We start from the raw sequence: 111,515 nt of genomic DNA, 5'->3' as shown, positions 1-111,515 counted from the left end.
CGGATTCTTCAGGGCCAGGTCGACCAGGGCCGGGACGGCGGAGGAGTCGCGGACGGCGCGCATCATGTCCCCGACGGAGCCGGCGCCCGTGTCCTTCATGAACGCGCTGTCGGTCAGCTTGTCCAGACCCGCATAGATGAAGGTGATGCCCAGGAACAGGCGAAGGGGGAGCAGGGCGTACCTGCCGGCGTTGTCGCGCCAGTCCCGGCCGCCGTTGAGATGGGACGTATGCGTGTCCATCCGCATACCGTGAGTCATCATTGCCAGCCGCCTCTCGCCCGTGCCGAGACCCCTTCAAGAGACCATACGTATGACGGGGAGCCCGGGCTCAATCCTCGTGCGCCGGGATTCTTTCGAACGAGCGCTCTTTTGCCGTGACTGCAGCAACCGGGCGATCGCTTTCCCGCCCGACGTGCTTACGGACCGGGGGTGGGACGCGCCCCCCGTCATGACCCCCGTCATCACTCCGTCACGTCGATCGCGTACCTGTTCGTCTCGACCCCGGCCCCCGTGACCACCTGAACCTCCACCCGCCCCGGTTCCACGTCCGCCGGCACCGGCACCGTCAGCAACGTGTCCGTCGGATTGCGGAAGCCGCCCGTCACCGGCACCAACGGCACATGCACATGCACCGCGCCGATGCGCACGACCATCCGCGACAGCCGGTCCGCCCGCTGGGCGCCCGGCGGCACGAAGCCGGCGCCCCGGATCTCGATGTCGTCCCCGGTGCGGATCGGCGCGTCCAGGTCACCGGCCTCCCGCGCCCGGACGACGGACAGGATCACCGGCCGCCCGCCCTCCGCGTACTTCCCGGCCACGTACGTCGCCGCGGAGACCAGCACCACCACCGCCAGCCCCCACGGCAGGTCCGGCAGCTGCTCCGGCCGCCGCGCCAGCCGCACCGCCGCGAACACCAACGCGACCGTACTGATCACCACGTACTGGATGTCGGCGAACGTCCCCCGCCCCGCGTCGTCCGTCAGCAGATCGGCCGCCCGCGGCCGGTCCGCCCGCACCTTCTGCAGCCGCTGCCCCAGCACCCGCAGCCCGACCACCCGCCGCACCAGCACCGCGATCCCGCACACCACGGCCAGCACGGTCACGACACCGGCACCGCGCGCGAGTTCCAGCCCGGAGATCAGCGCGTCCCGCTTCCCGTGCCCCGAGGCCGCCGCCAACTGCCCGACCAGCACCAGCACCGCGTACGCGACGAACAGCACCCAGGCCGCCGCCACGGCCCGGGACGTGGACAGGCGGTTGTCCTCGCCGATGACCGGGGCCAGCGCCCCGCCGCGCGCCCGGTGGAACCAGGACGCCGCCGTCAGCGCCCCGGCGACGACCAGCGCCGCCGCCAGACCCGCGGTACGGGCCGCCGTCCAGCCGGCACCGACCGCCGTGAGCGACTGCGTGAGCAGCAACAGCACGACGGCCGCCCACACGGCACCCGCGGTACGGCGCCACAGGCCCGCGAGCCAGGCGTCGCCCTCGGCGCGGCCGCGTTCGGCGACGAGTTCCGCGGACTGGGCCAGTTCCTCCGAGACCCACTGCCGGGAGGCCGAGTCCGAGTGGGCCACCGCGGCCGGCAGCCCCCGGCCGGCCGCGAACTCGTCCCGCTTCAGCAGGAATTCGGCGACAGCGCGCCGATGCCCCTCACGGGCACCGTGCGGACAGTCCCCGCATGCGCAACCGCCCCCGTGCGAGCCGTCGCGCAGGCCCCCGCGCGCACCCCCGTACGCACCCGCGTCCGAGCCGCCACCGCGTCTCGCCTCCTGCACCGCCACGCCCGACGCCCGCCTTCCCGAACCGTGCGACAACATCCGTAACTCTCTTGGGACGACAGCGAATTGTGCCGTACGGCACCCCGTTCACGCCCGTCGCCCCCGGTCCCCTCTGCTCAGCGCGGGTGACGAGTGGACCACCGTGTTGACCCGGCTGCGAGAATTCCCTTATGGCCGAGATCATCCAGCGCGACGGGACCTGGGCGTTCGACGGCAGCACGGTCAGGATCACGCCGGGTCTGCACCGCTCGGTGCCGCTGTTCCGGCAGACCTACGGTGAGGTCTCCGTCCCCCTGGAGGCGGTCTCGGGCATCGTCTTCGAGCCCGAGCGCAAGCGCGGACGCCTCCGCCTCAGGCTGCGCGAGGGCGCCGACCCCCTGCTCCAGGCCACCGGCGGCCGGCTCCCCGACGCGGCGGACCCCTACCGGCTGACGGTGGACTCCGACCGCTCGGGGGTCGCGGAGTACGTGGCCGAGGAGATCCGCCACGCGCTGCTGCTCGACCAGATCCCCCAGGAGCCCACCCGCGCCTACCTCCTGCCGGGCCCCCCGGTGCCGGTCTCGGTCCGTTCCTCCGACGGCACGGTCTCCTTCGACGGCACCCAGGTGCGCATCGACTGGGCCGACACCTCCGACCGGGTCAAACGCGCCACCGGCCCGCGGATCATCGACATGAGCGACCTCGTGCAGGTCGAGTGGCTGCCCAACTCGGGGCACGAGGACGGCTTCCTGCGCTTCGTGACCCAGGAGACGGCGTTCTCCAAGCTGCCGCCGGAGAAGGACCCGTACGCCCTGGACCTGTGGGGCAGCTCCCGCCGGGACCTGCTCACCGCGCTGGTCGCCACGGCGGTCACGGCCCGGCTGCCGCACCCGTCGACCCGCACCGCCGTCGGGTCCGGCCAGGCCGCCGGGCCCCGGCCCGCCCTCACCGTGCCGCCGCAGGCCGACCATCACGACGTACTCCTGCGCCGGCTGCGCGAGTTGGGCGAGCTGCACCGCAGCGGCGTGCTCACGGACGAGGAGTTCGCGCTGACGAAGGCGGCCGTACTGCGAGGGTTCTGACGAGGAACACGCACCCGGACACGGAAAGCCGCGCCCGATACCGGACAGCAGCTGTCGGGTATCGCCGCCACACTGGCCGCATGACAGCGAACTGGGCCTCCTTCACCACCGCCGAACCCGATCTGGCCGCCACCGTCGAGGCGCGCTTCGGCGCGTACACGCACCACGTCCTCGCGACCCTCCGCAAGGACGGCTCGCCCCGCACCACCGGCCTGGAGGTGCGTTTCCTGGACGGTGAACTGTGGCTCGGCATGATGCCGGCCTCGCTCAAGGCCCTCGACCTGCGCCGCGACCCGCGCTTCGCGCTCCAGGCGAACCCCGGCGACGGCACCGGCATGGGCGGCGGGGACGTCCGGATCAGCGGACGGGCGGTCGAGGTGGAGGACGGGGCGACGAAGGCGGCGTACGTGAAAGAGGTGGAACCGCCGCAGCCGTTCCACCTCTTCCGCACCGAGCTGACGGAGGTCGTGCGGACCTACGTCGAGGACGACGCGTATCTCGTCGTCCAGGTCTGGAAGCCCGGAGAGCCGGTGCGCACTCTCAAGCGGACGTGACCGTCGGGACTACTCCCACTCGATCGTCCCCGGCGGCTTCGACGTCACGTCGAGGACGACCCGGTTGACGTCCTTGACCTCGTTCGTGATCCGGGTGGAGATCCGGGACAGGACGTCGTACGGCAGCCGCGACCAGTCGGCGGTCATGGCGTCCTCGCTGGAGACGGGGCGCAGCACGATCGGGTGGCCGTAGGTGCGGCCGTCGCCCTGGACGCCCACGGACCGCACGTCCGCGAGGAGGACCACCGGGCACTGCCAGATGTCCCGGTCGAGGCCGGCCGCCGTCAGCTCCTCGCGGGCGATGGCGTCGGCCTCGCGGAGCAGGTCCAGGCGCTCCTTGGTGACCTCGCCGACGATCCGGATGCCGAGGCCCGGGCCCGGGAACGGCTGGCGCTGGACGATCTCCTCCGGCAGGCCGAGCTCCTGGCCGACCATCCGGACCTCGTCCTTGAACAGCTTGCGCAGCGGCTCGATGAGCTTGAACTCGATGTCCTCGGGGAGCCCGCCGACGTTGTGGTGGGACTTGATGTTGGCCGCGCCGGTGCCGCCGCCGGACTCGACCACGTCCGGGTAGAGGGTGCCCTGGACGAGGAACTCGACCGCGGGACCCTCGTCGGCGATGATCTCGGCCTGGGCCTGCTCGAAGACCCGGATGAACTCGCGGCCGATGATCTTCCGCTTCTCCTCGGGGTCGGTGACCCCCTTGAGCGCGTTCAGGAACCGCTCGCTGGCGTCCACGACCTTCAGGTTGACCCCGGTCGAGGCGACGAAGTCCTTCTCGACCTGCTCGGTCTCGCCCTTGCGCATGAGGCCGTGGTCGACGTAGACGCAGGTCAGCTGCGAGCCGATGGCCTTCTGGACGAGGGCGGCGGCGACGGCGGAGTCCACGCCGCCGGACAGGCCGCAGATGGCGCGCTTGTCGCCGACCTGCTCACGGATCGCGGCGATCTGCTCCTCGATCACGTTGCCCGTGGTCCAGTCCGGGGTCAGGCCCGCGCCGCGGTACAGGAAGTGCTCCAGCACCTGCTGCCCGTGCGTGGAGTGCATCACCTCGGGGTGGTACTGGACGCCGTAGAGCTTCTTCTCGTCGTTCTCGAACGCGGCGACCGGCACGACGTCCGTGGACGCCGTGACGGCGAAGCCCTCGGGGGCGGCGGAGCAGGCGTCGCCGTGCGACATCCACACCGCCTGCTCCTCCGGGGTGCCCTCGAAGAGGGTGGAGGACGGCTTGGAGACGGACAGGTCCGTGCGGCCGTACTCACGGGCGCCGGTGTTGTCGACCGTGCCGCCGAGGGACTGGGCCATCAGCTGGAAGCCGTAGCACATGCCGAAGACGGGCACGCCCGCCTCGAACAGGGAGCGGTCGACGGTCGGGGCGCCCTCCTCGTAGACCGACGAGGGGCCGCCGGAGAGGATGATGGCCGCCGGGTTCTTGGCGAGCATCTCCTCGACCGGCATGGTGCTCGGGACGATCTCGCTGTAGACCCGCGCCTCGCGGACGCGACGGGCGATGAGCTGGGCGTACTGCGCGCCGAAGTCGACGACCAGAACGGTGTCGGGGGCGGCGGCAGCGGGAGTCGCTGATGACACGGGGTGCCTTCCGGCGGTTGGGCGGGGGTCCTGTTACTCCCCGATTCTACCGAGCCGCCCGTGCGGCACGTCCCGCCCACGGTGTCACCCGCCCCACGGCCCTCCCGCTCCTCCCGCTCCCCAGGCTCCTCCCGCGTTCCGTCCCGCGGCCTCTGCCCCCGTCTCGCCATGCGAGCCGGCTTGGACACCGTGCGCCGCCACGGCATACTGGGCGCATGCTCGCGTACTCGACCTTCCTCTTTACCTATGGCAACCGGCCCACCGGCTGCCATGGTCGTGCTGCTTGAGCAACTGACAAGCGACTTCCCAGGCGCCCCGGGCCGACAAGGTCCGGGGCGCCTGGCGTTTTCCGGACCGTGTCGCTCCAGGGCCGCCTCCCCGGACCCCGAGGAGCCCTCATGACCACCACCACCGCAGAGAAGACCGGCGCCCACACCGCCGAGGCCGCCGACCTGATCACCGGCGCCCGCGAGCGCATCGACGCCCTCGACGACCGGATCATCGGTCTGATCCAGGAACGGATGGCCGTCTCCGCCGTGATCCAGGAGGCGCGGATCACCTCCGGCGGCCGGCGCGTGAACCTCTCCCGCGAGATGGAGATCCTCGGCCACTACAGGGACGCGCTGGGCAAGCCGGGCACGGCGCTGGCGATGACGCTGCTGGAGCTGTGCCGGGGTCGCATCTGAGTTCGGGCGCCTTCTCACCCGTACGGCGCCGTGACCGCCACCCGAGCCGCTTCGTTGGTCCCGGTGTCCGTGCCAGCCAGGGGCGGGCCCGAAAGAACCACGCGTGGCTCGCTGGAGCGATGAGACGTACGGCTCGCGCCGTGCGTCGTGGGACCTCGCTCCAGGAAAGTGACCGGACGGCAGGGGACAGCAGCCCGGTCACTCAAGAGAACGGCCGGCTCCGGGGACGCCCGGGGCCGGCCGGCGGAAAACACCCAAGTCCGGCCCAAGTCCGGGTCAAACGGTTGCGGAGGCCCCAGCCGTCCAGCACGATGCGGTACGGAGCCCCGGTCCCCCGTACACGGCCCGCCCACAACTGCACTGCCACCACAGACCAGCGGCGCAACCCCCCGGCGCCGCTCCCCGGCACCGGCGCTGCCCTGACGCCGGTGCTGACTGAAGAAGGGCCCCGCGGCTCCAGTCCCGCGGGGCCCTTCGCTGCGTTCCGTCCGGTGAGTGACGCAGACCACATAAGAATTCTGTGAGATCGGGGACAACCATTCACAGGGTTCACCGATCAAACGTGCTGACACAAGGGCCACAACCGCGCCTCACACGCGGCACCTCCCTGACTCGCACGTACTGCCCCGCAGTACACCGGACTATCCGAGGTCTTCATGAAGCTTCGCCGCGCCATGGCAGCAGCGGCCGCGACGGCAGTGATTGCACCGGTGGCGCTGCTCGCTGCGCCGGCCGCGTTCGCGACCGGCGACACGTCGCCGTCCCCGTCGAGCAGTTCCGCGAGCGAGACCACGACCGAGAGCACCTCCCCGACCGATTCGGCGTCCCCCAGCGCGTCCACGAGCGAGACCGCGACGACCGCGCCCAGCGACTCCCCGAGCGCCTCTCCCAGCACCTCCGCCCCCGAGTCCCCGGCGCCCAGCACCTCGGCGCCCGGGTCTCCGGCGCCCAGCACGTCCTCGCCCGAGGAGACGGAGTCCCCGGAGCCCGAGCCGTCGGTGTGCGAGGACACCAAGGTCGACGTCAGCATCACGGGCCTGCCGGGCAAGATCGAGGCGGGCAGCGGCTGGCACAAGTTCTCGCTGAACGTCGCCAACAACTCCGACTCCACGCTGCAGAACCTCGAGTACCTGGCGGGCGCGTCCTCCGACCAGTACGGCGAGGACCTGTTCGAGAGCAAGCAGGTCAGCCTGCAGGCATGGAACCCCCAGGACGAGATCTGGGAGGACCTCAACGAGTTCGGTTACGCGGTCGGCTACGTCGGCTACACCGACGAGCTGGCGCCCGACTACGAGGTCGAGATCCCGATGCGCCTCAACGTGAAGGCCAGCGCCCCGGTCGGCGCCGGCTTCACGCTCGGCGCGACCATCTACGGCGACGCCGACGGTGAGTGCACCGGCTTCGGCGACGTCGCCTACAAGTTCCAGATCGTGGCCCCCGGCACGGACACGGAGGGCACCAAGCCGCAGGAAGGCGGCAAGGCGCCCGTCACCGGGGAGAAGCCGTCCGGCAACACCCCGAAGGTCACCGGCAGCCTCGCCGAGACCGGTTCCAGCTCCGCGCTGCCGATGATCGGCCTCGTCGGCGGACTCGCCGTCGTCGTCGGTGGCGGTGCGGTGTTCGCGGTGCGGCGGCGCAAGGCCGGTGCGGACGCGTAAAGCGGGACTCGTCGGCTGAACAAGGCTCGACGCAAGACGGGGAAGGACCTGCGCTCGGAGGGGGGCGCAGGTCCTTCGCCGTCTTTCCGCTCTTCTTCTGCTCCTTTTCTGCTCCGTCTTCTACTCCTTCGGCGGCACCGCCGGGATCCCCAGGAACGGCAGCCGCAGCGCGCCGAACGCCTCCGCCGGGACCGCCGGGGACTTCGGCTCGACGGCGCCGAGGCGTTCGTACGCCGCTCCCTGTTCGGGGCGCGGGTCGGCCTCGCCCTTGTTCGGCCAGTACGACATCGCCCGCTCCGCCTGCGCGGTGATGGTCAGGGACGGGTTCACGCCGAGGTTCGCCGAGACCGCGGCGCCGTCGACGACCGAGATGCCGGGGTGGCCGTACAGCCGGTGGTAGGGGTCGATCACGCCGGTCTCGCGGGAGGCGCCGATCGGGCAGCCGCCGAGGAAGTGGGCGGTGAGCGGGGTGCCCATCAGCTCGCCGACGTTGGAGCCGGCGAAGCCGTTGATCTCGGCGGCCAGCGCGGAGGCTCCCTCGGTCGCGGCCCTGATCTGCTTGGGGTTGGGCGAGCCGTGGCCCTGGCGGGCGGTGAGCAGGCCCTTGCCGACGCCCGTCGGCTTCAGATATGTCGTCAGAGAGTTGTCCAGCGACTGCATCACCAGGCCGATGATGGTCCGCTCCGACCAGCGGCGGTTCGACAGCGAGCGCAGGACCAGCGCCGGGTGCCTGGCCGCGTGGGCCAGGAAGCCCAGGACGCGGCTCGCGCCCGAGCCGGACTCGCCGGCGTACGGGACCTGGAGGATCGACAGTCCGCCCATCGAGTTGGAGCCCTTGCCGTAACGGACCGGCTCGATGTGGGTGTTGGCGTCGGGGTGGATGGAGGACGTGATGGCGACGCCCTGCGTGAAGTCGGCCCGCCGCTCACCCGTGACCTTCCGGTAGCGCCGGTCGTCGGTCTGGGCGCCGACCAGGGCCTCGGAGTTGGTCCGGGTCAGCTCGCCGAGCCTGTCGGATATGTACGGCAGCTGGCCGCCCGCCTTCATGCGGTGCAGCAGGGTCTGGGTGCCGTACGTGCCGGCGGCGAGGACGACGCGGCGGGCCGTGACGGTCCGGCCCACTCCCTTCTTCCGCCGGTCGGTGGGGAGCGTGGCGATCGCGTATCCGCCGCGTGAGTCGTCCGTGACGGAGACGACCGTCGTCATCGGGTGCACGACGGCGCCCGCCTTCTCGGCGAGGTAGAGATAGTTCTCGTTGAGGGTGTTCTTCGCTCCGTGGCGGCAGCCGGTCATGCACTCGCCGCACTCGTGGCAGGCCCGGCGGGCCGGACCCACGCCGCCGAAGTACGGGTCGGGCACCTGCTCGCCCGGCTTCGCCCTCGCCGTTCCGTCCGCGTCCCGGCCGTCGCCGAAGAAGACGCCGACGGGTGCCATGTGGAACGTGTCGCCGACGCCCATCCGCTCGGCGGCGGCCTTCAGGTGCACGTCGGACGGGGTCATGGTCGGATTCAGCCGGACGCCGAGCATGCGCCGCGCCTGGTCGTAGTACGGCGCCAGCTCCTCCTGCCAGTCGGTGATGTCCCGCCACTGGGGGTCGTCGAAGAAGGGCTTCGGCGGGACGTAGAGGGTGTTGGCGTAGTTGAGGGAGCCGCCGCCGACGCCCGCGCCTGCCAGGACCATGACATTCCCGAGCAGATGGATGCGCTGGATGCCGAACATGCCGAGCCTCGGCGCCCAGAGGTAGTTCCTCAGGTCCCAGGAGTTCTTCGGCAGCGACTCGCGGGTGAAGCGGCGGCCCGCCTCCAGGACGCCGACCCTGTAGCCCTTCTCGGTCAGGCGGAGGGCGGACACGGAGCCGCCGAAGCCGGAGCCCACGACGACGACGTCGTAGTCGTACCCGTTCTCGTCCCGGGTCTGGACAGACTTCTCCTGCGACACGTGCTCTCCTCGTTGAGAACGGGTGTGGGTGGGGTCGGCGGAAGCGGTCGGCGCAAGCGGGTCAGCGGAAGCGGAATGCCTTCATCAGGCGCAGGCTCCGGCTCATGAACGCCGCGTACCTCTCGTCGTCCATGCCGAGCGACGGGGCCATCGGCAGCAGCCGCTGGTGGGCGATGGTCTGGGCCTCGGTGTACTTGAGGATGCCCTCGGAGCCGTGCCGGCGGCCGAGACCGGAGTCCTTCATGCCGCCCATCGGGGACTGGACGCTGCCGTAGGCGGGCGCGTAACCCTCGTTGATGTTGACCGTGCCGGTGCGCAGCCGGGCCGCGACCTCGCGGGCGCGCCGGGCGTCCTTCGTCCAGACCGAGGAGTTCAGGCCGTACGGCGTGGAGTTGGCGTGCTCGACCGCCTCGTCCTCGGTCTTGAAGCGGTAGACGGACACGACCGGGCCGAAGGTCTCCTCGGTGCACACGGTCATGGGGGCCGTGACGCCGTCGAGGATGGTCGGCTCGTAGAAGTACGGGCCGATGTCGGGGCGGGCGACCCCGCCGGCGACGAGCCTGGCGCCCTGCGCGACGGCGTCCTCGACGTGCCGCTTGACGGTCTCCAGCTGCCGCTCCCCCACCAGCGAGCCCATGTCGGCGCCGTAGGCGAGGGAGGTGCCGAGCCGCATCGCCCTGGTGCGGGCGGCGAAGCGCTCCAGGAAGGCGTCGGCGACCGACTCGTGGACGTACAGCCGCTCGATGGAGATGCAGAGCTGGCCGGCGGAGGAGAAGCAGGCGCGGACGGCACCCGCCGCGGCCTTCTCGATGTCGGCGTCCTCCAGCACCAGCATGGCGTTCTTGCCGCCGAGTTCCAGGGAGACGCCGACCAGACGGGCCGCGGCGCCCTGGGCGACCTCGCGGCCGGTGCGGGTGGAGCCGGTGAAGGAGACGTAGTCGGCGTGCCTGACGACCTCGGGACCGATGACCGGGCCGTCGCCGAGGACGACCTGGAAGACCTCGGCGGGCAGGCCGGCCTCGACGAGGAGGTCGCGTGCCCACAGGGCGGTCAGGCAGGTCTCGGTGTCGGGCTTCATCACGACCGCGTTGCCCGCGACGAACGCCGGGAGCGCGTCGCCGACGGACAGCTCCAGCGGGTAGTTCCAGGGGGCGATCTGGCCGACGACACCGCGCGGGTGGCGCAGCTCGGTGACCTTCGTCAGCGTCGGTACGGCGCCCATGTGCCGCTTCGGCCTCAAGTAGGCGGCGGCGCGGCGGCCGTAGTGCCGGGCGGCGACGGCGACGGCCTGGACCTCCTCGTGGGCGTGCAGGCGGGCCTTGCCGGTCTCCAGCTGGATGAGGTCGAGGACCTCGGCCTGGCGCTCCAGCACAAGGTCGTGGAAGCGGAGCAGGACGGCGGCGCGCTGCCGTACCGGCGTCTGCGCCCACACCGCCTGGGCGGTGCGGGCCAGTTCGAAGGCCCTGGCCACGTCCTCGGGCGTCGACTCGGGCAGGTCGGCCAGCTTCTCACCGGTGAACGGGGTGTGGTTGGCCGTGCGTCCGGAGCCGACCACGCCCTTGGTGAGCTGGGCGACCAGCTCGGGCGTCACCACGTCGGCGGCGGTGCGGGCGCCCTCGGGGGCGGGGGCGAGGGGATTCGTGCCGGTCTTTTCCGGGGCCTGCGCGTCCGTCATGAGGCGCAGGGTATGACGCGGCGGGAGCTTTGTGTACCCGTCGGTAATCGAGATTCACCGAGTGCTCACACACTGCCAGCGATCACTGGCAACAAATGCCCTGATCAGCGCGTTGTGCGAGAGGATCGGAATCGGCCGGACAGGAATCAGTCGTTTTCGATCCGGAGCCGGTCACGCGCTCCCTTGAACACCTCCGTGCCCCTTTTCTCGTCCGGCGTGCCCTTGGGCATGTCCACGCGCAGCTCGTACATGCGGCTGTCGTCGGTGAGGATCATCAGCTCCATGACGCGCGTCGGGGAGCCGTCCTGACCGTAGGTGGTGTCGGCGAGAACGGCCTCGTGCCCCTGGACGCTGGTGCGGGTGTACTGCGTCCGCGCGTCGCCCAGGTAGCTGTCCCACCCCTGATGCGCCTCCCGCGCCTGGGCCATCGGGGAGCGGGGAGCCCGGTCCCACTGGGTCAGACGGACCTCCAGGACCCCGTCGGGATCCTCGTAGACCACGATCCTGGGCTGGTCGCCGGCGTCGCCCTGCCGCGCGAACTCGTCGTACCCGCCGGGGAGGAAGAGAACGGCGTCCATGTCCTCCTCACGGCGGGCGGCCCAGGCGTCGGCGGCGGGCGCGGGCCGGGAGGAGGAAGGAGAGGAAGAGGAAGAAGGGTCAGGAGAGGAGGTGGCGGCCGGGGTGGTGCCGCCGGCCCCTCCCGTGGTGGTCCCGCCGTCGCGCCCGGCGTCGAGGAGGAAGGCGGCGGACGACACCACCCCGACCAGCAGCGCCGCGCCGAGCACGGCGAGGGCCGCGGGGCGGAGCGCTCGCCGGCGGGGGGAGGCCGGGACGGAGGTGGTACGGGCCTGTCCCGGGGCGTCGAGGGCGCGGCGGGGCTCGTCGGGGGGTGCGTCGGGACGCAGGGCGGGCGCGGGCCGCCCGTCCACGGCCGGGGACCGCTCCTGCGACGCCCTGTCCGCGGCGGGGCGTACCTCCGCGTACGGGAGGGCGGCCCCGTCCGCGGACGCGGCGGTGTCCGGCGGCCCGGTGTCGGGGTTGGGCGCCTCCAGGGGGCCGGGGGCTTCGGGGCGGGTGTCCTCGGGGGTCAGGCGTACGGTGCCGGTGTCGTCCGTCGAGTCCCGCATCCCGTCGGGCCGCTGGGCCTGCACCGGCGCGGCCTCCGGCGCCGGCCACTCCTCGGCCGCCGCCTCCAGGCCCTTGGCGGCCTCCTCGGCGCTCGGCCGCCGCCCGGGTTCCTTCGCCAGCAGCCGTACGATCAGCGGTCCGAGCGGCCCGGCGTTCACCGGCTCGGGCGGCTCGGCGGACAGGACGGCGGCGAGGGTGGACTCCAGCGTCGTACGGCGGAACGGCGACCAGCCCTCGACGGCGGCGTACAGCAGGACGCCCAGGGACCACAGGTCCGAGGCGGGTCCGGCACCGCGGCCCGACATCCGCTCGGGTGCGACGAACTCCAGCGAGCCGACGAACTCCCCGCTCACGGTGAGGGATTCCTCGCCCTGTACGTGTGCGATGCCGAAGTCGGTGAGGACGACGCGGTCGTGCGGGCCGAGCAGGACGTTGGCCGGTTTCACGTCCCGGTGCACGATGCCCACGGCGTGGGCCGCGCGCAGGGCACCCAGGACGGCGCGGCCGATCCGGGCGGCCTCGGCGGGCGGCAGCGGGCCGCGGCGGAGCCTGTCGTGCAGGGACTCGCCGCGGACCAGCTCCATGACGATCCACGGCAGCCCGTCCGGCCCGGGGGACGCGGGCGATCCGTCGGGTCCGGTCGTCGCGTCGGGCCCGGCCCCCTCGACGACGACGTCGTGGATGGAGACCGCGGCCGGATGGTCGACACGGGCGGCGGCGCGGGCCTCGCGGTAGAGCCGGTGGGCGGCCCGCCGGTGGCTCTCGTCCCCGGGCCCGCCCGGCAACCGCGGTTCCTTGACGGCGACTTCTCGCTCCACGCGTTCGTCGAGCGCCCGCCAGACGGTTCCCATGCCGCCCGAGCCGATGCGCTCGATCAGGCGGTAGCGCCCGCCGATCAGCCGGCCCTGAGCGCCCCTGCCGTCCCCGCCGTTGCTCATGCCCCATCAGTACCGTGCGCGAGGCCCGCTTGTCGACGCGCTCAGAGCTGGTCGACCTCCCAGTTCTCGATCACCGTCCGGGCGATCTCGCGTCCCTCGTCGGCGAAGTAGCCCTTGCCCGGGTAGTCGATCCACAGCCGGTACATGTCACCGTTGTCGGCCCGGTAGTACAGGATCCGGAACTCGCGTTCACGGGGATCCTGCGTGTCCGTGGTCGTGTAGGTGATGGTGTTCTCGGCGGCCTTGCGGTCCTTGTACTTGGTCTCCTTGGGCTCACCCTTGGGCGCGGGCTTGTCGGCGAAGTTCCAGGAGTACTCGCCGTCCTTGAGCACGTCCCAGTCCGCCCAGGCCAGGGCGGCCGCGGACTCGGGGATCTCGTTGTCCTTGTCGTCCTTCTTGATGTCGCGGTCGACGTAGACCGTCACCGCGCCGCTCGGGTCGGTGAACGTCTCGTTGGTGCCGTCCCAGTCGTCGGGGTGCTTCTGTTTGACGAACTCGGCCGGGACGGCGACGCTCACCCCCACCTTCTCGCCGACCTCCTGCTTCTTCCACCCCTCCGGCAGCGGTCCCGCGAACGGATCGGCGATCACGAGGTACGCCGCCACCGCCGCGGCGACGACCGCCGCGCCGAGGCCGGTCCACGCCTTCCGGCCCAGCCTGATGCCCTTGCCGCCCGGCCCGGCGAACTGGACGACCTGGGTGGGCTGCGGGGCGGGCGGGTTGGCGGCGGCGTCCAGCAGGGCGCGGACCCGGGCGGCGTTCGGGCGGCGTGCCGGGTCCTTGTCCAGCAGGCCGGTGATGGCCTCGGCGAGCGGGCCCTGCGCGGAGGCGGGCGGCGCGGGCACGGCGTTGAGCACCGACTGGAGGGTGGCGGGGGTGTTGCTGCGCCGGAACGGCGAGACGCCCTCCGTCGCCGCGTACAGCACCACGCCCAGCGACCACAGGTCGCTCGCCGGGCCGGGGCGCTGGCCCAGCACCCGTTCCGGGGCGATGTACTCGGGCGAGCCGACGAAGCCGCCGGTGTCGGTCAGGTTGGTCTCGCCCTCGATCTGGGCGATGCCGAAGTCGGTGAGGACGACCCGGTCGTGGCGGCCGAGCAGCACGTTGTCCGGCTTCACGTCCCGGTGCAGGATGCCCGCCTCGTGCGCGGCCTCCAGCGCCCCGAGCACCTGAAGGCCGATGCGCGCGGCCTCGCGGGCGCTCAGGGTGCCCTCCTGCAACGCGTCGCCCAGCGAGCGGCCCTGCACCAGCTCCATGACGATCCACGGCCGGCCGTCCACCACCGCCACGTCGTGCACGTTGACCACCGACGGGTGGTCGAGGCGGGCGGCGGCGCGGGCCTCGCGCCGCATCCGCTCGAAGGCGTTGGCCCGTTCACGTTCGGGAAGGTGGTCGGGGAGGCGGGGTTCCTTGACGGCGACCTCGCGGTCCACCGTCTCGTCCTTCGCGCGCCACACCGTGCCCATGCCGCCGTGGCCGAGCTTCGCGACGAGCCGGTAACGGCCGGCGATGAGCCGTCCGGCACCCGGGTCCTGCGCCGACGCCCCGGGGGAAGCCGCGTTGGGCCGGGCCGCCGGCGCGGGCGTCGCCTGGGCGTGCGGCTGGGTCTGCGGCGGCACGACCCCGGTGGGCGCCGCGTACGGGTTGCCGGGATGCGGTACGGCCGTGGGCGGGTTCGGGTTCGGTGGTTGCAGACCAAAACTCGTGGGCTCGTCCGGCCCGTTGCGGGCTCCCCCGTTGTTGCTCATGGGGTCATGCATACCGTGCGGGGCGCTCACGGTTCCACCGCGGGTGCCCCGTGGTCACAGACCCGTGACCCTCGCCGCCGCTTATCTCCTATTTAGGCGCGTTCGAAGGGGGTGCCGTTCCGGTTGCGCTCGAAGGCGATGCTCCAGGCGCGTACTCCGGTGCGTCCTCAGGCGCGTCCGAGGGCGCCGCCGAGGTCGTCGGGGAGGTCGTCGGGGACGCCGGGCGGGTCACGGTGACCGTCGCCCCGGGGACTCCCGGGGACGGGGAAGTGGCCGTGGGTGTCCCGGGTGCCGTGCTCGTCGGCGCGCCGTCCCCCTCGCCGCCTCCGTCCGCGAGCAGCGCCGCCGCGGAGATGCCGGCACCCGCCGCCGCGGCGGCCAGTAACACCGCCATGAGCACGCCCCGTGTGGTGTACCGGCGTTCACCGGTGCGGGAGGACGAGGCCCCGGGCGTACGGCCCGTGGCCAGGAAGGCGCGCAGCATCCGCTCCGCCTCCGCCGCGCCCAGCCGCCGCCCGGGATCGCGTTCGAGCAGGCCCCGTACGACGGGCAGGATCGGCCCGGCCTGCGCGGGCGGGCGGATCTCCTCGGAGACCACGGCGTGCAGCACGCCGCCCAGCGAGTCCCGGTGGAAGGGCGACGAGCCGCTGAGGATGGCGCACAGCAGCACGCCCAGCGACCACAGGTCGGACTCCGGCCCGGTCCCGGCACCGGACATCCGCTCGGGGGCGGTGTACTCGGGCGAGCCGACGAAGGACCCGCTCTCGGTGAGGGTGGTGGCGCCCGCGACCTGCGCGACGCCGAAGTCGGTGAGCACGACCCGGCCGTCCTCGGCGACGAGCACGTTCGACGGTTTGACGTCCCGGTGCAGGATCCCGGCGGCGTGCGCGGTGCTCAGGGCGCCCAGCAACGCGACGCCGATGCGGGCGGCCTCCGTTGCGTCGACCGGTCCGTGCGCGTTGACGCGGTCGGCGAGGGAGCCGCCGTCGACCAGTTCCATGACCATGTAGGCGCGTTCGTCGTCCTCGACGACGTCGTGGACGACGATGACGTGCGGGTGGCGCAGCTGCGCGACCGCGCGGGCCTCGCGCAGGGTGCGCTCACGCCGCCGCCGCGCCTCGGAGGCCGAAAGGCTCTCGTCGAGGGGGAGCGCCTTGACGGCGACCTGCCGGCCGAGCAGTTGGTCGGTCGCCTGCCACACGATGCCCATGCCGCCACGCCCGAGCCGCGCCTGAAGCCGGTAACGGCCCGCGATGACACGCCCGCCCGCCTCCTCGGTCACCATGCGCACCATCATGCCCCACCGGACGCAGCCGCTCCGGGCCGCCGGAACGCGGGGTGGCCGACAACAGGCGCCTGTACGGCCGAGGTCAGACGGTCCGCTCCTGCCAGCTCCGCAGTACGGCCCGGAACTGCTCGCTCGTGGTCGCCCAGTCGTCGGCGGGTGAGGACATGTAGATCGCGTACTCGACGCCGTCCCGGGACATGTACATCTCCTCCACGGCGCGCCGTGGTCCGGGGAAGGGGGTGTCCTTCGCCAGGGCGGTCCAGGTGTACTCCCACCGGGCGCTGTCGCGGTCGCGGTAGGTGGTGCGCTCCAGCGTCACGCGCCGGTAGTCGACCAGCCGCTGGAGCTGCTCCTCCAGGTCGAGCTGGTGTGCGTACGGGTCGTTGAAGTCGGGCGCGCTGTCCACGGCTATGCGGATGAAGTGCTCGCCCCCGTCGGGGGTGTAGTCGATCTGCTGGAGGTCGCCGTCCGCGTCGACCTCCTGTCTCTCCCAGCCCTCGGGCAGGGAGAGGCTGAAACCCAGCGGGTCGTCGTGGCGGACCCAGCCGTCCGGGACGGTCCCCGCGGAGTCCTTTCCGGCCGTGGCGGTGGGCTTCGGGTCCGTTGTCGGGGTCGGCGACTGGACCGCGACGCCGTGATCCGCGTCCCCGCCCGTGTCCGACGTCCGCAGCACTACGGCGGTGGCCCCGCCGACGAGGGCGGCGACGGCGACCACCAGCGCGAGCGTGCGCAGGCGGCGGCGCCGGGAGCGCCCGGAGGCGCCGGCCGTGGACCCGGCCGGCGCGTACCCGGTCGGCGCGTACCCGGCCGCCGTCGCGCCGGTCGTCGCGGGCCCCGTCGCCGCCGGGCCCATCGGCGTGGGCCCCACCGCCGTCGGGCCGGTCACCGGCGGATACGGCGTCGCCGCGGCCGCTCCCGGGCGGACGTGGCCGGCCGGGCGTCCGGCGCCCGAGTACTGCGTCGGCACATACGCCTGGGCCGCGTCCGGCCGCCGGCCCTCGGCCGCCTCGGCGAGCATCTGCTCGGCCGCGGCCGCGTCGGGGCGCGCGGCCGGGTCCTTGCGCAGCAGGGCGCTGATGACGGGCGCGAGCGGACCGGCGTACCGGGGCTCGGGCGCCTCCTCCTCGACGACCGCCTGCATCGTGGACAGCGGTGACGTACGGCGGAACGGCGACCTGCCCTCCACCGCCGTGTACAGCGTCGCGCCGAGGGCCCACAGGTCGGAGGCGGGGCCCGGGTCGTGGCCGCGGACGCGCTCCGGCGCGAGGTAGTCGACCGAGCCGACGACCTCGCCCGTCCGCGTGATGGTGCTGTCGCCCTCGATCTGCGCGATGCCGAAGTCGGTGAGCAGGACGCGGCCGTCCCGGGAGAGCAGGACGTTCCCCGGCTTGACGTCGCGGTGCAGGACGCCCGCGGTGTGCGCGGCGCGCAGGGCGCGCAGCACCCACAGGCCGATGCGCGCCGCCTCGCGCGGCTCGACGCGCTCCTCGTCCTTGACGGCGTCGGCCAGCGAGCGGCCCTCGACCAGTTCCATCACGATCCACGGCCGGCCGTCGTGTTCGAGCACGTCGTGCACGGTGACGACGGCGGAGTGGTTGATCCGCGCGGCCGCGCGCGCCTCGCCCCGGGTCCGGGCCAGCAGTATGGCCTGGTCGCTCTCGGAGACGTAGTGCGCGGCGGTCAACTCCTTGATGGCGACCGACCGGTGCAGCACCTCGTCGTGGGCACGCCACACGCGTCCCATGCCGCCACTGCCGATGGACTCGCCGAGCCGGTAACGGCCCGCCAGGAGCCGGCCCTGCATCTGATTCACGTTGCCCCGCAATGGTCTTGTCAGGGCCAGACTAGGGACCGGCCCCCGTCCGGGGAACCGGTGGGGGGCCTTCAAGACCGCTCTGTGACGGTTGTCGCTTCCCGTGCCGGGAGGCAACCAGGGTGCCCTGTATGGGGTTTCGTCAGCCTGTGTACTGATACGTCGTCGACGCCTGCTCGTAGAGCCGGGTCACCTCGTCCCGCTCGGCCTCGGGGCCGCGCACCTGCAGCACGTGGTAGCGACCGTCGATCAGCATCGCGAGGTTGCGGACGTAGAGCTCGCCGCCGTCCTCGCCGGTCCAGGTGAACTGTCCCTCCGCCATGGTCCGTCCGCCCACCTCGATCGTCTTCAGCCCGCTGGAGGTGGCCCAGCTGGACGCGCGGTACGGCTCCAACTCGCGTTCGGAGTCCCGCTGGTAGGCCATGGGGTCGTCGCCGTACTCGTCCGCGTCGTCCCGGCCCGGTACGACGACGAGCTCGAAGTCGCCCTTGGCGTACACGATCTGACCGCGTCCGTTGCGGGGCGTGCGCTCCCAGCCCTCGGCGACGGCGACGCGGAAGCCCTCCGGGTCCTTGCGCAGGGCGAAGCCGTCGGCGACCTCGGGGCCGGTGGTCTGCGTCTCGGCGGCGCCGGAGGACTCGGCCGGGCCGGTGTCGTTCTTCGGGGTGTTCCGCTCCGGCCGGGGTTCACCGCCGGCGTCCGGTGACCGCGCGGGCGGCGCCTGGCTCGCCTCGCCGACGGTGCCCGTGCGGTCGGGGGCGCCCGCGCCGTTCGTGTCGCTCTTCGGCATGAAGAGCATGGCGTAGGCGATCGCCCCGGCCAGGCCGAGCAGTATCAGCACGAGCAGGAGCCGGCCGAGGCTGCGCGGTGAACGCCCCTGCCGCCTGTCCCGCTTGTGCCGCCCGTGGTGCGCGGGCAGCCCGGCACGCCGTTTGCGCACCAGCTCGCCCCGGCGGCGCACGATCGGCAGCCGGCTGGCGTCGGCGGGCGGGGCGGGGACGACGTGCAGGCCGGCCTCCGGTTCGGGTGCCGAGCGGACGAGTGAGCGCAGCCAGCCGCGCAGTTCCTCGAAGTCGATGCGCTCGGTGGGGTCCTGACGCAGCAGCGACTCCACGACCGGCCTGAGCGGCCCGCACTCCTCGGCGAACGCCGGCGGCTCCGCGCACACGATCTGGACCAGCTCGGCGGTCGACTCCTCGGGATAGGGCGCGTGCCCCTGTACGGCCCGGAAGAGCAGCGCGCCGAGCGCCCACAGGTCGGTCGCGGGCCCGATGGGCGGGGCCAGCTGCCAGTTCTCGTGCACCGGGCCGGCCTGTTCCGGCGCCCAGCGCTCGGTGACCGGACCGATCACGGCCATCCGCGCCTGCCGGGCCCGCTCGGCGGCCAGTGCGGTGGCCGGGCCGCGGCGGGCGGGGCCGGGGGCGGCGACCAGGTCGTCCCAGCGCCCGGTGGGTGCGGCGGGGGCGCCGGCGCGGGGCGCGGGTACGGGGGCGGACGGCACGCCGCGGTCGCCCGCCTGGGCGGGGACGCCGGAGGGGGCGGGGCTGCCGCCGCTCGTGCGGGGCGTGGCACCGTGCCAGGAGCCGGCGCGCACACCGTAGGGGTCGGCGATCTGCCCGGGCGGAGCGACGGACGCCGGACCGTCCCCGGCCGCGGTCCGCGCACCGGGCACTCCCACGGCAGCACCGCCGTGCGGTGCGAGGCCGTTGGCACGAGAGGCGGTCCCGCCCTCAGCACCCGGCACGGCCGCAGCACCGTTGCCCTGCCCGGCGAGGCCCCCGCCACGCGCGCCGGGCCCCCCACCGAGATCCGGACGGACACCCGGCAGCCCCTGACCGGCCGACACGCCACCACGCGGGACGGGACCGCTCCCGGAGGGCGAGCCGGTGCCAGGCGGGGCCGCAGGGCCGTTGTCCTGGGCGGCAGGGACGCCGCCACGCGCGCCAAGAGCCCCGCCGAGGTCCGGGCGGGTGCCCGGCAGGGGCCTGTGGCCGTTCTGGGTCTCCTGGACGCGGGCCGCCGCTCGGGTGCCCGCGCGGTACGCGGCGATCGCGCCGGCCCGTGCCGCGCGGATGTCGCCGCTGGGGTCCGGGGGCGCGGGGGCGGGTCCCGCGGAGGAACCGCCCGCGCCCAGGGGCCCGGGCGCCGGCAGGTCGCGGGCCGCCCGGGCCTGGATGGCGGCCCGCCGGGCGGCCTCGGGATCGTCACCGGTGGGGGCGGGCCCCACGGCCGGGGGGCCCTGCTCGTCGAAGGCCACGGTCGCGGGCTCGCCGCCCTCCCCCTCCGGGGCGGGAACCGGGTCGTACCCGCACAGCGCCTCCTCGGCCGCTCCGACCGCGAGGCCGGTCAGGATCACGCGGCCGTCGTCGCAGACGAGCACCGTGCGCGCGGTGATGTTCCGGTGCACCCAGCCGTGGCCGTGCAGGATCCGGAGCGCCGTGAGGACGTCGGAGGCGACCTCGGCCGCCCGGTACGGCGTCAGCGGCTGTTCGGCGAGCAGCGCGGCCAGCGGCCGGGCCGACACCAGCTCGCTGACGATCCACAGCGAGCCGCCCTCGGCGAACACGTCGAAGACCTGGTCGAGCCGCGGGTGGTCGGGGATCCTGGCCGCGGCCTGCGCGGCCTCCACGGCCCGCCGGACCACCGGATCGGCGGGCCGGCGCGGGCCGGCGGCGGAGGCCGACGACCGCTGCGGGGGCCGCCGGGGACCGCCGTCCCGGGCCGTGAAGCCGTCGGGCAGCCCTTCCGCGTCGAGCACCTCCGCCTCGACGACCTCCGGCAACGGCACCTGCCTGATCAGGACTTCCTGTCCGCTGTAGGTGTCGAAGGCGCGGGTCTCGGTCAGTTCGTACTCGTCCGACGGCGGCAGGGGCAGGCGGTAGCGGTCGGCGAGTACCCGTCCCGCATAGTCGTCCACGTCGCCACCCCCGGCAGCCCGTCGGTCAATTCCGTTCCCCCTGCGGCCCGTTCCGGCTGCGTACGGTCCGCAAGCACTCACGATACGTGCCGGAGGCAACCCGCAAAGAGGGGATGCCAGATCTCGGGCCGGTCAAACCCGGGACCACCCGGCTCAGGACTTGGGCTCGAACGTCTTCGTCAGCGTCCGCCAGGTGTCCTTGCGCAGGTCGCCGCCCCACTCGGCGGCCTTCGCGGTGTACATCAACGCGTATCCGAGGTGGTCGTTCACGACGAAGCCCCGGTCGATGGTGCGGTACTTGGTTCCGCCGTCCGTGTAGGTGAACTCCCAGTCGGCCGTGTTCCAGCCGCGGTAGTCCACCTTCTCGATACGGATCTTCTGGTACTGGGCGCGCACCATGTACCGCTCCTGGTTCTTCCAGTCCGCGACCGGGTCGTCCTTCGGCGTGGACGTCCAGGCGACGAGCAGCTTCTGCCCGTCCGGACCGGTGAAGCGGTCACCCGCGGCGCCCGTCGACCGGTACTTCCAGCCCTTGGGCAGCCCGATCTCGTAGCCCTGGTCGCCCCGGTGGGTGGTGGCCGCGCCCTCGTCGCCGGTCTTGCCGGAGCCGTCCGGCTCCGTCCCGGCCCCGTCGGAGGCGGTCGCGCCGGAACCCGGGGCGCCGCCGGCGGACGGATCCGTCGTCACCGTGCCGTCCGCGGACCCGTCCGTACGGGGTCCGCCGCTCTCGTCCTGCTTGGTGTCGCCGCTCGCGGTGGCGGTGGCGACCGCCCTGTCACCGCTTCCGGCGCCCTTCGCGCCGTCCTCCTCGTCGCCGCCGAGCGCGAGGGCGAGCACGGTGCCGAGCACGGCGAGCACCACGACCACCGCGATGATCACCAGCGTCCGCCGCGGCACCACGTCGGTGAGCGGCGCCCGGGGCGCGGGCCTGGGCGGCAGGTCCGGCGGGGGCATCACGGGCCAGCCGGAGCTCCGGCCGCCCGCCGGGGCGTTCGCCGCACCCGGGACGGAACCCGCTCCGGATCCCGCCGACGGCGACGCGGCGGTACGCGCCCCGCCGGCGGCACGCGGCGAGGCGGCCGCCCCGGAGGCACCGGCGGAGCCCGGCGCGGCGCCGTCACCGCGGGACTTGGCCGCGGCGGCCGCGGCCGCGCTCGCTCCGACGGCGGCCTTCCGCACGGAGCGCAGCGCCCCGCGCAGCCGGTCCCCGGACTCCTCGGGCTGGGCCGGGAGCGGTACGACCTTGGTGGCGTCCGCCGGCTCCGGCTCGCCCGCCGGGCCGCCGGGCGCGTGGATGACGGCGTTGAGCATCGCGCGGGCGCCCGCGTCGTCGAGCCGCTTGGCGGGGTCCTTGGTGAGCAGCCCGTGGATGACGTCCCGGAGCGGACCGGCGTTCTTCGGCTCCTCCAGCGGCTCGGTCATCACCGCCGTGAGCGTCGCGATCGCGGAGCCGCGGTCGTACGGCGGCGTTCCCTCCACCGCCGCGTACAGCAGTCCGCCGAGCGACCACAGGTCGGCGGCCGGTCCGGGCTTGTGGCCGCGGGCCCGCTCGGGGGAGATGTAGGAGGGCGCGCCGACGAGCATGCCGGTGGAGGTGATGGACGGGTCGCCCTCGACCTGGGCGATGCCGAAGTCGGTGAGGACGACCCGGCCGTCCTCGGCGATCAGCACGTTCGACGGCTTCACGTCGCGGTGCAGGATGCCCTCGCGGTGCGCGGAGCGCAGCACGTCGAGGACGGCGAGGCCGACCTCCGCGGCGCGCCGGGGCTCCAGCAGGCCGTCCTCGCGGATGACCTCGGCGAGCGACTTGCCCTCGACGAGCTCCATCACGATCCACGGCCGGTCGTCCTCGTCGACCACGTCGAAGACCGTCACGGCGCTGTTGTTGCGGATCCGCGCGATCGCCTTGGCCTCGCGCAGGGTGCGCGTGATCAGGCGCCGCTTCTCCTCCTCGTCGATGTTCCCCGGGAACCGCAGCTCCTTGACGGCGACCGTGCGTCCGAGGGTCTCGTCCTCGGCCCGCCACACCGTCCCCATGCCGCCGCGGCCGAGCACGTCTCCCAGCCGGTACCGCCCGGCGAGGAGACGTGCGCTCTTGTCCTGACGGGATGTCCCCGCCCGCTCCGCCTCCGACATGCGTCCCCTCATGCAACCCGCCCTGACAGAGCCTTCATTGTCCCTCACCCGACAAGTGCTCGACGCCCAGGGTGCCTCTGGCGGCGCACCGTGGCCCCGCGGGCCAAAGGAGCCGGTGAACCGCGCGTTCCGCCGGTGTGCGCGAGGGGTGCGGCGGCGGGCCCGGCGGCGCTGACCTGGCGTCACCCGGGCCCGGGCGCACCGCTACAGCGGCACGATGTCCGGCGCGCCCAGCCGGGCCGCGTCCGCCGTCAGGTCGTCCGGCTGGCGCTGCGACTCCCGCTCGGCCTCCACCCGCTTCTCGTAGTGCTGGACCTCGCGTTCGATCTGGTCCTTGTCCCAGCCCAGCACGGGCGCCATCAGTTCGGCGGCCTCGCGGGCGCTGCGCGTGCCCCGGTCGAAGGTCTCGATGGATATGCGGGTGCGCCGGGTGAGCACGTCGTCCAGGTGGCGCGCCCCCTCGTGGGAGGCGGCGTACACGATCTCGGCGCGCAGGTAGTCGTCGGCGGCGTGCAGCGGTTCCCCGAGGGTGGGGTCTTCGGCGATCAGCTGCAGCAGTTCCTCCGCCATCGTGCCGTAGCGGTTCAGCAGGTGCTCGACGCGGACGACGTGCAGGCCGGTGCGTGCGGCCGTGCGCGCCCGCGCGTTCCACAGCGCGTGGAAGCCCTCGGCGCCGAGCAGCGGCACGTCCTCGGTGACGCAGTCGGCGACCCGCATGTCGAGGCCGTGCACCGCCTCGTCCACGGCGTCCTTGGCCATCACCCGGTACGTCGTGTACTTGCCGCCCGCCACGACCACGAGCCCGGGCACCGGGTGGGCAACGGTGTGCTCGCGCGACAGTTTGCTGGTGGCGTCCGACTCGCCGGCGAGCAGCGGGCGCAGGCCCGCGTAGACGCCTTCGACGTCGTCCCTGGTCAGGGGCACGGCGAGCACCGAGTTGACGTGCTCCAGGAGGTAGTCGATGTCGGCGCTGGACGCGGCCGGGTGGGCCTTGTCGAGGTCCCAGTCGGTGTCCGTGGTGCCGATGATCCAGTGCCGGCCCCAGGGTATGACGAACAGCACGGACTTCTCGGTGCGCAGGATCAGCCCGGTGGAGGAGTTGATGCGGTCCTTGGGCACGACCAGGTGGATACCCTTGGAGGCCCGGACGTGGAACTGTCCGCGCTCCCCCACCATCGCCTGGGTGTCGTCCGTCCACACACCGGTGGCGTTCACGATCTGCTTGGCGCGGATCTCGTACTCGCCGCCCGCCTCGACGTCCTGCACCCGGGCTCCGACCACCCGCTCGCCCTCGCGCAGGAACCCGGTCACGCGCGCGCGGTTGGCCACGTGGGCGCCGTACGCCGCCGCCGTGCGCACCAGCGTCGCGACGAAGCGGGCGTCGTCCATCTGGGCGTCGTAATACTGCAACGCCCCGACCAGCGCGTCCTTCTTCAACGCCGGTGCCACCCGCAGTGCGTGATGCCGGCTCAGGTGGCGGTGCAGGGGCAGGCCCCGGCCGTGCCCGCGGGCCATCGACATCGCGTCGTAGAGCGCGACGCCCGAGCCCGCGTACAGCCGCTCCCAGCCCCTGTGCTGCAGCGGGTACAGGAACGGCACCGGCTTCACCAGGTGCGGCGCGAGCCGCTCCAGCAGCAGCCCGCGCTCCTTGAGCGCCTCCCGCACGAGCGCGAAGTCGAGCATCTCCAGATAGCGCAGGCCGCCGTGGATGAGCTTGCTGGACCTGCTGGAGGTACCGGACGCCCAGTCGCGTGCCTCCACCAGGCCGGTGGACAGGCCGCGGGTCACGGCGTCGAGGGCGGTGCCCGCTCCGACCACGCCCGCACCCACCACCAGCACGTCCAGCTCGCGCTCGGCCATGGCCGCGAGCGACTCGGCGCGCTGCGCCGGCCCCAGGGTCGCTGTCCTCACTGCTGCCTCCCGCTGTCAGTCGCGTCGGCCGCACCCGTCGGGCGAAGCCCGGTTCCTGGTACCCCCCATGCCCAGATTCTGACCGGGTTGCCCGACTTCAGCCACCACGCGCCCCCAGCCTGTGGACAAACTTCCGGGACACTCCCGCCAACACTCTTCAAAACTCGGCGGATCAATCCCACAAGTCGGTCATATTTACTCCTAGTGTGACGTTGTGCTCGCCCATCCTGTCCACAGGGCTTGCGCACCTGTCCAGCTTCGGCTACTGGGAAGGACGGCCCACGCCATGCCCGCAGATCTCGCCGTCATCGGACTCGGCCCGTACGGCCTGCCCCTGGCCCAGGCCGCCGTCTTGGCCGGCGTGCCCACGCTCGGCTACCGGACCGGCCCGGAGACCGACCCCCTCACCCCCTCCGAACTGCGCCGGATGCTCTCGGGGGGCTTCCGGACGGCGGCCGGCCCGGCCGAGCTGGGCCGGGTGCGCACCGCGGTCATCTGCGCGCCCACCGCGCCGGGCGCCGACGGCGGTCTCGACCTGACCCAGGTGGAGGCCGCCGCCCGCACCCTGGCCGCCCACATGCGCCCGCACATCACGGTGGTCCTGGAGTCCCCCGTGCGCCCCGGCACGACGGAGGACTTCCTCCGCCCGATCCTGGAGCACGGCTCGGGACTGCGCGCCGGCCGGGACTTCCACCTCGCCTACTCCCCCAGCCGGGCCGACCCCGGCAACCGCGACTTCACCCCCGCCAACACCCCGAAGGTCATCGGCGGCCTCACCCCGGCCTGCACCGAGTCGGCCGCCGCCTTCTACAGCCGCCTCACGGACAAGGTGGTACGGGCACGCGGGCTCCGCGAGGCGGAGACGGTCCAGCTCCTGGAGGCCAATTTCCGGCACGTCAACATCGCCCTCGTCAACGAGATGGCCGTCCTCTGCCACGACCTGGGCGTCGACGTGTGGGACGTCATCCGCTGCGCGGAGACCAAGCCGTTCGGCTTCCAGGCCTTCCGCCCCGGCCCCGGCGTCGGCGGCCACTCCGTCCCCCAGGACCTGACCGGCCACGCGCCCCGCAGCCTGCGCATGGTGGAGCTGGCCCGGCAGGTCAACGACCAGATGCCCCGCTACGTCGTCCAGCGCGCCGCCGCCCTCCTCAACGAGCACGGCAAGTCGGCGCGCGGCGCCCGCGTCCTGCTCCTCGGCGTCACCTACAAGCCCGACCTGGCCGACCAGCAGGCGACCCCGGCCCAGGAGATCGCGACCCGCCTGATGTCACTGGGCGCCTCGGTCAGCTACCACGACCCGCACATCCCGTCCTGGAACGTCCTGGGCCGCCCCGTCCCCCGCGCCGACTCCCTCTACGAGGCCGCCGCCGACGCCGACCTGACGATCCTCCTCCAGCAGCACCGCACGTACGACCTCCAGGGCCTGTCGGTGAAGGCCCAGCTCATGCTGGACACCCGGGGGGCCGCGCCCGCGGGGGCGGCGCACCGGTTGTGAGGCAGGGGCGCGCGGGGTTGCGAAAGGGCCGGTCACCTCACCCGGTGACCGGCCCGTACGCGGTGTGGCTCAGCGGCGGTGCTGGGAGTCCGCCACCGTCACCTCGACCCGCTGGAACTCCTTCAGCTCGCTGTAGCCGGTCGTGGCCATCGCCCGGCGCAGCGCGCCGAAGAAGTTCATCGAACCGTCGGGCGTGTGGGACGGGCCGGTGAGGATCTCCTCGATCGTGCCGACCGTGCCGAGGCCGACCTTCTTGCCGCGCGGCAGCTCCTCGTTGACGGCCTCCATGCCCCAGTGGTGGCCCTTGCCCGGCGCGTCGGTCGCCCGGGCCAGCGGCGAGCCCATCATCACCGCGTCGGCGCCGCAGGCGATCGCCTTGGGCAGGTCGCCGGACCAGCCGACACCGCCGTCCGCGATCACGTGCACGTACCGGCCGCCGGACTCGTCCATGTAGTCGCGGCGGGCGGCGGCCACGTCGGCGACCGCGGTGGCCATCGGGACCTGGATGCCGAGCACGTTGCGCGTGGTGTGCGCGGCGCCGCCGCCGAAGCCGACGAGGACGCCCGCCGCGCCCGTGCGCATCAGGTGCAGGGCCGCGGTGTAGGTGGCGCAGCCGCCGACGATCACCGGGACGTCCAGCTCGTAGATGAACTGCTTCAGGTTCAGCGGCTCGTGCGAGGAGGACACGTGCTCCGCCGAGACCGTCGTGCCGCGGATGACGAAGATGTCCACGCCCGCGTCCACGACCGCCTTGGAGAACTGGGCCGTGCGCTGCGGGGAGAGCGCGGCGGCGGTGACCACGCCGGAGTCGCGCACCTCCTTGATGCGCTGCCCGATCAGCTCTTCCTTGATGGGCGCGGCGTAGATCTCCTGCAGGCGCCGGGTGGCCGCCTCCGCGTCCAGCTCGGCGATCTCGTCGAGCAGCGGCTGCGGGTCCTCGTACCGCGTCCACAGACCTTCGAGGTTCAGCACGCCCAGGCCGCCCAGCTCGCCGATCCGGATCGCGGTGGCCGGGGAGACGACGGAGTCCATGGGGGCGGCGAGGAAGGGCAGCTCGAAGCGGTAGGCGTCGATCTGCCAGGCGATCGAGACCTCCTTCGGGTCCCGCGTACGGCGGCTGGGGACGACGGCGATGTCGTCGAAGGCATACGCCCGGCGGCCGCGCTTGCCGCGCCCGATCTCGATCTCAGTCACGTCTGTGGCCTTTCCCTGATGCGTTTCAGCGCCTTCCAGTATCCCCGACGGGCACGGCGAAAGCGGCCCCGGATGCTCCGGGGCCGCCCTCGGGAAGGCCGCTGCCTACTTGCGGCTGTAGTTCGGTGCCTCGACCGTCATCTGGATGTCGTGCGGGTGGCTCTCCTTCAGACCGGCGGAGGTGATCCGCACGAACCGGCCGTTGCTCTGCAGCTCCGGCACGGTCCGGCCGCCGACGTAGAACATCGACTGGCGCAGGCCGCCGACCAGCTGGTGGACGACCGAGGAGAGCGGGCCGCGGTAGGGCACCTGGCCCTCGATGCCCTCGGGGACCAGCTGCTCGTCGGAGGCGACGCCCTCCTGGAAGTAGCGGTCCTTGGAGAACGACTTGCGGTCGCCGCGGGTCTGCATGGCGCCCAGCGAGCCCATGCCGCGGTACGACTTGAACTGCTTGCCGTTGATGAACATCAGCTCGCCCGGCGACTCCTCGCAGCCCGCCAGCAGCGAGCCGAGCATCACCGTGTCGGCGCCGGCGACCAGGGCCTTGGCGATGTCGCCGGAGTACTGCAGACCGCCGTCGCCGATGACCGGGACACCGGCCTCGCGGGCGGCCAGCGACGCCTCGTAGATGGCGGTGACCTGCGGGACGCCGACGCCGGCGACCACGCGGGTGGTGCAGATGGAACCGGGGCCCACGCCGACCTTGATGCCGTCGGCACCCGCGTCGACCAGGGCCTTCGCGCCGTCCCGGGTGGCGATGTTGCCGCCGATGACGTCGACGCCGGAGGAGTTCGACTTGATCTTGGCGACCATGTCGCCGACCAGCCGGGAGTGGCCGTGCGCGGTGTCGACGACGATGAAGTCGACGCCCGCCTCGATCAGCGCCTGGGCGCGCTCGAAGGCGTCACCGGCGACACCGACCGCGGCGCCGACCAGCAGCCGCCCCTTGGCGTCCTTGGCGGCGTTGGGGTACTTCTCGGCCTTGACGAAGTCCTTGACCGTGATCAGGCCCTTGAGGACGCCGTTGTCGTCGACCAGCGGCAGCTTCTCGATCTTGTGGCGGCGCAGCAGCTCCATGGCGTCGACGCCGGAGATGCCGACCTTGCCGGTGACCAGCGGCATCGGCGTCATGACCTCGCGCACCCGACGGGTGCGGTCGGTCTCGAAGGCCATGTCGCGGTTGGTGACGATGCCGAGCAGCTTGCCGGCGCCGTCGGTGACCGGCACGCCGCTGATGCGGAACTTGGCGCACAGCGCGTCGGCCTCGGCCAGCAGGGCGTCCGGGTGGATCGTGATGGGGTTGGCCACCATGCCCGACTCGGAGCGCTTGACCAGGTCGACCTGGTTGGCCTGGTCCTCGATGGACAGGTTGCGGTGCAGTACACCGACACCGCCCTGGCGGGCCATCGCGATCGCCATGCGCGATTCGGTGACCTTGTCCATGGCGGCGGACAGCAGCGGGATGTTCACCCGCACGTTCTTGGAGACGTACGAGGCGGTGTCGATCTCGTCGGGTGCCATGTCCGACGGGCCCGGCAGCAGCAGCACGTCGTCGTAGGTCAGCCCGAGTGTCGCGAACTTCTCGGGCACTCCGTCGACGTTGGCAGTCATGACACCTTCCCCAAATGGCCTTGATCGGTGCGGATGTCCATGCTAACGGGAAGTGGACGTGTCTCATTCCACGATCAAGGACCGCTATGGGCTTCGTAGATTCGTACGGATCTTTGTACGGACACGACCCGCCGCCCGTTCACGGCGGGCGTCACTGCTCCGCGAGCGCCCTCAGCCGGCTCAGCGCCCGGTGCTGGGCCACCCGCACGGCCCCGGGTGACATTCCCAACATCTGCCCGGTCTCCTCGGCCGTGAGCCCCACCGCGATGCGCAGCAGAAGCAGCTCACGCTGGTTCTCGGGCAGGTTGGCCAGCAGTTTCTTGGCCCACTCGGCGTCGCTGCTGAGCAGCGCCCGCTCCTCCGGGCCGAGGGAGTCGTCCGGCCGCTCGGGCATCTCGTCGGACGGGACGGCCGTCGAGCCGGGGTGCCGCATCGCGGCGCGCTGGAGGTCGGCGACCTTGTGGGCGGCGATGGCGAAGACGAACGCCTCGAAGGGGCGTCCGGTGTCCTTGTAGCGGGGCAGCGCGAGGAGGACCGCCACGCAGACCTCCTGAGCGAGGTCCTCGACGAAGTGCCGGGCGTCGCCCGGCAGCCGGGACAGCCTCGTCCGGCAGTACCGCAGCGCCAGCGGATGGACATGGGCGAGCAGGTCGTGCGTGGCCTGCTCGTCCCCGTCGACGGCGCGGTGGACGAGCCCACCGACCGTCCCTTGGTCAGGGGCCGCCTCGTCGTCACGCATCGGACCATGGTGCCTTGCGGCTGTCCGATCCGTGGCACCGCGCCCGTTGTTGTGCACCGAAGCGTTATGAGCAGGTGCGCCGGAACTCATCCCCTGCGCCCTCCCCTTCCGCTCGACCGACTCGTCCCCGAGGAACTCCACACCTCAAGGATGCGGCATCCGCGGCGAAACGAGCAGCGGGCACCCGGCGGGTCGCCTTGTCAGCCCCGCCCACCTCGCGGTAAGCGGGGATCGCCGGCCCCTCGTCGGGCCCCGTGGACCTGCACCGCACGGGGGCGCTCCTAAGCCCTGACCGGCGGATCACGCCGGGCCCGCGGAGTCCGCACATACTCCCCCACCGCCTGACGGGCGTGGGGGTGCCCGCGGCGGCGTCGGTCGCCGGCTCCCCCGCGCCGCGCGACTGCACGAACCACGCCCCGCTCACCTCCGCCGATCGGCACCGCCGGTCCCCGCAGCCTGTTCCGCCGGGCAGGCCCTAGCGGACCAGGCCCCACCGGAAGCCGAGCGCCACGGCGTGCGCCCGGTCCGAGGCGCCGAGCTTCTTGAACAGCCGCCGGGCGTGCGTCTTGACGGTGTCCTCCGAGAGGAACAGCTCACGGCCGATCTCCGCGTTGGACCGGCCGTGGCTCATGCCCTCCAGGACCTGGATCTCCCGCGCGGTCAGGGTGGGCGCGGCGCCCATCTCGGCCGAGCGCAGCCGGCGCGGGGCCAGCCGCCAGGTGGGGTCGGCGAGGGCCTGCGTGACGGTGGCGCGCAGCTCGGCGCGCGAGGCGTCCTTGTGCAGATAGCCACGGGCACCGGCGGCGACGGCGAGGGCCACGCCGTCCAGGTCCTCGGCGACGGTGAGCATGATGATGCGCGCACCGGGGTCGGCGGACAGCAGCCGCCGGACGGTCTCGACGCCGCCCAGGCCGGGCATGCGCACGTCCATGAGAATCAGGTCCGAGCGGTCGGCGCCCCAGCGGCGGAGGACTTCCTCGCCGTTGGCAGCCGTCGTCACGCGCTCGACGCCGGGCACGGTCGCGACCGCGCGGCGGAGCGCCTCTCGGGCAAGCGGGGAGTCGTCGCAGACGAGGACGGAAGTCATGGCCGTCCTCCGCAGCTGATGCGCGTCACGTTGAGCCTCCAGGCTGGTTCGAAATCGTCACCTGTGCGGTCGACCGTCTCGGACGCCCGCCCGAGCGCTTGTTCCTTCAACCGCCTCCGCACTCTCAACGACGGTCACTCGAAAGAGTTACGGGGCTGTGTGTCGTCTTCGGCACTCTACGTGAGGGGACGGACACAGCGCAGACATGCGCAGCAGACCGACAACCTTTCATCACAAGCTATGCCCCATTTAGCCGCTTTTCTTCCGCTTCGCTGGTGTCTGCGGCTAGATTCTCAATGAGTCATATTTTCATCTCCTTAGATCGTAGTTGTACGGTCGTGGACACCGTATCCACCCAGATCGGCTACAAGGGGTCACACAATGGCAGATTTCTCCCGCCTTCCCGGACCGAACGCGGACTTGTGGGACTGGCAGCTCCTGGCTGCGTGCCGCGGGGTGGACAGCTCGCTCTTCTTCCATCCGGAGGGCGAGCGCGGTGCGGCCCGGAGCGCTCGCGAGAACTCGGCCAAGGAGGTCTGCATGAGGTGCCCGGTCCGCGCCGAGTGCGCGGCCCACGCGCTGGCCGTGCGCGAGCCGTACGGCGTATGGGGCGGGCTGACCGAGGACGAACGCGAGGAGCTGATGGGACGGGCGCGCAACCGCCTGGTGTCGGCATCGGCGACCGGCGGGGACACGGCCCCGCACCACTGAAGGACGCAGCGGACCAGTTAACTGAAGGAACGTTTCTCCAAGCGCGCGTACGCATATGCCCGGCGCCCCTCGCGGCGCCGGCGGCTAGCGGGACGCCGCCCGGGCCAGCTCGTCCAGCGTCGCCGCCACGGCCGGCACCTGGGCCAGGTCGGGCAGCGTGAGCGCGACGATCTCCCGCCGCACCGCCGGCTCCAGCGCCACCGTACGGGCGCCCCTCGGCCGCACGGACTCGACCGCGAGCTGGGGCAGCACGGCGACCCCCAGACCCGCGCCGACCAGGCCCACGACCGCCGGATAGTCGTCCGTCGCGAAATCGATACGGGGTGTGAAGCCGGCCCCCTCGCACACCTCGACCAGCTGACCGCGGCAGCGCGGGCAGCCCGCGATCCACGGCTCCCCGGCGAGGTCGCCGATGGCGACGGAACCCGTGGGCCCCGTACGCGCGAGCCGGTGGGCCTCGGGCACCAGTGCCACCAGGCGGTCGGTCAGCAGCGGCCGTACGACGAGGTCGTCCCACTCCTCGGCGCCCGCCGCCCCCTCGTAGCGGAAGGCCAGCGCCACGTCGCAGTCGCCCTCCCGCAGCAGTTCCACGGACTTCGGCGGCTCGGCCTCCTCCAGGGAGACCCGGGTGCCGGGGTGCGCGGCACGCAGCGCGGCGAGCGCGGTGGGCACCAGCGCGGAGCTGCCGCTGGGGAAGGACACCAGCCGCACCCGCCCGGCCCGCAGCCCGGCGATGGCGGCGACCTCCTCCTCGGCCGCGGTCAGCCCGGCGAGGATCCCGGCGGCGTGGCGCACCAGCGCCTCTCCCGCCTGAGTCAGCCGCATCTCGCGTCCGCTGCGGACGAGCAGGGGCGTGCCGACGGATGCCTCCAGGGCCTTCATCTGCTGGCTGACGGCGGGCTGCGTGCAGCCCAGTTCGCGCCCGGCGGCGGAGAAGGAACCGGTGCCGGCCACGGCGCGCAGCACCCGGAGATGACGAGCCTCGATCACACGCCCGAGGATAAGCGATCCTTTGAACCGGCGTCGAATAATGCGTCGACGCTTTGGTGACGGGTGATCTACCGTGCCGCCATGACGCTGCTTCTCTCAGTGAACCTGGGCCGCCCGAAGACCGTTCCGTACACGGATCACCCCGAAGGTGTGACCGGCATCGACAAGCGCCCGGCCGACGGGCCGGTGCGGGTGGCGGCGCCCGGTCCGAAGGGGACCGGCGCGAGCGGGCTGGCCGGGGACGCGGTGTGCGACACGCGCCACCACGGCGGCACGGACCAGGCCGTGTACGCGGTGGCGCGCGAGGACCTCGACGACTGGGAACGCGAGCTGGGCCGGCCGCTGCCCAACGGCTCGTTCGGCGAGAACCTGACGACGGCGGGGCTGGACGTCTCCGGCGCCCGGATCGGCGAGCGCTGGCGGATCGGCCCCGATCTGGTGCTGGAGGTCACCTCGGGCCGGATCCCCTGCCGCACCTTCCAGGGCCATCTGGGTGAGAGCCAGTGGGTGAGGCGCTTCACCCGGAAGGGTGCGCCGGGCGCCTACCTGCGGGTGATCGAGCCCGGCGAGATCCGTGCGGGCGACCCGGTGGAGATAGTGCACCGGCCCGCTCACGAGGTGACGGTGGCGTTGCAGTTCCGGGCCGTGACGACCGAGCGTGAGCTGCTGCCCCGGCTGCTCGCGGCAGGCGAGGCGCTGCACCCCGAGGCGCTGGCCACGGCACGGAAGTACATGGCGGCGCAGACCGCCTGACGGGAGCTCACGCACAGTGCGTCCACGGAGGCTCCACGGGCCGGGGACCCGGTGAGCGAAGCGGACGGATGCGGTCCGGGTCACTAACCTTGCGCCATGACAACGGCATTGATTACGGGATCGACCGCGGGGATCGGCGCCGCGTTCGCACGGCGGCTGGCGGCCGACGGGCACGACCTGGTCCTCGTGGCCCGCGACACCGTGCGGCTGCGCGAACAGGCGACCGAGCTGCACGACCGGCACGGCATCGAGGCCGAGGTACTGACCGCCGATCTCGCGACGGACGCCGGCATCGAGGCGGTGGCGGCCCGGCTGGGTGAGCGCAGGGACCCCGTCGACCTGCTGATCAACAACGCCGGCTTCGGCAACAAGGGACGTTTCCTCGACGTCCCGATGGCCGACGAGCTGACGATGCTGAAGGTGCACTGCGAGGCGGTGCTGCGGCTGACCTCGGCGGCGACGGAGGCGATGCGGGAGCGGGGCCGCGGGGGCGTCGTCAACGTGGCCTCGGTCGCGGCGTTCGTGCCGCGCGGCACCTACGGGGCCTCCAAGGCGTGGGTCGTGCAGTTCACGCAGGGCGTGGCGAAGGACCTGGCCGGCAGCGGGGTGCGCCTGATGGCCCTGTGCCCCGGCTTCGTCCGCACCGAGTTCCACGCGCGGGCCGGGATGGGCACGGACAACATCCCGAACTGGATGTGGCTGGACGCCGACAAACTGGTCGCCGCGGCCCTGAAGGACCTGGCACGGGGCAAGTCCCTGTCGGTCCCGGACCCCCGCTACAAGACGCTGATGGGGGCGACGAAGCTGGTGCCGCGGGGGATGCTGGGCGGGATCACGTCGAGGACGGGGCGGAAGTACGGACCCCAGTAGAACGCGCCCCGGAAGGGGCGCGGGCAACTGCGCGACCAGCCCCCGCGGCGCCGCACCCGGCACCGGACCCGACGGGGCAGACGCGCACCCGGCGCCAAGAAACGGTGCCCGGCCCCCGCAGGGGACCGGGCACCGTTCGGCTCAGCGCAGCGCTCAGTGGGCGTGGCCGTGGCCGTGGCCCGCGGCGGCCGGCTCCTCCTCTTCCTTCTTCTCGACGACCAGGGTCTCGGTCGTGAGCAGGAGGGAGGCGATGGAGGCGGCGTTCTCCAGGGCGGAGCGGGTGACCTTCACCGGGTCGATGACGCCGGCCTTGACCAGGTCGCCGTACTCGCCGGTGGCGGCGTTGTAGCCGTTGCCCTTGTCGAGCTCCGCCACCTTGGAGACGATGACGTAGCCCTCCAGGCCGGCGTTCTCGGCGATCCAGCGCAGCGGCTCGACGGCGGCCTTGCGCACGACCGAGACACCGGTGGCCTCGTCGCCGGTCTTGCCGAGGTTGTCCTCCAGGACCTTGACGGCGTGGACCAGGGCGGAGCCACCACCGGAGACGATGCCCTCCTCGACCGCGGCGCGGGTCGCGGAGATGGCGTCCTCCAGACGGTGCTTGCGCTCCTTCAGCTCCACCTCGGTGGCGGCGCCGACCTTGATCACGCACACGCCGCCGGCCAGCTTGGCGAGGCGCTCCTGGAGCTTCTCGCGGTCCCAGTCGGAGTCGGTGGTCTCGATCTCGGCCTTGATCTGCGCGACGCGGCCCTCGACCTCGTCCTTCTTGCCGGCACCGTCGACGATCGTGGTGTCGTCCTTGGTGACGGTGACGCGGCGGGCGGAGCCGAGCACGTCCAGGCCGACCTGGTCGAGCTTGAGGCCGACCTCCTCGGAGATGACGGTGGCGCCGGTGAGGACGGCCATGTCCTGCAGCATCGCCTTGCGGCGGTCGCCGAAGCCGGGGGCCTTCACCGCGACGGCGTTGAAGGTGCCGCGGATCTTGTTCACGACGAGGGTGGACAGGGCCTCGCCCTCGACGTCCTCGGCGATGATCAGCAGCGGCTTGGAGGCGTTGGCCTGGATGACCTTCTCCAGCAGCGGCAGCAGGTCCGCGATGGAGGAGATCTTGCCCTGGTTGATGAGGATGTACGGGTCCTCCAGGACGGCCTCCATGCGCTCCTGGTCCGTCACGAAGTACGGCGACAGGTAGCCCTTGTCGAAGGCCATGCCCTCGGTGAAGTCCAGCTCCAGGCCGAAGGTGTTGGACTCCTCGACGGTGATGACACCGTCCTTGCCGACCTTGTCCATCGCCTCGGCGATCAGCTCGCCGACCTGCTGGTCCTGGGCGGACAGCGCGGCGACGGCGGCGATGTCGGACTTCTCGTCGATCGGGCGGGCGGTCGCGAGGAGGTCCTCGGAGACGGCGGCGACGGCCGCGTCGATGCCCTTCTTCAGCAGCGCCGGGGAGGCACCGGCGGCGACGTTCTTCAGGCCCTCGCGGACCAGCGCCTGGGCCAGGACGGTCGCGGTGGTCGTACCGTCACCCGCGATGTCGTTGGTCTTGGTCGCCACCTCCTTGACCAGCTGGGCGCCGAGGTTCTCGTACGGGTCCTCGATCTCGACCTCGCGGGCGATCGTGACACCGTCGTTGGTGATGGTCGGAGCGCCGAACTTCTTGTCGATGACGACGTTGCGACCCTTGGGGCCGATGGTCACCTTGACCGTGTCGGCGAGCTTGTTGACGCCGCGCTCAAGGGCGCGACGGGCGTCCTCGTCGAACTTCAGGATCTTCGCCATGGGAGCGTGAGCCCTCTTCCGAAATCTAGGGGAGAACTGGCTGCGCCCCGGGCGCCCGGCTTCTTATGGGTCGCGGGGGCCAGGGGCGCAGCTGCTGAGCAGGAGTCGAGGCGGGTCGACTTACTTCTCGATGATCGCGAGCACGTCGCGGGCCGAGAGGACGAGGTACTCCTCGCCGTTGTACTTCACCTCGGTGCCGCCGTACTTGCTGTAGAGAACGACGTCGCCGACGGAGACGTCGAGCGGAAGACGGTTGCCGTCCTCGAAGCGGCCCGGGCCCACGGCCAGGACGACGCCCTCCTGGGGCTTCTCCTTGGCGGTGTCCGGAATGACCAGGCCCGAAGCCGTGGTCTGCTCGGCGTCGAGCGGCTGGACCACGATGCGGTCCTCGAGCGGCTTGATGGCAACCTTGGAGCTGGCGGTCGTCACGATCCGACCTCCCCCTTCGGAGATCTCACGGGGTTAACTGTCTGAGGTGGCGACCAGGTCGATCCGTCGTCGCGGGTGCCGGACCTGCCCGTCGCGTTGTTGGCACTCTCCAGGGGGGAGTGCCAGAGCCGAGACTATGACCGCGATTAGCACTCGGTCAAGCGGAGTGCCAATGCCTGCGGCGCGTCGGCCGGGGATCTCGGGTGAACGCCGGTTTCTCCGGCACCCCGCGTGGGTGTGGGCGTCGCTGGGGGCTGCCGCCCCCAGGCCCCCGCTTCGGCCTGGACGGCCTCGTCCTCGAACTCCCCCAGAGGGGGCACCCCCAGACGGGCTGGGAGTGCCGGACCGGCATTGACGGGCGCCGCCGACGACACCACCGCTAGAGGTAGTCCTCCAGACGGCCCACCCTCAGCCCCTCCTCCTCGATCTTCCGCAGCAGGGCCTCCGTGCGGACCGGCGCGCCGACGGACACGATGTCGCCGGGGAGCAGGCGGTGTTCGCCCCGGGTGAAGGTCAGGTGGCCGTCGGCGTCCAGCGCCGCCCGCCACAGGACGACCGCCGTGACGCCGCAGTCGGCGGCGGCGCGCAGGGTCGTCGTGTCGTACGTGCCGTAGGGCGGGCGGAAGAGGCGGGGGCGGACGCCGAAGCGGGATCGGAGCTTGTTCTGCTGGCCGCAGATCTCGGCGCGCTGGCCGGCGTAGGGCAGGCCGCGCAGGGAGGGGTGGTCGAGGGTGTGGTTCTGCAGGCTCGCGCCGACCGAGCGCAGCCGCGCGAAGTGGCCGTACGCCGGTCCGGCGACGGTGTCGGTGAGGAACAGGGTGACCGGGAGCCGCCGTTCGCGCACCAGGTCGGTGAAGCGCGGGTCGCGCTCGGCTCCGTCGTCGTAGGTGAGGAAGACGACCCTGTCGTCGGTGCGGACGCGGTCGACGACGGGCGGCAGGCCCTGCTTCTGCCCGTTGCCCTGCGCCGGGTGGCGGCGCGGGGTGTGGGCCGCGGCCTCGCCGGGGCGTTCGGCGGGGCCGGCGAACGGGGCGCAGCCGGCGAGCAGGACGGCCGCCAGGGCGGCCCCGGCGGGCCGGCACCGCCCCCGCCTCACAGGTAGTCCTCCAGCCTGGCCACCGCGTATCCCTCGGCGGTGACCTTGTCGAGGAACTCCCGGACCATGTCGCGCATCGTGCCGCCCCAGTCGCCCGGGCCCCGGAAGTGGGTGAGGACGATGTCGCCGGGGCGGAGCCGCCGGTCCGATTCGCGGTAGTCCCAGTGGTCGGCGAAGACCTCCTCGTTCCAGATCGGGGCGTACTTGATGCCGCAGGACTTCGCGGCGCGCAGGGTGTCCCCGTTGTAGTTGCCGTAGGGCGGGCGGAAGAGGACGGGACGCGTGCCGTAGCGCTCCTCGATCACGTCCTGCATGCCGCAGATCTCGCGCCTCTGTTCCGCGTACGACAGTCCGGGCAGGTAGGGGTGGTTGAGGGTGTGGTTGTTGAGGGTGACCCCGCGGTCCCGCATCCTCCCGAAGTAGCCGTAGTCGTCCCTGATCAGGTAGTCGCTGAGGAAGGCGGTGTACGGGATCTTCAGGTCGCTCATCATCCGCAGGAACTGCGGGTCCTTCTCGGCGCCGTCGTCGATGGTGAGGAAGACGACCTTGTCCTCGGTGGGGACGGTGGTGAAGACCGGCGGCAGGTCCTCTTCCTCCTGTCCGGTCACCTCGAAGCCCGCGCGCGGTGCGATCACCGGCTTCTCCGCGGGGGGCGGCGGTGGGGTCAGGGGGACCTCCTTCAGGTTCCAGCGCTCGGCGGCGGCGACCCTGGCCTCGTACGCCGCGCGCAGCTCGGAGGCGTAGCTGTCGAGCGCACGGGCCGGGGGTGCCTGGAGGGGCTGCTGGCCGGAGGCGCCCCTGGCTCCGGAGGTTTCCTGCGCACAGCCGGAGACGAGGGCGGCCACGGCGAGGGCGGTGAAGGCGCCGCGAACCCCGATGGCCGAGCGCTTCACCCGAAAAGACCGACTCTTATCGTTTTGTACGACTACTCGCATGCTGTCGGATCCTCGCAGCCCGCGGCTCCCGGACCTGGCCCGACACCACGCCGGAGGCACACCGTCCACCGACTGGCCCACAATGAGCCGGTGAACGACCTCGCCGCCCTCCTCACCCCCGAAGGCCGCGCCCTCCTCGACGAGGTGCGCGACACCGATCCCGCCCGGGAGCTGGCCGTCGCCACCCGGCTGCGCCGCGACCACCCCGCCGAACTGGTGTCGGCGGCGCTCGGGCAGGCGCGGCTGCGGCAGCGGGCGGCGGCGAAGTTCGGGGCGGAGGACGCCGGGCGGATGTTCTTCACGCCGAACGGCGTCGAGCAGTCGACGCGGGCGAGCGTGGCCGCGTACCGGGCCCGGAGGATGACGGAGCTGGGCGTGACCTCCGTGGCCGACCTGTGCTGCGGGATCGGCGGCGACGCGATCGCTCTCGCCCGCGCCGGGATCCGGGTCCTGGCCGTGGACCGGGACCCGGCGACCGTCGCGGCGGCCCGGGCCAACGCCGGGGCGCTCGGGCTCACCGATCTGATCGAGGTGCGCGAGGCCGACGTGACGGAGGTGGACACGGGCGGCTACGACGCCGTGTTCGTCGACCCGGCGCGGCGGGGCGGACGCGGCCGGATCTTCGACCCGGAGGCGTACTCACCGCCGCTGTCCTGGGCGGTCGAGGCGGCCCGTACGGCGTCCCGCGCCGCCGCGCTGAAGGTCGCGCCCGGCATTCCGCACGAGGCGGTGCCCGCGGACGCCGAGGCCGAGTGGATCTCCGACGGCGGGGACGTGAAGGAGGCGGTGCTGTGGTTCGGCACCGAGCCCGGCGCGGTGCGGGCCACGCTGCTGCCGGGTCCGCGCACGCTGGCGTCCCGGGGCCTGCCCGACCCGGAGGTCCGCACCCCGGGCCGGTACCTGTACGAACCCGACGGCGCCGTCATCCGCGCCCACCTGGTCGCCGAGGTCGCCGAGCGGGTCGCCGGCGGGCTGCTCGACGCGACGATCGCGTACGTCACCGCGGACGAGCTGGTGCCGACGCCGTACGCCACGGCGTACGAGATCACCGACCGGATGCCCTTCAACGTCAAGCGGCTGAAGGCACTGCTGCGGGACCGTCAGGTCGGCACGCTGACCGTGAAGAAGCGGGGCTCGGCGGTCGAGCCGGAGGAGCTGCGGCGGAAGGTCAGGCCCCAGGGGCCGAACTCGGCGACCGTGTTCCTGACCCGGGTCGCGGGGGCACCGACGATGCTGATCGGCCACCCGGCCCGCGGCTAACCGCACTCCTCGGCGCGGCGGGTCAGCAGGGCCCGTTCCCGTTCGTTGCGGGTCAGCGACGCGGCTCGTGCGAACTCCGTCCGCGCCTCCCCCGTACGGCCCAGGCGCCGCAGGAGGTCGCCCCGGACGCTCGGCAGCAGGTGGTAGTCGCGCAGGGCGGGCTCGGCGGCGAGGGCGTCGACGATGTCCAGTGCCCGGGCCGGGCCCTCGGCCATCGACACGGCGACCGCGCGGTTGAGTTCGACCACCGGGGACGGGGCGCGGGCCGCGAGCACGGCGTAGAGGGCGGCGATGCGCGGCCAGTCGGTCTCCTCGTAGGTGTGCGCGAGGGCGTGGCAGGCGGCGATCGCGGCCTGGAGGACGTACGGGCCCGGAGCGCCGGTGGCGGTGGTGTCCGCCCGGTCGAGTGCGGCGATGCCGCGGGTGATGAGCATGCGGTTCCAGCGGCGGCGGTTCTGGTCCTTCAGCAGGACGGGTTCGCCGTCGGGGCCGGTGCGGGCGGCGGTGCGGGACGCCTGGAACTCCAGCAGGGCCGTCAGGCCGTGCACCTCGGGCTCCTTCGGCATCAGGGCGGACAGCACGCGGGCCAGCCGCAGGGCGTCCTCGCACAGGGCCGGGCGCAGCCAGTCGTCGCCGGCGGTGGCGGCGTACCCCTCGTTGAAGATCAGGTAGATGACGTCCAGGACCGAGCCGAGCCGGGCGGCGCGGTCCGGGCCGTAGGGCACCTCGAAGGCGACGTTCTTCGTCGCCAGCGTCCGCTTGGCGCGGACGATGCGCTGGGCGACCGTCGGCTCCGGGACGAGGAAGGCCCGGGCGATCTCGGCCGTGGTCAGGCCGCCGAGCAGGCGCAGGGTCAGCGCGGTGCGGGCCTCGGCGGACAGCACCGGGTGGCAGGCGGTGAAGACGAGCCGGAGCAGGTCGTCGTCGATGTCGTCGGGGTCGGCCGGCACCTCGGGCGGGGCGGCGGCCGACAGGTCCCGGCCGATCTCGGCCAGCTTGCGGGCGTAGTTGTCCCGGCGGCGGATCAGGTCGACGGCACGGTGGCGGGCGGTGGCCATGAGCCAGGCGCCCGGGTTGTCGGGCACCCCGTCCCGGGGCCACTGCTCCAGGGCGGCGACCAGGGCGTCCTGCGCGAGTTCCTCGGCGATGCCGACGTCCCGGACGATGCGGGCGACGCCGGCGATGACGCGGGGCGACTCCAGGCGGAAGACGGTCTCGATGGCCTCGGTGGCCCGGTCGGGGCCCGGGGCGCGGGGCGGGGCGGCGGTGGGCTGCGGTTCCACAACCCACCATGCAACACCCTCGGCTCCCCGGGGCAAAGCGGAGGTCAGCCCTCCATGATCTCCCGCACCTCGCAGGTCACCGTCCAGTGCTCCTCGTGCGTCTTCAGGAAGCGCTTGGTCCACTCGATCGCCTCGGCCTTGTCCTTGGCCTGCATCAGCGCGTAGCCGCCGATGACCTCCTTGGACTCGGTGAAGGGACCGTCCGTGGTGGACAGCTGCCCGCCCTCGTAGTGGACGCGGGTGCCCTGGGCGGTCGGGGTGAGCCCGGCGGTGTCGAGCAGGACGCCGGCCTTCGTCATCTCCTCCATCAGCTTCTCCATGCGCTGCACCAGCTCGGGGCTGGGGCCGCCGGCGAGGGTGTCGTTCTCCTCGATCCGGATCAGCGACAGGTAGCGGGGCATGGTCTCTCCTCGGGCTCGGTGACCGGGTCCTTCCCGGCCTGACTACCCCTGCGTCGAACGGGACGCCTCCGGATCGACACCCCCGCCGGAAATTCCGCGAAGTTTTTTTCCGGCCCGCCGGCCCGGCCGTCAGCGCAGGGACTCCCACAGCTCCCGGGCGTCCGGTTCGCGCGCCACCACCCGGTTGGCGTCCCAGGGCGCCGGCACCACCGGCATCGTCACCGTCGTCACGTCGTCCGCCGCCAGGCCCGCGAGGCTCCGGCCGAGGCCCGTCAGCTCGGCGAGCGAGTCCAGGCCGGTGTCGGTGGTGAGGCTGCCGGTGACCGCGTCGGCGACCCGGTAGAGCTGCGCGGGGTCGGTGAGCAGGCCGGCGTCGGAGATCCGCTCCAGCAGCGCCTTGACCAGCTTCTGCTGGAGTTCTATGCGTTCCAGGTCGCTGCCACCGGCCAGCCCGTACCGGGTGCGGGCCAGCCCGAGGGCCTGGGTGCCGTCGAGGTGGTGGGTGCCCGCCGGGAGGTGGAGGTGGCTCTTGTCGTCGTCGATGTCCACGTCGGTGGTGACGGTCACGCCGCCGAGCGCGTCGACCAGCTCGGCGAAGCCGGAGAAGTCGATCTCGATGTAGTGGTCCATGCGGACGCCGGTGAGGGACTCGGCCGTCTTCACCGCACACACCGGTCCGCCCAGGGCGTAGGCGGTGTTGAACATCGCGCCGGTCGCCTCCCGGGTCGAACCGCCGTCCGGCAGCGGGCAGGAGGGGCGGGTGACGAGCGTGTCCCGCGGGATGCTGACGACGGTGGCGTGGGCCCGGCCGGGGTCGAGGTGGACGACCATCGCGGTGTCGGAGCGGGCGCCCTCGCTGTCGCCGCCGCCGAGTTCCCGGTTCTCCTCGCCGCTGCGCGAGTCCGAGCCGAGGACCAGGATGTTCAGCGCGCCGGCGGGCAGCTCGGAGGCGGAGGCCGAGGGCGAGGGGACGGGCGCGGTGACCGGCTCGGCGGGGCGGTCGTCGCCGAGGGCGCCGTCGATGTCGACGCTGCGGATGTTGCCGTTCAGATGCCAGTACGCCCAGCCGGCCGCGGCGGCGCCCAGCAGCAGGGCGCCCGCCAGGGCGAGGCCGGCGGCCCTCAGCACCTTGGAGCGCCCGTCCCGACCGCCCATGTGTCCGCCCCCGTCCCGGTCCGTCGCGTCCCCACGCGAGTGCCACCGGGAGGAACGTAAGTCCGAATTGTTGCGGGCGGCGACCCCCGGTCGGCATTCTGCGGAAATTCTCAGATTTCCCGGGAGGGCAGCCGCCCCGAGGGGATTCGAAAGTTTCGGACGCCTGCCCGACTGGCTTCGCTAGTCGATCGGAGGCGCCCCGGTGCTGCTGCGCACCTCCAGGCTGGTGGCCAGCTCCACCCGGGTCGCCGCCGCCGGGCCGTCGTCGCGGCCCAGCTCCAGGACCAGCCGGGCAGCCGCCTCGGCCATCTCGGTGAGCGGCTGCCGTACGGTCGTCAGCGGCGGCCCCACCCAGCGCGCCACCGGCAGGTCGTCGAAGCCGACCACGCTCAGGTCCTGCGGGATGCGCAGACCCAGTTCGCGCGCGGCCTCGTACAGCCCGAGGGCCTGCAGGTCGTTGCCGGCGAAGACGGCCGTGGGCCGGTCGGGCCGGCGCAGCAGTTCGAGGCCCTGGCGGTAGCCGGCCTCGTGGTGGAAGTCACCGGTCAGGATCAGCTCGGGGTCCACCGGCAGCCCGGCCGTCTCCAGGGCGGCGCGGTAGCCGTCGATCCGGGCGCGGCTGCACATCATCCGGGTGGGCCCGCTGATCGCGCCGATGCGGGTGTGGCCCAGTTCGACCAGGTGCCGGGTGGCGGCGAGCCCGCCCTGCCAGTTGGTGGCGCCGATGGACGGCACGTCGGCGCCGGGGTCGCCGGCCGGGTCCATCACCACGAACGGGATGGAGCGGCTGGTCAGCAGGGCCCGCTGGGACTCGTCCAGCCCGGACAGCACCAGGATCACGCCGTGCGGGCGGCGGGCGGCCACCTGGTCGGCCCAGGTCCGGCCGGGAGTGAGGCGTCCCGCGCTCTCGGAGAGGACGACGCTCAGGCCCGCGTCCCGCGCCACGTTCTCCACGCCCCGGATGACCTCCATCGCCCAGGCGCTCTCCAGCTCGTGGAAGACCAGGTCGATCAGGGGCGACCGGGTCGCCTCGGCGCGGCGGCGCCGGTAGCCGTGGGCGCGCAGCAGCTCCTCCACGCGGGCCCGGGTGGCAGGGGCGACGTCGGCTCGGCCGTTGAGGACCTTCGAAACAGTCGGTGCCGACACACCGGCCTCGCGGGCGATCTCGGCGAGCGTCGCGGTCTGCGCGGACCGCCCTTGCGTCCGTGTTTCAGCGGGCTGCGGGGATGTCATGGCGGCGATCGTATCCCCGCAGACCCTCTTGACGAAGAGTTCGGGGGGCCATAGGTTTCCGGAACATTCGATATAGATATCGAAACATTCGTGAGAGGGCCGTCCACCCGACAGGAGTTCCATGACCACCGCGCCCTGGCGTGACCCCGCCCTGCCCGCCGCCGCCCGCGTCGACGACCTCCTCTCCCGGATGACCCTGGAGGAGAAGACCGCCCAGCTGTACGGCGTGTGGGTGGGCGCCGCCACGGAGGGCGACGGCGTCGCCCCGCTGCAGAACCAGATGACGGCCGACTACGACTGGGACGAGCTGATCACCCACGGCCTCGGCCAGCTCACCCGCCCCTTCGGCACCGCCCCCGTCGACCCGGCCCTCGGAGCCCGGGCGCTCGCCCTCGCCCAGCGCCGGATCACCGAGGCCGGCCGCTTCGGCATCCCGGCCCTCGCCCACGAGGAGTGCCTGGCCGGCTTCACCGCCTGGCGGGCCACCGCCTACCCGGTGCCGCTCGCCTGGGGCGCCACCTTCGATCCCGGCCTCGTGGAGGAGATGGCCCGGCACATCGGCCGCGACCTGCGCTCGGTCGGCGTCCACCAGGGCCTCGCCCCCGTCCTGGACGTCGTACGGGACGCCCGCTGGGGCCGGGTGGAGGAGACGATCGGCGAGGACCCCTACCTGGTCGGCACCATCGGCGCCGCCTACGTCCGGGGCCTGGAGTCGGCCGGGATCGTCGCCACGCTCAAGCACTTCGCCGGGTACGCCTCCTCGGCCGGCGCCCGCAACCTGGCCCCGGTGCGGGCCGGCGTGCGCGAGGTCGCCGACGTGACCCTCCCCCCGTTCGAGATGGCCCTGCGCGAGGGCGGGGCCCGCTCGGTGATGGCCGCGTACACGGAGACGGACGGCGTCCCCGCCTCGGCGGACCCCACGCTGCTGACCGGCCTCCTGCGCGAGGAGTGGGGCTTCACCGGCACGGTGGTCTCCGACTACTTCGGCATCGGCTTCCTCGAATCCCTGCACCGCGTCGCCGGCACCCCCGCCGAGGCGGCGCACCTGGCCCTCGCGGCCGGCATCGACGTGGAGCTGCCCACCCTGAAGTGCTACGGCAAGCCGCTGCTGGAGGCGGTCCGGGCGGGCCGGGTCCCCGAGGAACTGATCGACCTCTCGGCGCGCCGCGTCCTGCTGCAGAAGTGCGAACTGGGCCTGCTGGACGAGGACTGGACTCCCGTGCCGCCCGAGGACACCGCGCCGGTCGACCTCGACTCCCCCGCCAACCGCGCCCTGGCCCGCCGCCTGGCCGAGGAGTCGGTGGTGCTCCTGGACAACCCCGACGGCCTGCTGCCGCTCGCCCCCGACACGCGCATCGCCGTGGTGGGCCCGCGGGCGGCCGACGCGCTGGCGATGCTCGGCTGCTACTCCTTCCCGTCCCACGTCCTGCCCCACCACCCCGAGGTGCCGACGGGCATCGACATCCCGACGGTGCTGGACGCCCTGCGCGCCGAACTGCCCGACGCCAAGGTGACGTTCGCCGAGGGCTGCGGCACCTCGGACCCGGACGCCTCGGGCTTCGAGGAGGCCGTGGCCCGGGCCGCGGAGGCGGACGTGTGCGTGGCGGTGCTGGGCGACCGGGCCGGCCTGTTCGGCCGGGGCACCTCGGGCGAGGGCTGCGACGCCGGCGACCTCAGGCTGCCCGGCGTCCAGGGCGCGCTGCTGGACGCGCTGGTCGCGACCGGCGTGCCCGTGGTCCTGGTGCTGCTCACCGGCAGGCCGTACGCGCTCGGCCGCTGGCACGGGCGGCTCGGCGCGGTCGTCCAGGCGTTCTTCCCCGGCGAGGAGGGCGGCCCGGCGGTCGCGGGAGTGCTGTCGGGCCGCGTCACGCCCTCCGGCCGTCTCCCGGTGAGCGTCCCGAACCTGCCCGGCGGCCAGCCCTGGACCTACCTCCAGCCCCCGCTGGGCCTGGCCGGCGAGGTCAGCAATCTCGACCCGACCCCGCTGTACGCCTTCGGGCACGGCCGCTCGTACACGACGTTCGCGTGGGAGGACTTCACCGGCGGCGAGGAGGCCGGGACGACGGAGATCGGCACGGAGATCGGCACGGACGGCTCGTACGACGTGTCCCTGACCGTCCGCAACACCGGCGACCGCCCGGGCGCCGAGGTCGTACAGCTCTATCTGCACGACCCGGTGGCCAGCGTGACTCGCCCGGACCTGCGGCTCGTCGGCTACCGGCGGGTGGAGCTGGCGCCGGGCGAGGCGGCCCGCGTGACGTTCCGCTTCCACGCGGACCTGGCGTCGTTCACCGACCGCACCGGGCGGCGGATCGTCGAACCCGGCGTCCTGGAGCTGCGGCTCGCGGCCTCCAGCGCGGACGTGCGCCACACCGCGCGGCTGGCCCTGACCGGGCCGGTGCGCACGCTCGGCCCGGACCGGCGGCTCAGGTGCGCGACGGAGGTGTCGGCGACGGCCTGACCCGGCCCGCCGGCCGGCCCCCGGTCGTCAGCCGGCGCCGACCGACTCGAACCGCCAGCGGTGCACCGCGCGGGTGACCAGCTCCCCGTCCGGTTCGGGCAGCTCGGGCAGGTCGGCGTCGTAGGGGGCGTCCCACCAGGTGATGACGAGGACCCGGTCCTGCGGGGCGCGGAAGGTCTCCCGGCGCAGCGGCCCGGCGGGCAGCTCCTGCCGCCGGGCCCAGGCCAGCAGGTCCTCGCCCCGGCCGGGCACGGCCCGGGCCTCCCACATCAGCGCGACGGTCACGAGTACAGGTTCTCCTTGCTGACCTCGTGCACGTGGTCGTGGCCGTGCGCGGTGCCCGGCACGTGCGGGTCCGTCACCGGCAGCGAGGAGTCGGCCGACAGGTCCCAGTCCGAGGCGGCCCGGCCCCGGGCCACCATCTCGGCGCCGAGCGCGGCCACCATCGCCCCGTTGTCCGTGCACAGCTTGGGCCGCGGCACGCGCAGCCGGATCCCGGCCGCCTCGCAGCGGTCCTGGGCCAGCGCCCGCAGCCGGGAGTTGGCGGCCACACCGCCGCCGATCATGAGGTGGTCGACGCCCTCGTCCTTGCAGGCCCGCACCGCCTTGCGGGTCAGCACGTCCACGACCGCCTCCTGGAAGGAGGCCGCCACGTCCCGCACCGGCACCTCCTCGCCCGCCGCCCGCCGGGCCTCGATCCAGCGGGCCACGGCCGTCTTCAGCCCGGAGAAGGAGAAGTCGTACGCCGGGTCGCGCGGCCCGGTCAGCCCGCGCGGGAACGCGATCGCGTCCGGGTCGCCCTCGCGGGCGTAACGGTCGATGACGGGACCGCCGGGGAAGCCGAGGTTCAGCACCCGGGCGATCTTGTCGAAGGCCTCGCCGGCCGCGTCGTCGATGGTGGCGCCCATCGGGCGGACGTCGGAGGTGATGTCCTCCGACAGCAGCAGCGAGGAGTGCCCGCCGGAGACCAGCAGCGCCATCGTCGGCTCGGGCAGCGGGCCGTGCTCCAACTGGTCGACGCAGATGTGCGAGGCGAGGTGGTTGACGCCGTACAGGGGCTTGCCCAGCGCGTAGGCGTACGCCTTCGCCGCCGAGACGCCGACCAGCAGGGCACCGGCGAGGCCGGGACCGGCGGTGACGGCGATGCCGTCGAGGTCGCGGGCGGTGACCCCCGCCTCCTTCAGCGCGCGGTCGATGGTGGGGACCATCGCCTCCAGGTGGGCGCGGCTCGCCACCTCCGGCACCACGCCGCCGAAGCGGGCGTGCTCGTCGACGCTGGAGGCGACGGCGTCGGCCAGCAGGGTGGTGCCGCGGACGACGCCGACGCCGGTCTCGTCGCAGGAGGTCTCGATCCCCAGGACCAGGGGTTCGTCAGCCATGATTGTCGGTTCCTTGTACGGAGTCGGCGCCCGCGGCGGAGCCGCCGTCGGGCGCTGTGGTCAGGCGCATCACCAGTGCGTCCACGTTGCCCGGCTGGTAGTAGCCGCGGCGGAAGCCGATGGGCTCGAAGCCGAAGCGCTCGTAGAGCTTCTGGGCGCGGACGTTGTCCACCCGGCACTCCAGCAGCACTTCGGTGCACTCGAACGCGGTCGCCGCCCGCAGCAGCTCGGTGAGCAGCCGCCCGCCGAGTCCGGTGCCCCAGTGGTCGCGGGCGACGGCGATGGTCTGGACGTCGGCCTGGTCCCCGGAGGCGACGAGACCGGCGTAGCCGACGATGCGGCCGCCGTCCTCGGCCACCAGGTACCGGCGGTTGGCCTCCGGTCCGCGCGAGTGGGCCAGCTCGGACCAGAACATCCCCCGCGACCAGGCGTCCTCCGGGAACAGCTCCCGTTCGAGTCCGAGCACGGGGTCGATGTCCCACCAGCGCATCTCGCGCAGCACGACAGACACGGGCCCGCTCACTTGGGGGTGACCACCTTGTAGTTCTTGGGGACCTGGGCGTCGGGCCGGCGCAGGTACAGCGGCCTCGGCGCGGGCAGCTCCTCGCCCGCGGCCAGCTTCTCGGCGGCCAGACACGCCAGGGCGGCCGCGGACACGTGCTCGGGCTCGTGCGCCTTCGGGAAGGTGTCCGGGTACAGCAGCGCCCCGGCGCCGACGGCCGGCAGGCCCTCGACCTCGTCGGCGATGTCGGCGGGACGGTCGACGGCCGGGTCGGTGACGCGGGTGCGGGAGTCGGCGTACCGCGCCCAGTAGACCTCCTTGCGGCGGGCGTCGGTCGCCACCACGAAGGGGCCGTGCAGGTCGGCGGCGTACGCCAGTCCGTCCAGCGTGCACACGCCGTGCACGGGCACGCCGAGCGCGAGCCCGAAGGTGTCCGCGGTCATCAGGCCGACGCGCAGGCCCGTGTAAGGGCCGGGGCCGATGCCGGCGACGATGCCGGTGACGGCGTCGAGCCTGAGACCGGCCTCGGCGAGCACCCGGTCGACGGCGGGCAGCAGCAGCTCACCGTGCCGGCGTGCGTCGACCTGGCTGGACGAGGCGATGACGTCCGTACCGTCGTGCAGCGCGACGGTGACGGCGGGCGTGGCGGTATCCAGAGCGAGCAAGAGCACGCAAACAGCCTACGGCGCTCCGGGGTCCGTGTCGGACGCCCCGGTCGGACGGTCACCTGCTGCTACCGTCGCCACGGGGGCACGACCTACGACGACGAGGTGGTCGCCAGTGCCAGGCAGCAGCGCCGGGATCGTGGCCGGGCTCACCACGGCCGCCCTGATGACGATCGGTTTCCTCGCCTACCAGGCGTCGGCCACCCTCCCCGCCGATCTGGGCAGACGCCAGGCGAGCGGCACGGTCGCCGACGCCCCGAAGGCGCCCCGCGACCGACGGAACCCCACCGCCCTGCCCCGCGGCTCCGGAACGGGTGAACGGGTGGTGTACTCGGTGGACGACGACCGGGTGTGGCTGGTCGGCCCGGACAACAGGGTCCAGCGCACGTTCCGCGTCACCCCGAGCACGGTCGATCCGGCGCCGGGCACCTACACCGTCACCTCCCGGTCGAAGAAGATCACCGGCTCCGACGGCGTCCTCGTCGAGCACGTCGTGTGCTTCACCACCGTCGACGGGGTCGTGATCGGGTTCAGCGCGGCCGTGAACGGGTCGATGGCGAAGCCCGACCCGCACGTGCGGACCGGCGGCATCCGGGAGACCCGCGCGGACGGCGACGCGATGTGGCGGTTCGCGACGACCGGTCAGCCGGTCGTCGTCATCCGCTGAGGCCGGACGCCGTCCGGCGGCGTCAGGCGGCCTCGCGGTGCTCTCCGGCCGCCGGGCGCGGATCCGGCACCGGCGGGCGGGGCGGCGTCGAGACCGCCTTGGCCGCGGCGCAGGCGGCGAGCAGGTCGTGCATGGACACGCCGGCGACGGCGTGCGGCTGCGGCTGGGCCTTGGTCTCCGGCATGGACGCCTCCTGAAGGTCGGGGGCGGAGCGTAGTTAGGTATCCCTAACTACGTGCTGGCCACCATGTGACCACGCGAAGGCCACCGAACGCAATATCTTCCCGACGGCCTGTCGGAACGTTCTCGTGAGCGCGTCCAGGACCCGACCGGGCAGACGGGACCGGCCGGGCGGTCAGGCAGACGGGACCGGCCAAGCCAGCCAGGCCGGACCGAGCGGGCGGACCCGGAGCGGCCAGACGGACGACCGGGCGGGCAGGGCCGGGCGGTCAGACGGGCCGGACCGGGCAAGCGAGGCGGACCGGGCGGTCAGGCAGACGGGACCGGCCAAGCCAGCCAGGCCGGATCGAGCGGGCGGACCCGGAGCGCCCAGACGGACGACCGGGCGGGCCGGGCCGGGCGGTCAGGCGGGCCGGACCGGGCAAGCGAGACCGGGCGGTCAGGCAGGCGGGACCGGCCAACCCAGCCGGGCCGGGGCGGGCGGGGGGCTCAGGTGTCGAGCACGGTCAGGTCGGCCGTCGCCCAGCGCTCGCCGATTCCGGTCAGCGTCACGTGCCGTACCTCGTCGGTGGTGTCGCCCACGGCCCGGTGGATCACCAGCTGGAGCCGGTCGTCGGTCAGCTCCTCGACCTTGCCCTCGCCCCACTCCACGACGATCACGGAATCGGGCAGCGAGACGTCGAGGTCGAGGTCCTCCATCTCGTCCAGACCGCCGGAGAGCCGGTAGGCGTCGACGTGGACCAGCGGCGGGCCGTCGTCGAGGGAGGGGTGCACGCGGGCGATCACGAAGGTCGGCGAGGTGACCGCACCGCGCACGCCGAGTCCCTCACCGAGGCCCCGGGTCAGCGTCGTCTTGCCCGCCCCCAGTTCCCCGCTGAGCATCACCAGGTCGCCGGCGCGCAGCAGCTTGGCGAGCCTGCGGCCCAGCTCCCGCATCTGCTCGGGGGAGGTGACGGTGACGCGAACGGTGCCGCCGTCGGGCACCGGCGTGTGCGATGTCGCGGTCTCTTCCATCGTCGCTCACTTGCAGTAGTCGCTTGTCACGCCCCGCGAGGGGCCGTTCGGGCCGGACCTCGGCCGGTTCGGCCGGCAGCCGCTTCCGTCAGGAAGAGGCGGAGTCACAGCCATCCACGGTAGCCGCTGACGGCATCGCCCCGACGCGGGCCAGCAGATCGGCGAGGCGGTCGGTGACCAGTTCCGGGTGCTCCAGCATCACCAGGTGCCCCGCATCCGGCACCAGCACCAGCTCCGCGTCCGGCAGCAGACCGGCGATCGCCTCGCTGTGCTCGCTGGGCGTCACCAGGTCCTGCACGCCGGCCAGCACGAGCACCGGCAGGTCGGCGAAGTGGGCGAGTGCCTCCGTCTTGTCGTGGTCGTTGAAGGCCGGGTAGTACTCGGCGACCACGTCGATCGGCGTCGACTCGATCATCCGCTCGGCGAACCGGGCCACGGCCGGATCGACGTCCCGTGAGGCGAACGAGTACCGCTTGATGATCCCGGCGAACAGGTCCGCGGCCGCCCGCCGCCCCTTCTCCACCAGCTCGGCCCGCTGCCCCAGCGCCTTCAGCACCGCCGGGAGGAAGCGCCGCACCGCGTTGACGCCGGCCACCGGCAGCCCGAAGTTGACCTCGCCGAGCCGCCCGGACGACGTGCCGACGAGGGCGACGGCGACCACCCGCTCACGGACCAGCTCGGGGAACTGGTCGGCCAGGGCCATCACGGTCATGCCGCCCATGGAGTGACCGACCAGCACGATCGGTCCCTCGGGCGCGGCCGCGTCGATGACGGCCTTCAGATCGCGGCCCAGCTCGTCGATGGTGATCGGCACTCCGTCGCGCACCTGCGGCACGCCCCGTCCGGACCGGCCGTGGCTGCGCTGGTCCCAGTGCACGGTCCGTACGACGCCCCGCAGCGCCGCCCGCTGGAAGTGCCAGGAGTCCTGGTTGAGGCAGTAGCCGTGGCTGAAGACGACGGTCACGGGGGCGGGGGCCTTGCGGCCGAAGAGCCGCCGCCTGCGGCGGGGGTGCGCGGACTCGGCCCCCGGGTCGACGTCGTCGACCTCGTAGTACAGCTCGGTGCCGTCGTCGGCGTAGGCCTTGCCGGGGGTGCCGCGCAGTGCGCCGTACGGTCCCGTCGAGTCCAGGGCGAGCTGCGCCTTGCGGCGCACCCCGCGGCCGACGGTGAGCCGCTCTATCGCCACGCCGGTCGCGGCGCCCGCCGCCAGCACGCCTATCGCGATGCCCGCGAGGCCGGTCGTCCGGCGCCAGCCTCCGGCGGCCTCCGCGCTGCTCTCGCTCACGTACCGCTCCTCCTCGCCGGGTCGCCGTTCACCGTGCCGGGTGCCGGCCGAGCGCCTGCCGTTCGTTCCTGTAGACGCGGGGAACGCGCGAACCGATGCGTGTGACGATCTCGTACGCGATGGTGCCCGCGGCCTGCGCCCAGTCCTCCGCGGTGGGCTCGCCCCGGTCGCCGGGCCCGAACAGGACCGCCTCGGCGCCCGGCGCGGGCCGGTCCCCGCCCAGGTCGACGACGAACTGGTCCATCGCGATCCGCCCCGCCACGGTGCGCCACTTGCCCTCGACCAGGACCGGGCCGGCCGAGGAGGCATGGCGGGGGATGCCGTCCGCGTAGCCGAGGGGGACGAGACCGAGGGTCGTCGCTCCGGGGGTGGTGTAGTGGTGCCCGTAGCTGACGCCGTGCCCGCCGGGGACGTCCTTGACCAGGGCCAGCGAGGCGGACAGCGTCATCACCGGGCGCAGCCCGAAGTCGGCGGGGGTGCCCAGCTCGGGGCTGGGCGAGATGCCGTACACGGCGATCCCGGCCCGTACGAGGTCGAAGTGGGCCTCGGGGAGCGTGAGCAGGGCCGGCGAGTTGGCGATGTGCCGCACCTCGGGTCGGACGCCCTGCTCCTCGGCGTACGCCGTCATCTCCCGGAAGCGGGTGAGCTGGGCGGTGATGGAGGGGTGGCCGGGCTCGTCGGCGCAGGCGAAGTGGGACCACAGCCCGGTGACGCGGAGCAGTCCCTCGCCCTCGGCCCGCAGGGCCTCGCGGACGAGTTCCGCCCAGTCGTCCCCCGGCTGGCAGCCGTTACGGCCGAGCCCGGTGTCGGCCTTGAGCTGCACGCGCGCGGGGCGGCCGGCACGCCGTGCCGCCTCGACGACCTCCTCCAGGGCCCACATCCCGCTGACGGACACGTCGAGATCCGCCTCGATCGCCTCCCGCCAGGGTCCGCCCGGCGTCCACAGCCAGCACATGATGCGCACGTCGTCCGGGAGTCCCGCCTCCGCGCGCAGCGCGAGTGCCTCCTGCGGCGTGGCGGTGCCCAGCCAGGTCGCCCCGGCGGCGACGGCCGCGCGGGCGCACGGGGTCGCGCCGTGGCCGTAGGCGTCGGACTTCACGACGGCCATGAGGGCGGCCCCGGGAGCCCGCTCGCGCAGCACGCGGACGTTGGCCTCCAGGGCGGCCAGATCGATCTCGGCGCGGGCCCGCAGGGTGGCGGCCCACTGAGCAGCTGTCTCACTCATCGTGGCCCCAGTCTCTCAGAGCCCCGAAACCCCCCACGCCCGCACAACCACGGACGGCCCGCAGCCGCTGCCTACGGGCAGTCGTGCCTCCCCCCGGCAGCCTGCACCGGCCGCAGCCTGCGGGCAGTCGTGCCTCCCCCAGTGCCTGAACGGCCTGGGAGGTACCCCCAGGGCGGCACGGGTGGGCGCAGGCGGCACCCCGCGACGCCGGGCCGCGCACGCCCCCCGGCCCGCACAAGTGCCGAGCACCGCTCGGACAACGCCCGCACCGACCCCGAGCCCCCGCTCAACCAACCCCCCGCACATCCCGCCACGCCCCCGGAATCGCGTCGGCCACGTCATGCGCCCCCACCGGCGCCCCGTCCGCCGCGAACCGCCCGGCGAGCCCGTGCAGGTACGCCCCCGCGCTCCCCGCGTCCACCGCCGAGAGCCCCGCCGCCAGCAACGACCCCACGAGCCCCGACAGCACGTCCCCGCTGCCGGCGGTCGCCAGCCACGACGTCCCGGTCGCGTTGACCCGGACGGTCCCGCCGTCCCGCCCGGCGACCAGCGTCGTCGACCCCTTCAGCAGCACCGCCGCCCCGTACCGCCCCGCCAGCTCCCGCACCGCGGCCAGCCGCGCCCCCTCGACCTCCTCCCGGCTCACCCCGAGCAGCGCCGCCGCCTCCCCGGCGTGCGGGGTCATCAGCGTCGGTGCCGTACGCCTCCGCACCGCACCCGGGTCCGCCAGCCGCAGCCCGTCCGCGTCGACCAGCACGGGCACGTCGGCCGCCAGCACCTCCGCCACCGGTCCGGCGTCGTCGCCGGCCCCCGGCCCGACGACCCATGCCTGCACGCGCCCCGCCCGCTTCGGCCCCCGGTCCGACACCAGCGTCTCCGGGAAGCGGGCGATCACCGCGTCCCCGGCCGGACCGACGTACCGCACCGCCCCGGCCCCGCCCCGCAGCGCCCCCGACACGGCGAGCACGGCCGCGCCCGGGTAGCGGGCCGACCCGGCGGCGATGCCGACCACCCCGCGCCGGTACTTGTCGCTCTCGACGGCCGGCACCGGCAGCAGCCGGGCCACGTCCGCGTGCTGAAGGGCCTCCAGCACGGCCCCGTCCGGCAGTTCCAGCCCGATGTCGACCAGCCGCACCGACCCGGCGTACTCCCGCGCCGGGTCGATCAGCAGCCCGGGCTTGTGCGTCCCGAACGTCACCGTCAGGTCGGCCCGCACCGCCGCCCCGTGCACCTGCCCCGTGTCGGCGTCGACACCGCTCGGCAGGTCGACGGCGACGACGGCGGCCCGCGACCGGCGGGCCGCCTCGGCGAGCGGCACCGCCTCCGCCCGCAGCCCGCCCTTGCCGCCGATCCCGACGATGCCGTCGACGACCAGGTCGGCCCCCGCGACCAGCCCTTCCCCGGCACCGGCCGCCGCGACGCTCCCGCCGGCCCGGCGCAGGGCGGCCAGCCCGCCGGCGTGCGCGCGCTCCGGCGTCAGCAGCACGGCCGTCACGCCCGCGCCCCGCCGGGCCAGCCGCGCCCCGGCGTACAGGGCGTCGCCGCCGTTGTCGCCGCTGCCGACCAGCAGCACGACCCGGCTGCCGTACACCCGGCCGAGCAGGTCCGCGCAGGCGGCGGCGAGCCCGGCCGCCGCCCGCTGCATCAACGCCCCTTCCGGCAGCCGTGCCATCAACACCCGTTCGGCCGTTCTGACCGTCTCCACGCTGTACGCAGTCCGCATGCCGTCGAGTCTTCCCTGTCCGCCGCGAACGTCACGAACCGCGCCACCGGATGCCGACTTGACAGAGTGTTTTGCCGTACCGGCAAATGACGTCATGGGCGAAGACGACCAGCTCGCAGACGTACTGACCGCGCTCGGACCCCGTCTGCGCGCCCTGCGGCAGGCCCGCGGCACCACACTGGCCGGGCTCAGCAGCGCCACGGGAATCTCCGTGAGCACGCTGTCCCGGCTGGAGTCGGGGCGGCGTGAGCCGACGCTGCGCCATCTGCTGCCCCTGGCCCGGGCGTACCGCCTCCCCCTGGACGAACTCGTCGGCTCCCACACCGGTGATCCCCGCGTCCACCCGCGTCCCGTGGTCCGGGGCGACCAGACCTGGATCCCGCTCACCCGGCACCTGGGCGGCGGCCTGCAGGCGTACAAGCAGATCCTCCCCGCCCCGGCCGCCACACGGACGAGGCGGCCCGCACAGGGATCGCACGAGGGCCACGAATGGCTCTACGTCCTGTCCGGCCGCCTGCTGCTCGCGCTGGGCGACGAGGACGTCGTCCTGACGGCCGGCGAGACGGCCGAGTTCGACACCCGCGTTCCGCACGGCGTCGCCAACGCGGGGGACGGCCCGGTCGAGTGGATCGCGCTGTACGGCCCGCAGGGCGAACGCATGCACGTCCGCGTCCAGCCGGCCGACGGCTGAACGCGCCCCCGCGCGGGCCGGGCGTCGGCCCCGTCGCCCCGGTCCGGTGCCCGGAAGGGCGGCCTCACCGGCCTCCCGGCCCCACCGGCCTCCCGGCCTCACCCCTCCGCGATCACCACCGCGGACGCCACCCCCGCGTCATGACTCAGCGACACGTGCCACGACGTCACCCCGAGCTCCGACGCCCGGGCCGCCACCGTGCCCGTCACCCGCAGCTGGGGCCGCCCGCTGTCCTCGACGTACACCTCGGCGTCGGTCCAGAGCAGCCCCGCCGGCGCGCCGAGCGCCTTGGCCAGCGCCTCCTTCGCCGCGAAGCGGGCGGCGAGCGAGGCGACGCCCCGGCGCTCACCGCTGGGCAGCAGCATCTCCCTCTCCCGGAAGAGCCGCCTGGCCAGGCCCGGCGTCCGCTCCAGGGACGCCCCGAACCGCTCGATCTCGGCCACGTCGATCCCGACCCCGATGATGCTCATGCCGAGCACCCTATGGGGGCGCGCGGCCGCCGATTACTCCACCGTCACCGACTTCGCCAGGTTGCGGGGCTGGTCCACCTCGTTGCCCCGGGCCGTCGCGAGCTCGCACGCGAAGACCTGCAGGGGCACCGTCGCCACCAGCGGCTGGAGCAGCGTCGGCGTGGCGGGGATCCGGACGACGTGGTCGGCGTAGGGCACGACCGCCTCGTCGCCCTCCTCGGCGATGACGATGGTCCGCGCGCCCCTGGCCCGGATCTCCTGGATGTTGGAGACGATCTTGTCGTGGAGCACGGAACGCCCGCGCGGGGACGGCACGACCACGACGACCGGCAGGTCCTCCTCGATCAGCGCGATCGGCCCGTGCTTCAGCTCGCCCGCCGCGAAGCCCTCGGCGTGCATGTACGCCAGTTCCTTCAGCTTGAGCGCGCCTTCGAGCGCCACGGGGTAGCCGACGTGCCGCCCCAGGAACAGCACCGTGTTCTTGTGGGCGAGCGAGCGGGCCAGTTCCCGCACCGGCTCCATGGTCTCCAGGACCCGTTCGACGGCGCCGCTGATCTGCGACAGGTCGCGGATGACGTCGCGGATCTCGTCGGCCCACTTGGTGCCGCGCACCTGCCCCAGGTACAGGGCGACCAGGTAGCAGGCCACCAGCTGGGTCAGGAACGCCTTGGTCGAGGCGACGGCGACCTCCGGCCCGGCGTGCGTGTAGAGCACCGCGTCGGACTCGCGGGGGATGGTCGAGCCGTTGGTGTTGCAGATGGCGAGCACCTTGGCGCCCTGTTCCCGGGCGTGGCGCAAGGCCATGAGGGTGTCCATGGTCTCGCCGGACTGGGAGATGGCGATGACCAGGGTCTGCTGGTCGAGGATGGGGTCGCGGTAGCGGAACTCGCTGGCCAGCTCGACCTCGCAGGGGATCCGCGTCCAGTGCTCGATGGCGTACTTGGCGATCAGCCCGGCATGGAAGGCCGTGCCGCAGGCGACGATGACGACCTTGTCCATCTCTCGCAGTTCGGCGGCGCTGATGCGCACCTCGTCCAGGGTGAGGGAGCCGGCTCCGTCGATGCGGCCCAGCAGGGTGTCGGCGACCGCCTTCGGCTGCTCGGCGATCTCCTTCAGCATGAAGTAGTCGTAGCCGCCCTTCTCGGCGGCCGAGGCGTCCCAGTCGACGTGGTAGGCGCGGACGTCCGCCGGGCTGCCGTCGAAGCCGGTGACGGTCACGCCGTCCCGGCGCAGCTCCACGACCTGGTCCTGGCCGAGTTCGATGGCGTCCCGGGTGTGGGTGATGAACGCGGCGACGTCGGAGGCGAGGAAGGACTCGCCCTGGCCGACACCCACCACGAGCGGCGAGTTGCGGCGCGCGCCCACGACCACGTCCGGCTCGTCCGCGTGCGCGGCGACCAGCGTGAACGCGCCCTCCAGGCGCCGGCACACGAGCCGCATCGCCTCGGCCAGGTCGGCGCAGGCGGAGAACTCCTCGGCGAGCAGGTGGGCGACGACCTCGGTGTCGGTCTCGGAGGCCAGCTCGTGGCCGCGCTCGGCCAGTTCGGCCCTGAGCACGGCGAAGTTCTCGATGATGCCGTTGTGGACGACGGCCACGCGGCCCGCGTTGTCGAGGTGCGGATGGGCGTTGGCGTCGGTGGGTCCGCCGTGCGTGGCCCACCGGGTGTGACCGATGCCCGTCGTGGCGGCCGGCAGCGGCCGTTCGGACAGCTCCTTCTCCAGGTTGACGAGCTTTCCGGCGCGCTTGGCGGAGGCGAGCCCGCCGTCCGCGAGCACGGCGACGCCCGCCGAGTCGTATCCCCGGTACTCCAGCCGCTTCAGTCCGGTCATCACGACATCAAGTGCCGATTGCGACCCCACGTATCCCACGATTCCGCACATGACCGGCAGCCTACGGTCAGCTTCGGTCACGAACCTGCCCGCGCGTGCCCGAAATCGGAAATTCCCACCGGGGTACGAACGCCCCGATGGGAATTTCCGGACGGTGACGGCCGGTGTCGGATGGTGACGGCCGTTGACGGACGGTGCCGCGGTCAGCCGAGCTTGGCGAGCTGGGCGTCGACGATCTCCGTCGGGAACGCGAAGTCCTTGCCGCTCGCCGCGGCGGCCAGATTGAGGGCGACGAAGGAGGCGACGGTCGAGCCCTTGCGGGTGACGACGGCCTTGACCGGGAACTCGTCGCCGTCCTCGCCGACCGTCGTCAGGGTCAGCGCGATCGCCTCGTCGGCTCCCCCGGGCGCCCGGTCCTCGGCCACCTTGGCGATCTCGGCCTTCTCGCCCGCCGCGGTGGTGGTGAAACCGCCGGCGCACGTGCCGACGGCCGCCTTCAGGTCCTTCAGGGCCGACTCGGCGCCGCCGTCCTCGTAGGACGCCAGCGTCACCAGGACCTTGTCCAGGTCGAACGCGCTCTCCAGGGCCTCCTCGGTCAGCTCGTCACCGGCGGGTTTCTTCGGCCCCTCCGTCCAGGAGCGCTTGACCGTGGCCGCCGGCTCGCCCTGGGCGACGCCGGTCTGGGCGAGGGAGAGCGGCTGGCAGGCCGCGTTGTCCGCCTTGACCTGGTCCTTGGCGATGTCGTCCGCCGCGGGCACCTTGGTGGCGACCTTGCCGTTCTTGACGTCCGCCTGGGTCAGCGCGGCCTTCTCCAGCTCGGCGGCGGTCAGCGCCTTGGCGGCCTGCGTGGTCTCGCCGGCCCCGGCCTTGTCGCCGCCGGCCGTGTCGCCGTCGTCGGAGGAGCCGCCGCAGGCGGTGGCGAGGAGCGCCAGGGCGGCGGCGGAGGCCGCGAGGGCGGTGCGGCGGACGGCGGTCGATCTCACGTAGGTGACTCTTTCTGCCGGGTCTCGCGGATGGGCTCCGCGTGATCTTTGCGCGCACATTACGCACAGCCGGCACACAGTTGATCAACAAAATCCCCACCGGTATCCGACCGTGACGCCGACGTGATCTCCCCGGTGGAGCGGCGGCGGGCGTGACACAGCCCACCCGCCATCCCGTTCGAACTCCGTTAACAATGGACTGTGATCTCTCCGGTCTCCTCGATGCCCCGGAGCGCCCACCGGTCCAGGCCGGAGGCGACTCCCTACGTCGACCTCACCCGTGCCGAGTGGAGCGCGCTGCGCGACAAGACGCCGCTGCCGCTCACCGCCGAGGAGGTCGAGAAGCTGCGCGGCCTCGGCGACGTCATCGACCTCGACGAGGTGCGGGACATCTACCTCCCGCTGTCCCGGCTGCTCAACCTCTACGTCGGCGCCACGGACGGCCTGCGCGGCGCGCTGAACACGTTCCTGGGCGAACAGGGCTCCCAGGCGGGCACGCCCTTCGTCATAGGCGTCGCCGGCTCGGTGGCGGTCGGCAAGTCCACCGTCGCCCGCCTCCTCCAGGCGCTGCTGTCCCGCTGGCCCGAACACCCGCGCGTCGAGCTGGTGACCACCGACGGCTTCCTGCTGCCCACCCGGGAGCTCCAGGCCCGCGGACTGATGTCGCGGAAAGGTTTCCCCGAGTCGTACGACCGCCGTGCGCTCACCCGGTTCGTCGCCGACATCAAGGCCGGCAAGAGCGAGGTGACCGCCCCCGTCTACTCCCACCTCATCTACGACATCGTCCCCGGCGAGAAGCTGGTCGTCCGCCGCCCCGACATCCTGATCGTCGAAGGGCTGAACGTGCTCCAGCCCGCCCTGCCCGGCAAGGACGGCCGCACCAGGGTCGGCCTCGCCGACTACTTCGACTTCAGCGTGTACGTCGACGCCCGCACCGAGGACATCGAGCGCTGGTACCTCAGCCGCTTCCGGAAGCTGCGCGAGACCGCCTTCCAGAACCCGTCCTCGTACTTCCGCAAGTACACCCAGGTGTCGGAGGAGGAGGCCCTCGACTACGCCCGCACCACCTGGCGCACCATCAACAAGCCCAACCTGGTGGAGAACGTGGCCCCCACCCGCGGCCGCGCCACCCTCATCCTGCGCAAGGGCCCGGACCACAAGGTGCAGCGGCTGAGCCTGCGGAAGCTGTGAATGCGGGCCCCGGTGGCCTGTTAAAAAGACGTCATGCTGCATCTGCGCCTGATCACTCCGGCCGACCGGACCGACGACGTGGTCCGTCTGATCGGCCGAACGGTCGGCACCACCCACCTCGTCGTCCTGCCCGGCTGCGCCCGCGATCCCGAGGGCGACGTCGTCATGTGCGACGTGGCCCGCGAGGCGGGCGACGAACTCATCAGCGGTCTGCGGGCGTTGGGGATCGACAGCTCCGGTGCCATCACCGCCGAGAACATCGACCTGTCGCTGTCCGAGCGCGCCGACGAGGCCGAGGAGGCGGCGCCGGGCGAGGCCGCGGACGCGGTGCTGTGGGAGCAACTGCAGGAGGCGACGCACGAGGAGTCGACGCTGTCGATCACGTACGTCGCCTTCATCACGCTCGCCACGATGATCGCGGCCTGCGGTGTGGTGCTCGACAACGCGATCCTGATCGTGGGCGCGATGGCGGTGGGCCCGGAGTTCGGACCGCTGGCCGGGATCTGCACGGCGATCGTGCAGCGCGCGCCGCGCCTGGCGCTGCGTTCCGCGGTCGCGCTGCTGGTGGGCTTCGCGGCGGCGATGGTGGTGACCGCGGGCTTCAGCCTCTTCATGGACGCCGTGGACCTGTTCAGCAAGGCGCAGTTGGAGGCGGAGCGGCCCAACACCGGGTTCATCTACGCCCCGGACTGGTTCTCCTTCGTGGTGGCGGTCCTCGCCGGGGCCGCGGGCACCCTCTCGCTGACCTCCGCCAAGTCCGGTGCCCTGGTCGGCGTCGCCATCTCGGTGACGACCGTCCCGGCCGCCGCGAACGCGGCCGTGGCGCTCGTCTACGGCGACACCGGCCAGGGCTGGCACTCGGCGGAGCAGCTCCTGCTCAACCTGTTCGGCATCGTCCTGGCCGGCACGCTGACGCTGTACGCCCAGAAGGCCCTCTGGGCGACCCAGCGCTCACGCCTGACGAAACCCGAAAGACCCTGACGGAACGTCAACCTCTCGGCGCAGGCCGGGGTACGTGCCCCCAGGGGCGCGGGGAACTGCGCGACCAGCCACAACGCACCCGCAGCCCGCGACGAGACAGAACCCCCACCCCGAACCCGGTGCCGAAAACTATCCCAACGCGGACTTCACGGCATCGGCCAGCCGCCCCGCAACAGACCGAGCCTGCTCGATATCCGCGGCCTCGACCATCACCCGCACCAGCGGCTCGGTCCCGGAGGGACGCAGCAGCACCCGCCCGGTGGAGCCCAGCTCCCGCTCCGCCTCGGTCACGGCGGCCGCCAGCTCCGCGGAGGTCTTCACCCGGGACTTGTCCACGTCCGGCACATTGATCAGCACCTGCGGCAGCCGCTCCATGACGGACGCGAGGTCCTTGAGCGTACGGCCGGTCTGCGCGACCCGCGCGGCCAGCATCAGCCCGGTGAGCGTGCCGTCGCCGGTGGTGGCGTGGTCCAGGATGATGACGTGGCCGGACTGCTCGCCGCCGAGGGCGTAGCCCTTGTCCTTCATCTCCTCCAGGACGTACCGGTCGCCGACCGCGGTCTGCACGAAGTGGATGCCCTCGCGCTCCATGGCGAGCTTGAAGCCCAGGTTGGACATGACGGTCGCGACGACGGTGTCGGAGCGCAGCGCGGAACGTTCCCTCAGCGCCAGCGCGAGCACCGCGAGGATCTGGTCGCCGTCCACCTCCTCGCCGGTGTGGTCCACGGCCAGGCAGCGGTCGGCGTCGCCGTCGTGGGCGATGCCGAGGTCGGCGCCGTGCTCGACGACGGCGGCCTTGAGCAGGTCGAGGTGGGTGGAGCCGCAGCCGTCGTTGATGTTGAGGCCGTCCGGCACGGCACCGATGGTGACGACCTCGGCGCCGGCCCGCGCGAACGCCTCGGGCGAGACCCGGTGGGCCGCGCCGTGCGCCTCGTCGAGGACGATCTTCAGGCCGTCCAGCCGGTTCGGCAGGACGCCGACGAGATGGGCGACGTACTGGTCGAGCCCCTCGTCGTAGTCCCGCACCCGGCCGACGCCGGCGCCGGTCGGACGGTCCCAGGGGGCGCCGGTGCGGTGCTCGGCGTAGACGGCCTCGATGCGGTCCTCCAGCTCGTCGGCGAGCTTGTGGCCGCCGCGGGCGAAGAACTTGATGCCGTTGTCGGGCATGGCGTTGTGGCTCGCGGACAGCATCACGCCGAGGTCGGCGCCGAGCGCGCCGGTGAGGTGGGCCACCGCGGGCGTCGGCAGCACGCCGACCCGCAGCACGTCCACGCCGGCGCTGGCGAGGCCGGCGACCACGGCGGCCTCCAGGAACTCCCCGGAGGCACGCGGGTCCCGTCCGACCACGGCGGTCGGCCGGTGTCCGGCGAACGTGCCCGCCTCGGCCAGTACGTGCGCCGCGGCGACGGAGAGACCGAGCGCCAGCTCGGCCGTCAGATCCGCGTTGGCGACACCGCGCACGCCGTCCGTGCCGAAGAGTCGTCCCACTTGTCCTCCCGAGGAAACGTCAATTCCGGAAGCGCTGCCGGTGCGGCCCACGCAGACGGCTTCCGTGTCCCGGGCCCGCGGTGCTGCGCGATGCCCGGCAATCCGATCACACAAGCCTTTGAACGTCTTGTGCCGTTATACGCCCAACGACGGGGATAAACGAACGCCCCGGCAGCACAGTGGCGTGCCGCCGGGGCGTTCGGAGTACAGCCGGCGAAGCTTAGCGCTTGCTGTACTGCGGAGCCTTGCGGGCCTTCTTCAGACCGGCCTTCTTCCGCTCGACCGCGCGGTCGTCGCGGCGCAGGAAGCCGGCCTTCTTCAGCGGGCCGCGGTTGTTGTCGACGTCGGCCTCGTTCAGGGCGCGGGCGACACCGAGACGGAGCGCACCGGCCTGACCGGAGACACCGCCACCCGCGATGCGGGCGATGACGTCGTAACGGTCCTCCAGCTCGAGCACCTTGAAGGGCTCGTTGACCTCCTGCTGGTGCACCTTGTTCGGGAAGTAGTCCTCGAGGGTGCGGCCGTTGATCTTCCACTTGCCGGTGCCCGGGACGATCCGGACACGGGCGATGGCGTTCTTGCGGCGGCCCAGGCCGGCGGCCGGCTGGGGCTCGCCGAAGCGGGAGGCCAGGGACTCCGAGGTGTACTCGCCCTCGACGGGCACCTCGGACTCGGTGGTGTAGCTGTCGATGTCAAGCTCTTCGAGCGGCTGCTCGGCAGTGGTCTCGGCCACGATTCTCCTCAGATTCTCTTCAGTCTTAGGGGGTGGCCGGACTTACTGCGCGACCTGGGTGATCTCGAACGGCTGCGGCTGCTGCGCGCCGTGCGGGTGCTGGTCACCCTTGTAGACCTTCAGCTTCGAGAGCATCTGACGGCCCAGGGAGTTCTTCGGGAGCATGCCCTTGACGGCCTTCTCGATGGCCTTCTCCGGGTTCTTGTCCAGCAGCTCGTCGTAGCGGACGGAGCGCAGACCGCCCGGGTAGCCGGAGTGGCGGTACGCCATCTTCTGGGTCCGCTTGTTGCCGGAGAGGTGCACCTTGTCGGCGTTGATGATGATGACGAAGTCACCAGCGTCGACGTGCGGCGCGTAGATCGGCTTGTGCTTGCCCCGCAGAAGGGTGGCGGCGGTCGACGCCAGACGGCCCAGGACGACGTCCTGGGCATCGATGACGTGCCACTGGCGGGTGACATCGCCGGGCTTGGGGCTGTACGTACGCACGGTTCGTAGCCTTCGCTTCTTCAGTGAATGGTCCTGACAAGGTCACCGAAGACGATCACGACAGCCCTGACCGCACAGCGGTGACGCAAACCGCGTGCTGGTCGCTGGTCATCGGCCCGGTGGACCGGTGTAAGGGCCCCTCACGTGAGAATGAGCAAGCCAATACACATAACGACTGTGCAGAATACCCGGGACGGCACAGCGGGGTCAAAACGGGGTCGCCGGTGTCCGCGCGGTCTCCCGTTCTCGTCCCGTACCTGGACCATACCCGCCGCCGGATTCCGCCGGACGCGCCTGCCGGGCGACCGCCACCGCCAGCACACACAGCGTGAACGCGTCCTTGAACGCCCGCCGCCGCGCCGGCTCCAGCCAGGGCAGGGCCAGCCCCGGCACCTGCGGGACCAGCGCCACCCAGAACCACGGCCCCCGGGCCACCGAACCGGCGTACGGCAGCCCGGCGAGCAGCAGCGGCAGCACGACCACGAGGTAGTGGTCGTACGACGGCCGGGAGACGAGGAACGCCGAGAGCATCAGGCCCGCGCCGGTCTCCGCGAACCGCAGCGGACCGGGGTCGGCCCGGCGCCAGCGGCGGTACGCGCACAGCACCCCGGCACCGGCCGCCACCACCGCGACCCCCTCGGCGAGGGGCCCGGGCACCCCCAGCCTCGGCAGCACGGCGGCCGGGGACGCCTCGTAGAGCCGTACGAATCCGTCGTCGCCGTGGAGCAGGAAGGGCAGGGTGCGGGTGAAGAAGCCGGCCGGGTCCGGCAGCAGCAGCGCCGCCCCGGCGGAGGCCAGCGCGGGCACCAGGACCGCCGCCGTCAGCGCCCGCCACCGCCCGGCGAACAGGAACAGCAGCACCATCGGCGCGAGCAGCGGCTTGAGCGCCACGGCCACGCCGATGACGGCTCCCGCCGCACCCCAGCGCCCGCGGCCGGCCAGCAGCAGGCACAGCGGCAGGGCCACCGCCGCTGTCACCGTCCAGTTGCCCAGGTGCACCAGGTGCCCGAAGGGGAGGAAGCCCACCGAGAGGCCGGTCAGCCCGAGGACGGCGAGACGGCTGCCGAGCGGCACGCGGTGCAGCAGCAGCGCGCAGGCCCAGCCCAGCGCCAGCAGGGCCGTCGCGGCGAACGGCACGGCCATCCGCAGCACGTCCTGCGGCAGCAGGGTCTGCGGCGCGGCGGCCAGGACCGCGCTCGGGAAGTAGAGGAAGTGCGGATCGTCGTACGGGGAACCCCCGGACAGCCAGGTCCGGGCGGCCCGCACGACGATCGCGTTGTCCATGCCGCCGTCCGGGGTCTCCCGCACCGTGCGGACCGCCGACGCCCCCAGCACCACCACGAGGACCGCCCACAGATGCAGACTCGCCGGTCGCACCAACCACCCGGAGATGCCGCTTTTGCCCGTTTGCATGAACGGAACGCTAGGGCGTCGACCGCCCCAAGACCCGCACCAGCACGCCACCGGCCCCGTCTAAGATGCGCCCCATGAGCTTTGGGCAGGGGGGACCTCAGTCGCAGTGGGATCCCTGGAAACCGAATTCCCAGCAGCCCTGGAACAGCGGTGGGGACCAGACCCCCGACTGGGCCGCGCTCGCCGAGGCCTCCGAGGCCCGCAACAAGCGGCGCCGGCTGCTGTTCATCGGCGGCGGCGCGCTGGCCACCGTGGCGGTCGCGGGTGCCGTGGCCGTGGCGGTGGTCTCGGCGAACGGGTCCAGTGAGGCGTCGGACAGCCCCTCCTCCCAGCTGCCCACGACCGCGGACATCCCCAGCGAGACGGCCACCGTGCCGTCCTTCGCCCCGACGAGCGCCCCTCCGCCGCTGGACCCCAAGGACTTCGTCGCCAGCAGCAAGAAGGACAAGGCCCCGCTCGCGCCGGACATCCTCTTCCCCGGCACCCAGCTGACCATGGGCGAGACGGTCTACAAGAAGGGCCCGACGGCCGACACCCGGACCTGCGGCTCCGCCGCCCAGGGCACACTCCCGAAGGTGCTCGCCGCGAACGACTGCACGCGCCTGATACGCGTCACCTACACCAAGGGCGACGTGGCCGTGACGGTCGGTGTGGCCGTCTTCGACACCGAGGCGCAGGCCGTCAAGGCCAAGGGCCAGGCCGACAAGAAGAGCATCGTGCGGTCCCTGTCCGGCGGTGGCGTCAAGTCCTTCTGCGAAGGCGCGGTCTGCCGCTCCACCACCAACTCCTACGGCCGCTACGCCTACTTCACCATCGCCGGTTTCACCAACGGCAAGGACGTGACCACGAAGGCCACGGAGGTGTTCCGGACCGGCGACGACCTGGCCGAGTTCACCTTCCGGCAGATCCGGCGGCGCGGCGAGGCCCAGGCATCGGCGGCGGCGGAGGGCTGAGCCGCCCGCCGCCCCGCGCCGGCCTCTTCCGGCCGCCGAAGCCGTTCAGCAGCAGCCGGCCGCCGGGAGGGACCGCCGGTTGCGCGCCTCCTTGTTGCGCGCCGCCAGCAGCTCGTCGGCCGGATAGCCGACCTCCTCCAGCGTCAGCCCGTGCGGCCGTACGACGTGGACGGCCGAGTCCCGGACCCCGGCGGCGAGCACCTTGGCGGGCCAGTCCGGCGGCCGGTGCCCGTCCCCCACGAACAGCAGCGCCCCGATCAGCGAGCGCACCATGTTGTGGCAGAAGGCGTCGGCCCGGACGGTCGCGGTGATGATCCCGTCGTCGCCGCGCACCAGGCTCAGCTCCTGCAGCGTCCGGATGGTCGTGGCCCCCTCCCGCTTCTTGCAGTAGGCGGCGAAGTCGTGCTCCCCGAGCAGTCCCCGGGCGGCCTCGTTCATGGCGTCGACGTCGAGGGCCCAGTCGTGCCACAGGACGTGATTGCGCAGCAGCGGGTCCACGCCGCCGGGGTTGTCGGTCACCCGGTAGGCGTAGCGCCGCCAGATCGCGGAGAACCGCGCGTTGAAGCCGCTCGGCGCCTCCCGCAGGGCCCACACCCGCACGTCCCTGGCCAGCCGCCCGGCGAGCCGCTTCAGCAGCTTCTCGTGGTGCTCGGCCCACACCTCCCGCGGCAGATCGACATGCGCGACCTGCCCCCGGGCGTGCACCCCGGCATCCGTACGCCCGGCGACGGTCAGCTCGTACGTGTCCCTGGACCGCGTGACGGTACGCAGCGCGTCCTCGATCTCGCCCTGCACGGTCCGCCGCCCGCCGGCCTGCTTGGCCCACCCGGAGAACTCGGTCCCGTCGTAGGAAAGGTCCAGCCGGACCCGTACGAACCCGGGCTGTACTTCGTCACTCACCCCTAGATCCTCTCGCAAACACGAAAGCGGGTCCGCCCCGCAGGGGGCGGACCCGCTCAGCGCAAGGCAGAGCCTCAGGCGTCCTTGGACTCCTCGGCCGGGGCCTCGGCGGCCTCGTCCTTGGTCTCCTCGGCCTTGGCCTCGGCGGCCTCGTCCTTCTTCAGGGCGTCTTCCTTGACCGCACGCTTGGTGGCGGCCTCGGCCTCACCCGTCGCCTGCTGCGCGACCGTCAGCGCCTCGACCAGCTCGATCACGGCCATGGGCGCGTTGTCGCCACGGCGGTTGCCGATCTTGGTGATGCGGGTGTAGCCACCCGGACGGTTCTCGTACCGCGGGCCGATCTCGGTGAAGAGCGTGTGGACGACGCTCTTGTCCGTGATGACCTGGAGCACCTGGCGGCGGTTGTGAAGGTCGCCCTTCTTCGCCTTGGTGACCAGACGCTCGGCGAACGGCCGCAGGCGGCGGGCCTTCGCCTCGGTGGTGGTGATGCGGCCGTGCTCGAACAGCGACTTCGCGAGGTTCGCGAGGAGCAGCTTCTCGTGCGCGGCGCTGCCGCCCAGACGGGCACCCTTGGTGGGCTTCGGCATTGTTCTTCTCCTGTGTGTCTGCCCCGGCCGTATCAGGTACCGGAGTCAGTATCCGAGCAGGCGGTCGCCTGTCGGAGACCCCGCGCCCCACAGGGGCGCGGGGAACTGCGCGACCAGCCACAGCGGGCCGGCAGCCAAAAGGGAACCGTCGGTCCCGAGCTCTCAGTACTGCTCGGTCTCGACGAACCCGGCGTCCGCGTCGTCCTCGGCACCGAAGGCGTCCGCGGCGGCGGTCGGGTCGAATCCGGGCGGGCTGTCCTTGAGGGCCAGGCCCATGCCGGCCAGCTTCGCCTTGACCTCGTCGATGGACTTCGCACCGAAGTTGCGGATGTCCAGGAGGTCCGCCTCGGAGCGGGCGACGAGCTCACCCACGGAGTGGATGCCCTCACGCTTGAGGCAGTTGTAGGAGCGGACCGTGAGCTCCAGCTCCTCGATCGGCAGCGCCAGGTCGGCGGCGAGGGCGGCGTCCGTCGGGGACGGACCCATGTCGATGCCCTCGGCGTCGATGTTCAGCTCGCGGGCCAGGCCGAACAGCTCGACCAGGGTCTTGCCGGCGGACGCCATGGCGTCGCGCGGGCGCATGGCCTGCTTGGTCTCGACGTCGACGATCAGCTTGTCGAAGTCGGTGCGCTGCTCGACACGGGTCGCCTCGACCTTGTAGGTGACCTTGAGCACCGGCGAGTAGATGGAGTCGACCGGGATACGGCCGATCTCCTGACCCACCTGCTTGTTCTGCACGGCGGAGACGTAGCCGCGACCGCGCTCGACGGTCAGCTCCATCTCCAGCTTGCCCTTGCCGTTGAGCGTGGCGAGGACGAGGTCCGGGTTGTGCACCTCGACACCGGCCGGGGGCGCGATGTCGGCGGCGGTGACCAGGCCCGGGCCCTGCTTGCGCAGGTACATCACGACCGGCTCGTCGTGCTCCGAGGAGACGACCAGCTGCTTGATGTTGAGGATCAGGTCGGTGACGTCCTCCTTGACGCCCGGCACGGTGGTGAACTCGTGCAGAACGCCGTCGATGCGGATGGACGTGACCGCCGCACCCGGGATCGAGGAGAGGAGCGTACGACGCAGGGAGTTGCCGAGGGTGTAGCCGAAGCCCGGCTCCAGCGGCTCGATCACGAACCGGGAGCGGAACTCGTCGACGACCTCTTCGGTCAACGAGGGACGCTGAGCGATCAGCATGTTGGTGATCCTTCAGTCAGGGGCGCCCGCTATATGACGCCCGACTCTGTACTGCAAGGGTACGGGCGGCACGACCCGAAGGAGCCGTACCGCCCGGAAAACCCTGACGAAGCGAGGTCAGACGCGACGACGCTTCGGCGGACGGCAGCCGTTGTGCGGGGTGGGCGTGACGTCCTGGATGGAACCGACCTCGAGGCCGGTGGCCTGCAGGGAGCGGATCGCGGTCTCACGACCGGAACCCGGGCCCTTGACGAACACGTCGACCTTGCGCATGCCGTGCTCCTGGGCGCGGCGGGCGGCCGACTCGGCGGCCATCTGCGCGGCGAACGGCGTGGACTTCCGGGAGCCCTTGAAGCCGACGTGGCCGGCGGAGGCCCAGGAGATCACGTTGCCGGACGGGTCCGTGATCGACACGATCGTGTTGTTGAACGTGCTCTTGATGTGCGCGTGGCCGTGAGCGACGTTCTTCTTTTCCTTGCGGCGCACCTTCTTGGCAGCGCCCTGACGTCCCTTGGGGGGCATGTCGTTCTCCTACGGGAGGTGGTCGGTCCTACAGCGAAGACCGCTGGACGGCGAGTCCGCTGCGGACTACTTCTTGCCCGGCTTCTTCTTGCCGGCGATGGCGCGACGCGGGCCCTTGCGGGTGCGGGCGTTGGTGCTGGTGCGCTGACCGCGGACGGGCAGACCGCGGCGGTGCCGCAGACCCTGGTAGGTGCCGATCTCGACCTTGCGGCGGATGTCGGCCTGGATCTCGCGACGGAGGTCACCCTCGGTCTTGATGTTGTTGTCGACGTACTCGCGGATCGCGACAAGCTGCTCTTCGGTCAGGTCCCGAACACGGGTGTTCGGGTCCACGCCGGTGGCAGCAAGCGTCTGCTGGGAGAGGGTCCGGCCGATGCCGAACACGTAGGTGAGGGCGATCTCCACGCGCTTTTCGCGCGGGATGTCAACACCGGAAACGCGTGCCATTCAATGGCTCCAGTTGATTGTCGGAGGTCTTCCGCAGAACCGGCTCCCGGCCGCCGTATCAGGTACGGAACGGGTCCCCGGCCTCCGAGCCGGGGGTGTCGGGCACCTGGGTACCCGGGTCCTGCGTATGAACATATTCAGCTCGCGTCGCGCGAAGTCCTGCGAATCGCGGAGGGAACGGTCGTGCGTCAGCCCTGGCGCTGCTTGTGGCGCGGGTTGTCGCAGATGACCATGACCCGGCCGTGACGGCGGATCACCCTGCACTTGTCGCAGATCTTCTTGACGCTCGGCTTGACCTTCATGGGATGTGAGGTTCTCCGGGTCAGTTGCCGGCGGCCCCGTGCACAGGGAGGGCACGGGGCGTGGGCAAGATCTACTTGTACCGGTAGACGATCCGGCCACGCGTCAGGTCGTACGGAGACAGCTCCACCACGACCCGGTCGTCAGGGAGGATGCGGATGTAGTGCATACGCATCTTGCCGCTGATGTGTGCCAGGACCTGGTGGCCGTTCTGGAGCTCGACCTTGAACATGGCGTTCGGCAGAGACTCGACGACAGTGCCCTCGATCTCGATGGCACCTTGCTTCTTGGCCACGCTTCGCCCTTCGAATCGACTACCTTGATCGACTCCGGTGCGCCGTTGAAGCGCATACAGGCATGCGGGTGCACAAGAGCCGACGAGTCAGTCTACGTCAGCGCAACCGAAAAGGCGAAACGAGGAAGTCTGCCCCACACCGGAGATCGTCATGCGACCGGGACCGTCCTCAGCCCAGCGGGTCGGGGGCCGCCGTGATGCCGAGTTCGGCGAGCTTGGCCTTGCCGCCGTCCGGGGCCGTCAGGACCAGCGGGCCCTGCTCCGTCAGGGCGACAGAGTGCTCCCAGTGGGAGGACCAGGTGCCGTCCGTGGTGACGACCGTCCAGTCGTCCTCCAGGACCTCCGTGCGCGGTGTGCCGAGCGACACCATGGGCTCGATGGCCAGGCAGAAGCCGGGGACCAGCTTCGGGCCCTTGCCACGGCGCCGGTCGACGTAGTTCAGCAGGTGGGGGTCCATGTGCATCTCGGTGCCGATGCCGTGGCCGCCGTAGTCCTCGATGATCCCGTACCGGCCGCCGCCCGGCTTCGGCTGGCGGCGGATGTACGTCTCGATGGCCCGGGAGACGTCCACGAGCCGGTTGCCCTGCTTCATGGCCGCGATACCGGCCCACATCGACTCCTCGGTCACCCGGGAGAGCTCGACCAGCTCCGGGGCGTGACCGGAGCCCACGAAGGCCGTGTAGGCGGCGTCGCCGTGCCAGCCGTCGATGATCGCGCCGCAGTCGATGGAGATGATGTCGCCGTCCTTGAGGACGACGTCGTCGGACGGGATGCCGTGGACGACGACCTCGTTCACGGACGTGCAGATGGTCGCCGGGAAACCGCCGTAGCCGAGGAAGTTCGGCTTGGCGTTGTGCTCCGCGAGCACCTTGCGGGCGACCTGGTCCAGGTCCTTGGTCGTGGCGCCGGGCACGGCGGCCTCACGCGTGGCCGCATGGATGGCGGCGACGACCAACCCCGCCTCACGCATCTTGGCGATCTGCTCGGGGTTCTTGATCTGCACCATGGGGGCTGCGGCCTTTCTGGACCGGAAGAAGGACGGACGCCATCAACGATACGGGCCCGGGTGGACGCCGAGGCACCCGGCGAACGCCGGGCCGTGCGGCCCACCCGCACACCACAGCCGCGGCCCCTGGAGGGACCGCGGCTGCAGCCAAGCGAAGGAACTACTTGTCGCGCTTCAGCGCCTCCAGCGCACGCCCGGTGACCTCGTCCACCGCGCCCATCGCCGAGATGGTGACGACCAGGCCCTGCGCCTTGTAGTAGTCGATGATCGGCTCGGTCTGCGTGTGGTAGACCTCCAGCCGCTTGCGGACGGTCTCCTCGGAGTCGTCGTCACGCTGGTACAGCTCGCCGCCGCAGACGTCGCAGACGCCCTCCTTGGCCGGCGGCGTGTACGTCACGTGGAAGACGTGCGCCGAGTTGTTGCGGCAGACCCGCCGTCCGGCGATCCGCTTGACGACCTCGTCCTCCGGCGCCTCCAGGTCCAGCACCGCGTCGAGCTTCATGTTCTCGGTCTCGAGCAGCTCGTCCAGCGCCTCCGCCTGGGAGACGTTGCGCGGGAAGCCGTCCAGCAGGAAGCCGCCCTCGGCGTCGGGCTGCTCCATGCGGTCCTTCGCCATGGCGATCGTGACCTCGTCCGGCACCAGGTTGCCGGCGTCCATGTAGGACTTCGCGAGCTTGCCCAGCTCCGTCTGCTGGCTGATGTTGGCGCGGAACAGGTCGCCCGTGGAGATGTGCGGGATGTGCAGCGTCTCGGCGAGGCGGGTGGCCTGCGTTCCCTTACCGGCACCCGGCGGGCCGACGAGGACGATTCGCATCAGCGGAGGAACCCTTCGTAATTGCGCTGCTGGAGCTGGCTCTCGATCTGCTTCACCGTCTCGAGACCGACACCCACGATGATCAGGATGCTGGTACCACCGAACGGGAAGTTCTGGTTTGCCCCGAAACCAACCAACGCCATCGTCGGTACGAGAGCGATCAGACCCAGATACAGCGAACCCGGCCAGGTGATCCGGTTGAGTACGTAGCTCAGATACTCAGCGGTCGGTCGGCCAGCCCGGATGCCCGGGATGAAGCCACCATACTTCTTCATGTTGTCGGCGACTTCCTCGGGGTTGAAGGAGATCGCCACATAGAAGAACGCGAAGAAGACGATGAGAAGGAAGTACAGACTGACGTAGATCGGGTGGTCGCCCTTGACCAGGTGCGCTTCGATCCACGTCTTCCAGCCGGAGGTCCCGCTGGAGAACTGCGCGATCAGTGCCGGGATGTACAGCAGCGACGAGGCGAAGATGACGGGAATCACACCCGCCTGGTTCACCTTGAGCGGGATGTACGTGGACGTTCCGCCGTAGGAACGGCGGCCGATCATGCGCTTGGCGTACTGCACGGGGATGCGGCGCTGGGCCTGCTCCACGAAGACCACCAGGCCGACCATGACCAGGCCGACGGCGATGACGGTGCCGAACTCGATCCAGCCGCCCGCGAGGTCGCCCTGCGTCTTGATGGCCCACAGAGCGGACGGGAAGGTCGCGGCGATCGAGATGAACATCAGGATCGACATGCCGTTGCCGATGCCGCGGTCGGTGATCAGCTCACCGAGCCACATGACCACGGCCGTACCGGCGGTCATGCAGATCACCATGACGACGGTGGTGAAGATCGCGCGGTCCGGGACGATCTGGCCGGCGACCGTGCAGCCGGAGAACAGCGCGCCGCTGCGGGCCGTGGCCACCAGGCCGGTGCCCTGGAGGATGGCGAGCGCGATGGTCAGGTAGCGGGTGTACTGCGTGATCTTCGCAGTGCCCGCCTGGCCTTCCTTCTTCAGGGCCTCCAGGCGCGGGATCACCACGGTGAGCAGCTGGAGAATGATGCTCGCCGTGATGTACGGCATGATGCCGAGCGCGAAGACCGTGATCTGCAGCAGCGCCCCACCGCTGAACATGTTGACCAGACCGAAGAGGCCCTGGTTGCCGGACGCCTGGTCGACACATTCCTGGACGTTCTTGTAGTCGACGCCCGGGATCGGGATGTGGGTACCGACCCGGTAGACCACGATGATGCCGAGCGTGAAGAGCAGCTTCTTGCGCAGGTCGGGCGTCTTGAACGCCCGGGCGAACGCGGTGAGCACGGTGCCTCCTGCGACCCCCGCGCAACTGCGTCAAGGGTGACGGTCTTGAGGTTCGACTGACGACTTAATAGCTAACGGTCAACTGCCGCTAAGGGTGCCCCATGTGTGACACCCGTGAAAGAGGACAGTGCAGGCCACCTTACCGGCGAGAGCACTTCCCTTGGAACGACCAACCGGGGATACCCCATTTGTGGAGTATCCCCGGTCGGGTCGCTCAGGTCATCGAGACGCCTGAAGGGGTCAGACGAGCTCGGTGACGGTACCGCCGGCGGCGGTGATCTTCTCCTTGGCGGAGCCGGAGACGGCGTCGACCGTCACCTGCAGCGCCACGGAGACCTCGCCCTGGCCCAGGACCTTGACGAGGCTGTTCTTGCGAACGGCACCCTTGGCCACGAGGCCCTCGACGGTGACCTCGCCACCCTCGGGGTACAGCGCGGCCAGCTTGTCGAGGTTCACGACCTGGTACTCGGTCTTGAACGGGTTCTTGAAGCCCTTCAGCTTCGGGAGGCGCATGTGCAGCGGCATCTGGCCGCCCTCGAAGCGCTCCGGAACCTGGTAGCGGGCCTTCGTGCCCTTGGTACCACGACCGGCCGTCTTACCCTTCGACGCCTCACCACGACCGACACGGGTCTTGGCGGTCTTGGCGCCCGGGGCGGGACGGAGGTTGTGGATCTTGAGCGGGTTCTGCTCCGCCATGATCAGTCGACCTCCTCGACCGTCACGAGGTGGCGGACGGTGTGCACCATGCCGCGGAACTCGGGACGGTCCTCCTTGACGACCACGTCGTTGACCTTCTTCAGGCCAAGCGAACGCAGGGTGTCACGGTGGTTCTGCTTGCTGCCGATGTAGGACTTGACCTGCGTGATCTTGAGCTGCGCCATGATCACACACCCGCCCCGGCACGCGCACGCAGCAGAGCCGCGGGGGCGACGTCCTCCAGCGGCAGACCGCGGCGGGCCGCGATCTCCTCGGGACGCTGCAGACCCTTCAGGGCCTCCACGGTCGCGTGCACGATGTTGATCGCGTTGTCGGAGCCGAGCGACTTCGACAGCACGTCGTGGATACCGGCGCACTCGAGCACGGCACGCACCGGACCACCGGCGATAACACCGGTACCGGGCGACGCGGGCTTGAGCAGCACGACGCCGGCAGCCTTCTCACCCTGGATCGGGTGCGGGATGGTGCCCTGGATCCGGGGGACCTTGAAGAAGTGCTTCTTGGCCTCCTCAACGCCCTTGGCGATGGCGGCCGGCACCTCCTTGGCCTTGCCGTATCCGACACCCACGGTGCCGTCACCGTCGCCCACCACGACCAGCGCGGTGAAGCTGAAGCGACGACCACCCTTCACAACCTTGGCGACGCGGTTGATCGCGACGACGCGCTCAACGTAAGCGGTCTTCTCGGCGGCAGCTGCGCCGCCGTCACGGCCCTTCCGGTCCCGCCGCTCGCCGCCACCGGCACCGCTGCCGCGGCGCTGGGGTCCAGCCATTGGAATTACCTCTCTCTGTTTCCGCTAGCTACGGAACCGGCTCAGAACTTCAGGCCGGCTTCGCGGGCGGCGTCCGCCAGGGCGGCGATGCGCCCGGCGTACTGGTTGCCACCACGGTCGAACACGACGGCCTCGACACCGGCGGCCTTGGCACGCTCGGCGACCAGGGCACCGACCTGCTTGGCCTGCGCGGACTTGTCGCCCTCGCCGCCGCGGATCGAGGTGTCCAGGGTGGACGCCGACGCCAGGGTGTGGCCCTTGAGGTCGTCGATCACCTGCGCCACGATGTGGCGGTTGGAGCGGGTCACGACCAGACGGGGACGCTCCGCCGTACCGGCCACCTTCTTGCGGATCCGGATGTGACGGCGCTTGATCGCGGCGCGCTTGTAGGCGTCGCCCTTGAGGATCTTCTGCCCGTATGCCATGGCTTACTTACCCGCCTTTCCGACCTTGCGGCGGATGACTTCGCCCTCGTACTTGACGCCCTTGGCCTTGTACGGGTCGGGCTTGCGCAGCTTGCGGATGTTGGCCGCAACCTCGCCGACCTTCTGCTTGTCGATGCCCTCGACCGAGAAACGGGTCGGGGACTCCACCTTGAAGGTGATGCCCTCGGGGGCCTCGACCAGGATCGGGTGGCTGTAACCGAGGGAGAACTCCAGGTTCGAACCCTTGGCGAGCACGCGGTAACCGACACCGCTGATCTCGAGCTTCTTCACGTAACCCTGGGTCACGCCGGTGATCATGTTCGCCACCAGCGTGCGGGACAGGCCGTGCAGGGCCTTGCTCTGACGCTCGTCGTTGGGGCGGGTGACGTTCAGAACGCCGTCCTCACCCTTGGCGATCTCGATCGGCGCCACGACGGTGTGGGTCAGCGTGCCCTTGGGGCCCTTGACCGAGACCGTACGGCCGTCGATGGTGACGTCCACGCCGGCGGGAACCGCGATGGGGAGCTTGCCGATGCGCGACATAGCTGTTTCCTCCGTTCCCTTCCGCTACCAGACGTAGGCGAGGACTTCCCCACCCACGCCCTTCTTGCCGGCCTGCTTGTCGGTGAGGAGCCCGTGCGACGTGGAGATGATCGCCACGCCGAGGCCGCCCAGCACCTTCGGCAGGTTGGTGGACTTCGCGTACACCCGGAGACCGGGCTTGGAGATCCGCTTGATGCCCGCGATGGAGCGCTCACGGTTCGGGCCGAACTTCAGCTCGAGGACGAGGTTCTTGCCGACCTCGGCGTCCTCGACACGCCAGCCCGTGATGAAGCCCTCCTGCTGGAGGATCTCCGCGATGTGCGACTTGATCTTCGAGTGCGGCATCGCCACGGAGTCGTGGTACGCCGAGTTCGCGTTCCGCAGACGCGTAAGCATGTCTGCGATCGGATCAGTCATGGTCATGAATTGGCCTTCGGCCTCTCTCGCCGGGGTTTCCTGGTGCGCCATCCCTCTCCCCGATCCGAGACGGGACGGGTGCGGCGCGGTGGACCTACGGCGTAGTAAGTCGTACGGGCGCGGCAGACGCCCAACCCCACAAGCCTAAGGCATGGGGGGCCGGGCCCCTGCCGACCCAGTTGCTTACCGAGAGCCCTGGGAGTCCGGAACTACCCGGATTACCAGGAGCTCTTGGTCACGCCCGGCAGCTCGCCGCGGTGAGCCATCTCACGAAGGCACACGCGGCACAGGCCGAACTTGCGGTACACGGAGTGGGGACGGCCGCAGCGCTGGCAGCGCGTGTAGCCACGCACGCCGAACTTGGGCTTGCGAGCAGCCTTCGCGATGAGAGCCTTCTTCGCCATCTCGCTCACGCCTCCTTGAACGGGAAGCCGAGGTGACGGAGAAGGGCACGGCCCTCTTCGTCGTTGGTCGCCGTGGTGACCACGGTGATGTCCATACCCCGGACACGGTCGATCTTGTCCTGGTCGATCTCGTGGAACATGACCTGCTCCGTGAGACCGAAGGTGTAGTTGCCACGGCCGTCGAACTGCTTGGGGGACAGGCCGCGGAAGTCGCGGATGCGCGGAAGCGCGAGCGACAGGGTGCGGTCCAGGAACTCCCACATGCGGTCGCCACGGAGCGTGACGTGGGCACCGATCGGCTGACCCTCACGCAGCTTGAACTGCGCGATGGACTTGCGGGCCTTGGTGACGGCCGGCTTCTGACCGGTGATCGTGGTGAGGTCGCGGATGGCGCCCTCGATCAGCTTGGAGTCGCGGGCGGCGTCGCCCACACCCATGTTGACCACGATCTTGACGAGGCCGGGAACCTGCATGACGTTCTCGTAGGAGAACTCCTCACGCAGCTTGCCCGCGATCTCCTCGCGGTACTTCGTCTTCAGACGCGGAGTGGTGGTGGTAGCCATCAGATGTCCTCACCCGTCCGCTTGGCAACGCGGATCTTGTTGCCTTCGTCGTCGAAGCGGTAACCGACGCGGGTCACGACCTTCTTGCCGTCCTTCTCCACGACGAGCTGAACGTTGCTCACGTGAATGGGGGCCTCGGTGGTGACGATGCCGCCGGCCTGCGAACCGCGAGCGGTCGGCCCGGCCTTGGTGTGCTTCTTGACCCGGTTGACACCCTCGACCAGGACACGCTCCTCGCGCGGGTAAGCGGCAATGACCTTGCCCTGCTTGCCCTTGTCCTTGCCGGTGATGACCTGGACCAGGTCGCCCTTCTTGATCTTCATGCTCACAGCACCTCCGGCGCGAGGGAGATGATCTTCATGAACTTCTTCTCGCGCAGCTCACGGCCCACGGGGCCGAAGATACGGGTGCCGCGAGGGTCGCCGTCGTTCTTCAGAATGACGGCGGCGTTCTCGTCGAAGCGGATGTACGAGCCGTCCGGACGGCGGCGCTCCTTGACGGTGCGAACGATGACCGCCTTGACGACGTCACCCTTCTTCACGTTGCCACCGGGGATCGCGTCCTTGACGGTGGCGACGATGACGTCACCGATACCCGCGTAGCGGCGACCGGAGCCACCGAGCACACGGATGCAGAGGATCTCCTTCGCACCCGTGTTGTCGGCGACACGCAGCCGCGACTCCTGCTGGATCACGTCTATCTCCTGATCGTCTGCCGGTTCCCCGGGGGCCGTTCAGTGAACGGCCCCCGGAGCCTGGCGGAACTGACCTGCGGGTTTGCCCGCAGGAATTACTTGGCCTTCTCGAGGATCTCGACGACGCGCCAGCGCTTCGTCGCGGACAGCGGCCGGGTCTCCATGAGGAGGACGCGGTCGCCGACGCCCGCGGCGTTCTGCTCGTCGTGTGCCTTGAGCTTGTTCGTACGGCGGATGACCTTGCCGTACAGAGCGTGCTTGACGCGGTCCTCAACGGCGACGACGACGGTCTTGTCCATCTTGTCGCTGACGACAAGGCCCTCGCGGGTCTTGCGGAAGCCGCGCGCTTCGGTGTTCTCAGTCACGTTGTTCTCGCTCATCAGGCGTTCTCCACCGTCTCGATGCCGAGCTCACGCTCACGCATGAGGGTGTAGATCCGGGCGATGTCCTTGCGGACCGCCTTGAGACGGCCGTGGTTCTCGAGCTGGCCGGTCGCCGCCTGGAAGCGGAGGTTGAACAGCTCTTCCTTGGCCTCGCGGAGCTTCGCCAGAAGCTCCTCGTTGCCCAGCTCGCGCAGCTCGGACGCCTTGGTACCGGCCGACATCACGCTTCACCTGCCTCGCGCTTGACGATCCGGCACTTCATCGGCAGCTTGTGGGCCGCACGGGTCAGCGCCTCACGGGCGATCTTCTCGTTGGGGTACGACAGCTCGAACATCACGCGTCCGGGCTTGACGTTCGCGATCCACCACTCCGGAGAACCCTTACCGGAACCCATGCGGGTCTCGGCCGGCTTCTTGGTGAGCGGACGGTCCGGGTAGATGTTGATCCAGACCTTGCCGCCACGCTTGATGTGACGGGTCATCGCGATACGAGCCGCCTCGATCTGGCGGTTCGTCACGTAGGCCGGGGTCAGCGCCTGGATGCCGTACTCGCCGAACGCAACCTGCGTTCCACCCTTGGACATACCGTTGCGCTTCGGGTGGTGCTGCTTGCGGTGCTTGACCCTACGGGGGATCAGCATTTCGGTCAGGCCTCCGTTCCGGTGCTCTCAGCCGGAGCGGCAGCCGCCGGAGCCTCGGCCTTGGGGGCCTCGGCAGCCGGAGCCGACTGCTGCTGCGGCTTGCGCCCGCGACGCTCGCCACCGCGGCCACGGGCCGGGCGGTCGCTGCCACCACGGGCCGGGCGGTTGCCCGCACGGGCGGCGGCGTTCTCGGCGCGGACCTCGGCGATGTTCTTGACGTCGCCCTTGTAGATCCAGACCTTCACACCGATGCGGCCGAAGGTCGTCTTGGCCTCGAAGAAGCCGTAGTCCACGTTCGCGCGGAGCGTGTGCAGGGGCACACGGCCCTCGCGGTAGAACTCCGAGCGGGACATCTCGGCGCCGCCGAGGCGGCCACCGCACTGGATCTTGATGCCCTTGGCGCCCGCCTTCATCGCCGACTGCATGCTCTTGCGCATGGCGCGGCGGAAGGAGACGCGGGAGGAGAGCTGCTCGGCGACGGCCTGGGCCACGAGCTGAGCGTCGGTCTCGGGGTTCTTGACCTCGAGGATGTTCAGCTGGACCTGCTTGCCCGTGAGCTTCTCGAGGTCGCCGCGGATGCGGTCGGCCTCGGCGCCACGGCGGCCGATGACGATGCCCGGACGGGCCGTGTGGATGTCCACGCGGACGCGGTCACGGGTGCGCTCGATCTCGACCTTGGAGATGCCGGCGCGCTCCATGCCGGACGTCATCATCCGACGGATGGCGACGTCTTCCTTGACGTAGTCCTTGTACAGCTTGTCGGCGTACCAACGCGACTTGAAGTCGGTCGTGACACCGAGCCGGAACCCGTGCGGGTTTACCTTCTGGCCCATTACCGGGTTCCTTCCTTGCTGCTGACGACCACGGTGATGTGGCTGGTCCGCTTGCGGATCCGGTAGGCGCGGCCCTGGGCGCGCGGACGGAACCGCTTCAGGGTCGGGCCCTCGTCGACGTAGGCCTCGGAGATGTAGAGGCTGTCGACATCGGTGTGGTCGTAGTTGTGCGCGGCGTTGGCGATGGCGCTGTCCAGCACCTTGCCGACCGGCACGCTCGCGGCCTGCGGGGCGAAACGCAGGACCGCCTGAGCCTCCGTGGCGTCCATGCCACGGATGAGGTCCACCACGCGGCGGGCCTTCATGGGCGTGACGCGGATGTACCGCGCCTGGGCCCTGGCTTCCATGGTTGTCCCTTCGGTGTTTGTCATGGTCATTCCACCCCGCTGACTAGCGGCGCTTCGACTTCCGGTCTTCCTTGACGTGGCCCCGGAAGGTGCGGGTCGGCGAGAACTCGCCGAGCTTGTGGCCGACCATGGACTCGGTGACAAACACCGGGATGTGGGTCTTGCCGTTGTGCACCGCGATCGTGTGGCCCAGCATCGCCGGGACGATCATCGAGCGACGGGACCAGGTCTTGATGACGTTCTTGGTACCGGCTTCGTTCTGCGCGTCCACCTTCTTGATCAGGTGGTCGTCGACGAAGGGTCCCTTCTTCAAGCTACGAGGCATCTCAACCCGTCCTTAGCGCTTCTTGTTCGTCTTGCGGCGGCGGACGATGTACTTGTTCGACGCCTTCTTGGGCGAACGAGTACGGCCTTCCTTCTTGCCCCACGGAGACACGGGGTGACGACCACCGGAGGTCCGGCCCTCACCACCACCGTGCGGGTGGTCAACCGGGTTCATGACCACACCACGGACGGTCGGGCGAACGCCCAGCCACCGCTTGCGGCCCGCCTTGCCCCAGTTGATGTTGCTCTGCTCGGCGTTGCCGACCTCGCCGACGGTGGCGCGGCAGCGGACGTCGACCAGGCGGATCTCACCGGACGGCATGCGCAGGTGGGCGTAGGCGCCCTCCTTCGCGAGCAGCTGCACGGAGGCACCGGCGGAGCGGGCGAACTTGGCACCGCCACCGGGACGGAGCTCGATCGCGTGGATCGTGGTACCGACCGGGATGTTGCGGAGGGCCAGGTTGTTGCCCGGCTTGATGTCGGCCCCGGGACCGTTCTCGACGCGGTCGCCCTGGTTCAGGCCACGCGGCGCGAGGATGTAGCGCTTCTCGCCGTCCGCGTAGTGCAGGAGCGCGATGCGCGCGGTGCGGTTGGGGTCGTACTCGATGTGCGCGACCTTCGCCGGCACGCCGTCCTTGTCGTGACGACGGAAGTCGATCACGCGGTAGGCGCGCTTGTGTCCGCCACCCTGGTGGCGAACGGTCACACGACCGGCGTTGTTACGGCCGCCCTTGCTGTGCAGCGGGCGAACCAGCGACTTCTCCGGCGTGGACCGCGTGACCTCGACGAAGTCGGCGACGCTGGCGCCACGACGGCCAGGAGTCGTCGGCTTGTACTTGCGGATACCCATTTCTCAGTCCTCGTCCGATATCGGACGATCCGGACCTCCGTCAGGAGGTCGGACCGCCGAAGATGTCGATACGGTCGCCCTCGGCGAGGGTCACGATCGCGCGCTTGGTCGCGGAACGCTGGCCGAAGCCGGTGCGGGTCCGCTTGCGCTTGCCCTGGCGGTTGATCGTGTTGACCCCGGTGACCTTGACCGAGAAGACCGACTGCACGGCCTCCTTGATCTGGGTCTTGTTGGCACGCGGGTCGACGATGAACGTGTACTTGTTCTCGTCGAGGAGCGCGTAGCTCTTCTCGGACACGACCGGCTTCAGCAGCACGTCACGGGGGTCCGTGTACGCCTTGCTGGCCGGGGTGACGACGGTGTTCTTGCCCTCGGCGGCCTGGCGGCGGGCCTTGGCCACGCGCGCGGCCTTGGCGGCCTTGGCGGCCTTCGAGGCGATGGAGGGGTGACGGATAGCCATCAGGCCTCGCTCCCTTCGTTGTCGTTGGCCTTCGGGCCGGCGACGAAGGACTCGAAAGCGGCCTTGGTGAAGACCACGTCGTCCGAGACGAGAACGTCGTACGTGTTCAGCTGGCCCGGCTCCAGGATGTGGACCTGGGGCAGGTTGCGGGCGGACAGCCACGCGGCCTCGTCCGAGCGGTCGGCGACGAGCAGCAGGTTCTTGCGCTCGCTGATCTTGCCGAACAGGCTCTTGGCGGCCTTGGTGGAGGGGGTCTCGCCCTCGATCACGCCGGAGACGACGTGGATGCGGTTGTGGCGCGCCCGGTCGGTGAGGGCGTGACGCAGAGCGGCAGCCTTCATCTTCTTGGGGGTGCGCTGCGAGTAGTCGCGCGGCACGGGACCGTGCACGACGCCACCGCCGGCGAACTGCGGCGCGCGGGTCGAACCCTGGCGCGCGCGGCCGGTGCCCTTCTGGCGGTACGGCTTCTTGCCGCCACCACGGACCTCACCGCGGGTCTTGGTCTTGTGCGTGCCCTGGCGGGCAGCGGCCAGCTGCGCGACGACGACCTGGTGGATCAGCGGGATGCTGACCTTCTCAACGCCGAAGATCTCCGCGGGGAGCTCGACGGTACCGGCCTTGTCGCCCGCCGGCGAAAGGATGTCAACAGTGCTCATCGGTTACCTCAGGCCCCCTTGGCCGCGGTGCGGACCAGGACGAGGCCGCCGTTCGGACCGGGAACCGCGCCCTTGATGAGCAGCAGACCCTTCTCCGCGTCAACGGCGTGGACGGTCAGGTTCTGGGTGGTGACCCGCTCGTTGCCCATGCGACCCGCCATGCGCAGGCCCTTGAACACGCGGCCCGGGGTGGCGCAGCCACCGATGGAACCCGGCGAGCGGTGCTTGCGCTGGGTGCCGTGACCGGCGCCGAGGCCACCGAAGTTGTGGCGCTTCATGACACCGGCGAAGCCCTTGCCCTTGCTCTTGCCGGTGACGTCGACCTTCACGCCGGCCTCGAACACCTCGGCGGTGACTTCCTGGCCGAGGGTGTACTCGCTGGCGTCCGACGTGCGGATCTCAACGAGGTGGCGACGGGGGGTGACGTCGGCCTTCGCGAAGTGGCCCTTGAGGGGCTTGTTCACCTTGCGCGGGTCGATCTCGCCGAAGGCGATCTGGACGGACTCGTAGCCGTCGACGTCGTTCGTACGGACCTGGGTGACGACGTTGGGCCCGGCCTTGACGACGGTGACCGGAACAACACGGTTGTTCTCGTCCCACACCTGCGTCATACCGAGCTTCTCGCCCAGGATGCCCTTGATCTGCTTAGCCATTCTCAGCCCACCAGCCTCAGAGCTTGATCTCGATGTCGACACCGGCCGGCAGGTCGAGTCGCATCAGAGAGTCAACGGTCTTGGGGGTCGGGTCGAGGATGTCGATCAGGCGCTTGTGCGTGCGCATCTCGAAGTGCTCGCGCGAGTCCTTGTACTTGTGCGGCGACTTGATGACGCAGTACACGTTCTTCTCAGTGGGCAGCGGCACCGGGCCCGCGACCGACGCACCAGTGCGGGTCACCGTCTCGACGATCTTCTTCGCCGAGGAGTCGATGACCTCGTGGTCGTAGGCCTTGAGCCGGATGCGGATCTTCTGTCCCGCCATGGCTACTTCGTAGTCCTGTCTCTCGTAAACGCTCTGGAACCCGGCGTTCCGGCCTTCCCCTCCGACCCACGCGGTCGGGCGTGTCGCACTCCCGCTGACACAGATGTCCTGCTCCAGGACTTCCCTGCTGGGGGAGCGCGGGCCCTTCCGGAACCGCAGGCCGGGGGCGAGAGGCCCACCGGGCGCCTGGCCGGTACCCCGCTGACGCTTCCCGGAAGATTCCCGTACGTCCGCCCCTGATCAGGGACGACGAGTACTGTGGGACTCGCTTCCGGTCCCCCCGGCGGGAGGCGCGCAGCATCGGCACTCGACCGAGCAACCCCGCTAGTCTGCCACACGAGACACGACACTGGCCAATCGAGCCGGAGAGAATACCCCGGGGGTGACGTAGATCAAACCCGGGCCACGCGCTCTCCCGCACCAAGCGCGATCAGCCCGCCGCGGACGTCCTCGGCGGAACGAGGAGAAGCACCCGGCACCGGGTGCCGGTGAGTCCGTCGAGGAGGCTGGGGCCCTCCGTCGATCACGCAGGGTCACGACACCTCACCGACCACCGTACGTGGCAGGTCGGTCACTCGAAAGGGTTGCGGGACGTCATTGACCGCCTGTCAGAGCCGGAACACTCCCCGCCAGGTCCATCCGGCGCCGAGCACCGCGTCCCGCAGCGGGTCGGTCATCTCCCGGGTGTCGAAACGGAACGCCTCGACCTGGTGCTCGCGGCCGTCCGGCCCCTGCTGCTTCTCCCACTGCCGGAACACCGCGGGCGCGTGTCCGCGTCCATACTGACCCTCGGCGTTGCCGCCGGAGCGGTTCTCCCACCGCTCGTCGAGGAAGCGCACCTCGTGCTTGTCCGGCACCAGCCGCATCCGGGTCCGGAGCCGGACGCCGACCCGCCGGATGTGGCACTCCGCCACCAGGTCGGCCTTCTCGTCCGGAAGCGCGTTGCGCACCCGGTAGGGCGCGTCCGTGTCGTTGAGCGCGAGCAACGCCGTCCGGACGTCCTCGGCCGGACGCGGCCCGGCAGCGCTGTCGGGCCGCCTGGTGCCGGTCAGTTTGTCGAAAAGCCCCATGAACAACCGCCTGTGAGTGTCGGATGACGTGACGCGACCTGAAGGCCCGCGACGCGTTAGGACGACGCGCCGCCCGGCCGGATACTCCCGAGGAACTCCTGGAACTCCGGTACGACCTCCGGGAACTGCCCCTCGGTGGAGGTCAGCACGGCCCGGATCACGGCGCGTCGGTGGGGGTCCCGCACGTCCGCCATGGCCAGCAGCACCTGTGACTGGACGAGAGCGCGGCACATGCCCCCGACCGTCGCCGAGAACGTCAGCTTCTGGACCACCCCGGGTGCGTCCTCGGAGCCGACCTCGCGCCGGTCGGCCACCACGACCGAGTCCGCGACGCTCCGTAGATGCTGAACAGCCCGGTCGGCGAGGGCCTCTAGCGGCGCCTCGTCCGATGCCACCTCGCCGTCGAGGGTGATGTTGGCGGCGAAGCCGGCGTCCGGCCGCGGATGCACCGCCGCGAAGGCGACGTCCGCCGCCACGGCCTCTTCCTGCCGGGCGGCAGGAAGCCAGCCCTCCGGCAGCCGGAACTCGATGGGGATCGGCAGTGACGTAGGCATGAAGGGGCCCCTTTCCAGAGAAAGTAGATCAGAACAGACTGGTGATGCCGTCCTTGACGTACCCGAAGCCGTCGCCGACGCTGTCGACAGCGTCGCCCACGACGTCCACCGCATCGCCGAGAGTCTCGCCCACCTTGTGCGGGTCAACGGTGATCTCGACCCCCACCGCGCCCCCCAGGATGGGTGAGGCACCGGCCTTGCCGCCGAGGTGGAACTTGCCGTCGTCGTCCTTCTTGTAGCCCCACCATGCTTCCGCGCCCGGTCCTGCCCATCCCTCGGCGGTGCCGCCGATGCCGATGCCGGCGATCTCGACACCCCCGGCGACGCTGCCCTTGGCCCCGGCGAACGCCTTGGCGCCGACGGTGACCTCCTCCTTGGTCACCTTGGCGTTGACCCCGGCCTCGGCGCCGGCGAAACCTTCGGTGCGTCCGTAGACGCCGGCGTACGGCCCGTACTCGGCCCGGCCCTCGACCAGTCCCCGCAGCCCGGCGGACGCCTCGGCCTTGCCCACGACGCCCTTCTCGTTGAATCCGTAGTTGGCGGTGGCCCTGGCGCCGCCGTAGCCGTCGGCGATCCCGGACAGTTTCCAGCCGCCGTTCGTCAACGTCCCCTCGGCGGTGGCGTGGAACAGGTCGGCGTACGCCTTGACCGAGCCTTCCTTGCCGTACTTGGGATCGGTGGTCACGGTGAAGCCGGCGTCGGGACCAGTGGCCGAGGTCTTGCCTTCCGATACCCACCCGTCAGTCTTGGTACGGGCCTCCTTGGCCGGTGCAGCGGCCTCGGCCTCGTACTTCTCGATGTCTCCCTGGGCCCGACCGTTGAAGCCATTGAAGGTACCGTCACTGATGTCGGAGTCGATCACCACCGCGTTAAGAGCGGTCTGGACGCCGATGTCGGCGTCCCCCACGTCCTTCACAAGCTGGTTGATACGCGCCTGCCACGACGCAACGGCCGCGCGCACGGCCTGTTGGTAGTCGGGGTCATGGTGTAGGGCGGTGCGCTCGCCCTCGCTGAGCTTCGTGGTGTCGTAGGAGACCAAGCCCTGGTCTGAGACCGCCATGCCGGCGTCGACGGCGTCCGAGCGGGCAGACTGCAACTTGCTGCGCAGGTCCGTGAACTGCGTGTGTGCGTCACGCAGGAGCGAGGCGACCGCCCTTGCCTCAGTCTGGGCCTTCTGGAATTCCTTGAGCGTGGTCTCGAAACGACGGTTGGCCGTGTCGGCGCTCAAACCCATCCAGCTACTGCCCAAGGAAATGCCATACACATCCCGGCGATAGGCCTTCTCCTGCTTGGCGAATTCACCCGCCATGCCATCCCAGCGGCTTGCGGCGGTGGTGAGCGCGGCAAGGTCCGTGGTCATGATCTCGTGATAGGTGGGCATCTGGGCTCCCCCCTCCTCCCGGCCGGTCAGTACCGGTCCAGCGAGGAGGCCTGACGGACTCCTGCTCCTACCGCGAGGTCGGTGTTTTGCAGCACCGTGTTGGCACTGCGCAGCGCGCTCTTGTCCGCACCGAGCCGGTCCAACAGGTTCTTGACCTGATCGCTCCAGGTTTCATGTGCGCTCTTCAGCGCCCCTGCGGTGAGCCAGCCGTCGCCGTCCTTGGGTCCGAACGCCTTCACCACGTCGGCTGTGTCATCGTCCGCCCACCGCCCGGCCTTGTGGGTGTCAGGCTCGATGTGCTCCTCAATTGCCTTCGCTGCAGCCTTCTTCTCTGCAGGCGAGGAGGCAATGTCCTTGCGCCCTCCCGCGGGCCTCATCGGGCTCGTTGCTCCCCCGCCCTGATCCGCCGGAAGCTGATTCAACCTCGTGCCAACGACCGCTTGCCCGCTCCCAGCCGACGCTGTCACCACTGAATGCCTCCCCCGCAACTTTGGCACCGCCACACACATGCGCGTGGTGTGATCATAAGAAATATGTCCAGCGCGTCGGTCGTGAGAGGTCCCCCTACGTCAACGAGGCGGGTTCCCCGCGTTGCGCAGCCGCGCGAACGACGTGTCCAGGCCGTTCTTCAGCAGGCGTGACACCGGGCGCTCCACGCAGCGGTGGATCAGCCAGCTCAGGATCAGGAATCCGGCGACCACCACAACGACCAGCAGCCGGGCGTCCATCGTGTCGCGGAGGCGGTTGATCAGCGTCGTGCCCGCCACGTAGTGCGTCAGGTAGAGGGGGTAGGTCAGGGCGCCCGCCGTCACCAGCCACTTCCAGCGGATCCGGTCGGTGTAGCCGAGCGCGACGGCGACCATGAAGAGCAGGAAGGCCGTGAAGATCAGCACGCTGCCGCGCCAGCCGGAGACACGCTCGACCTCCTCGATCCTGTTCCCCAGCTCCAGCTGGCCCATCAGCCAGGACATGGCGAGGATGCCCCACAGGAGCAGGTCCTGGCCGAAGCGGTGCATGAGGTAGAGGGCCAGCCCCGCGATGAAGTACCAGGCACCGTCCGGGTTGGCGACCAGTTCCAGCAGGTGGAGGTCCGAGACGGGGGCGAGCATCGCCCCCGCTCCCCACACGCAGCAGAAGACCACGACCCTGCGGTACGTCAGGCCCATGGCGACCACGACCAGGAAGAGCAGGTAGAAGCGCAGCTCCGACCAGAGGGTCCAGTAGACGCCGTCGACGTTCGGGACGGCCGAGCCGGACTGGAGCATGGTGAGGTTGAGCAGGACCTCGCGCAGTCGCAGGCGTTCCCACACGCCCGGTACGGCCATCAGCACGGCCGTGGTGAACGCGACCGCGAACCAGTACGCCGGGTAGAGCCGGATCACGCGCGACACGAAGAACTGGCGCGGGGTCCGGCCCCAGCAGGACATGCAGATCACGAAGCCGCTGATCACGAAGAAGATCTCGACGCCGATCCAGCCGTAGGAGGCGAAGCGGAAGACCGTCGGCATGATGTCCGACACAGGCCGGTCCCAGATGGCGTTGCCCGGCTGGTCGACGCGCCAGGTGCCGGCGTAGTGGTGCGCGGCGACCATCAGCGCGGCGACGAGGCGGATGCCGTCGACGACGTACAGCCGCCCGCCGCCCTGGCGCCGCCGGCCGGACGCGGCGGCGTGCTTGCGCGCCCCGAGGCGGCCCGGCATCCGCTGGGCGGGTACCGCCGACACCGTCGCCGCGAGCGGTGGGAGCGGTTGCTTCAACCGCCCCACGCCACGCCCCGCCGACCGCCCCGCGCCCCGTTCGGGTGCCGGCGTATCCCTGTCCGTTCCACGCACCATCCGAACAGACAAGAACAGTGCTCACGTAAGCGGTAGTGCTTTGAACAACCTGCCGCCTGCGCCCCGCGCACTGTTCGCGGTCAGTTCTCCGGTGGTTCAGATGACGCCGTGGTTCAGATGACGCCGTGGTTCAGATGACGCCGTGGTTCAGATGACGCCCTGGGCCAGCATCGCGTCGGCCACGCGCTCGAAGCCGGCGATGTTCGCACCGGTCACGTAGTCGCCGGGGGCGCCGTAGCGCTCGGCGGTCTCGTGGCAGGTGGTGTGGATGTCGTTCATGATGTGCGTCAGTTCTTCCTCGACGCGGGCCGCCGTCCACGACGTACGGGCGTGGTTCTGCGCCATCTCCAGGGCGCTGACCGCGACGCCGCCGGCGTTGGCCGCCTTGCCGGGGCCGAAGGCGACACCGGCCCGCTGGAGCAGGTGCACGGCCTCCGGGGTGGTCGGCATGTTCGCGCCCTCCGACACCGCCTTCACGCCGTTGCGGATCAGGGCGGCGGCGTCGTTCTCGTCCAGCTCGTTCTGCGTCGCCGACGGCAGCGCGATGTCGGCCGGGACCTCCCAGACCCGCCCGCCGGGCACGAACCGCGCGGACGCGCCCCGGCGCTCGGCGTACGTGCCGACCCGGCCGCGCTCGACCTCCTTGATCTGCCGCAGCAGCTCCAGGTCGATGCCCTTCTCGTCGACGACGTAGCCGGAGGAGTCCGAGCAGGTCACGGCGTTCGCGCCGAGGGCGGTCAGCTTCTCGATGGTGTAGATCGCGACGTTGCCGGAGCCGGAGACGACCGCCGTCTGGCCCTCCAGGTCCTCACCGCGCTCGCGCAGCATCGCCGCCGTGAACAGCACGTTCCCGTACCCGGTCGCCTCCGGGCGGATCAGCGAGCCGCCCCAGCCCTGGCCCTTGCCGGTCAGCACGCCGGCCTCCCAGCGGTTGGTGATCCGCCGGTACTGGCCGAAGAGGTAGCCGATCTCGCGGCCGCCGACGCCGATGTCCCCGGCCGGGACGTCCGTGTGCTCGCCGATGTGCCGGTACAGCTCCGTCATGAACGACTGGCAGAAGCGCATGACCTCCGCGTCGCTGCGCCCGTGCGGGTCGAAGTCGCTGCCGCCCTTGCCGCCGCCGATGCCGAGTCCGGTCAGCGCGTTCTTGAAGATCTGCTCGAAGCCGAGGAACTTGATGATGCCGAGGTTCACCGACGGGTGGAAGCGCAGGCCGCCCTTGTACGGGCCGAGCGCGCTGTTGAACTCCACCCGGAAGCCGCGGTTGACCTGGACCCGGCCCTGGTCGTCCTGCCACGGCACCCGGAAGATGACCTGCCGCTCCGGCTCGCACAGCCGCTCGATGAGCCCCGGCTCGGCGTACTCGGGACGGGCCGCGACCACCGGCGCCAGCGTCTCCAGCACCTCGTGGACGGCCTGGTGGAACTCGGGCTGGGCGGGGTTGCGGTGCTCGATCTCGGCGAGCAGGTTCTCGAGCGTGGTCTTCGTGTCGGAACGCGTCGTCACGGTGTCCCTTTCTGGCACGGCTGATACCGGTATGCATACCGGTGATGAGCGCTCGGCGCCGTTGCCGCGCGCAGGACACTTAAGTGTTACGCGCATGTAAACACCGTGACCAGAGGTCCCGGGCGGATCGTCCGCCATCTGAGATCGGCCTGCCACACCCCGGCCATGCGGCTGTTTCCCCTGCCCGTGTACCGGTCAGTCCGGGAGCCGGATCCGCAGGGGGCCGCAGCCCAGTCGCTCGGCCTCTGCCGCCACGTAGGCCGGGAACACGTCCCGGACGAAGGTGTAGCGGGCCGTGCCGCCGTTCCCCAGGGCCAGAGAGTCGTACTGCTGGGCCAGGAACACGTGGACGTCGTCGTCGGCGCACTCGACGCGCACCGCCGCCAGGGCCGGGGAGAAGGACCCGCTCAGCTCGGGAGCGTCCGGCGATTCGACGGAGGGGCCGGTGTCGAGGACGGCGGCGGAGAAGGCGCCGGTCAGCTCGCTCTTCTCCACCGTTTGCAGACGGAACAGGGCATGCACGTCGTACGTCGGGAAGACCTCGCAGGTACGGACGGGGCTGCCGGTGCCCGCGGTCGCGCGCGTACGGATCTCGGAGTCGGCCAGGGCCTTGGGCAGGCGCACGCCCTTGAGACCGCACAGCTCCCGCCCGCCCGGTGCCGTCCGGGCCTCCGGGACCATGGTCAGCTCACCGGGCCCAGGCAGCGAACCGGTGCAGCCGAGGCGTGCCATGGCGCCGTTCGCCGCGTTGACGGCGGTACGGGCCAGTGCCTGCTGGTGATCTGCCCGCCGATCTGGATCGATCGAGGCGGGGATCTCGCCAGCGCCCAGGGCGACATCGACGACCGCGGGCCCCTCAAACGGATCGGGCTTCACACAGTCGGCGGGCAGGACCACCCACGCCCGGGTGTCCGACGCCATGCCCAGCAGCCCGTCACCCATCGGGGTGAGCCGGGAGGACAGGTACTCGTCCGACCAGAGAACCCCACCACCACTCCGGCCCTCCAGGCCGTGGACACGGATGTCGACCTGACCGCCGCGGTTGTCGTCGCCGTAGGCCATGACACGGCACCGGCCGTCGAGCCGCCCCGACCCGTGCGACGCTTCACGGGTCCACGTCGGCTCCGTCTCCGCCGACTTGATGTCCCAGTCGCCGAAGAGGTCGCCGAGTTCCCGGTCCGTCACGGAATCCCAGCACGGGTCGTCCGCGAACGGCGGCACCCCGGCCTGCCACGCCACGACACCCGCGCCCAGGAGGGCGCCGGCCACGGCCATGGCGAGGGACTGCATCACGTTGCGACGGGCGGTCCGGCGCAGCAACCTCATGCGCGGTCCGAACTCTTCCCGGTGACCGGACAATACGCCTTTATGATTCCCTCCCCATACGTGCATGACGTCCATGTCCCTCGATTTAGCGACCGGCTCGGCCCGCGTTCAGCCTCCCGCGCCCGGGGAAGGCGAGGACAGCGGGGTGTCGGCCGACCAGAAGTCGGAGTGCGCGTAGGGAAGCCCCTTTCCCGCCGGGGAGTCTGGGTCAATGGGCTCACGCGGCGCCTCCGTGACCTCGGACTCGGTAGCACATGGAGAGGTGACGACGAAGGAAGCCTGGCCCTTGTAGCCGATCTCCAGGCTGACCCGGAATCCCTCGGGGGTAGAGGCGAAGATCGCGGGCATCTCCTTGTTCCTGCGCACGGAGGTGATCTCGTACCCGTTCCTCTTCCATTGGCGCTCGATCACCCCAAGGAAGTTGCCACGCCGATCCTCCGAGATGATCGTCATGACGTACCGCCTCCGGGTGACGGTCTTGGTCCCCACCCCGTCGTTCTTCCGGTCTGTGCAGACCGAGTCGCTGGACGGCCCCCGGGCAGCCTCGACTTCCGGCTTGATCCCGGCCAGGGTGCCGTCGAGGATCTGCTCCGCCCGGTCGGCGGCTTCCTGCAGGTTCACGTTCTTCTCCGGCTTGCTCTGCGTACCGACGCTGTCTTCGTCGATCAGGCCGCAGCCTGATAAGGCAGACGCGGCCAGCACGAACGCCACAGCGCTGAGTGACTGATACTTCATCGGGGCTTCTCCGAAGTGACGAGTTCCGGGTGGCCAGCGACGATAGCCGCCACATTGGCTGCGGACTCGGGGTCGACTTCAGGATTGAAGTAGTTGGAGTGCGCCGGGGTCGGACCCTGCCCATCGATCAATGGCCGCGGGCCGTCGTCGACTTTGATCCGGTGAGCGCCGAAAGTCTCGCTGGACGGATCCTTGCCGAACCAGATGTCGTCGTCGCCCTGGTCGGCGATGTCACCCGCGAGGTATCCAAGCAGCGGACCGCCCCCGCTGAATACTCCTGCCGCGCCAACCTCTTTCTGGGACGGCAGCTGGGTCACCGGGTCGTTGTCAGCCGCACCCACGAACACGTGATCTTTACCTACGCCCAGGTCCTCCGCCTTGTCGACGCCTACACCAGGGCTGCCCAGCAGCACGATGTCATCGGCGCCGGGGATGCCGCCTGCTTCCTGGGTGGCCGCCCCGACCAGTCGGGAACCATAGGAGTGCCCGATCGCCGTCAAGTGCGGGTCCGCGTGGGAGTTCGTGGCGACCAGGCCGTTCATAAAGGAGTTGTAGGCGGGGGCGCCATTCTCTGCCCGCTCAGCGGACATTACCTCCGTGTTCGAGAGCAGGGTTGAGGCGTCCACACCGCCGAGTTGGGGCGGGTCATAGCCGAGCCACACGATGGAAGCGCTCGACGGGTCCTTGTCGCGGGCGCCGATGGCAGTGTCCCGCGCCCGCTTCACATCATTATTGGCAAAGTCGCTGTCGAGAGCCGTGCCGAGCCCGGGGACGTACGCGGAGACGTTCCTTGAGGCGTCCGGGTTACCGAAGGCGACAACAGCGCGGCCCGTGCCTTCATCAGCGAGGCCGAGAAGATACATGGGCGGCTCCTTCGGATCGGTAAGCCGGTTCGCCGCGTTCAGCTCCAGCTGATGCTGGATCTCCTTCAGCCCACCGAGCCGCGCCTCGGCCTGCTCACCTTGCTGGCCCTCCAGCTTGGCGATCAGCAGTTGAAGATTCTCCCGGTTCGCCTCGTCGCGCACCACAGCCGGGATGCCGTCCAGGTTGCCGATGACGTCCGGATAGCTGGCCAGATACTCCTCACGCTGGGTATCGGTCAGGCCGTCCCACCACTCCTTCCGTTGGGCCGGGGACTTGTCGAGCGGAATCTCGTGCCTGAGGAACTCGTACGCGGCTCCACGGACCGCTTGCATGTCCGCTGCCGCGTCCGCCCACGTCTTGGCATCGACCGTCAGCCCGGGTGCGGCCTTCAGCTTGCTCAGGGTCTGACGGTAGCGCTCGTCGGTCTCCCGGGCTTGGCGCAGGGCTCGGGCGATGCGGTCGGCAATCTCCTGTGCCTTGGCGTGGTGCGGGTTGGGGTTGATCAGGCCGGCGGCCTGTTCGCCAGGCTGGTAAAGGCTGCCCTGACCGGGACGGTGCAGCCCGCTGTTGCCTGGGCCGAGCAGGCCATCGCTGCCCGTCGCGCTGCCGCCCGGCACCGGTTCCCCTGTTAGCTGGTTCTTGCCTCCGGCCGGGTAGCTGACGCTACCGTCCTCATGGACCGTATAGGACAGCGCCTCCGCGTCTGCCAGCGCATCCTTCACCGTCTTCTGATAGGGCGCGAGCTCCGCCGACAGGCCGCTCACCGCCGTACGGATCAGCCCGCACTCGGTTCTGATGTAGTCGTAGTTGGCACTCAGCCTCTTGAACCGGCCCACCGCCGCCCTTGCCGATTCGCTCTCCTGCGTCTTTGACAGGGCACCGTCCATGTCCCCGTCGACCCGCTCCTGCGCAGCGTCGGCGTGCCTCGACACAGCCGCCCAACCGTCCGCTGCGTCGTCCAGCTCCGTCAGCTTCAGATCACCGAGCTGCTGCCAGGTCAGTGAGGACGTCACTTGGCGCCACCGCCCTGCTGCACCGGCACCGAGCCGACCTTCGCGGCGATTCCTGCGTCGACCTCGACCAACTCCCTGCCGACGGTACGCAACTTAGGCACCAACGACTCACACTCGTCGCGTAAGGCGCCCAGCCGCTCCTCCCAGGAGGTCAGCACACTCTGCAATTCCGCCAGACTCGCCAAGCCCGACAATCCACCCGCCATGCCGACATGCGCAGTGGTCAGTGTGGTCCTCGTGTTGTTGGTGCTGATCCGTAAGTCATCGGCGGTACCAGCGGCCCGGTTCCACGGCTTGGCAGCGTGTTTCAACCGATCCCCGCTGCCGGAGGAAGCGGTGCCGCCTGCATCAGCGGCCTGGTTCAGTCTCATTCCGGCGGGCTGTCGCCCAGCCGCCGAAGCTTTGAGCTGCTCCCACTCATCCCATGCCATGCGTATCCCCAAGCGTCACGGTACCGACCACATCGGGCACCCACCGTAACCACTTTCACACGATACGCATCAGTCACATCGATCAGCACAGCTGAGTACCCGTACTCATTGACTGGACCGTCCGGAGCGTTACTGCGCCTCACCGGCGCTTCGACGCGTTGGCGACAAAGGCGGTCCAGGCCTTCGGCGTGAGAGCCAGCCGGGGGCCGCAGGTGTGCTTGGAGTCGCGGACGTGGATGGTGTCGGGGGCTATCGCGATCTCGACGCAGGAGTTGCCGTCTGGGCCGTCGCTGTAGCTGCTCTTGAACCAGACCAGTTCGGTCTTGCGGATCATGTTTCTCCCAGCGCTTGCTCGATGAAGGCCAGTGACTCTCGCGGGGTGAGAGCCTGCGCCCGGATCGTTCCATACCGCAGCTCAAGGATCCGGAGCTGTTTCGGGTCGGACGTCGGTCGGCCGTTGAACGCACCGTCCGACCGGCCCACCGCCGTACCGTCGGCGAACTTCAGCACTTCGATCCTGCCGTCCAGCCCGGGATGAGCCCCTGTGCTCGTCGGCATCACCTGAAGCGTGACATTGCGCAACTGGGCCACGCCCAGCAGGTGTTCGAGCTGCTGACGCCACACCATTGTGCCTCCGACCCGTCGACGCAGTGTCGCCTCCTCCAGGACGAAACTGAGGGCCGGTCCGGGAGATCGTTCAAAGATCGACTTCCTGGCCATCCGAGCGGCGACGAGGCTCTCCACCTCCTCTTCCGAGTACGGCGGCTGCCACGCCTCGAACAAGGCTTGCGCATGCTCCGGTGTCTGGAGCAGTCCGTGAATGCTGAGCCCGACATACACCCCGATCTCGACGGCCTTCGCCTCCAGATCGGCCAGCGCCCGCACGCTCTTCGGGTACCGGACCTTCTTCACGTCCTCCCACGTCGCCGCAATCAGCCCGCCCGCGCCCAGGACCTCGTCGGCCCTGTCCAGATACTCCTGCCGGGGAATCCGCTTGCCGGCCTCGACCTTGTATACGAGATCCTCCCCGTACCCGATCGCGGCCCCGAAGTCGGCGGCCCGCATCCCCACCGCCTCCCGGCGCAGCTTCAGCTGCCGTCCGACGGTCGCGATGACGGCGATGCCCCACTCGTCGTCCGGGTCCACCTCCCAGCCCGGCTCGTCCGCCTCGCTCTTGAGCCGGCCCGTCTCCGCCTCGACCGCCATCCCGTGCCCCTCCGTCGTACCGCTGGCTGTGCAGAGTGCGCCCTACCCGTACGCACCGCCCCGACAGCTCCGACACACCGGACAAGCGCCGGACAGTCACTGTACGTACCCGCAGAGTCACTTCTCACGGTAAGCGCACCTCGCCACGCTGAGTGACGTGAACCAGAAATCCGCCGAACTCACGACCCCGGTCCGGAACTTCAGCGTGCAGCTCTCCCCCACTCCGCGCGGCGCCCGCCTCGCCCGGTTGCTCGCGACCGAGCAACTTCGCGACTGGGGGCTCCCGTTGGACCCGGCCCGCCAGATCGTGGCCGAGCTGGCAGTCAACGCGGCGACGCACGGGCGCGTACAGGGGCGCGATTTCCGGCTCATGCTCTACGTCGTCGGCGACGTCCTCCGCATCGAGGTGACCGACACGCGCGGCGACCGGCTCCCCCGGCCGGAACAGCCCGGCCCGGAGACCGAATCCGGCCGTGGCCTGCTGCTCGTCGACGCGCTGGCGGACCGGTGGGGGGTGGCGGAGGGCCGCCTCCCGCGCAAGACCGTCTGGGCCGAACTGCGTCTCACATCACCGGAACCCGTGCCCTCATGCTCCGGTGCTTCGGGCGCTCTGACCAAGGAAAACTGAGAGGAAAAGGACCCCACCAAGCCCCACCCCTCCCGCCCGCGGCGGCGACTCACTCGGGCGGGTGAACATCACCGGCTCGGCTGGATTTCCGAGCCCCCAACTCCCCTACTCTCAGCGCAGACAACCGCACAAAGACATCGGCCCCCGCCGGGACTGCCATCCCGAGGCGAGGGCCTGACCACCAAGGAAGAAGTGAGCTTCCCGATGGGTACCCAAAACCCTAGCGCGCCCTCGCGCGCCCAGTCAGCCGTCGGCGGCAATCCGACCCGTTCGCGTCACCACGGCGGCGGCATCATCCACGAGAACACCCGCCACACCACCCGCTTCGTGGTGATCGGCAACCACCTGGTGCAGCACCCGGAGCTGTCGCTGCTCGCGATCGGGCTCGGCTGCCACATCCAGTCCCTCCCCACCGGCACCCCCACCGACATCAAGTCGCTCGCCGCCCGCTTCAAGGAGGGCGCGACCCGCATCGCCGCGGCCCTGCGTGAGCTGGAGGCCCACGGCTACCTGCGCCGCGAGCGCGTCCGCACCCCCGCCGGGCGCATCGTCACCCGCACGGTCTCCTGCAACCAGCCGGGTGCCACGCGGCACCGCCCGGAGCCCGCCAGGAAACCGCACACCGAGCAGCGCCCGCCCCGCAAGAAGCGCGCCCTGCCCGCCGTACCGCAGCCCTCGTACCCCTCCCCCACCCTCCTCCAACAGGCCACCGACCTCCTCGCCGGCCTGCGCCGCCTCGATCCCCGGCTGCTGCTCTCCGCCTGCGACACCACCCACCTGGCCCCCGGCGTCGCGGCCTGGCTGGAACGCGAAGTCACCCCCACCGCCGTACGCCACGCCCTGACCGCCGACCTGCCACCCGAGGACCTGCGCCGCCCCGCCGCCCTCGTCGCCCACCGCCTGACCGCCCAGCTCCCGCCCCCGCCCCCGTACCGCGCACCGGCCGCACCACCGCCCGTCCTGCACCCGCTCCAGAACTGCGACGGATGCGACCGCGGCATCCGCGCCCCCGAGCCCGGCGCCCGCTGCCGCGACTGCCGGTCCGATCTCCCGGAGGACGCCTAGCATGAACGTGACGATCCTTGCCCGTGGGCACAGACGACGAGGAGCGAGCGCCATGACCATCGCCCCGAACGACGCGCAGCGCGGTGCCTCACGCCTCTACCGGACCATGCGGGACTTCGTTCAGTCGATGGACGACACCCTTCCCGGCAAGTTCGAGATCAGCAAGGAAGGGATCGTTCACGACATGATGTCGCCCGTGAAGCAGCACGAGCTCACCGTGCTGCGTCTCCGGAAACGCCTCGAAAAGGTGATGCCGGAGGAGATCGTCGCCCACACGGGTGAACCGGACGTGGAGGACGTGCCCGAAGGCATCCTGCGGCGTCCCGACGTCATGGTGATCGCCGAAGCGGACATGGAAGGCGACGGAACCTTCGATCCCCGCACCCTCGTGGCCGCCGTCGAGATCACCTCCCGCTCCAACCCCGACAACGACTGGATCGCCAAGCTCCGCGACTACCCCCTGCTCGGCATCCCCGTCTACGCGGTCTTCGACCCCCGCACCGGCACCGGCGCCGTCTTCACCGACATCCACGGCACCCCTGACGGCCCCCGCTACGCCACCCGCAAGGACTTCGTCTACGGCGAGGACGTCACCATCGCCGACTGGACGATCCCGACCCATGACCTCCCGCGCTATCCGGACTGACCAACTGCTACTGGTCTGAACCAACCTCTTGCCCCCGCCCCTCCCCCGTCGCAAGCTCCCCTTATGGAGCTGGAGTTGCGGCATCTCAAGACGGTGCGGGCCATTGCCGAGGCCGGCAGTCTCACCAGGGCGGCGACCGCGCTCGGTCTCGCGCAGCCCGCGCTGAGCGCACAGCTCAAGCGGATCGAACGCGCCCTGGGCGGTGAGCTGTTCGAGCGCGGCCGGCACGGCGTGCGGGCCACCGCGCTGGGCGAACTGGTGCTGGAGCGCAGCCGGATCGTGCTGCCCGCGGTGACCGAGTTGCAGCAGGAGGCGGCGCGGTTCGCCCGGTCTCCGCGGTCGGCGGCGTGCTTCCGGCTGGGCGGCACCCACGGCCCCCTGCTGGGCGCCCTGGTGGACCGGCTGGCGGACGTGGCCCCCGACGCCCGGGTGACGACCTGCACCTCCTGGTCCGAGCGGGAGCTGGCCGGTCTGCTGGCCGAGGGGCGGCTGGACTTCGCGCTCGCCGGGACGTGCGGCTCGGCGGCGCCGCCCGGCGCCGAGGGGCTGGTCTGGCGGGAAGTGGCGGTCGATCCCGTGTTCGTCATGGTGCCCGACGGCCATCCCCTCGCCCACCGTGGCGAGGTGGACCTGACGGAGCTGGCCGGCGAGGAGTGGGCCTGCGTACCCGGCGACGGGTGCTTCGGGGACTGCTTCACCGCGTCCTGCGCCCGCGCCGGCTTCACCCCGCGCCGCATGTACGAGACGGACACCTCCTCCCTCGTGCACCTGGTTGAGGTCGGCCGGGCGGTCGGGCTGTGCCGGGCGACGTTCCCGACGATGCCGGGGATCGTGACCCGCCCGCTCACCGGCACTCCGCTGTCCTGGCGGCATCTGCTCGGCTGGCATGCCGGGACGCAGCCCCGGGACACCGCCGCCACCGTCCTCGCGCAGGCACGCATGGCCCACGCGGGCGTGGCGGCGCGCAGTGACAGCTACACCGAGTGGCTGGCGGCGCACCGCGACACGGACGCCGCTCCGGCCGGGCTCCCGGGCGGCTTGTGAGACCGATGTATCGGTCTTGTGCGTGACCCAAGGGGTCGATGGGGCTGCATGTAAAGCAGTGGCAAGTGATGTGCCAGGGTAGTGCGGTGACAGATTCCGGGGGTGGCACGGGGGTGCCGGTACGGCGCTCCCGACTTGCCGAGTACGCAGAGATGACCGAGCGGCCGCCAGGCGCTTCACGCCGGCCGGTGGCCGCCGAGGGGGCCGAGGCGCCCGCCCGGGCGGAGGCGAACGAGGCCGCCGAGCCCACCGACGCGGAAGTGGCCGCCCGGCGCCGGGAGTTCGCCGCGTTGCTGGAGACCTTCCGCGACACGGCGGTACTGGTGCCGCTCCGGGACGGCGGATGGCTCACCGCCGACTTCGGCGGCGTGCGCTGGATCCTGGCCTTCACCGACGAGTCGGCCCTGGCCCGGTACGCGCTGGCCCGTGACGAGGCCGACCGGGAATGGCCGTATCAGGCCGTGCTCGGGGCGCGGCTGCTGGACGTGGCGGTGCCGGAGGCCGGCGTGCCGTGCGGTGTGGCCGTGGACGTGGCCGACGGCACCGAGCGCGCGGTCCTGTTTCCGCCGGCGTCGGGTGTGGTCCCCGACGCCTTCGCAGTGGATCGGGTGCGGCAGGGGGGTGCGCCTCGGTGACGGCAGGCGGCAACGGCAACGGCAACGACCTGGCGGCGATCGGTCTCGACGAGATCGCCAAGGGGCTCACTCTCGCGCTGGGCGAGCTGAAGGAACTCGGCATGGTCGGCGAGGCCGGCGTGGGCCGCGGCTTCGGCGATGTCGCGCTGTCCGGTCTCGAACTGGGCGCGGAAGGGCTCACGAGCACCTTCGGCTCGTTCTGCGAGCGGTGGGAGTGGGGCGTCCGCTCCCTGATCAACGAGGGCAACGGCTTCGCGCTCAAGACCGGCCTCGCGGCCGGCACGTTCTACGAGACCGACCAGTACGTCGAAGGCGCCCTGAAGGTCGGCGCGAACTCCCTGATGGGCAACCCGTACGCCTCGGAGGAGGAGATCACCGGCAAGGACTGGGGCGAGGTCCTGTCGAACAACGTGGTCACCCAGGTCCGCGACGCCGACTGGAGCAAGGAGTCCTTCGAGCAGGCGTGGGAGAACAGCGCCCAGGGCTGGCGTGACGCGGGCCGGGACGTGATGACCTCCGAGAGCATGGGCCTGCCGGGGCTGGGGCCCGAGCGCGTACGGGAATCCCTCGGCATCAGCGACGCCCAGTACGAGCAGGCGCTCGACGAGACCTTCGGCCCCTCCCCCGAGGAGCGCGCCCGTATGCAGGGCGGCGGGGGTGAGGGCTGATGGGCGTCCTCGACGACATCGGCAGCGGCCTCGGCAAGCTGAAGGACGGCCTCAACGACGGCCTGTCGGCCATCGAGGACGGCGTCGACGCGGGCAAGAAGGTCCTCGGCGAGGGCATCGACTGGGGCACCGACCGGCTCGGTGACGGCCTGGACAAGGTCGGCCTGGAGGACGCCGCGGACGCCGTGGAGGACTGGGGCGACGACGTCGCCTCCGACCTCGGCGCCACCCCGGGCGAGCAGCAGCTCGGCGAGACCGAGGAGGCCAACGAGCTCGTCCACGGCAACCCCGAGAAGATCCGGACCAGCGCCAAGCACCTGCGGGACTTCTCCACCGCGTTCGACAAGGTCGGCTCGGGGATGAAGAAGGTGGACTCGGCAAGCTGGCGGGGCCGGGCCGGTGACACCTTCCGCGAGAAGTTCGGAGTCCACCCCGGCAAGTGGCTCCAGGCCGCCGACGCCTGCGAGACCGCCGCGGGGGCGCTGGAGTCGTACGCGGGCACCGTGAAGTGGGCGCAGCAGCAGGCGCAGGAGGCCGTCGAGCTGTACAAGCGGGGCAAGCGCGCGTCCGAGCAGGCCGTCGGGGAGTACAACAAGCAGGTCGACGCGTACAACGCCAAGGTCAGAGCGGGTCAGGACCCCGGCCCGACGCCCGGGCCGTTCCACGACCCCGGCAAGGAGACGATCCGGCAGGCGCGGGACAAGCTCGCCGAGGCCCGCAAGCAGCGCAACACCGCCGCCTCCGACGCCGAGGCGAGCATCAGGAAGGCCCTGGCCCACGCCCCGGCGGAGCCGCCGCCGCTGGAACGCATAGGCAACAACCTCGTCGACGGCTTCATGGCGGGGAACCTCGAACTCACCCACGTCGTGGGCGGCGTGGTCAAGGGCACGGCCGGACTGGTCAACTTCGTCCGCGGCCTCAACCCCGTGGACCCCTACAACCTGACCCACCCGGCCCAGTACCTGCAGAACGTCTCGATGACCCTCTCCGGGCTGGTGTCCACCGTGGCCCACCCCGAGCGGGCGTTGCAGGCGGCGGTGGACGGCTTCAAGAAGGACCCCTCCGAGTTCATCGGCCGCCTCATCCCCGAGCTGATCGGCACCAAGGGCGCGGGCCTGGCCCGCGGTGGTCTGCGGCTCGCGGTGAAGGAGGGCGTGGAGACCGGCGCGCGGAACGGGCTGCGGGAAGGCGTCGAGGCCGGGGCCCGCACCCAGACGCCGGGCAGCGGGTTCTCGTACCGGCCGCACGTCCCGGACGACGTGTGGGACGGGCTCAGCCTTGAGCAGCGGCACCAGGTCGCGGCCGCGGAACTGGAGCAGGGTGCGCGGTCCTTCGCCGACCCGGATGCGGCGATTGCTTATGGCAGGGACAACTGGAACCAGTACGTGGACGAGCTGTCCCCGGAGGCGCGCCAAGCGCTTCGGGACTACACGGGTGAGCCGCCCTACACGGGAGCTCCCGGCTACGCGACCTATCAGGAGATCAACGGTTACCTACGGGGCGAGCCGAAATACGGCACTCCAGAAGTGCTCAACAACATCCGCCAAATAGACGGTGCACTGGCTGGGAGGCCGCTCCCGGAGGATGTCATGGTCGTCCGGGGAACCGGCGTCCGCCATATCGACTTCGATGACGTCGACGACCTGGTGGGCCGGACGATCTCCGACCCCGGCTACTCGTCGACATCACTGGGCAACCACCCAGTGCCGAGTTTCGAAGGCAAGGACGCTGTCCTGCGGCTGCGGGTCCCGGAGGGAACGCATGCAACGTGGGTGGAAAAGGTCAGCGACTTCGGCGTCACCGAGCGGGAACTGTTGCTCGGGCGTGGCACGAGCTACAAAGTGACGCGTGCCTTTTACGACGACAAGGGTCAACTGCAGATCTACGGCGAGGTACTGCCGCGTGATTGACTGACTGCATGACCGAGACGGGTCGCCCGAGGCAAAGGGCGTTGCCAGTAACCAGATGAGGAAAGACGCAACCCGCATGAGTTCCGAACACCCCGGCCGCCCGGTCAACCCTCGGTTCGCCGAGGACATGGGCCTCGTCGTGTCGGGAGGGCCCCCGCGCTACGCCCGTCACACCGGCCGGCCCGTCCAGTACGTGGCGATCGCCGACACCGAAGACCAGGTCATCGCTTACGTGTGGATCAACGACGAGGACGAGGCCGGGGGCGTGCGGCCACGCCTCGCTGCGGGGTACAAGGCCGCCAACGAAGCGGGGGTCTGGGGGAGGCGCATGCGCGACGCCAAGGAACGGGGTCTCAGGCCCAGTGAGGCCCTGGCCGAGTTGCTGGCGACGCCGTCGACGAGCCCGAGGAGTCACGTCGTGGTGGACTCCCTGGCCCGGGCCGAAAGCCTCGCCGTCCTCGACGACCTCGCCGGGCGCGAGTGGACATTGGACACCGTCAAGAGCGGAGCAACGGCGGCAATCTTCGGCCTCGCCATCGGTGACGCCCTGGGCTACCCCACCGAGTTCCTGGACATCGCCCAGCTCACCAGCCGGTACGGCTCCTGGCGCCAGTTGGAGCTGCCCGTCCGCTCCGGCGTCGCCCGGGTCTCGGACGACACCCAGATGACGCTGGCCGTGATCGAGGCGCTGGCGGACGTCGCGGACCACGGCGTCTCCTCCCTCACGGCCGCCACGATCGAGCCCGCCCTGCGCGCCCGCTTCGTCGAGTGGCTTCACTCGCCCGACAACAACCGCGCTCCGGGCCGCACCTGCCTGGACGCGTGCGCGGCCCTGGAACGCGGCGTGCCCTGGCAGGAGGCCACCGTGATGGCCTCGAAGGGGTGCGGGGCGAACATGCGCGTGGCGCCCGTCGGTCTGCTGCCGGGGCTGACGGCTCAGCAGCGCGCCGGTACCGCCCAGTTGCAGGCCGCGCTGACCCACGGCCACCCCACGGCGCTCGCGGCCAGCGACCTGACCGCCCACGCCGTGTGGCTGCTGACGCACAACTGCCACCCCTCCGAGCTACTGGCGCGCCTGCGCCACTACGGGCGGGCCGCGCGCCGGACGTACCACGGGGACTGGCTCGGCGACCTGGCGCAGCGGGCGGGTGCGAGCGACCCCGCCGACTTCATCGCCCACGGCTGGGATGAAACCCTCGCGGCGCTCGACAGGATCTCCGCCGCTCTCGACCGTCCCGACCCGGAGCGCGACCCCTGCGAGGTGGCCGGTGCCGGCTGGATCGCCGAGGAAGCCCTGGCCGCCGCCCTCTACTGCTTCCTCCTCTTCCCCGACGAGCCGGTGGCGGTGGTGCAGCGGGCGGCGTTCTCCTCGGGGGACTCCGACTCCGTCGCGGCGCTGGCCGGAGCGTTCGCCGGGGCGTGGATCGGCGGCCCGTCCTGGCCCGCCGACTGGGTACGCGCCCTCGAGTACCACGACCGGGTGCGCCCCCTCGTCGGCCCCTGGGACGCGGGCAACCCGCAGAGTTACCGAGGCACGCCGGGCGCGCAGCAGAGGCACCGGGGCACTCCGGGCCGTCGCGCATGATCCGCCCGGTACGGCTGGCCACCGACTGGCTCCAGCAGACCTACAACGGCCTGGTGGAGCCGGCCGTCCCCGAGGTCGTGCACGAGACGTCCGCGGCGTGGCTGCTGAGCTGCCGGTCCGTGGCGCAGCCCGGGTTCCCGCGCACGCCCATGCTGGCGGCGTCGGTCGTCGTGCCCAGGTACGGCGGTCTGCCCTTCCACCCGGCTCCCAGCGCTCCGCTGGACGACCTGAAACCCGCCCCGACCTGGGAGCAGGCCGACCGCCTGGTGTCCCAGCCGCACCGACTCAACGTCCGCGGCCGGGTCGTCGCCCTGCACCACCGGATCGACGGAACGCCCGTGACCCCGCTGCCCTGGAAGCCCGACCACGAAGCCCCGGGGTGGTGGGGCAGGCTGGCCCGGCGCTACTTCCCGGAGTTCACGCGGACCCCGGTCGAGGACTGGGACGACGTCACGCGCGCGGTCGGCGAGGCGGGGCCCGACGCGCGGGGCCTGGTCTGGGTCCGTCGCGAGATCGGCGGCCAGGAGATCTCCGGCAATCTCCTCTACGCGCACCACGTCGACGGCCGGGTCGTCTTCCTCGATCCGATGACCGACTCGCCGGCCACGCTGGAGACCACCGGCGTCCGGGAGTTGCGCCTCCTGCGCTCCTGAACGCGGGACCGCGTCCGTTCCATAACGCCGGGGAGAGGGTCAACCGACGTCTTACGCACGCCGGTTGGCCCTTCCTACGGTTTCGGCACCCCACCGAAACCGAGGAGATCCCCCATGCTCCAGCGACACACCAGGGCCAGAGCCGCGGGCGCCGCGCTCGCGGCGACGGCCGCCCTGCTCGTGGCCGGGCTCAGCGGCTACGCGAGCGCCGGGCCGGCCGCCGCCGCGCCCACTCCGACCGCCGCCGAATCCCTCCGCACCGACGCCGCCCCGCCCGCCCTGCTCGCCGCCATGCAGCGCGACCTCGGGCTGGACCGGACGCAGGCCGAGCGGCGGCTGGCGAACGAGGCGGAGGCCGGTGCGACCGCGGGCCGCCTGCGCGCCGCGCTCGGCGGCGACTTCGCGGGCGCGTGGGTGCGCGGCGCCGAGTCCGGCACGCTGACCGTGGCGACGACGGACGCCGATGACATACGGGCGATCGAGGCCCGGGGCGCCGAGGCGCAGGTCGTGCGGCACTCGCTCGCCGAGCTGGACGCGGCCAAGGCCCGCCTGGACCGGGCGGCCGGTGAGCTGAACACCGCCGACACGCCGGTCTGGTACGTCGACGTGCGCACCAACGCGGTCGTCGTCAAGGCCGTACGCGCGTCCGCGGCCCGGTCCCTGCTGAAGGCCGCCGGTGTCGACGCCTCCCTCGTCCGCACCGAGCGGACGACCGAGCGGCCCCGCCCGCTGTACGACCTGCGCGGCGGCGAGGCGTACTACATCAACAACAGCGGGCGCTGCTCGATCGGTTTCCCCGTCACCAAGGGCACCCAGCAGGGCTTCGCCACCGCCGGTCACTGCGGGCGGACCGGCGCCTCCACCAGCGGCCACAACCGGGTCGCCCAGGGCACCTTCCAGGGGTCGGTCTTCCCCGGCCGGGACATGGCGTGGGTGGCCACCAACTCCAGCTGGACGGCGACCCCGTACGTCAAGGGCGCCGGCGGCCAGAACGTGCAGGTCACCGGGTCGACGCAGGCCACGGTCGGCGCCTCCGTGTGCCGCTCCGGTTCCACCACCGGCTGGCACTGCGGCACCATCCAGCAGCTCAACACCAGCGTGACCTACCCCGAGGGCACCATCAGCGGCGTCACCCGGACCACGGTGTGCGCGGAGCCCGGCGACTCGGGCGGCTCGTACATCTCCGGCAGCCAGGCGCAGGGCGTCACCTCGGGCGGTTCGGGCAACTGCAGCAGCGGCGGGGAGACCTTCTTCCAGCCCATCAACCCGCTCCTGCAGAACTACGGCCTCACCCTCAAGACGACCGACGACGGCGGCGGCCCCGAGGAGCCCCCGCCCGGCGGCACCTGGGCGGTCGGCACCGTCTACCAGCCGGGCGACACGGTGACGTACGGCGGCGCCACCTACCGCTGCCTCCAGGGCCACCAGGCGCAGACGGGCTGGGAGCCGCCGAACGTGCCGGCGCTCTGGCAGCGCGTCTGACCGACCGAGACGGCGGCCGGCTGAGACGGCAGCCGACCGAGACGACGGGGACTGATACGACGGGGGACGCGAGCGGGCGGGGCCGGGCGGATCGTGGGACGCCCGGTCCCGCCCGCATGTCCCTGCCTGCGGCAGAGGCTTGTCAGCCCGGCGGCCGAACGTCATGATCCCGCCATGTACAAGCGAAGACGTGTGCTGGGCACCTATCTGGGCGTGGCCGTCGCCACCGTCCTGCTCTCCGGCATCACCCCGATACTCGACTCGCCGCCCTGGGAAGTGGTCCTGGCCGGCGCTGTCTTCCTCATCGCGAACCAGCTGATCTACAGCTATCCGCGCGCCATCAGAAGCGCCCCGCCGATCATGCTGCTCATCCTCGGCGCCATCGGGGTCGTTCAGGACACGCTGCTGTGGCTGCTCGTCTCCTGGCTCGGCTCCCGGATGGACTACGGCCTCCACGTCGACGGCTTCCTCACCGCCGTGCTCGGCGGCGTCGTCGTCCGCGCGACCGTCCTGCTCCTCATGGCGGTGGGACCGCAGCCGGCAGCCGAGACCTCGTAGCCGTCCCCCACGAACAGCGAAGGGGCCCGCACGACCGAAGTCGTGCGGGCCCCTTCAGGCCATTGGCCTGGCCTTACGGCCAGATCAGGTCAGCCGACCCGACAAGCAAGCGGAACTTACTTGTTGATCTTGGTGACCTGGCCGGCGCCCACGGTCCGGCCACCCTCACGGATGGCGAACTTCAGGCCCTCCTCCATGGCGACGGGCTGGATGAGCTCCACCTTCATCTCGGTGTTGTCACCCGGCATGACCATCTCGGTGCCCTCGGGGAGGGTCACGACGCCGGTCACGTCCGTCGTACGGAAGTAGAACTGCGGGCGGTAGTTGTTGAAGAACGGGGTGTGGCGGCCACCCTCGTCCTTCGACAGGATGTAGGCCTGGGCCTCGAACTCCGTGTGCGGGGTGACGGTGCCCGGCTTGATGATGACCTGGCCGCGCTCGACGTCCTCGCGCTTGATGCCGCGGAGCAGCAGACCGACGTTCTCACCGGCCTGACCCTCGTCCAGCAGCTTACGGAACATCTCGATGCCCGTAACCGTGGTCTTGGTCTTCTCCTGCTTGATGCCGATGATCTCGACTTCCTCGTTCACCTTGAGCACACCGCGCTCGATACGGCCGGTGACGACCGTACCGCGACCGGTGATGGTGAAGACGTCCTCGATCGGCATGAGGAACGGCTTGTCGACGTCGCGCTCCGGCTCCGGGATCGACTCGTCGACGGCCTTCATCAGGTTGAGGACGGAGTCCACCCACTCCTTCTCGCCCTCAAGGGCCTTCAGAGCGGAGACCTTGACGACCGGAACGTCGTCGCCGGGGAACTCGTACTCGGAGAGGAGCTCACGGACCTCGAGCTCGACGAGCTCCAGGATCTCCTCGTCGTCCACCATGTCGGCCTTGTTCAGGGCGACGACGATGTACGGAACGCCGACCTGGCGGGCCAGGAGCACGTGCTCCTTGGTCTGCGGCATCGGGCCGTCGGTCGCGGCGACCACCAGGATCGCGCCGTCCATCTGGGCGGCACCGGTGATCATGTTCTTGATGTAGTCCGCGTGACCCGGGCAGTCGACGTGGGCGTAGTGACGCGCCTCGGTCTGGTACTCGACGTGCGCGATGGAGATGGTGATACCGCGCTGGCGCTCCTCGGGAGCCTTGTCGATGTTGTCGAACGGGGTGGCCTCGTTCAGCTCCGGGTACGCGTCGTGCAGCACCTTGGTAATGGCGGCCGTGAGGGTCGTCTTACCGTGGTCGATGTGACCGATGGTGCCGATGTTGACGTGCGGCTTAGTCCGCTCGAACTTCGCCTTCGCCACTGGGGTCCTCCTGTGGAGTGGTTCTGAACGCCTTGCTTCATCGGCGCCAGGTGATCTTTGCTGTCAAAACCCGGGGCCCGGGGCAAACACCCGCGTTTGCGGTTGTTTGCCCCTCAAGGCTCCGGAGTCAAGCCTACGGCGTGGACGCGAGGTCCGTTACTCGCCCTTGGCCTTCGCGATGATCTCCTCGGCGACGTTCCGCGGAACCTCGGCGTAGGAGTCGAACTGCATCGAGTAGCTTGCGCGACCCGACGTCTTGCTGCGGAGGTCGCCGACGTAGCCGAACATCTCCGACAGGGGCACGAGGCCCTTCACGACGCGGGCACCAGCCCGCTCCTCCATGGCCTGGATCTGGCCACGGCGGGAGTTGATGTCGCCGATGACGTCACCCATGTAGTCCTCGGGCGTGGTGACCTCGACGGCCATCATCGGCTCCAGGAGCACGGGCGAAGCCTTGCGCGCGGCCTCCTTGAAGGCCTGCGAACCGGCGATCTTGAACGCGAGCTCGGAGGAGTCCACCTCGTGGTAGGCACCGTCGAGCAGCGTCACGCGGACACCGGTCATCTCGTAACCGGCGAGGATGCCGAACTGCATGGCCTCCTGCGCACCGGCGTCGACCGAAGGGATGTACTCCTTCGGAACGCGGCCACCGGTCACCTTGTTGACGAACTCGTACGAGGCGTCGCCGCCCTCGATCGGCTCGATCGCGATGATGACGCGGGCGAACTGGCCGGTACCACCCGTCTGCTTCTTGTGGGTGAACTCGACCTTCTCGACCGACTTGCGGATGGTCTCGCGGTACGCGACCTGCGGCTTGCCGACGTTGGCCTCGACCTTGAACTCACGGCGCATGCGGTCGACCAGCACCTCGAGGTGCAGCTCGCCCATACCGCCGATGATGGTCTGGCCGGTCTCCTCGTCCGAGTGGACCTGGAAGGACGGGTCCTCCTCGGCCAGGCGCTGGATCGCGACGCCGAGCTTCTCCTGGTCACCCTTCGACTTGGGCTCGATGGCGACCTGGATGACCGGGGCCGGGAAGTCCATGGACTCCAGGATCACCGGGCTCTTGTCGTCGGACAGCGTCTCACCGGTGGTGGTCTGCTTCAGACCCATCACGGCGACGATGTCGCCGGCGCCCACCGACTCGATCTCCTCACGCTTGTTGGCGTGCATGCGGTAGATCTTGCCGATGCGCTCCTTCTTGCCCTTGACGGAGTTCAGCACCTGGGTGCCGGACTCCAGGCGACCGGAGTACACGCGGACGAAGGTGAGCTTGCCGAGGTGCGGGTCGCTCATGATCTTGAACGCGAGCGCGGCGAGGGGCTCCTCGTCCGACGGCTTGCGCGCGACGACCTTCTCCGCGTCCTTCGGGTCGTGGCCCTCGATGGCCTCGACGTCGAGGGGGGAGGGCAGGTAGCGCACGACCGCGTCGAGCAGGGGCTGGACGCCCTTGTTCTTGAAGGCGGTACCGCAGAACACCGGGGTGACGGTGGTGCCCTGGCCCTTGCCGGAGGCGATGGTGATACGGCGGATCGCCGCGTACAGCTGCTCCTCGGAGGGCTCCTGGCCCTCGAGGTACAGCTCCATCAGCTCCTCGTCGTTCTCGGCGACGGCCTCGAGCAGCTTGCCGCGCCACTCCTCGGCGGCCTCGGTGTGCGTGGCCGGGATGTCGACGGTGTCGTACATCTCGCCCTTGGCCGCGTCGGCCGACCAGATCAGCGCCTTCATCTTCACCAGGTCGACGACGCCCTGGAAGTCCGCCTCGGCGCCGATCGGCAGCTGCATGACCAGCGGCTGCGCGCCCAGACGGTCGGAGATCATGTCGACACAGCGGTGGAACTCGGCACCGGTGCGGTCCAGCTTGTTGACGAAGCAGATACGCGGAACGCCGTAGCGGTCCGCCTGACGCCACACCGTCTCGGACTGCGGCTCGACGCCGGCGACGCCGTCGAACACCGTCACGGCACCGTCGAGCACGCGCAGGGAGCGCTCCACCTCGACGGTGAAGTCGACGTGGCCCGGGGTGTCGATGATGTTGATGGTGTGGTCGACGTTCTCCAGCGGCCAGTGACAGGTGGTGGCAGCAGAGGTGATCGTGATGCCACGCTCCTGCTCCTGCTCCATCCAGTCCATGGTGGCAGCGCCGTCGTGGACCTCACCGATCTTGTACGAAACGCCGGTGTAGAACAGGATCCGCTCGGTGGTGGTCGTCTTGCCCGCGTCGATGTGGGCCATGATCCCGATGTTGCGGACCCTGGCCAGGTCAAGCGAAGTGGTAGCCATAAGGCTTCAGTCTTCTCTCGGTTCTCGAAGGGGTTCCGACTACCAGCGGTAGTGCGCGAAGGCCTTGTTGGACTCGGCCATCTTGTGCGTGTCCTCGCGCTTCTTCACAGCGGCACCGAGGCCGTTGGAGGCGTCGAGGAGCTCGTTGAGCAGACGCTCGGTCATGGTCTTCTCGCGACGGGCGCGGGAGTAACCGACCAGCCAGCGCAGCGCCAGGGTGTTGGCACGGCCGGGCTTGACCTCGACCGGGACCTGGTAGGTGGCGCCACCGACACGGCGGGACTTGACCTCGAGGGTCGGCTTGATGTTCTCGAGAGCGCGCTTCAGCGTGATGACCGGGTCGTTGCCGGTCTTCTCGCGCAGGCCCTCCATGGCGCCGTAGACGATGCGCTCGGCGGTGGAGCGCTTGCCGTTCAGCAGCACCTTGTTGATCAGGGAGGTCACCAGAGGAGAACCGTAGACCGGGTCGATGATGACCGGGCGCTTCGGGGCGGGGCCCTTACGAGGCATTCTTACTTCTCCTTCTTGGCGCCGTAACGGCTGCGGGCCTGCTTGCGGTTCTTGACACCCTGGGTGTCGAGGGAGCCACGGATGATCTTGTAGCGAACACCCGGCAGGTCCTTCACACGGCCGCCGCGCACGAGCACGATGGAGTGCTCCTGCAGGTTGTGTCCCTCACCCGGAATGTAAGCGGTGACCTCGATGCCGCTGGTCAGACGCACACGCGCGACCTTACGCAGGGCCGAGTTCGGCTTCTTCGGGGTGGTCGTGAACACACGCGTGCAGACGCCGCGACGCTGAGGGGAACCCTCGAGTGCGGGCGTCTTGTTCTTCTCGACCTTGTCCTGCCGGCCCTTGCGGACCAGCTGCTGGATCGTAGGCACTACTTCTCCGGTTTCTGTGTGCCGATGGGTACAGCTAACCTGGAACGTCGCCGACCCACGCGGTCGGGTGTGTCGAATCCCGCAGACTCCCGCCGCAAGGCGAAAAGGGCGCAGATTACGGTGGCCGGTCACGACCCCGTGTGCGGTTGAAGGCACGCACGAGGGCCAGGGCACACCCCAGGCACAAGGTCTGAGCGTACCCATCGCATTCGCTTCGGTCAAAAGAAATGGGCGGGACCGGCAGGGGCGACCAACATGTACCGGTTTGCCCTACTCAAGCTGAGGGCCCCGCGGGACGGCCGGGCTCCCCCCGACTCCGCGCACCGCCCCCACGCTACGCCCACCACGCCGGCCCTGCACGCCCACCCCGCACCGCGACCCGCTGTGCGGTTCGCGCTGGGCATGGTGTCGGGGGCGTGCCCCGTGTGGCCCATCCGTATGGTCAGCGCCGCGGAATCGGCGTCCGCGACCGCTCCGTGCGAAGCGCCTCCGCCGAGGCCCTGTCCGCCGATGGGTCGGCGGCGCGTACGACCGCCTCGCCCGCCACCTCCTCCGAAGCGCCCGCGGCGATCCCGGCCGCTGCGGCCGACGACACCTGCCGGACGGCGCTGGCGGCGCGTACGACCGCCTCGCCCGCCACCTCCTCCGGCGCACCGGCCGCGGCGACCCCAGCGGCTGCCGACGACGACACATGCCCGGCGGCGTCCT

General features: G+C 71.1%; 114 protein-coding genes and 1 pseudogene (1 of these 115 running past the window's edge). 26 read left to right on the top strand and 89 right to left on the bottom strand.

Going from position 1 to position 111,515, the window contains the following annotated elements; genetic code table 11:
* Together H0H10_RS28705 and H0H10_RS28700 are read right to left on the bottom strand one after the other, a co-directional pair.
* Positions 1-258 carry the start of a DoxX family membrane protein gene (locus H0H10_RS28705; protein WP_188184155.1) on the bottom strand. Its footprint begins 267 nt before the window's first position, so 258 of the gene's 525 nt are visible here — the first part of the coding sequence; the start codon lies at positions 256-258; its stop codon lies off the left edge, out of view.
* A 203-nt stretch (positions 259-461) separates the two neighbouring features.
* On the bottom strand, positions 462-1,781 hold the full coding sequence (locus H0H10_RS28700; RefSeq protein ID WP_188184032.1) for a hypothetical protein: 1,320 nt from the start codon (positions 1,779-1,781) through the stop codon (positions 462-464).
* A gap of 167 nt (positions 1,782-1,948) precedes the next feature.
* Here H0H10_RS28700 and H0H10_RS28695 point away from each other — a divergent pair, with 167 nt between their 5' ends.
* The gene (locus H0H10_RS28695) at positions 1,949-2,839 is read left to right on the top strand and encodes a DUF4429 domain-containing protein (RefSeq protein ID WP_188184031.1); all 891 of its coding nucleotides are present in this window, start codon (positions 1,949-1,951) and stop codon (positions 2,837-2,839) included.
* Positions 2,840-2,919: 80 nt separating this feature from the next.
* Positions 2,920-3,393: a pyridoxamine 5'-phosphate oxidase family protein gene (locus tag H0H10_RS28690; protein WP_188184030.1), complete on the top strand. Its 474-nt coding sequence runs from the start codon at positions 2,920-2,922 to the stop codon at positions 3,391-3,393.
* Between the two features lie 9 nt (positions 3,394-3,402).
* Here the strand turns inward: H0H10_RS28690 and guaA are convergent, their stop codons facing one another.
* Positions 3,403-4,983, bottom strand: a complete 1,581-nt coding sequence (gene guaA, locus H0H10_RS28685; RefSeq protein ID WP_188184029.1) for a glutamine-hydrolyzing GMP synthase — start codon at positions 4,981-4,983, stop codon at positions 3,403-3,405.
* A 398-nt stretch (positions 4,984-5,381) separates the two neighbouring features.
* Here guaA and H0H10_RS28680 point away from each other — a divergent pair, with 398 nt between their 5' ends.
* Both H0H10_RS28680 and H0H10_RS28675 read left to right on the top strand, forming a co-directional pair.
* Positions 5,382-5,669 carry a chorismate mutase gene (locus H0H10_RS28680; protein WP_188184028.1) on the top strand — a complete coding sequence of 96 codons (288 nt, stop codon included), beginning with the start codon at positions 5,382-5,384 and terminating at the stop codon, positions 5,667-5,669.
* A 656-nt stretch (positions 5,670-6,325) separates the two neighbouring features.
* The gene (locus H0H10_RS28675) at positions 6,326-7,327 is read left to right on the top strand and encodes an LAETG motif-containing sortase-dependent surface protein (protein ID WP_188184027.1); all 1,002 of its coding nucleotides are present in this window, start codon (positions 6,326-6,328) and stop codon (positions 7,325-7,327) included.
* A 120-nt stretch (positions 7,328-7,447) separates the two neighbouring features.
* Here the strand turns inward: H0H10_RS28675 and H0H10_RS28670 are convergent, their stop codons facing one another.
* The 9 genes from H0H10_RS28670 to H0H10_RS28630 all read right to left on the bottom strand — a co-directional run bounded on the left by H0H10_RS28670 (position 7,448) and on the right by H0H10_RS28630 (position 24,819).
* Complete coding sequence (locus H0H10_RS28670) at positions 7,448-9,265, bottom strand: GMC family oxidoreductase (protein WP_188184026.1); 1,818 nt, start codon at positions 9,263-9,265, stop codon at positions 7,448-7,450.
* A gap of 61 nt (positions 9,266-9,326) precedes the next feature.
* Positions 9,327-10,940: a succinic semialdehyde dehydrogenase gene (locus H0H10_RS28665; protein WP_188184025.1), complete on the bottom strand. Its 1,614-nt coding sequence runs from the start codon at positions 10,938-10,940 to the stop codon at positions 9,327-9,329.
* Between the two features lie 146 nt (positions 10,941-11,086).
* Positions 11,087-13,006: a serine/threonine-protein kinase gene (locus H0H10_RS28660; protein ID WP_188184024.1), complete on the bottom strand. Its 1,920-nt coding sequence runs from the start codon at positions 13,004-13,006 to the stop codon at positions 11,087-11,089.
* A 41-nt stretch (positions 13,007-13,047) separates the two neighbouring features.
* On the bottom strand, positions 13,048-14,754 hold the full coding sequence (locus tag H0H10_RS28655) for a serine/threonine-protein kinase (RefSeq protein ID WP_188184023.1): 1,707 nt from the start codon (positions 14,752-14,754) through the stop codon (positions 13,048-13,050).
* A gap of 88 nt (positions 14,755-14,842) precedes the next feature.
* A complete protein-coding gene (locus tag H0H10_RS28650; protein ID WP_223180587.1) occupies positions 14,843-16,048 on the bottom strand; it encodes a serine/threonine-protein kinase in 1,206 nt (401 codons plus the stop codon).
* Positions 16,049-16,124: 76 nt separating this feature from the next.
* A complete protein-coding gene (locus tag H0H10_RS28645) occupies positions 16,125-17,846 on the bottom strand; it encodes a serine/threonine-protein kinase (RefSeq protein ID WP_188184021.1) in 1,722 nt (573 codons plus the stop codon).
* Between the two features lie 151 nt (positions 17,847-17,997).
* On the bottom strand, positions 17,998-20,772 hold the full coding sequence (locus H0H10_RS28640; protein ID WP_188184020.1) for a serine/threonine kinase C-terminal domain-containing protein: 2,775 nt from the start codon (positions 20,770-20,772) through the stop codon (positions 17,998-18,000).
* Between the two features lie 153 nt (positions 20,773-20,925).
* Positions 20,926-22,908: a serine/threonine-protein kinase gene (locus H0H10_RS28635; RefSeq protein ID WP_188184019.1), complete on the bottom strand. Its 1,983-nt coding sequence runs from the start codon at positions 22,906-22,908 to the stop codon at positions 20,926-20,928.
* A gap of 204 nt (positions 22,909-23,112) precedes the next feature.
* Positions 23,113-24,819, bottom strand: a complete 1,707-nt coding sequence (locus tag H0H10_RS28630; RefSeq protein WP_188184018.1) for a glycerol-3-phosphate dehydrogenase/oxidase — start codon at positions 24,817-24,819, stop codon at positions 23,113-23,115.
* Between the two features lie 286 nt (positions 24,820-25,105).
* Between H0H10_RS28630 and H0H10_RS28625 the strand changes: the two genes are divergently transcribed.
* The gene (locus H0H10_RS28625; RefSeq protein ID WP_188184017.1) at positions 25,106-26,314 is read left to right on the top strand and encodes a nucleotide sugar dehydrogenase; all 1,209 of its coding nucleotides are present in this window, start codon (positions 25,106-25,108) and stop codon (positions 26,312-26,314) included.
* A 69-nt stretch (positions 26,315-26,383) separates the two neighbouring features.
* On the opposite strand, the gene H0H10_RS28620 is transcribed toward H0H10_RS28625, so the two are convergent.
* From H0H10_RS28620 to H0H10_RS28605, 4 genes are all read right to left on the bottom strand, one after another.
* Positions 26,384-27,508 carry a GuaB3 family IMP dehydrogenase-related protein gene (locus H0H10_RS28620; RefSeq protein ID WP_188184016.1) on the bottom strand — a complete coding sequence of 375 codons (1,125 nt, stop codon included), beginning with the start codon at positions 27,506-27,508 and terminating at the stop codon, positions 26,384-26,386.
* Positions 27,509-27,613: 105 nt separating this feature from the next.
* Positions 27,614-29,119, bottom strand: a complete 1,506-nt coding sequence (gene guaB / locus H0H10_RS28615) for an IMP dehydrogenase (RefSeq protein WP_188184015.1) — start codon at positions 29,117-29,119, stop codon at positions 27,614-27,616.
* A gap of 151 nt (positions 29,120-29,270) precedes the next feature.
* Positions 29,271-29,858: a sigma-70 family RNA polymerase sigma factor gene (locus tag H0H10_RS28610; RefSeq protein WP_188184014.1), complete on the bottom strand. Its 588-nt coding sequence runs from the start codon at positions 29,856-29,858 to the stop codon at positions 29,271-29,273.
* Between the two features lie 475 nt (positions 29,859-30,333).
* Positions 30,334-30,945, bottom strand: coding sequence for a response regulator transcription factor (locus H0H10_RS28605; protein ID WP_003948568.1), 612 nt, complete (start codon positions 30,943-30,945; stop codon positions 30,334-30,336).
* A gap of 381 nt (positions 30,946-31,326) precedes the next feature.
* Here H0H10_RS28605 and H0H10_RS28600 point away from each other — a divergent pair, with 381 nt between their 5' ends.
* A complete protein-coding gene (locus H0H10_RS28600) occupies positions 31,327-31,656 on the top strand; it encodes a WhiB family transcriptional regulator (RefSeq protein WP_188184013.1) in 330 nt (109 codons plus the stop codon).
* Positions 31,657-31,740: 84 nt separating this feature from the next.
* On the opposite strand, the gene H0H10_RS28595 is transcribed toward H0H10_RS28600, so the two are convergent.
* Positions 31,741-32,646: a LysR family transcriptional regulator gene (locus H0H10_RS28595; RefSeq protein ID WP_188184012.1), complete on the bottom strand. Its 906-nt coding sequence runs from the start codon at positions 32,644-32,646 to the stop codon at positions 31,741-31,743.
* 81 nt (positions 32,647-32,727) lie between these two features.
* On the opposite strand from H0H10_RS28595, the gene H0H10_RS28590 reads away from it, so the two are divergent.
* Both H0H10_RS28590 and H0H10_RS28585 read left to right on the top strand, forming a co-directional pair.
* Positions 32,728-33,399 (top strand): MOSC domain-containing protein, encoded by a 672-nt coding sequence (locus H0H10_RS28590; RefSeq protein ID WP_188184011.1) that lies wholly within the window; start codon positions 32,728-32,730, stop codon positions 33,397-33,399.
* Between the two features lie 96 nt (positions 33,400-33,495).
* On the top strand, positions 33,496-34,269 hold the full coding sequence (locus H0H10_RS28585) for an SDR family NAD(P)-dependent oxidoreductase (RefSeq protein ID WP_188184010.1): 774 nt from the start codon (positions 33,496-33,498) through the stop codon (positions 34,267-34,269).
* A 153-nt stretch (positions 34,270-34,422) separates the two neighbouring features.
* Here the strand turns inward: H0H10_RS28585 and groL are convergent, their stop codons facing one another.
* From groL to H0H10_RS28565, 4 genes are all read right to left on the bottom strand, one after another.
* Positions 34,423-36,048, bottom strand: a complete 1,626-nt coding sequence (groL, locus tag H0H10_RS28580) for a chaperonin GroEL (protein ID WP_188184009.1) — start codon at positions 36,046-36,048, stop codon at positions 34,423-34,425.
* A 120-nt stretch (positions 36,049-36,168) separates the two neighbouring features.
* Positions 36,169-36,477 (bottom strand): co-chaperone GroES, encoded by a 309-nt coding sequence (groES, locus tag H0H10_RS28575; RefSeq protein WP_014178834.1) that lies wholly within the window; start codon positions 36,475-36,477, stop codon positions 36,169-36,171.
* A 379-nt stretch (positions 36,478-36,856) separates the two neighbouring features.
* Positions 36,857-37,573, bottom strand: coding sequence for a polysaccharide deacetylase family protein (locus H0H10_RS28570; protein ID WP_188184008.1), 717 nt, complete (start codon positions 37,571-37,573; stop codon positions 36,857-36,859).
* Positions 37,570-38,508, bottom strand: a complete 939-nt coding sequence (locus H0H10_RS28565; RefSeq protein WP_188184007.1) for a polysaccharide deacetylase family protein — start codon at positions 38,506-38,508, stop codon at positions 37,570-37,572. The genes H0H10_RS28570 and H0H10_RS28565 overlap by 4 nt, the downstream gene beginning before the upstream one ends.
* A gap of 90 nt (positions 38,509-38,598) precedes the next feature.
* Between H0H10_RS28565 and H0H10_RS28560 the strand changes: the two genes are divergently transcribed.
* On the top strand, positions 38,599-39,768 hold the full coding sequence (locus H0H10_RS28560; protein WP_188184006.1) for a THUMP-like domain-containing protein: 1,170 nt from the start codon (positions 38,599-38,601) through the stop codon (positions 39,766-39,768).
* Here H0H10_RS28560 and H0H10_RS28555 read toward each other — a convergent pair.
* From H0H10_RS28555 to H0H10_RS28540, 4 genes are all read right to left on the bottom strand, one after another.
* Positions 39,765-41,051 carry an RNA polymerase sigma factor gene (locus tag H0H10_RS28555; RefSeq protein WP_188184005.1) on the bottom strand — a complete coding sequence of 429 codons (1,287 nt, stop codon included), beginning with the start codon at positions 41,049-41,051 and terminating at the stop codon, positions 39,765-39,767. The two genes, H0H10_RS28560 and H0H10_RS28555, sit on opposite strands and share 4 nt — an antisense overlap.
* A 44-nt stretch (positions 41,052-41,095) precedes the next feature.
* Entirely contained in the window at positions 41,096-41,452 is a 357-nt protein-coding gene (locus tag H0H10_RS28550) for a YciI family protein (RefSeq protein WP_188184004.1), read from the bottom strand.
* A gap of 129 nt (positions 41,453-41,581) precedes the next feature.
* Positions 41,582-42,607, bottom strand: a complete 1,026-nt coding sequence (locus tag H0H10_RS28545; RefSeq protein ID WP_188184003.1) for an LCP family protein — start codon at positions 42,605-42,607, stop codon at positions 41,582-41,584.
* Between the two features lie 180 nt (positions 42,608-42,787).
* Positions 42,788-43,840 carry a LacI family DNA-binding transcriptional regulator gene (locus H0H10_RS28540; protein ID WP_188184002.1) on the bottom strand — a complete coding sequence of 351 codons (1,053 nt, stop codon included), beginning with the start codon at positions 43,838-43,840 and terminating at the stop codon, positions 42,788-42,790.
* 121 nt (positions 43,841-43,961) lie between these two features.
* Between H0H10_RS28540 and H0H10_RS28535 the strand changes: the two genes are divergently transcribed.
* Positions 43,962-46,301: a beta-xylosidase/alpha-l-arabinosidase gene (locus H0H10_RS28535; protein WP_188184001.1), complete on the top strand. Its 2,340-nt coding sequence runs from the start codon at positions 43,962-43,964 to the stop codon at positions 46,299-46,301.
* Between the two features lie 27 nt (positions 46,302-46,328).
* Here H0H10_RS28535 and H0H10_RS28530 read toward each other — a convergent pair whose 3' ends face one another.
* Genes H0H10_RS28530 through tsaB form a run of 4 tightly spaced genes read right to left on the bottom strand, consistent with a single transcriptional unit; the run spans position 46,329 to position 48,853 of the window.
* Positions 46,329-46,586, bottom strand: coding sequence for a hypothetical protein (locus H0H10_RS28530; RefSeq protein ID WP_188184000.1), 258 nt, complete (start codon positions 46,584-46,586; stop codon positions 46,329-46,331).
* Complete coding sequence (tsaD, locus tag H0H10_RS28525; protein WP_188183999.1) at positions 46,583-47,680, bottom strand: tRNA (adenosine(37)-N6)-threonylcarbamoyltransferase complex transferase subunit TsaD; 1,098 nt, start codon at positions 47,678-47,680, stop codon at positions 46,583-46,585. Before tsaD ends, H0H10_RS28530 begins: the two co-directional genes overlap by 4 nt.
* Positions 47,673-48,170 (bottom strand): ribosomal protein S18-alanine N-acetyltransferase, encoded by a 498-nt coding sequence (gene rimI / locus H0H10_RS28520; RefSeq protein ID WP_188184154.1) that lies wholly within the window; start codon positions 48,168-48,170, stop codon positions 47,673-47,675. Before rimI ends, tsaD begins: the two co-directional genes overlap by 8 nt.
* Positions 48,171-48,199: 29 nt before the next feature.
* Positions 48,200-48,853 (bottom strand): tRNA (adenosine(37)-N6)-threonylcarbamoyltransferase complex dimerization subunit type 1 TsaB, encoded by a 654-nt coding sequence (gene tsaB / locus H0H10_RS28515; protein WP_188183998.1) that lies wholly within the window; start codon positions 48,851-48,853, stop codon positions 48,200-48,202.
* A 109-nt stretch (positions 48,854-48,962) separates the two neighbouring features.
* Here tsaB and H0H10_RS28510 point away from each other — a divergent pair, with 109 nt between their 5' ends.
* Positions 48,963-49,514, top strand: coding sequence for a hypothetical protein (locus H0H10_RS28510; RefSeq protein ID WP_188183997.1), 552 nt, complete (start codon positions 48,963-48,965; stop codon positions 49,512-49,514).
* A 22-nt stretch (positions 49,515-49,536) separates the two neighbouring features.
* On the opposite strand, the gene H0H10_RS28505 is transcribed toward H0H10_RS28510, so the two are convergent.
* From H0H10_RS28505 to H0H10_RS28485, 5 genes are all read right to left on the bottom strand, one after another.
* A complete protein-coding gene (locus tag H0H10_RS28505; RefSeq protein ID WP_188183996.1) occupies positions 49,537-49,698 on the bottom strand; it encodes a hypothetical protein in 162 nt (53 codons plus the stop codon).
* Between the two features lie 485 nt (positions 49,699-50,183).
* Positions 50,184-50,708 carry a tRNA (adenosine(37)-N6)-threonylcarbamoyltransferase complex ATPase subunit type 1 TsaE gene (tsaE, locus tag H0H10_RS28500; RefSeq protein ID WP_188183995.1) on the bottom strand — a complete coding sequence of 175 codons (525 nt, stop codon included), beginning with the start codon at positions 50,706-50,708 and terminating at the stop codon, positions 50,184-50,186.
* 88 nt (positions 50,709-50,796) lie between these two features.
* A complete protein-coding gene (locus H0H10_RS28495; RefSeq protein WP_188183994.1) occupies positions 50,797-51,993 on the bottom strand; it encodes an alpha/beta fold hydrolase in 1,197 nt (398 codons plus the stop codon).
* Positions 51,994-52,021: 28 nt separating this feature from the next.
* Positions 52,022-53,218 carry an alanine racemase gene (alr, locus tag H0H10_RS28490; RefSeq protein ID WP_188183993.1) on the bottom strand — a complete coding sequence of 399 codons (1,197 nt, stop codon included), beginning with the start codon at positions 53,216-53,218 and terminating at the stop codon, positions 52,022-52,024.
* 286 nt (positions 53,219-53,504) lie between these two features.
* Positions 53,505-54,941, bottom strand: coding sequence for an NAD(P)H-hydrate dehydratase (locus H0H10_RS28485; protein ID WP_188183992.1), 1,437 nt, complete (start codon positions 54,939-54,941; stop codon positions 53,505-53,507).
* A 94-nt stretch (positions 54,942-55,035) separates the two neighbouring features.
* Here H0H10_RS28485 and H0H10_RS28480 point away from each other — a divergent pair, with 94 nt between their 5' ends.
* Positions 55,036-55,632: a helix-turn-helix domain-containing protein gene (locus H0H10_RS28480; RefSeq protein ID WP_188183991.1), complete on the top strand. Its 597-nt coding sequence runs from the start codon at positions 55,036-55,038 to the stop codon at positions 55,630-55,632.
* Between the two features lie 98 nt (positions 55,633-55,730).
* Here the strand turns inward: H0H10_RS28480 and H0H10_RS28475 are convergent, their stop codons facing one another.
* The 3 genes from H0H10_RS28475 to H0H10_RS28465 all read right to left on the bottom strand — a co-directional run bounded on the left by H0H10_RS28475 (position 55,731) and on the right by H0H10_RS28465 (position 58,915).
* Positions 55,731-56,102, bottom strand: coding sequence for a holo-ACP synthase (locus H0H10_RS28475; protein WP_188183990.1), 372 nt, complete (start codon positions 56,100-56,102; stop codon positions 55,731-55,733).
* 33 nt (positions 56,103-56,135) lie between these two features.
* Complete coding sequence (glmS, locus tag H0H10_RS28470; RefSeq protein WP_188183989.1) at positions 56,136-57,983, bottom strand: glutamine--fructose-6-phosphate transaminase (isomerizing); 1,848 nt, start codon at positions 57,981-57,983, stop codon at positions 56,136-56,138.
* Between the two features lie 152 nt (positions 57,984-58,135).
* Positions 58,136-58,915 (bottom strand): hypothetical protein, encoded by a 780-nt coding sequence (locus H0H10_RS28465; protein WP_188183988.1) that lies wholly within the window; start codon positions 58,913-58,915, stop codon positions 58,136-58,138.
* 222 nt (positions 58,916-59,137) lie between these two features.
* On the opposite strand from H0H10_RS28465, the gene coaA reads away from it, so the two are divergent.
* Positions 59,138-60,106: a type I pantothenate kinase gene (coaA, locus tag H0H10_RS28460; protein ID WP_188183987.1), complete on the top strand. Its 969-nt coding sequence runs from the start codon at positions 59,138-59,140 to the stop codon at positions 60,104-60,106.
* A gap of 33 nt (positions 60,107-60,139) precedes the next feature.
* Positions 60,140-61,087 (top strand): DUF389 domain-containing protein, encoded by a 948-nt coding sequence (locus H0H10_RS28455; protein WP_188183986.1) that lies wholly within the window; start codon positions 60,140-60,142, stop codon positions 61,085-61,087.
* A 129-nt stretch (positions 61,088-61,216) separates the two neighbouring features.
* Here the strand turns inward: H0H10_RS28455 and glmM are convergent, their stop codons facing one another.
* The 4 genes from glmM to H0H10_RS28435 form a co-directional block, all read right to left on the bottom strand.
* Complete coding sequence (glmM, locus tag H0H10_RS28450) at positions 61,217-62,575, bottom strand: phosphoglucosamine mutase (protein ID WP_188183985.1); 1,359 nt, start codon at positions 62,573-62,575, stop codon at positions 61,217-61,219.
* 220 nt (positions 62,576-62,795) lie between these two features.
* Positions 62,796-63,308 carry a 30S ribosomal protein S9 gene (gene rpsI / locus H0H10_RS28445; protein ID WP_004984481.1) on the bottom strand — a complete coding sequence of 171 codons (513 nt, stop codon included), beginning with the start codon at positions 63,306-63,308 and terminating at the stop codon, positions 62,796-62,798.
* Between the two features lie 42 nt (positions 63,309-63,350).
* The gene (gene rplM, locus H0H10_RS28440; protein WP_166001549.1) at positions 63,351-63,794 is read right to left on the bottom strand and encodes a 50S ribosomal protein L13; all 444 of its coding nucleotides are present in this window, start codon (positions 63,792-63,794) and stop codon (positions 63,351-63,353) included.
* Positions 63,795-64,001: 207 nt separating this feature from the next.
* Positions 64,002-65,207: a glycosyltransferase family 87 protein gene (locus H0H10_RS28435; protein ID WP_188183984.1), complete on the bottom strand. Its 1,206-nt coding sequence runs from the start codon at positions 65,205-65,207 to the stop codon at positions 64,002-64,004.
* 74 nt (positions 65,208-65,281) lie between these two features.
* Between H0H10_RS28435 and H0H10_RS28430 the strand changes: the two genes are divergently transcribed.
* Positions 65,282-66,160 (top strand): hypothetical protein, encoded by an 879-nt coding sequence (locus tag H0H10_RS28430; RefSeq protein ID WP_188183983.1) that lies wholly within the window; start codon positions 65,282-65,284, stop codon positions 66,158-66,160.
* Between the two features lie 45 nt (positions 66,161-66,205).
* Here the strand turns inward: H0H10_RS28430 and truA are convergent, their stop codons facing one another.
* From truA to H0H10_RS28215, 43 genes are all read right to left on the bottom strand, one after another.
* Complete coding sequence (truA, locus tag H0H10_RS28425; protein ID WP_188183982.1) at positions 66,206-67,060, bottom strand: tRNA pseudouridine(38-40) synthase TruA; 855 nt, start codon at positions 67,058-67,060, stop codon at positions 66,206-66,208.
* A 74-nt stretch (positions 67,061-67,134) separates the two neighbouring features.
* Positions 67,135-67,647, bottom strand: coding sequence for a 50S ribosomal protein L17 (gene rplQ, locus H0H10_RS28420; RefSeq protein WP_188183981.1), 513 nt, complete (start codon positions 67,645-67,647; stop codon positions 67,135-67,137).
* Between the two features lie 162 nt (positions 67,648-67,809).
* A complete protein-coding gene (locus tag H0H10_RS28415; RefSeq protein WP_019526960.1) occupies positions 67,810-68,832 on the bottom strand; it encodes a DNA-directed RNA polymerase subunit alpha in 1,023 nt (340 codons plus the stop codon).
* Between the two features lie 117 nt (positions 68,833-68,949).
* Complete coding sequence (rpsK, locus tag H0H10_RS28410; RefSeq protein WP_003956432.1) at positions 68,950-69,354, bottom strand: 30S ribosomal protein S11; 405 nt, start codon at positions 69,352-69,354, stop codon at positions 68,950-68,952.
* Positions 69,355-69,420: 66 nt separating this feature from the next.
* Complete coding sequence (gene rpsM / locus H0H10_RS28405; RefSeq protein WP_006130767.1) at positions 69,421-69,801, bottom strand: 30S ribosomal protein S13; 381 nt, start codon at positions 69,799-69,801, stop codon at positions 69,421-69,423.
* Positions 69,802-69,989: 188 nt separating this feature from the next.
* Positions 69,990-70,103 carry a 50S ribosomal protein L36 gene (gene rpmJ, locus H0H10_RS28400; protein ID WP_003974245.1) on the bottom strand — a complete coding sequence of 38 codons (114 nt, stop codon included), beginning with the start codon at positions 70,101-70,103 and terminating at the stop codon, positions 69,990-69,992.
* Between the two features lie 71 nt (positions 70,104-70,174).
* A complete protein-coding gene (infA, locus tag H0H10_RS28395; RefSeq protein ID WP_003948620.1) occupies positions 70,175-70,396 on the bottom strand; it encodes a translation initiation factor IF-1 in 222 nt (73 codons plus the stop codon).
* Between the two features lie 169 nt (positions 70,397-70,565).
* A complete protein-coding gene (gene map, locus H0H10_RS28390) occupies positions 70,566-71,402 on the bottom strand; it encodes a type I methionyl aminopeptidase (protein ID WP_188183980.1) in 837 nt (278 codons plus the stop codon).
* Between the two features lie 160 nt (positions 71,403-71,562).
* The gene (locus H0H10_RS28385) at positions 71,563-72,216 is read right to left on the bottom strand and encodes an adenylate kinase (RefSeq protein ID WP_188183979.1); all 654 of its coding nucleotides are present in this window, start codon (positions 72,214-72,216) and stop codon (positions 71,563-71,565) included.
* On the bottom strand, positions 72,216-73,529 hold the full coding sequence (gene secY, locus H0H10_RS28380; RefSeq protein ID WP_188183978.1) for a preprotein translocase subunit SecY: 1,314 nt from the start codon (positions 73,527-73,529) through the stop codon (positions 72,216-72,218). The genes H0H10_RS28385 and secY overlap by 1 nt, the downstream gene beginning before the upstream one ends.
* A 240-nt stretch (positions 73,530-73,769) precedes the next feature.
* Entirely contained in the window at positions 73,770-74,225 is a 456-nt protein-coding gene (rplO, locus tag H0H10_RS28375; protein WP_030745257.1) for a 50S ribosomal protein L15, read from the bottom strand.
* Between the two features lie 2 nt (positions 74,226-74,227).
* On the bottom strand, positions 74,228-74,410 hold the full coding sequence (gene rpmD, locus H0H10_RS28370) for a 50S ribosomal protein L30 (protein ID WP_004984515.1): 183 nt from the start codon (positions 74,408-74,410) through the stop codon (positions 74,228-74,230).
* A 2-nt stretch (positions 74,411-74,412) separates the two neighbouring features.
* Positions 74,413-75,018 (bottom strand): 30S ribosomal protein S5, encoded by a 606-nt coding sequence (rpsE, locus tag H0H10_RS28365; RefSeq protein ID WP_058923758.1) that lies wholly within the window; start codon positions 75,016-75,018, stop codon positions 74,413-74,415.
* A 41-nt stretch (positions 75,019-75,059) separates the two neighbouring features.
* Complete coding sequence (gene rplR / locus H0H10_RS28360; RefSeq protein WP_188183977.1) at positions 75,060-75,443, bottom strand: 50S ribosomal protein L18; 384 nt, start codon at positions 75,441-75,443, stop codon at positions 75,060-75,062.
* A 3-nt stretch (positions 75,444-75,446) separates the two neighbouring features.
* Positions 75,447-75,986: a 50S ribosomal protein L6 gene (gene rplF / locus H0H10_RS28355; RefSeq protein WP_188183976.1), complete on the bottom strand. Its 540-nt coding sequence runs from the start codon at positions 75,984-75,986 to the stop codon at positions 75,447-75,449.
* 24 nt (positions 75,987-76,010) lie between these two features.
* Complete coding sequence (rpsH, locus tag H0H10_RS28350; RefSeq protein WP_055493175.1) at positions 76,011-76,409, bottom strand: 30S ribosomal protein S8; 399 nt, start codon at positions 76,407-76,409, stop codon at positions 76,011-76,013.
* Between the two features lie 212 nt (positions 76,410-76,621).
* Positions 76,622-76,807: a type Z 30S ribosomal protein S14 gene (locus H0H10_RS28345; protein WP_003948630.1), complete on the bottom strand. Its 186-nt coding sequence runs from the start codon at positions 76,805-76,807 to the stop codon at positions 76,622-76,624.
* Between the two features lie 5 nt (positions 76,808-76,812).
* Positions 76,813-77,370, bottom strand: coding sequence for a 50S ribosomal protein L5 (gene rplE, locus H0H10_RS28340; RefSeq protein WP_004984522.1), 558 nt, complete (start codon positions 77,368-77,370; stop codon positions 76,813-76,815).
* Entirely contained in the window at positions 77,370-77,693 is a 324-nt protein-coding gene (gene rplX / locus H0H10_RS28335; protein ID WP_004984523.1) for a 50S ribosomal protein L24, read from the bottom strand. The genes rplE and rplX overlap by 1 nt, the downstream gene beginning before the upstream one ends.
* Before the next feature lie 2 nt (positions 77,694-77,695).
* Positions 77,696-78,064 (bottom strand): 50S ribosomal protein L14, encoded by a 369-nt coding sequence (gene rplN, locus H0H10_RS28330; protein ID WP_003998823.1) that lies wholly within the window; start codon positions 78,062-78,064, stop codon positions 77,696-77,698.
* Between the two features lie 95 nt (positions 78,065-78,159).
* Complete coding sequence (gene rpsQ, locus H0H10_RS28325; RefSeq protein WP_004984524.1) at positions 78,160-78,444, bottom strand: 30S ribosomal protein S17; 285 nt, start codon at positions 78,442-78,444, stop codon at positions 78,160-78,162.
* Positions 78,444-78,668, bottom strand: a complete 225-nt coding sequence (gene rpmC, locus H0H10_RS28320; protein ID WP_007494763.1) for a 50S ribosomal protein L29 — start codon at positions 78,666-78,668, stop codon at positions 78,444-78,446. Before rpmC ends, rpsQ begins: the two co-directional genes overlap by 1 nt.
* Positions 78,668-79,087 (bottom strand): 50S ribosomal protein L16, encoded by a 420-nt coding sequence (gene rplP, locus H0H10_RS28315; protein WP_009190136.1) that lies wholly within the window; start codon positions 79,085-79,087, stop codon positions 78,668-78,670. Before rplP ends, rpmC begins: the two co-directional genes overlap by 1 nt.
* Before the next feature lie 5 nt (positions 79,088-79,092).
* A complete protein-coding gene (rpsC, locus tag H0H10_RS28310) occupies positions 79,093-79,920 on the bottom strand; it encodes a 30S ribosomal protein S3 (protein WP_188183975.1) in 828 nt (275 codons plus the stop codon).
* Positions 79,920-80,267, bottom strand: coding sequence for a 50S ribosomal protein L22 (rplV, locus tag H0H10_RS28305; protein WP_028420772.1), 348 nt, complete (start codon positions 80,265-80,267; stop codon positions 79,920-79,922). The genes rpsC and rplV overlap by 1 nt, the downstream gene beginning before the upstream one ends.
* 43 nt (positions 80,268-80,310) lie before the next feature.
* On the bottom strand, positions 80,311-80,592 hold the full coding sequence (gene rpsS, locus H0H10_RS28300) for a 30S ribosomal protein S19 (protein WP_004984529.1): 282 nt from the start codon (positions 80,590-80,592) through the stop codon (positions 80,311-80,313).
* A gap of 12 nt (positions 80,593-80,604) precedes the next feature.
* Positions 80,605-81,441, bottom strand: a complete 837-nt coding sequence (rplB, locus tag H0H10_RS28295) for a 50S ribosomal protein L2 (RefSeq protein WP_188183974.1) — start codon at positions 81,439-81,441, stop codon at positions 80,605-80,607.
* A 40-nt stretch (positions 81,442-81,481) separates the two neighbouring features.
* A complete protein-coding gene (gene rplW / locus H0H10_RS28290) occupies positions 81,482-81,901 on the bottom strand; it encodes a 50S ribosomal protein L23 (protein ID WP_188183973.1) in 420 nt (139 codons plus the stop codon).
* On the bottom strand, positions 81,901-82,557 hold the full coding sequence (gene rplD / locus H0H10_RS28285; protein ID WP_188183972.1) for a 50S ribosomal protein L4: 657 nt from the start codon (positions 82,555-82,557) through the stop codon (positions 81,901-81,903). Before rplD ends, rplW begins: the two co-directional genes overlap by 1 nt.
* Positions 82,558-82,565: 8 nt before the next feature.
* Positions 82,566-83,210 carry a 50S ribosomal protein L3 gene (gene rplC, locus H0H10_RS28280; protein WP_004984533.1) on the bottom strand — a complete coding sequence of 215 codons (645 nt, stop codon included), beginning with the start codon at positions 83,208-83,210 and terminating at the stop codon, positions 82,566-82,568.
* Between the two features lie 16 nt (positions 83,211-83,226).
* Positions 83,227-83,535, bottom strand: a complete 309-nt coding sequence (gene rpsJ / locus H0H10_RS28275) for a 30S ribosomal protein S10 (RefSeq protein WP_003948644.1) — start codon at positions 83,533-83,535, stop codon at positions 83,227-83,229.
* 608 nt (positions 83,536-84,143) lie between these two features.
* Positions 84,144-84,605 carry a hypothetical protein gene (locus H0H10_RS28270; protein ID WP_188183971.1) on the bottom strand — a complete coding sequence of 154 codons (462 nt, stop codon included), beginning with the start codon at positions 84,603-84,605 and terminating at the stop codon, positions 84,144-84,146.
* A 56-nt stretch (positions 84,606-84,661) separates the two neighbouring features.
* Entirely contained in the window at positions 84,662-85,159 is a 498-nt protein-coding gene (locus H0H10_RS28265) for a hypothetical protein (RefSeq protein ID WP_188183970.1), read from the bottom strand.
* Positions 85,160-85,187: 28 nt separating this feature from the next.
* Positions 85,188-86,540: a hypothetical protein gene (locus H0H10_RS28260; protein ID WP_188183969.1), complete on the bottom strand. Its 1,353-nt coding sequence runs from the start codon at positions 86,538-86,540 to the stop codon at positions 85,188-85,190.
* A gap of 26 nt (positions 86,541-86,566) precedes the next feature.
* Positions 86,567-86,917 (bottom strand): hypothetical protein, encoded by a 351-nt coding sequence (locus H0H10_RS28255; RefSeq protein ID WP_223180558.1) that lies wholly within the window; start codon positions 86,915-86,917, stop codon positions 86,567-86,569.
* A gap of 192 nt (positions 86,918-87,109) precedes the next feature.
* On the bottom strand, positions 87,110-88,297 hold the full coding sequence (locus H0H10_RS28250) for an acyltransferase family protein (RefSeq protein WP_223180557.1): 1,188 nt from the start codon (positions 88,295-88,297) through the stop codon (positions 87,110-87,112).
* Positions 88,298-88,522: 225 nt separating this feature from the next.
* Positions 88,523-89,881, bottom strand: a complete 1,359-nt coding sequence (gdhA, locus tag H0H10_RS28245; RefSeq protein ID WP_188183967.1) for an NADP-specific glutamate dehydrogenase — start codon at positions 89,879-89,881, stop codon at positions 88,523-88,525.
* 195 nt (positions 89,882-90,076) lie between these two features.
* The gene (locus H0H10_RS28240; protein WP_188183966.1) at positions 90,077-91,207 is read right to left on the bottom strand and encodes a hypothetical protein; all 1,131 of its coding nucleotides are present in this window, start codon (positions 91,205-91,207) and stop codon (positions 90,077-90,079) included.
* Between the two features lie 108 nt (positions 91,208-91,315).
* Entirely contained in the window at positions 91,316-91,942 is a 627-nt protein-coding gene (locus H0H10_RS28235; protein ID WP_223180556.1) for a hypothetical protein, read from the bottom strand.
* Positions 91,939-93,819, bottom strand: coding sequence for an alpha/beta hydrolase (locus H0H10_RS28230; RefSeq protein ID WP_188183965.1), 1,881 nt, complete (start codon positions 93,817-93,819; stop codon positions 91,939-91,941). Before H0H10_RS28230 ends, H0H10_RS28235 begins: the two co-directional genes overlap by 4 nt.
* Entirely contained in the window at positions 93,816-94,190 is a 375-nt protein-coding gene (locus tag H0H10_RS28225) for an amino acid ABC transporter permease (protein WP_223180555.1), read from the bottom strand. The genes H0H10_RS28230 and H0H10_RS28225 overlap by 4 nt, the downstream gene beginning before the upstream one ends.
* A gap of 199 nt (positions 94,191-94,389) precedes the next feature.
* Positions 94,390-94,584, bottom strand: coding sequence for a DUF397 domain-containing protein (locus H0H10_RS28220; RefSeq protein ID WP_188183963.1), 195 nt, complete (start codon positions 94,582-94,584; stop codon positions 94,390-94,392).
* Positions 94,581-95,456, bottom strand: coding sequence for a helix-turn-helix domain-containing protein (locus H0H10_RS28215; RefSeq protein ID WP_188183962.1), 876 nt, complete (start codon positions 95,454-95,456; stop codon positions 94,581-94,583). The genes H0H10_RS28220 and H0H10_RS28215 overlap by 4 nt, the downstream gene beginning before the upstream one ends.
* Before the next feature lie 157 nt (positions 95,457-95,613).
* On the opposite strand from H0H10_RS28215, the gene H0H10_RS28210 reads away from it, so the two are divergent.
* The 11 genes and pseudogenes from H0H10_RS28210 (at position 95,614) to H0H10_RS28160 (ending at position 106,330) form a co-directional block, all read left to right on the top strand.
* A complete protein-coding gene (locus H0H10_RS28210) occupies positions 95,614-96,084 on the top strand; it encodes an ATP-binding protein (protein WP_188183961.1) in 471 nt (156 codons plus the stop codon).
* Positions 96,085-96,288: 204 nt separating this feature from the next.
* The gene (locus tag H0H10_RS28205; RefSeq protein ID WP_188183960.1) at positions 96,289-97,149 is read left to right on the top strand and encodes a helix-turn-helix domain-containing protein; all 861 of its coding nucleotides are present in this window, start codon (positions 96,289-96,291) and stop codon (positions 97,147-97,149) included.
* A gap of 52 nt (positions 97,150-97,201) precedes the next feature.
* The gene (locus H0H10_RS28200; protein WP_188183959.1) at positions 97,202-97,795 is read left to right on the top strand and encodes a Uma2 family endonuclease; all 594 of its coding nucleotides are present in this window, start codon (positions 97,202-97,204) and stop codon (positions 97,793-97,795) included.
* Between the two features lie 63 nt (positions 97,796-97,858).
* Positions 97,859-98,839: a LysR family transcriptional regulator gene (locus H0H10_RS28195; protein WP_188183958.1), complete on the top strand. Its 981-nt coding sequence runs from the start codon at positions 97,859-97,861 to the stop codon at positions 98,837-98,839.
* A 188-nt stretch (positions 98,840-99,027) separates the two neighbouring features.
* Positions 99,028-99,474, top strand: coding sequence for a hypothetical protein (locus H0H10_RS28190; RefSeq protein WP_309141918.1), 447 nt, complete (start codon positions 99,028-99,030; stop codon positions 99,472-99,474).
* A complete protein-coding gene (locus H0H10_RS28185) occupies positions 99,471-100,142 on the top strand; it encodes a hypothetical protein (protein ID WP_188183956.1) in 672 nt (223 codons plus the stop codon). The genes H0H10_RS28190 and H0H10_RS28185 overlap by 4 nt, the downstream gene beginning before the upstream one ends.
* The gene (locus tag H0H10_RS28180) at positions 100,142-102,052 is read left to right on the top strand and encodes a putative T7SS-secreted protein (RefSeq protein WP_188183955.1); all 1,911 of its coding nucleotides are present in this window, start codon (positions 100,142-100,144) and stop codon (positions 102,050-102,052) included. The genes H0H10_RS28185 and H0H10_RS28180 overlap by 1 nt, the downstream gene beginning before the upstream one ends.
* A gap of 487 nt (positions 102,053-102,539) precedes the next feature.
* A pseudogene (locus tag H0H10_RS28175) lies at positions 102,540-103,559 on the top strand (ADP-ribosylglycohydrolase family protein); the annotation flags it as partial.
* Between the two features lie 74 nt (positions 103,560-103,633).
* On the top strand, positions 103,634-104,290 hold the full coding sequence (locus H0H10_RS28170) for a toxin glutamine deamidase domain-containing protein (RefSeq protein ID WP_188183954.1): 657 nt from the start codon (positions 103,634-103,636) through the stop codon (positions 104,288-104,290).
* Between the two features lie 114 nt (positions 104,291-104,404).
* Entirely contained in the window at positions 104,405-105,772 is a 1,368-nt protein-coding gene (locus H0H10_RS28165; RefSeq protein ID WP_188183953.1) for an alpha-lytic protease prodomain-containing protein, read from the top strand.
* 174 nt (positions 105,773-105,946) lie between these two features.
* Positions 105,947-106,330 (top strand): phage holin family protein, encoded by a 384-nt coding sequence (locus H0H10_RS28160; RefSeq protein WP_188183952.1) that lies wholly within the window; start codon positions 105,947-105,949, stop codon positions 106,328-106,330.
* 116 nt (positions 106,331-106,446) lie between these two features.
* Here the strand turns inward: H0H10_RS28160 and tuf are convergent, their stop codons facing one another.
* The 5 genes from tuf to H0H10_RS28135 all read right to left on the bottom strand — a co-directional run.
* Positions 106,447-107,640, bottom strand: coding sequence for an elongation factor Tu (gene tuf, locus H0H10_RS28155; protein ID WP_188183951.1), 1,194 nt, complete (start codon positions 107,638-107,640; stop codon positions 106,447-106,449).
* A 156-nt stretch (positions 107,641-107,796) separates the two neighbouring features.
* A complete protein-coding gene (gene fusA, locus H0H10_RS28150; protein ID WP_188183950.1) occupies positions 107,797-109,923 on the bottom strand; it encodes an elongation factor G in 2,127 nt (708 codons plus the stop codon).
* A gap of 39 nt (positions 109,924-109,962) precedes the next feature.
* On the bottom strand, positions 109,963-110,433 hold the full coding sequence (rpsG, locus tag H0H10_RS28145) for a 30S ribosomal protein S7 (protein WP_003998848.1): 471 nt from the start codon (positions 110,431-110,433) through the stop codon (positions 109,963-109,965).
* Between the two features lie 2 nt (positions 110,434-110,435).
* The gene (rpsL, locus tag H0H10_RS28140) at positions 110,436-110,807 is read right to left on the bottom strand and encodes a 30S ribosomal protein S12 (RefSeq protein ID WP_003948652.1); all 372 of its coding nucleotides are present in this window, start codon (positions 110,805-110,807) and stop codon (positions 110,436-110,438) included.
* A gap of 442 nt (positions 110,808-111,249) precedes the next feature.
* Positions 111,250-111,515, bottom strand: a 266-nt coding sequence (locus tag H0H10_RS28135; protein WP_373566896.1) for a hypothetical protein, incomplete at its 5' end; no start/stop codon positions are given.

This window comes from Streptomyces griseicoloratus (assembly GCF_014534645.1).
Taxonomy (GTDB): domain Bacteria; phylum Actinomycetota; class Actinomycetes; order Streptomycetales; family Streptomycetaceae; genus Streptomyces; species Streptomyces griseicoloratus.
This window is presented reverse-complemented; position numbering and strand designations above follow the sequence as displayed.

Bases quoted from the DNA above. Each gene is read 5' to 3' on its own strand.
- H0H10_RS28695 (WP_188184031.1), top strand. From the start codon at position 1,949: ATGGCCGAGATCATCCAGCGCGACGGGACCTGGGCGTTCGACGGCAGC.
- H0H10_RS28485 (WP_188183992.1), bottom strand. From the start codon at position 54,941: ATGCGGACTGCGTACAGCGTGGAGACGGTCAGAACGGCCGAACGGGTG.
- H0H10_RS28655 (WP_188184023.1), bottom strand. From the start codon at position 14,754: ATGAGCAACAACGGGGGAGCCCGCAACGGGCCGGACGAGCCCACGAGT.
- H0H10_RS28345 (WP_003948630.1), bottom strand. From the start codon at position 76,807: ATGGCGAAGAAGGCTCTCATCGCGAAGGCTGCTCGCAAGCCCAAGTTC.
- H0H10_RS28565 (WP_188184007.1), bottom strand. From the start codon at position 38,508: ATGCGAGTAGTCGTACAAAACGATAAGAGTCGGTCTTTTCGGGTGAAG.
- H0H10_RS28540 (WP_188184002.1), bottom strand. From the start codon at position 43,840: ATGACATCCCCGCAGCCCGCTGAAACACGGACGCAAGGGCGGTCCGCG.
- groL (WP_188184009.1), bottom strand. From the start codon at position 36,048: ATGGCGAAGATCCTGAAGTTCGACGAGGACGCCCGTCGCGCCCTTGAG.
- H0H10_RS28265 (WP_188183970.1), bottom strand. From the start codon at position 85,159: ATGCCTACGTCACTGCCGATCCCCATCGAGTTCCGGCTGCCGGAGGGC.
- H0H10_RS28650 (WP_223180587.1), bottom strand. From the start codon at position 16,048: ATGGTGCGCATGGTGACCGAGGAGGCGGGCGGGCGTGTCATCGCGGGC.
- rpsQ (WP_004984524.1), bottom strand. From the start codon at position 78,444: ATGAGCGAGAACAACGTGACTGAGAACACCGAAGCGCGCGGCTTCCGC.
- H0H10_RS28255 (WP_223180558.1), bottom strand. From the start codon at position 86,917: ATGAGGCCCGCGGGAGGGCGCAAGGACATTGCCTCCTCGCCTGCAGAG.
- H0H10_RS28535 (WP_188184001.1), top strand. From the start codon at position 43,962: ATGACCACCGCGCCCTGGCGTGACCCCGCCCTGCCCGCCGCCGCCCGC.
- tsaE (WP_188183995.1), bottom strand. From the start codon at position 50,708: ATGGAAGAGACCGCGACATCGCACACGCCGGTGCCCGACGGCGGCACC.
- H0H10_RS28690 (WP_188184030.1), top strand. From the start codon at position 2,920: ATGACAGCGAACTGGGCCTCCTTCACCACCGCCGAACCCGATCTGGCC.
- H0H10_RS28600 (WP_188184013.1), top strand. From the start codon at position 31,327: ATGGCAGATTTCTCCCGCCTTCCCGGACCGAACGCGGACTTGTGGGAC.
- H0H10_RS28260 (WP_188183969.1), bottom strand. From the start codon at position 86,540: ATGCCCACCTATCACGAGATCATGACCACGGACCTTGCCGCGCTCACC.
- H0H10_RS28635 (WP_188184019.1), bottom strand. From the start codon at position 22,908: ATGTCGGAGGCGGAGCGGGCGGGGACATCCCGTCAGGACAAGAGCGCA.
- rpsG (WP_003998848.1), bottom strand. From the start codon at position 110,433: ATGCCTCGTAAGGGCCCCGCCCCGAAGCGCCCGGTCATCATCGACCCG.
- rpsS (WP_004984529.1), bottom strand. From the start codon at position 80,592: ATGCCTCGTAGCTTGAAGAAGGGACCCTTCGTCGACGACCACCTGATC.
- rplW (WP_188183973.1), bottom strand. From the start codon at position 81,901: ATGGCTATCCGTCACCCCTCCATCGCCTCGAAGGCCGCCAAGGCCGCC.
- H0H10_RS28545 (WP_188184003.1), bottom strand. From the start codon at position 42,607: ATGGGCGGTCGGGACGGGCGCTCCAAGGTGCTGAGGGCCGCCGGCCTC.
- rpsK (WP_003956432.1), bottom strand. From the start codon at position 69,354: ATGCCCCCCAAGGGACGTCAGGGCGCTGCCAAGAAGGTGCGCCGCAAG.
- rpmJ (WP_003974245.1), bottom strand. From the start codon at position 70,103: ATGAAGGTCAAGCCGAGCGTCAAGAAGATCTGCGACAAGTGCAGGGTG.
- H0H10_RS28235 (WP_223180556.1), bottom strand. From the start codon at position 91,942: ATGAAGTATCAGTCACTCAGCGCTGTGGCGTTCGTGCTGGCCGCGTCT.
- H0H10_RS28585 (WP_188184010.1), top strand. From the start codon at position 33,496: ATGACAACGGCATTGATTACGGGATCGACCGCGGGGATCGGCGCCGCG.
- rplE (WP_004984522.1), bottom strand. From the start codon at position 77,370: ATGGCTACCACCACCACTCCGCGTCTGAAGACGAAGTACCGCGAGGAG.
- rpsJ (WP_003948644.1), bottom strand. From the start codon at position 83,535: ATGGCGGGACAGAAGATCCGCATCCGGCTCAAGGCCTACGACCACGAG.
- H0H10_RS28590 (WP_188184011.1), top strand. From the start codon at position 32,728: ATGACGCTGCTTCTCTCAGTGAACCTGGGCCGCCCGAAGACCGTTCCG.
- H0H10_RS28680 (WP_188184028.1), top strand. From the start codon at position 5,382: ATGACCACCACCACCGCAGAGAAGACCGGCGCCCACACCGCCGAGGCC.
- H0H10_RS28625 (WP_188184017.1), top strand. From the start codon at position 25,106: ATGCCCGCAGATCTCGCCGTCATCGGACTCGGCCCGTACGGCCTGCCC.
- rpsM (WP_006130767.1), bottom strand. From the start codon at position 69,801: ATGGCACGCGTTTCCGGTGTTGACATCCCGCGCGAAAAGCGCGTGGAG.
- H0H10_RS28550 (WP_188184004.1), bottom strand. From the start codon at position 41,452: ATGCCCCGCTACCTGTCGCTGATCCGGATCGAGGAGAACGACACCCTC.
- map (WP_188183980.1), bottom strand. From the start codon at position 71,402: ATGGTGCAGATCAAGAACCCCGAGCAGATCGCCAAGATGCGTGAGGCG.
- H0H10_RS28665 (WP_188184025.1), bottom strand. From the start codon at position 10,940: ATGACGGACGCGCAGGCCCCGGAAAAGACCGGCACGAATCCCCTCGCC.
- rplQ (WP_188183981.1), bottom strand. From the start codon at position 67,647: ATGCCGAAGCCCACCAAGGGTGCCCGTCTGGGCGGCAGCGCCGCGCAC.
- H0H10_RS28505 (WP_188183996.1), bottom strand. From the start codon at position 49,698: ATGCCGGAGACCAAGGCCCAGCCGCAGCCGCACGCCGTCGCCGGCGTG.
- H0H10_RS28645 (WP_188184021.1), bottom strand. From the start codon at position 17,846: ATGCAGGGCCGGCTCCTGGCGGGCCGTTACCGGCTCGGCGAGTCCATC.
- rplB (WP_188183974.1), bottom strand. From the start codon at position 81,441: ATGGGTATCCGCAAGTACAAGCCGACGACTCCTGGCCGTCGTGGCGCC.
- rplX (WP_004984523.1), bottom strand. From the start codon at position 77,693: ATGAAGATCAAGAAGGGCGACCTGGTCCAGGTCATCACCGGCAAGGAC.
- guaB (WP_188184015.1), bottom strand. From the start codon at position 29,119: ATGACTGCCAACGTCGACGGAGTGCCCGAGAAGTTCGCGACACTCGGG.
- fusA (WP_188183950.1), bottom strand. From the start codon at position 109,923: ATGGCTACCACTTCGCTTGACCTGGCCAGGGTCCGCAACATCGGGATC.
- rpsE (WP_058923758.1), bottom strand. From the start codon at position 75,018: ATGGCTGGACCCCAGCGCCGCGGCAGCGGTGCCGGTGGCGGCGAGCGG.
- rplC (WP_004984533.1), bottom strand. From the start codon at position 83,210: ATGGCTAAGCAGATCAAGGGCATCCTGGGCGAGAAGCTCGGTATGACG.
- rplO (WP_030745257.1), bottom strand. From the start codon at position 74,225: ATGGCGGAGCAGAACCCGCTCAAGATCCACAACCTCCGTCCCGCCCCG.
- rplF (WP_188183976.1), bottom strand. From the start codon at position 75,986: ATGTCGCGCATCGGCAAGCTCCCCATCGCGGTTCCCGCCGGCGTGGAC.
- H0H10_RS28165 (WP_188183953.1), top strand. From the start codon at position 104,405: ATGCTCCAGCGACACACCAGGGCCAGAGCCGCGGGCGCCGCGCTCGCG.
- rplP (WP_009190136.1), bottom strand. From the start codon at position 79,087: ATGCTGATCCCCCGTAGGGTCAAGCACCGCAAGCAGCACCACCCGAAG.
- H0H10_RS28205 (WP_188183960.1), top strand. From the start codon at position 96,289: ATGGGTACCCAAAACCCTAGCGCGCCCTCGCGCGCCCAGTCAGCCGTC.
- rpmD (WP_004984515.1), bottom strand. From the start codon at position 74,410: ATGGCGCAGCTCAAGATCACGCAGGTCAAGTCCTACATCGGCAGCAAG.
- H0H10_RS28675 (WP_188184027.1), top strand. From the start codon at position 6,326: ATGAAGCTTCGCCGCGCCATGGCAGCAGCGGCCGCGACGGCAGTGATT.
- H0H10_RS28225 (WP_223180555.1), bottom strand. From the start codon at position 94,190: ATGAGACTGAACCAGGCCGCTGATGCAGGCGGCACCGCTTCCTCCGGC.
- rplV (WP_028420772.1), bottom strand. From the start codon at position 80,267: ATGGAAGCCAGGGCCCAGGCGCGGTACATCCGCGTCACGCCCATGAAG.
- H0H10_RS28200 (WP_188183959.1), top strand. From the start codon at position 97,202: ATGACCATCGCCCCGAACGACGCGCAGCGCGGTGCCTCACGCCTCTAC.
- rimI (WP_188184154.1), bottom strand. From the start codon at position 48,170: ATGCGCTGGTGGGACATCGACCCCGTGCTCGGACTCGAACGGGAGCTG.
- H0H10_RS28475 (WP_188183990.1), bottom strand. From the start codon at position 56,102: ATGAGCATCATCGGGGTCGGGATCGACGTGGCCGAGATCGAGCGGTTC.
- H0H10_RS28180 (WP_188183955.1), top strand. From the start codon at position 100,142: ATGGGCGTCCTCGACGACATCGGCAGCGGCCTCGGCAAGCTGAAGGAC.
- coaA (WP_188183987.1), top strand. From the start codon at position 59,138: ATGCCCCGGAGCGCCCACCGGTCCAGGCCGGAGGCGACTCCCTACGTC.
- H0H10_RS28455 (WP_188183986.1), top strand. From the start codon at position 60,140: ATGCTGCATCTGCGCCTGATCACTCCGGCCGACCGGACCGACGACGTG.
- H0H10_RS28385 (WP_188183979.1), bottom strand. From the start codon at position 72,216: ATGCGAATCGTCCTCGTCGGCCCGCCGGGTGCCGGTAAGGGAACGCAG.
- rpmC (WP_007494763.1), bottom strand. From the start codon at position 78,668: ATGTCGGCCGGTACCAAGGCGTCCGAGCTGCGCGAGCTGGGCAACGAG.
- rpsH (WP_055493175.1), bottom strand. From the start codon at position 76,409: ATGACCATGACTGATCCGATCGCAGACATGCTTACGCGTCTGCGGAAC.
- H0H10_RS28605 (WP_003948568.1), bottom strand. From the start codon at position 30,945: ATGACTTCCGTCCTCGTCTGCGACGACTCCCCGCTTGCCCGAGAGGCG.
- H0H10_RS28270 (WP_188183971.1), bottom strand. From the start codon at position 84,605: ATGGGGCTTTTCGACAAACTGACCGGCACCAGGCGGCCCGACAGCGCT.
- H0H10_RS28430 (WP_188183983.1), top strand. From the start codon at position 65,282: ATGAGCTTTGGGCAGGGGGGACCTCAGTCGCAGTGGGATCCCTGGAAA.
- rpsC (WP_188183975.1), bottom strand. From the start codon at position 79,920: ATGGGCCAGAAGGTAAACCCGCACGGGTTCCGGCTCGGTGTCACGACC.
- H0H10_RS28195 (WP_188183958.1), top strand. From the start codon at position 97,859: ATGGAGCTGGAGTTGCGGCATCTCAAGACGGTGCGGGCCATTGCCGAG.
- tsaD (WP_188183999.1), bottom strand. From the start codon at position 47,680: ATGGCTGACGAACCCCTGGTCCTGGGGATCGAGACCTCCTGCGACGAG.
- H0H10_RS28170 (WP_188183954.1), top strand. From the start codon at position 103,634: ATGATCCGCCCGGTACGGCTGGCCACCGACTGGCTCCAGCAGACCTAC.
- H0H10_RS28660 (WP_188184024.1), bottom strand. From the start codon at position 13,006: ATGAGCAACGGCGGGGACGGCAGGGGCGCTCAGGGCCGGCTGATCGGC.
- rplD (WP_188183972.1), bottom strand. From the start codon at position 82,557: ATGAGCACTGTTGACATCCTTTCGCCGGCGGGCGACAAGGCCGGTACC.
- alr (WP_188183993.1), bottom strand. From the start codon at position 53,218: ATGAGTGAGACAGCTGCTCAGTGGGCCGCCACCCTGCGGGCCCGCGCC.
- H0H10_RS28415 (WP_019526960.1), bottom strand. From the start codon at position 68,832: ATGCTGATCGCTCAGCGTCCCTCGTTGACCGAAGAGGTCGTCGACGAG.
- H0H10_RS28220 (WP_188183963.1), bottom strand. From the start codon at position 94,584: ATGATCCGCAAGACCGAACTGGTCTGGTTCAAGAGCAGCTACAGCGAC.
- glmS (WP_188183989.1), bottom strand. From the start codon at position 57,983: ATGTGCGGAATCGTGGGATACGTGGGGTCGCAATCGGCACTTGATGTC.
- H0H10_RS28215 (WP_188183962.1), bottom strand. From the start codon at position 95,456: ATGGCGGTCGAGGCGGAGACGGGCCGGCTCAAGAGCGAGGCGGACGAG.
- H0H10_RS28480 (WP_188183991.1), top strand. From the start codon at position 55,036: ATGGGCGAAGACGACCAGCTCGCAGACGTACTGACCGCGCTCGGACCC.
- H0H10_RS28160 (WP_188183952.1), top strand. From the start codon at position 105,947: ATGTACAAGCGAAGACGTGTGCTGGGCACCTATCTGGGCGTGGCCGTC.
- H0H10_RS28610 (WP_188184014.1), bottom strand. From the start codon at position 29,858: ATGCGTGACGACGAGGCGGCCCCTGACCAAGGGACGGTCGGTGGGCTC.
- H0H10_RS28240 (WP_188183966.1), bottom strand. From the start codon at position 91,207: ATGAGGTTGCTGCGCCGGACCGCCCGTCGCAACGTGATGCAGTCCCTC.
- H0H10_RS28435 (WP_188183984.1), bottom strand. From the start codon at position 65,207: ATGCAAACGGGCAAAAGCGGCATCTCCGGGTGGTTGGTGCGACCGGCG.
- rplR (WP_188183977.1), bottom strand. From the start codon at position 75,443: ATGGCATACGGGCAGAAGATCCTCAAGGGCGACGCCTACAAGCGCGCC.